The following is an 87,539-nucleotide window of genomic DNA, read 5'->3' on the forward strand; positions in this document are numbered from 1 at the left end:
TATAGCTCACTTTTCTTATAAAGAAAATAAAAATATTCCATATTGTTCTTATTTTGATTATAATGCACGCTAATTGATATCGTGGGTAACGCTATGGCTACTGGAAAACATGCAATAAAAACAATGAACGGTATTGATGATACCAGCGGTTTAAAACAATCATTAAAAGCTGGTTTTGTCGGATTAGGTATTTCAGGTTTTGGAGTTGCTCTATTTACTCTAACTTCACTCATAGCCGCTCCTGTCTGGATAACCGTGCTTAGCACAGCAATTTTTGCAGGTTCTGTCACGTATTTAAGTGCCCTATTATATGGCGTAGTAAATGATTTATTTGCCACAAAATCCAATCTTTCTTATTTTTTACTAGGACATCAACCCCAACAACACAGCATGCTTCGAACCAATGATCCAATCGCTCAAGGCATCGGATGGGGGATAGCTGCAACCTTTGGGCCAGCGCTCATCGCCTCGATTTTGTTTGCTATCAGCGTAGCCATCATGGCTTCTTTTATTCCTGTTGCAACATTTATTTTACCCATCACACTGCTAGCAATGCCCTTAATCGCGCTCGGTGCTGAGCTATTTGCTAGAAATAAAGCTAAGGAATATTGTGAAAAGGGTTATGGTATAGAGATAGAGGATGAAGATCATAAAAAGAAGAATGTCTATATTCCACTTGATCATTTGCCTTTAGGAAGTAATGAATATCAAAGAGAGGGCTTAAGGAATGCGACTAAAGAAGAAAAAGCAACTTGGTTAGCTAATAGCGATCGGAATTTATTTGGATTTACCAAAGTTCCTCTGATTGGCCTAGGCGTTCTCGTTGCTTTGATTACACTAAGCTGTTTGAGTCCCATTTTACCTGTCGCTCTTTTTTCACCTCTTGCCGCAATGATTATTCCTGTGGCCCTAGCAGCTTTTACCGTGCTTACTTTAGTCGCAGGCGGTATTTACTTGCATGTAAATCGTAATAAACAATTACCCAATCAATTGAAGTTAGAATTTGATGATGGCTCTAAGTCATTTGTAGACCATCATGATAGAAAGAAAGGATTAGTTCAACATACTACAGCCCACCATCCTGAGGAACCAGGGCATTTTCCAAGCCCGATTCATGTTCATGTTTCAGCAGCCTCATTACCTATGTCTGAATCCAATCGTGCATTAACCGCCTCTATCTAGGAGTTGCTAGTATTCATGGTATTGCTTTAAGAAATCCCTTTGCTAGGGATGGAAATGTTGATAAATTTGCTCAGCTAAAAACTGACTAATTCCTTGCACTTTGGCAATTTCATCAACAGGGGCCTTAGCCAAATCTCGAACCCCGCCAAAACGGCGAAGTAAAGCTTGTCGCCGTTTTGGCCCCACCCCAGGAATCGTTTCCAGTGATGATTCGAGTCCCGCCTTATTTCTTTTTTTACGATGAAATGTGATAGCAAACCGATGCGCTTCATCACGAATATGCTGCAATAAGTGAAGTGCTGGTGAGTCTGGTGGAAGCGTCACTTCTTGAAACGCGTCGGCTAAAATTAATTGTTCCCAGCCTGCTTTTCGAGTGGGACCTTTCGCAACACCCAATAATTGAACGCTAGATATATTTAATTCATTCAATACTTGCCCCGCTATCGCAACTTGTCCTTTTCCTCCATCAATAATCAATACATCGGGAAGATTTTTATCAATAAGCGCGCGTTTAAATCGTCGGGTTAAAACCTGTTTCATGGCCGCATAATCATCACCTGGCGTAATGCCTTGGATATTAAATCGCCGATATTCATTTTTATTAGGCCCTTGCTTATCAAAAACAACACACGAGGCTACGGTGGCTTCACCCTGAGTATGACTAATATCAAAACACTCCATCCGTTGGATAGTCTTTTCCCGGTTTAAAAAATGCTGCAATTCGTGATAACGTTTTTCCATCACCGTCTCTGAACTCATTTGATCAGCAATTGCCATTTGAAGATTATTGTTTGCAAAATCCAACCATCGAGCTTTAACCCCACGAGGTTTAGTTTGAATGTGACAAGATTTTCCACGTAAAGCCGTTAACATGGTTTCAAAGGCCGATTTATCAGAAAGCGTATGATTTGTAATGATTGTGGCTGGGATCCGCGCTGGAGTATCCATATAAAAATGATTTACAAAAGCAAAAAAAACCTCTTCCCATAACTCAGAGGAAGCAGTTTCACCTTGCTGAAAGGATTGTTTTGGCACCGAAGGAAAAAAACTTTGACTCGCCAAAACCTGACCATCTCGAATGGTTACACATTGAACGCAGGCAAAGCCAGGCCTCACAAAGATGACAATGACGTCTGCATCCCCACGCAGTTGAACCATGCCTTGTTGTTCCTGAACCAGCCGTAAGTGTTTGATTTGATCTCGGATCTGAGCAGCCTTCTCAAAATTTAATTGACTTACAGCATCCTGCATCCGAGTTTCGAGTTCATGTAGGATATCTTGAGAACGACCTTGTAAAAATTTTACAGCGTCTTCAACATTTTGACGATATTCTTTCTTAGCAATATAACCGGTACATGGCGCACTACAGCGTTTAATTTGATATTGTAAGCAAGGGCGTGAGCGACCACTAAAATAACTGTCGCTGCAATTTCGGATCTTAAATACTTTTTGAATAGTACTTAAGGTTTCTCGCACCGCCAGTACGCTTGGATAAGGTCCAAAAAAATCCCCCTTTTTGGGCTTTCTTTTTGTACGCATAATTTCCATACGCGGGTATAGATGATGGCTAGTGACGTGAAGATAAGGATAGGTTTTATCATCACGCATCAAAATATTGTATTTAGGTCGCAATGTTTTAATTAAACTGCTTTCTAATAACAAAGCTTCCGTTTCACTGCGAGTCACATTCACCTCAATCGCTTTAACTTGCGAAATAAGTGATTGAGTTTTAACCCCCATATTCGTTTTGGTGAAGTAACTGTTAACTCTTTTTTTTAAGTTAGCGGCTTTTCCTACATATAATACAATGCCATCCTGATCCAGCATGCGGTATACGCCTGGCTCTGTAGTTAAATTTGCGAGATAGGTGGATATATCTTTATCAATAGGGCTCATTAATTAATTATACTACAAACGTTTCACAGCAAACATAGCACAAAAATTATTCTACATGGGGATATTTTTTCATGAAACTCTATGTGCTGAAACTATTCTTCAGCGACTGAATCGGTTGGTTGTTCAATGACTCGATGCTTCATGGCAAGATAAGTCAGCTCCACATCGTTTTTAATTTCTAATTTTTCAAACATGCGATAGCGATAGCCATTGATTGTTTTAGGGCTTAAAAATAAGCGTTCGGAAATTTCTTGGACCGTCATGCCAGAGGTAATCATTAACATCACTTGCATCTCACGTTCAGACAATCGGTCAAACGGGGAATCTTCTGAAGTTTGTAAACTGCTGATGGCCATTTTCTGTGCCACTTCAGCACTTAAGTACCGCTCTCCTTTGAAGACTTTTCGAATAGCGGTGGCCATTTCCTCAGCGCCAGATTCTTTGGTTAAATACCCCATTGCCCCTAGCTGTAATACACGGCCAGGTAATGGCTCTGCGCTCATGGCGGTTACTGCAATCACCTTGACATTTGGATTGGATTTTTTAAGCCGCCTTGTAACTTCCCAACCATCAATACCGGGCATTTTCATGTCCAGTAATACAACGTCAGGGTGATGAGCTTTTACCTTAGCTAAAGCCACTTCTCCACTTTCGGCTTCAGCAACCACGTCCATATCAGGCAAATCTTCTAGTAATCGTCGAATTCCCATGCGAACCAAAGCGTGGTCATCAACAATTAATACTTTTATCAATTTATGCTCCTTGACAGAGTAGCCAATGAACACTACGGGTTGGTTGATATTATCAAGAGAACGGCTGGATTACAACGACCATGATAAACAGGCGCGTCATGGTATGGTATCTTGGATAACTTGTGGAAAATAAAAAATAATTAGAAACAAGGCTTTTAATTTTCATTTAGCTTAGTACAATTTCGCTTTGTCTTTTTTGTTTTAGGGGAATTTATAATGCCTCTGCAAGTCATCACAACCATTTCACCGGATTTTTTTTCACATCAAAAAAAATCCGGACATGCAAACGCTGATCGGAAACTCCGAATCATCATCAAAGAAAAAGGTGGTAATTGGCAAGATACGGTATTGCGCAGTGAAGGAGGATTACCGGTCGGCACCAAATGGGTTATGAATTGCTTCCCTGGCAGTAAAATACCCCATGATCTGGTTAGGCGAGTGGGTTCGGTGAGATCGCTTGACGTACTGGAATCGGACGATTCGGGGTTACGTCAATTCTATGAGAACCTACAAGAGCATCGTAATACTTCGCCCGTCACGGTTCCCTCGCATCGTTATGAACAATGGTATCGTTTTGTAAATGAGAAAGTATGGATTAAATTTCATAAATTGACTCATTCTTTATCAGAACCTATCTCTGTTGATCCAGAGCTGACGATTACTTCAGATGAATGGCAACTGTACCAGACAGTAAATAAAAAATACGCCAAAGCCTTAGCTCGCGATATTATTTCAGATTTATTAGCAAGACGAACGATTACACTGGATATCAATTGGCTTCATGATTATCAGCTCATGTTAGTATTTCATTATTTGGAGGAGTATTTACCAGCGGTTATTGAGGAGGTCATTCCTTCGACAAGTGATGAAGATTCTGCACCTCGATACTCTGAGGAAGAACAACAGCGTTTAAAAAACGCTTTGCCAAGAGCACTTAACGCCATAAAAACCAGCTATTTTCATCACATTCCATGGCCTGATGTAGACACATTTACGGCAGAATTTCCCATAATTCCCAACGGTGCTCGAGCTTCTCTTCCCGAAGACGATGATTCCGACGACGAATTAGCGATGGAGTCTGTTACCTCAGCCTTACCTGAAACGTCCTTAAATACTGGAAAAGAAATAATTAATGGCTTACTGTCCTCCAATCATATTGCTTTTCAAACCAAGAAAGATGCATCAAACTTTATTGACTGCGTTCGATTTTATTACCCTGAAGCACGACTAGAATCACGCAACGTCCGCCACAAAACCATCTATCTACCAACCAAAGAATTGGATATCTATGTAAATCCTATCGGAACTGACTATCGTTTATTCGCTACCTCTGACTTAAGTGACCAAGCCATTATTGATTATTATAGTAAATTGCTCGGTGTTTCCATGGTATGTGAAGAAGCTCTTGAAGAAGGGGATTTCGAATTACGCCTAGAAGAATTAACCGAGGCAGCTCTAACCTCTTACCTAAAAGCTATAGTCGAGTTGCTTATTGTTAGCCTAAGAACGCCGAAAGGGCTTACTGATTGGTTAAACGATTATTTAACCCCTGACCATCTCCAAAAAGAAACCATTCAGCAAACGAGGTTTGAAGTAGTCGCCGAGTTTCAAGCGAACGGCATAGAAGATACTTCCATGCTGGATCAATTTTTTAACGCGGTTCAGCAGAGCCTAAATAGTTTACAGAAAGCGAAAGTAGATTTACTGAGTGATTATCGTACCTTACAACCGTTATGGGCCTTTAAGTCCCGCACGCCAGGAGTGCAGTTATTTTCATCTATAGGACGATTAGATCCTGAAAAAAATGTACCAACCTTATTAGACGCTTATTTAACTTATATTCAGCAATGTGTGTCAACTCATCAACCGATTAAGCATTCCTTACTTTTATTTATTGTGCCTTCTCGTTTAGAAGTTCAAGCCTATCAGCAGGAATTAAACACGATTATGGAAAAATTTCTCGCCATTAAGCACTATCTTGCAGAACATGGGCTACCTCAGAACGACTTTGTCTATTTAGCAGAGGAAACCGCATTACAAGAAGCCGTAGCCAACCCTGGGAAAACACCCTCAAAGCCCAAATTAATTTCACCTAATGCAATGGTAGAATTTTATCGACTCGGTCCTGTGGTCATTAGCTCACGAGCCGATGGAATGAATTTAGTGGTTAAAGAATGGGTTGGGGCGCAAGATGGCCTCATTCAACGAACTTTGCAAGGTTTATTTAATTTTGTAAAAGGTTATCCTGACTCTCTTATGTCTCGGGCAATGACTCAAGAAGAAAAATCGATGTTTTCAATCTATGCACGTGCTTTACAGCAAACCTTTGCCGAGCATCCTTACCTCAGCTCTGTAATCACCAAGCTAGGATTGAATTTTAGCACGCTTCTAACTGAATTTTTTACCCATTATGACGAAGAGATCCCTGCACTTCCCATGTTGAGTCGAAATGCTGGAGCAGCTGCTCAATTAAAACAAGCGTGCATTATTGATCCCTTAAATCCTGAAACCCTCCTTCAACAATTTCAACATCTTGATGAATTAGATCCCATTGTCCGTGTTGCTCGAGCATTAGAATTAAAAAACAATGTGCAACATGAAAATGGCCAAGAGTGGCGCAGAGATATGGTCGATCAAGTTTTAGCTAAGGAAGCCTTTAGTGATTCAAGCCGACACATTGCCCAAAGAATCGTTAAAAAAGATGGACTAATATTTATTGATTATGATGGCACGATTTCACCACACGTTCCAAACCCTGATGAAGCATGGCCGGAACTCACTGCAAGAAGCGCTATTTTAGCCCTAATGAAAGTCGCCGCTGATCAAATCATTTTCATCACCGGTAGAGACATCCCCTCTTTTCTTCGCTGTTTTTGGGGCGGATTAGGGAGAGAAGAGCAGCAAAAAATCCCTTTAACCGTTATTGGCTCTCATGGACTTGAAATTCAGTATAGAGATGGTTCGAAACAAAGCTTAGTAGCGTTTAGTGATCATGAACGAGCTTTCATTGCTAGTTTGCGCTCCGATGAAAACATCTTGGCTTTGAAACAAAAAATGCTTGCTATTTTGCAGCCCTATCTAAGTCCAGAACTTCGTTTATCAATGGATGAGCTGATTGAGATAAAGCAGTACTCAATAGCTTTATTAACTGCGCCAATACGCCATATCCTAGAGGACGATTCGCTTTTAGATTTAATCGAAGACCAGTTTGCTGAACTTTTAAAAACTCATTTTCTTATCTCTGAAAAGAATGCGTCTGAATTAACTCATTTTTCTGTCTGGCGAGGTATTCACATTTGTGAATTACGCTTTAACCACACGAAAGCCGATGCCATTAGAACGTTATTGAAAGATAAACGATATAGCACCGCCAGACATCTTGCTTTTCTCGGAGATGATTTTGGTCAATTGCATCAACCCGGAACGGATTACTCTCTCGCTGCTTGGATTAACGAGGAGAATTCGAATCCAAATAGTCCTTATGAAGGCATGGTGATTCAAGTAATGTCTGATGAAAGGCGACCAAGCCAAAAACAACTGCTTTCAAGCCCTGCTAGGCCATATATGGTGTTGCAATCACCCCTTGAAGTAGGCAACTGGTTAGCCCGTTGCGCTCAATATGCTTTTGAGGCCAATTCACGTCATGCATTGATTACCCATGGTATCACGCAATTAACTCAACGATTCCCTGAGCATGAGATTCTTTTGCCTTCCGAGACTCAAGCCATTGAACTGGATAAGGAAGAGCTCTTTGATGCTGGGCCAGAATATCATCAAGGCCTCATTAAGCTATAAATTCTAAATGGTAAAGCCAAGCAGGCAATATTTACCCGTAATCTTTCAAAATGCGAGTTTTAGACGCATTTTGAAAGACTACGGGTATAAGACTGTCAGTTCAGCATACATGAATATGAATGCTTGGGTTGTTTTCTTCCACTGAAAAAAAGGGAGGAAATTCACCTAGCTGGCAGGCTTTTTCAATCATACCTTGCACATCCGATTGCACGAATTCATAGAGTTCATCGTAACGATGAATCACAAAATAGATAGGTTGTAATTGATCAATTCGATATGGGGTACGAAATGCTGCCACGGGATTAAAAAGAACACGTATAGGGACATCGCTTTCAACGCTATATTCAGTCTCACTAATGGAAGAAAGAATCCCCCCTCCGTAAGCACGTAAACCTTGCTCTGTATCAATAAGACCGAATTCGACCGTAAACCAAAACAAGCGTTGCAATAAAGCCCATTTGGACTCCGGAAATTCTAAGACTTTGCGAGCGTAATTATGGACAAAATCAGCATAAACAGGATTCGTGAGCATTGGACAATGTCCAAATAATTCATGGAAAATATCTGGCTCTTTTACATAATTCAGTTCTTCTTCACTTCGAATAAAGGTTGCTGCGGGAAAACGACGTTCTGCCAGCAATTCGAAAAACTCACGCGCGGAGATTAAGGCCGCAACGGGAGTCACCTCCCAATTTGTCAGCGCCTTAAGACGCTTGGTTACATCCGGGAGCTGTGGAATTTCATCGGCTTTTAAATCTAAACTTTTAAGTCCTTGTAAATACTCATCCGTCGCACGTCCAGGTAATAACTCCATTTGGCGACAATATAAGATTTGCCAAATACGATGCTCATCGGGGGAGTAAGTAACATACCCTTGCTCATCCGGTTTGTGAGAAACATAGCGACTGACAAACTCCATACCCCACTCCTTTTTACCGATTGTATTATTTTAATCATACTTAAGAATTGGGAAATTGCATCTAGTTATTATAGCGTTCGTTTTAACTGTTCAATGGAAATGACCGTTTCTGTTCCATGATTGGTTTGCCGTATAGCGCCCTTCCAAGCATGACCATAGACTACTTCGTAGGTTAATGGATAGCGATCGTTCTCAGTACGTAAGTTACAATAAGCTTCTTTAAATTTTTTTAGCCTTTGCTTTCCTGTTAAGCCTTTGTTGCGATTGGAGTGGATATTACGTACGCCTTGTGATTTGAGAGAGTACAATAAATCCTCAAGGGTTTTGAAGTGAACCGTTAGCATTTCCATGTCTACCACGGGATCTAAATAATGCTGTTGCATTAATGCATCGCCCAGATCATGCATATCGACAAAATCATTGACGTGACTGAAATGATCGACCTGCTCCCAAGCATGCCTTAATTCCATAAAGGTATCTGGACCAAGCGTTGTAAACATGAGGCAGCCATTGACATTCATTACTCGACTGATTTCCTTAAGCGCCTTGCCCAAAGGAGAAGACCAGTGCAATACTTGATTGGCGAACACTAAATCAAATACACCTGTCGCAAACGGGAGTTTTGCCATATCCCCATTCACTAAGGACCATTTTCTTCGCCAACCCTGTTTTGTTTTTGCTTCCTGAAGCATTGCTTCTGCAAAATCAAGCCCAACTAGTTTGGCATGGGGGTATTGTTTTTTAAGCTTTTGCGTAAAGAGCCCCGTTCCACAACCTAAATCTAAAATAAATCGAGGATTAATTTTTAGATAGTCCAGCCGCTCAAACAGCCGATTACCGATTTCAATCTGAATTTTGGCTGCACGCTCATACTGCTTAGCCTGCTTATTAAACGAGTTGCAAATTTCAGTTTTTCTATTCATGATACCGTCGTTAACATCTGTAATGGATCCAACTCGCATGGAATTTAAAAAATGGAGTATAGCACAACTCCTTGCCCTGCCTTCAATTTGCACACTTTGCGAACATTATCATCGTGGAGGCCCCGTTTGTTTAGATTGCAAAAAATGGCTGATTCCGCTCGGCTTTTCTTGTCAAATTTGTGCGTTCCCTTTGCTTGACGATTCCTTTGCTTATTGTGGGCGTTGCATTAAGAAAAAGCCTGCTTTCGATAGTGTTTCCGCGCCTTTTCGTTTTGAAGAGCCTTTACGAACCTTATTGCACCAATTTAAGTACAAGGAAAGTCTTTATTTAAAAGCGTTCTTAGCAGACTTAATGTTACATACACCCCCAAAAAAACTTTCGACCAGCGAATGCCTCATTCCCGTTCCGATGCATCCTACTAAACTTCGCAAAAGAGGATTTAATCAAGCTCTGGAAATAACCAAGCATATAGCAAACGTAATAAAAATGCCCTACGAGTTGCACTTATGCCATAAGATTATCAATACCCCTTCCCAAGCGGGACTTAATCAATTAGAACGCCGAAAAAATATTCAATCCTCTTTTTTTGTGCGACCACATCAATATAAACACGTCATCATCATTGATGATTTACTCACAACAGGATGTACTGCTCATGAACTTGCAAAGCAATTGAAAGCCACGGGGGTTCAAAGCGTTCACGTCTGGTGTTGTGCAAGAGCAGTGATGGACTAAAGTTGCTGAAGATAGCGTTGGAGATCGTTCATTAATAACTGAATCATAGCAACCACTAATATGATTAACGCAAGGCGGTGTAGTAAAATCTCAAGTGGAACGGAGATTGGCTTGCCTCTTATTTTTTCAATGAGTGCATAAACGATTGAACCTCCATCTAATCCAGGTATAGGCATAAGGTTAACTAAGCCAACCGCTAAGCTTAGATTCGCAATAAAAAATAAGTACACTGCTATACCATGCAAAAAAGAAATTACCATTTCTGAAAATAATCCAATTGGTCCTAATAAGGTGGCAAACGGGATCGTACCCGTAAAGAGCTGTTTAAGCATGATCAGAAAAAAATATAATATAGCTCCGATTTCAACAACCGCTTGATAGAATGCCTTAAAGAAAGAAACCCCTGGGATATTGTTTATATGCCTTTTTGAAAGAGCTGGCTTTATTCCAAGTCCCTGCAACAGATCGTTTCTTTGCTGGCTATATTCCCATTGATTTAAATCAAGATGCATTTGAACAGTTTTCCCCCCAGGCTTTTGGATTAGAATGGGGACGTTCGCTTCATCAAGTAATATGATGAATTGCATACCTACCGCTCGCCAAGATGGTGTAGGCTGTCCATTAATGGAGAGAATTCGATCACCTGCTCCAAGTCCTGCTTTTGCTGCAGGACTTGGGATTGATACCTCAGCAACGACGGGTGTTATTTCGCGGTGCCCAATCATGTAATACCCTTGTAAAGCAAATAAGGCTACCAATGCATTGGCCAAAGCCCCAGACAAGAGAATGACAACCCGCTTCCATATAGCTTTCTTATCAAAACAATAGGGCTGCAACTCAGAAGAAACAGGGTCAATACGGGTGTTTAATAACTTAACGTACCCACCAATTGGCCAGCGAGCCCAAACCCATTCAATCCCGGTTTTGCTGCGTTTTAAGAATATCGGTTTACCAAATCCAATTGAAATGCGTTTTATTTTGACTTTAAAAAATCTTGCAGACAAAGCATGTCCAGCTTCATGCAACCCAATCACTAGAATTAAAGATAAAATAACGCCAAGAAAACCAATGATATAAGACATAAAGGCCTTACTATGTATTATCAACCACCAATTTCAACACAGGGAGACTTTTTCGTCTAGTCAATTCAGCGCCCTCGCGATACACCTCAAAAGCTCGATAGGGTTCTGCCGTTTCACTGTCAACTAACTCTACATCAACGCCACTATCGTCCACTAAAGTCACGCTTAAATGCATTTCCCTAAATTGCTGAATTTGATAGCGTTCTTTAAACATCCGAATCACATTGATTAAACTTTCCGCTGCCTCTTCACTGCTATGTTTGCCCTGAAAAATGATTTCCATATAACCCCCTATCAGGAACCACAAACTGTATAAAAATTGCCTACTTTATGTAACGGCGGATTCAAAAAAGACTTTAGACATTCGTGGAGAACGATTAGTGGATCTTGATGATAGGTCATATTCCAATATATAAAAACACAAATTTTCTCTATGCAACACGTTAGACAATAATCACGGGTTGAATGCAGAGAGTCTACAAAAATGTCACCTAATAGGTTACAATTAACGCCTATACGTTCTTACATTTTCAGATAACCAACACTGTGTTTATTGCCTGCGGACTTAATCATAAAACAGCGCCACTGGATGTGCGTGAAAAAATCGCGCTGCCAATGGAAAAACAAGCTTCTATGCTGAATCGCCTGGTTGAATTACCTTTGGTGAGTGAAGCCGCCATCTTATCCACGTGTAACCGTACGGAAATTTATTGCCAAGCCGAAGATCCCGATGCAATCATTCCATGGATAGCTAAAGAGCAGCAAATCTCCCCCTCAAGCATTCAACCCTATTTCTACTTACACTCTGGCCACAGCGGCATCCGGCATACGTTAAGAGTGGCTAGTGGATTAGATTCCATGATGCTTGGCGAACCGCAGATACTTGGGCAGTTAAAACAAGCCTTTCAATCCGCCTGTGAGGCCGGTACGGTAAGGCAAAATCTTCGCCAAGTATTTGAATACGTCTTTAGCGCAAGTAAACGCATTCGCAATCACAGTGGCATAGGAAATAATCCCGTTTCCATCGCGTTTGCCGCTGTTCAGTTAATGAGTCAATTATTTCCTGATTTTAAACCACTGAATGCCTTTATAATCGGCTCAGGAGAGATGTCGTCTCTCGTTGCCAAATACTTGCATAAACATGGCGTTCAACAATTTATGATTGCCAGTCGGAGTCCCGAAAAAGCTCAAGCGCTAGCCACTTCACTTACAGGCACCGCTTTAACCATCAGCGATATTCCAGAACATCTTGCTAAAGCCGATGTTGTCATTTCTGCCACGGCTTGTCCGCTACCATTCATTACAAAAACTTTGGTTAAACAAGCCATGGCTGAACGAAACAACGCGCCTATGTTTTTTTTAGATCTCGCCGTCCCACGTGATATAGAACGAGATGTGGCTGAGCTTGATAATGTCTATCTGTACAACATCGATGATTTAAAATTAATGGCTGATCAAGGCATGAAAGAACGTCGTCATGCCGCCTTGCATGCAGAACAGTTGGTCAATTACGAATTAGAAAATTATATTCGCTGGCATCGCTCACTCAAAGCGAATGAAATCATTTGTGACTATCGCACGCATATGCAATCCATCGCGCGCAATGAGCTTCTACGCGCCAAACAAAAGCTTGAAGCAGGTCATAGCCAAATGAGCGTATTATCAGAATTTACGGAGCGCTTGGTTAACAAACTTACCCATAATCCTACTGTGGGATTACGACAGGCTGCAGAAGACAATCGCCAAGATTTGCTCGAGTTAGCAGAATATTTATTTAAAACCACCACTGACACGACGTCCAATGAAACCATCACTTGAAATTAAGCTAGAGCAAATGCATGAGCGCTTTGAGGAGGTTGGCCGACTCCTATCTGAAGCATCCGTTATTGCCGATCAGGATCAATTTAAAGCATTATCCAAAGAATATGCGCATTTAGAACCAGTCGCTACTTGTTATAAGGACTATATAAAAGCGAAAGAAAATCTTGTGTCATTAGAAGAACTGGTAGCTGGTGACGATGAAGAAATGGCTCTTATGGCAGAAGAAGAAGTGGAAACCGCTCGAAAAGAGGTAGAACGTTTAGATGAAGAATTACAATGGCATTTAATTCCAAAAGATCCCGATGATCAACGAAACGTTTACCTTGAAGTGCGAGCCGGCACCGGTGGCGATGAAGCCGCAATTTTTGCGGGTGATTTATTTCGCATGTATAGTCGCTATGCCGAAACTCAACGCTGGCAAATAGAAATTATCAGCGCCAGCTATGGGGAACATGGCGGTTATAAAGAAGTGATTGCTCGAGTTAGCGGTCATAATGTATATGGCCAATTAAAATTCGAATCGGGTACGCACCGTGTTCAACGCGTTCCTGAAACAGAATCGCAGGGACGTGTGCATACTTCTGCTTGCACAGTTGCTGTACTTCCTGAAGTTGAAGAAATTGATGAAATTAACATTAATCCAGACGAACTTCGGGTTGATACCTATCGTTCTTCTGGAGCAGGTGGACAGCACGTTAACAAAACGGATTCTGCGATTCGAATTACCCATTTACCCACGGGTTTAGTCGTAGAATGTCAGGATGAACGCTCTCAGCATAAAAATCGCGCCAAAGCCATGGCTTTATTAAAGACAAGGCTGCTGGATGCTGAGCAACGTAAACAACGTCAACAACAGGCTGAAACGCGTAAATTAATGGTTGGCAGTGGCGATCGATCGGAGCGCATTCGAACGTATAACTTCCCACAAGGACGGTTAACCGATCATCGCATTAATTTGACGCTCTATCAGTTGCAAGATGTCATAGCGGGTGATTTAACGTTTATTATTGATTCGTTAAAACGTGAATACAATGCTGAGTTATTAGCAGAACTGGGCCATCACGAGATATAATGACCAGCATTAAAGAAGCGCTATATCAAGCTTCAATCACTCTCAACCCATATACTCATTCAGCTCGCCTCGATGCAGAAGTCTTACTCGCTCATGTGCTCAGTCAATCGCGCACCTATCTTTTCACTCATTCAGAAAAAGAACTATCAAGTAAAGAGCTTGTAAAATTTAACCATCTAGTGTCTAAACGACAGCAAGGGATCCCTATTGCCTATTTAACAGGGATTCGTGAGTTTTGGTCGCTTCCTTTAACCGTAACAGAAGATACTCTCATTCCAAGACCTGAAACGGAGCATTTAGTTGAAATTACTTTATCTTCCCTAAACGATATTCCTAAAGCAACCTTGCTGGATTTAGGAACAGGTAGCGGCGCAATTGCCTTGGCTTTGGCAACTGAGAGGCCCAATTGGACGATTTACGCCTCGGATATGAGCTTGGCAGCTCTAAAGGTCGCAAAGCATAATGCATCCATTCTTGGCCTTTCAAATGTGCAATTTATTCACTCAAATTGGTTTGACGAGATCCCTCCATTAACGTTTGACGCCATTGTCAGCAATCCACCTTATATTCCAGAACAAGATCCCCATTTAATTGAGGGAGATATCCGCTTTGAACCTAAATCCGCCTTACAAAGCGGTAAAGAAGGATTGGATGATATTAAAAAAATCATCATCGATGCTTATACGTATTTAAGACCAGGTGGTTTGCTTTTAATCGAACACGGTTATGATCAGAAAAAGGCCCTATTAACCCTATTAAATCAAAAAGGGTATTTACAAACACAATGCTGGCAAGATTGGCAAGGCCACGATCGCATCTCAGGTGGCATTCATCCTTGACCAGGGGTTCAGGGTTCAGGGTTCAGGGTTCAGGGTTCAGGGTTCAGGGTTCAGGGTTCAGATGACACCTGACACCTGACACCTGACACCTGATTCCTATCTATATGAATTTATGATAAAAATAGTAGTTTATGCAGAAACTTTTGTTTAAATAAGCTATAGTTGATGAAATAGACTTTTTTTGATATATCTAGCGCTTTTTAAACAAAAGACGTATCACTTGCCAAATGGCAATATGGAAACGCTACACGAAGCAGGAGCCGCGATATGTCAAAAGAACCGATTGATTTAACTAGTAAAAGTGAGCGCAATGTGAAGAGTGACGCAGTAAGTAGCATGGGAATTGCACCCTACCAGGAAAAAAAGGGTGAAGAATATATGAATAAGGATCAGCTAGCGCATATAGAAAAAATTCTATTAGCCTGGCGTCAGTCACTTATGGAAGAAGTCGATCGTACCGTGACCCACATGAAAGACGATGCTGCAAATTTCCCCGATCCATCTGACAGGGCCAGTCAGGAAGAAGAATTCAGTCTAGAATTACGCACACGTGATCGTGAGCGAAAGCTGATTAAAAAAATTGAGGACTCCTTGGAACGCCTTCATGATGACGATTTTGGTTACTGCGAAGCCTGTGGAATTGAAATTGGCTTACGCCGTCTCGAAGCTCGTCCAACGGCCACATTATGCATTGATTGTAAAACCCTATCTGAAATTAAGGAGCGCCAAAATCAAGGGGGTTAATCCTTAATTTTTTTAGCCAGCCTAAGAATTAGGATAAGGGGTGGGAAGTAAGTGCACTTTTATGCGCAATGAACATTGACCATCCCTCGCTCTCAAAGAGCATGCTTGGTCCTTTATTACCCAGATTATGAGATAGAATGGGTATGACTTTGTGAAGGAAAAAACGGTTGCAACAAAGTTAAGTTCTTTTCTAAACTCCCTTGATTTTCCTCAAACACTTTATTAGCGTTTTTAACCAGTGATTTTTTAATGGCTTCATGGTGATGTAATTCTATAACTACCTCGATCAACGCATCCGCATTTTCTGCCATATAAATCGCTTTAGCAGCCAATAGCGATTCAAAAATAGCTTTAGAATTTTGATTATAGGGCCCTGTAATAACCGGCACATTCAGCGCAATCGGCTCCAGTAAATTATGGCCTCCAATTGGCACGAGACTGCCTCCGACAAAACTATAATCACTCAGTTGATAAAACGCCTGAAGCTCACCTAAACTATCAATTACAATGACATCGCAATCGCTGCTAATTGATGAGACAGTACTCCTTAGGCCGGTTTTTAACCCGAAGGAGCAAGCCAACTCATATACGTCTTTAAATCGCTCAGGGTGGCGGGGTGCTATAAGTAAGAGCACCCGCTCCATTGAATCCTGTAAGCGGGACAACCGAGTCAAGATTTGTTCTTCTTCATTATCATGGGTGCTGGCTAAAAGCAAAACTGGACGAGACTCTCCCCAAGCAGTTTTGAGGTGGGCTACAGGGTTTACCTCTAAACTGGACCATTGCATATCAAATTTTAAGTTACCAACAACCGAGACTTTACTTTCCTCAGCACCAAGTTGAATAAAGCGTGCGGCATCTTGTTTGCTTTGCACAAGAATACGAGTCAACTTATTTAAAATGGGTTTAAATAAATATCGCATCCTTTTATATTGTTTGAATGCACGGTCTGAGATACGGCCGTTAATAATAAATAAAGGCATGCTGAGTTGTTCAGCCCCATATATAAAATTAGGCCAAAGTTCTGTTTCCAGAATGATTCCTAGCTTGGGATGGTATGTCGAATAAAATCGACGCACCGCAGAAGGCAAATCATAAGGTAAATACTGATGGTGCACTCGATTGCCAAATAATGTTGTAACACGATCAGAACCCGTTGGTGTCATTGTGGTGATCACCAATTTTAAATTCATGGCTAATAAAGCTTTGATTAACGGTGCTGCGGCATTTACTTCTCCAAGCGATACGGCATGAAGCCATACATCAACGGGTTTTTCTTTTAAGTTGAGGGAAAATCGCTCGGGAATGCGATGACGATATGCGGCAAGCTTTCTTCCTTTTCGATAAAGTCGAAATAAGATATAGGGAATGCAAAGATACAGTAAAAAGGAATAAATACGGCGCATAAGCTAGCGAATTTAAGAGATAATTGCAAAGAGTAATAACAATTATACCTTTATCCGCTAAAATAGCGATATAAGTTTAAAAACATCTATCCTTTAAGAAAGTATGCCCGAATTGTAAACAGGCCCTATTATGCCAAATTTTAAAGATCATCAAACTAAATTAAGCTTACGCCAATTTTTTACGACTCAAACTTGGTGGGGGAAAATCATTGGCGCCATTATGGGGTATTTAATGGCAGGTCCTGCTGGTGCTTTGTTTGGAATTCTTGTTGGTAATTTATTTGATCGCGGCTTAGCACAACATTTTGCCCATCCCTACTGGCACTACCACTCTGAAAAACGTGAGCAAATTCAAAAGAAATTTTTTGAAGCGACCTTTGAAGTCATGGGGCATATGGCAAAAATTGATGGTCGAGTCTCAGAACAAGAAATTAAACTGGCCTCGTCTTTAATGCAAGAAATGAAGTTAAATTCAAAACAAAAGCGGCAAGCCAGAGAACTTTTTCGTAAAGGAAAAAGCGCAGAATTTGACTTAAAAAAAGAACTGTCTGAACTGAGAATAACGTTGCAGGAAAATCCAGAACTTTTAAAGCTCTTTGTCGAAATTCAATATCGTGCCGCACAAACGGATAGTCTATCCGCAAATAAACTGGAAGCCATGAATACGATATTGCGCTATTTGGGGTTTGCGCCATTGCATGAGCAATATCGTTTTTATGAGGATTTTGACTACAAACCTTATACCAATCACTCTAGAGAATATACTCACTCGAACCATTCTTCTTCGAAAAGCTACCGTCAACACCAACCACGAAATTCGCTAACTCATGCTTTTGCGATTCTTGAGGTGAGCCCCAATGCAAACAAGCAAGAGGTAAAAAAAGCTTATCGTCGCTTAATGAGTAAAAATCATCCCGATAAACTGATCGCGCAAGGATTACCTGAAGAAATGATTCGTTTAGCGAATGATAAAACACAAAAAATTTCTAAAGCTTACGAGCAAATTTGTGCCAGTAAAGGTTGGTAGTCTAATCTATAAAAACCAAAAGGACCTGGTATGCAAGCATGGCATGCAAAATCTGTTGGAAAAACAAAAACCATTCTGGCTGAATCATCAAAAGACCACGGCCCAAATGAATTACAACAAGTAAAATCCACGCACTGGTATACCATGTTGGCGCGGCAATTTTTCAATATTCTGATTCTTGTCTTAGTTCTTGCCACCATTTTATCGTTCTTTCTTGGAGATATGATTGATGCCATCGCAATTCTTGCGATCGTACTTTTTAATGGGCTTTTAGGTTTTATCCAAGAGTGGAAAGCGGAAAACGCCATCAACGAGCTAAAAGAAATGTTGTCGCCAAAATGCAAAATCATTAAAGATGGTGAGGAAACCGTAGTGGATGCTAAATCCCTGAAGCCAGGGGATTGTGTTCTTTTAAATGCAGGAGATGTAGTACCAGCAGATGTCCGTCTTACTCAATCTGCCAATTTGACTGTCAACGAAGCCGCTTTAACCGGAGAATCTGCACCCATTGCTAAAAAGACAGAAGCTTTATCTGAAGATACACCTTTAACGGAACGAAACAATATGGCCTTCATGGGAACGCATGTCGTGAGTGGTCGTGCACGAGGACTCGTGGTAGAGATTGGGATGAATACTCAATTTGGCCGCATTGCAGAATTAACCGAACGTGTTAGTGAAACAAAGACGCGTTTGCAGAAAGAATTATCCGTACTTGGGAAACAATTTGGAGTCATTGCCTTATTGATTTCGTCTCTCGTGGTGATTGTTGGGATCTTAAGTGGCCGAGGCATAATGGATATGTTTATGACCGGTATCTCGCTCGCTGTATCTGCCATTCCTGAGGGATTACCGGCGGTGGTTACCATAGCACTCGCGCTAGGAGTTCGCGCAATGGCGCGAAAAAAAGCACTGCTTCGACAGTTACAAGCCGCAGAAACCCTAGGGGCTGTTTCAATTATTTGCACAGACAAAACGGGTACCTTAACAAAAAATGAGATGAAAGTTCAAAAAGTTTGGCAAGCGAATGCGACCTACACCATCACTGGATCAGGATATAATCCTTCAGGAACATTTGAAAAAGATAACGAACCAATTGCCCCCGAAACCCACAGCGATTTAATGGCTTTAATCGAAACCGCAAGAACATGTAATAATGCCCGTATAAAACAAGAGGATGATAAAAAAATCTGGAAAGCAGTCGGCTCACCCGATGAAGCAGCCCTCATGGTGATGGCGATGAAGGCGAACCTTGAACAAGAACCAGACGAGGAAATTTTAGATGAGTTTTCCTTTGATTCAAACCGTAAGCGTATGTCGGTGGTTGTTAATCATAACTCCGAGTCCATTGTTCATGTCAAAGGCGCTCCAGAAGTGATTTTATCTTTATCAACACGTTATTTACTTGATGGCGAACAAAAAGAACTAACCGATGACATGCGTAAATCCATCGAAAAAGCTTATAGTGAGCTGGCTGAAGAAGGGTTGCGTACCCTTGCGTTAGCCATGAAAAAATCTCAAAAAGAAGAAAAGTTTACAGCTAACAAAGCAGAACGTGAATTAACTTTTCTTGGTATGGTTGGATTGGTTGATCCCCCCCGAGAAGAAGTTCCTAAAGCCATCGAAAAAGCAAAGCTTGCCGGCATTCAAGTGATGATGATTACCGGAGACTCCCCAATCACCGCGAAAGCTATTGCGAGTCAAATTGGCCTTGAGGTTGATAAAATCGTAACCAGCAGCGACGTTCAGGATTTAAGTGATGATGAGTTATCAAAACTATTGCAAACTAAGGTTCTTTTTGCTCGCACTGTACCTGAAGACAAGCTCAGAATCGTTAAATTATTACAATCCCAAGATCAGTTAGCTGCAATGACGGGCGACGGGGTGAACGACGCACCGGCGCTTAAACAAGCAGATATTGGCATAGCCATGGGAATACGCGGCACAGACGTAGCCAAAAGTGTGGCTGATATTGTACTGACCGATGATAATTTTGCCTCCATCATTGCCGCTGTGCAAGAAGGCAGAAGACAGTATTCCAATATTCAGAAATTTGTACTGTTTCTCGCCTCTTCTAATATGGGTGAGGTGTTAGCTATTCTCATTAATATTTTTATGGGTGGACCATTAATTATGGTTCCGATACAAATTCTTTGGATTAACCTCGTCACCGATAGCGCGACAGCAATTTCTTTAAGCGTTGAGCAACCTGAAACCGATATTATGAAACATCCGCCACGAAAGATTAATCAACCCATCTTTAGCTGGAATTCCTTTATGTTGCTTGTGCTTTTTGGTGCATACATTGGTATGGTAGCCTATTTATTATACCGATTCTATTTGAATGAATCTTATGAGCTAGCCAATACGGTTGCGTTTACAGCGATCGCCGTAATGGCGAATATCCACGCCCTTAATTTCCGCAATTTACAAAGGCCTATTGCAGAGATTGGTTGGTTATCAAACCCATGGTTATTATTAGCAATTGCATCTATGATAGGCCTACAGCTTTTAGCAATCTATATGCCTCCATTACAAGTAGTTCTTCATACCACAGCATTATCAGCTAGTGAATGGGGCGTGATTATTTTAAGCGCTCTTCCCTTATTTTTGATTCCGGAATGCGTCAAATGGTTATGGAATAGAACGTCATGAGCTGGATTTTAATTCTTAATGGCCTTATTTTCCTATGTTTAGGTGGTGAGGGATTAATTCGCGGCAGCGTGGCTATTGCTGAAAGATTACATCTTTCAACTCTTTTGATAAGCACAGTGGTGATTGGATTTGGCACCTCTGCACCAGAACTGATTGTTTCAGTAGAAGCAGCCCTTGATGGTTTTCCGGAAATTGCTATAGGAAATATTGTAGGCAGTAATATATCTAATATCTTGTTGGTTCTTGGATTAGCCGCCTGTCTTATCCCTATTCCTTGTAGAGCGCCACAAATAAAATTAGATTCTTTAATGGGAGTAATCGCTTGTTTACTGCTCGCTTTATTAGCTATTCCTGGGTATATCCATCGTCCTACTGGCTTTTTAATGGTATTGCTTTTAATTCTTTATCAAAGCATTACTATTTGGCGAGAAAAGAAATTTGAACCAACCATAATTGAAAAAGAAACGCTTAAGCGCCAAATTGAAAAAGAAATTATTCCGAAGCATTTATCATTACCCCATGCCTTGCTATTAGCTGTTGCCAGTCTTTTTTTGTTAGGATTGGGAGCCCATTGGCTCGTTATTGGCGCAGTTACTCTCGCACAGCAGTTGGGGATTTCAAAGGCAGTGATTGGTTTATCATTAGTGGCTGTAGGCACGTCGTTACCAGAAATTTTTACCGTCCTGGTAGCTTCTTGGCGAGGACACCCTGATATGGTAATTGGCAATATTTTAGGGAGTAATCTTTTTAATATCTTATCGATTCTAGGTATCACAGCACTCATTAAGCCCATTCCATTTACGGGTAAGATTGCAGAAGAAGACGTCTGGCTCCTCTTGTTCATCTCCATCGTTCTTTTCTTAATCATTTTAAAGCGAATGAAACTGACGCGAATGGAAGGCGTATTGATGTTATCTTCATATGGTCTTTATCTTCTCTGGCTTTATTTGTTTTAATTTAACCTTTGATTCCCTGTAAAGTTTGAGCTTATATGTCATTTAATCAAGGAAAATAATTTCAATCAAAATGACATAGTGGATATCTTTGGCAACCAAGGCAATGTTTCGAAATTTTTAAACGGCGAGCGCAGCCTAAGCAAAGGTCAAATATCGAAACTTGTTACTCGATTTCATCTTAGTGCAGACTTTTTTTTCCGAAACGTGCAATAGCTTCATGAGAGAAGAGCCTCAGTAATCAACCTAAATTTTTAGTGTCTCTTAATAATAGGGTTTTGGGACACTTTTAGTCACTAAATGGTCAAGTCTATTTATATTTATTTTTGTACAAAAAGTCTGCTCATTATATACCTTTTTTTCAACACGGGTAACTTATCGGTTCGTGATCCACATAAAAATCGATCTTAGTGTTGCATTCGGTCAACATTTGCCCTGCATGAATGGCAATTATTCAGTATGTTAATATTTTATTAAGGTTTGGATGATAAAATTTTTTTACTAATTAATTTTATTATAGTTTAGGAGAGACTATGAATTTTAAGAATTTTATTATTAAAATCATAACCGGTATTACAGCCTTCTGTGTAATGCTTCCATTTATCATATTGGGGAATGGATATAATGCAAATTTTAGGTGGTTCGAAGAACGTAATCTTGAACCCTTGATCCCATTCAGTGCGTTCATCGCTCCATTGTTTGTACTATACAAATTACCTGAATCAATAGCATTTACTGTTACTTTAGCTGCTAAAGTAGCTGCTAGTGTGTTAGAAATATTTTCCTCAAATAAAAAGAGCGAAAGCGAGAAACTGGGGGTACTTGAAGAAAAAGACAGAAAACCTTCAGATGTTTTATCAACAGAAATACCACCAAGTGATAAAGAAGATGGAATCGTCAGTACAATTAATCAAGTGGTTGCGCATGATCCAGAACACAAAAAAATAAAAGAACTTGATAAAAATGCCACCGCTAGTGTAACCAGCCAGGGCGAAAATCCACATGGAATTTTTCACCATAATGCCCAAAATTCTGGCGAAGTATCCTCGGCTAAAACACCTGAGGAACACTTCCAATTAACATCATCTATTAATCACCTGTAGAGGGATGAGTCGAGCTTGCAAGACTAGGATTTCAAATAAAACGTTTTTCCCTGGTTAAAAGATTAGGGATCAAGTCTATTTATAATGCCATTAATTTTTGTATAAAAACAGGCTTATTATATACCGCTTTTTCAACCGCCATATCTCTAGCTGAAGCTAAATCAAACTCGTCTTTCTTCATAAAGATAATAGGAAACAACACAGGAATAACAACGTTATAAATAGACTTACCCATTGCTAGAGCAATCGCTCCCAAGGAGTTAAGCCATCTATTTGTGTGCCAGCCTCATTACGTACCAAATTAACGACTTTTGTTCCGGATGAATCTTCTATCATCGTTGCAAGTTCTTGGGAGTGTGTCGTTACCCATATTTGTGAATATTGAGAAGCGGAAACTATTAATTCGGCGAGCGGTTGCATTAGCTCAGGATGCAAGCTCATTTCTGGCTCATTTAAAGCAAGTAATGGAGCAGGCCTTGGGCTTAATAATGCGGCGACCAGGCACAAATATCGTAACGTTCCATCTGACAATTCTCTGGCTTCGAGCGGTCGCAATACCCCTGGCATTTGCATCTGCACTTCAAAACGTGTTTTGTTATCAACATTGATTAGCAATTTTGAACCTGGAAATGCCCTATCAATCGCTTCATTCAATAACTCATGATCACCAATTTCCATAATAGTTTGCAGGGCAGCGGCAAGATTATACCCATCATTACCTAAAATTTCAGTTCGGATCCCTATTTGAGGATTTCGTATGAGTGATTCAGGATCAGTTCGAAAATGATGATAAAATCGCCATTTTTTTATTTCATGACTTAATGAAAATAACTCAGGGTACAAATGTGGATCTTGTAATTGAGATAACACAGATTCTGAATGAGACAAACTAACGGGGTAAGGAATACGTTTGCCGTCAGTGTTGGTGAACCAAGCGATGGCGCCTTGTCTTTCTATTAATGTATTGCTCGGTCTTCTGGAATCTCCAAACCATACATATTCTTCTTTAACTTCTGGATCAAGCCTAAATTTAGATAAAGTCGGTTTTGGTAAACCACATGAGATTTCATAATTCAAATCATCCGTTTGAAGACTTAATACCAGTCGAACTGAGGCTTTTGTTTGAGTGGTTTGTTTTTTATTTCCTGCCCATAAAACAGAAGGCATCCCGCCCTCCAAGGCAAGTGTTTTTGACAATTCACCATTGACCGCTTTTGCCAATAAATAAACAGCTTTATATAAATTACTTTTTCCACAACCATTTGCCCCAGAAATAACATTTACGGTGTCCATTGATAAACGTAGGTTTTGAATTGACCGATAACCTTGTATCGAGAGCATTTTAATAGCCATTTTTATTTACAGGTTCCTTATAAAAGAATTCTTGTTTTTTCATGGACGAAAAGCCCTTGGAGTTAAGTCTATTTATAATGCCATTAATTTTTGTATAAAAAGCAGGCTCATTATATATCTCTTTTTCAACCGTACATACCTCTAGCTGAAGCTAAATCAAACTCGTCAGACTTGCCCCTATATCTATATATAGCGGCGTATTTTGTGCATTTTGCGATTAATTGCGATTTAATGCTATAATACCTTTATACCCTATTTGGAGAGGAAAAATGGCTCAATCAGTTAGACTATCTGATGATTTAGTCAATCAAGCAAAAGCGGTTGCTGAAGTAATGTCTCGCTCCGGTGCCGGACAAATTGAGCATTGGGCTAAAATTGGCAGAATCGCTGAGGCAAACCCTGATTTAACCTACGAATTTATTCGTGATAGCCTACTTGCAAAAGCAGAAGTGGACAACGGCTTGGTTGATGAATATGAGTTTGATAATTAAGCAATCTAATTCATTTAAGAAAGCCATTAAGAAACTACCTAAACAACAAAAATCCCTGCTTGACACCGAGGTCAAGAAACTTGCAAAAAATCCTTTACTGGGAGAAAGAAAAAAGGGCGACCTTGATTTTCTTAGAGTGTATAAGTTTAAACTATCTAATCAAGAAGTGCTTTTAGGATATATGTTTGAGGAAGATGAGTTAATCTTAACTTTGCTAAAGCTTGGTACGCATGAAAATTTTTACAGAGACATCAAAAAAAATTAATCATGTTTTTCTTCATCCATATACTCTATAAATATGCAGGTCTTAGGGATCAAGTCTATTTATAACGCCATTTATTTTTGTATAAAAAGCCGGCTTATTATATACCTCTTTTTTAACCGGACATCTCTCTAGCTGAAGCTAAATCAAACTCGTCTGTCTCCATAAAGATAATAGGAAACAACACAGGAATAACAACGTTATAAATAGACTTGATCCCTATACTACTACTCCTTGCTGATGAGATTATATCAATCTCTGTATTACAGGTCGTTTGCTTTGGGCCAACTGGGAAGAAACTAAGACAACGAACTAAAATTTGGAGATAAATAAGTGAAATTTACTTTCTGGCTTGGTGATTGATTGACTTCTGAGTAATTTGGGACTCATAAAAGCGCTCTATGACGGCCAGTCGTTCTTTAGCGAGTTCATATTTATAACTAGATTGAGGCGGCATTCTTTTTAAGTCTTTTCCCCCTGCATGTACTTGATCTGCAAATATTTCGTTTAAGGAACGATTCGGCGCTTTTAAAATTTCGTATAACACCATAAACGTGGTTGTTCTACCTTGTCCACCGCGGCAGTGAAAATAAAGCCATGTGTCTTTTGGAATAGAATGGACAAATTGGATAAATTTATTAAGTTCAGATTGCTCAGGGGGAGCATGATCTAAGACATAAAAGCGTTGGTATCCTATACCAAGTTTTGATGCCAATTGAGCCTCACTTAACACACTTAATGGCTTTAATATCGTTTGCGAATACTTATCGGCTTCTTTTCTTAAGGGGGTAAGCGTTATCTTTGAAGTTTGACTAACTTGGTTGAGTAAATCACGCTCTTCAAACTCAATGCGGCTAATGGATTTATTTTGATTATCCCAATTCCTATGGCCATACCAGCTGACGGGAATATCATTAATAAATCCATGCGACTCAGCTCTTAAATCGACGATGATCACAGGCGCATTTAACTTGTTTAAAATCTTAATTAATTGAGATGGAGTAAATTGCCCGCTGCCCATCATGCGAAAATCTGAGTGGTTAATACTACGAAATCGTTTGGGTAATGTTGCTTTTGGATTTCCATCCATAACCAGTTGAGTGGTAGCTGAATAACCTATTGCAGATAAATAAAAGAATAGAAAAAAAAGAAATAAAAAAAACGGATCCCTAAAGCAACCAGGGATCCGTTTCATGAACTTAGCCAAGCAATAGCCCAGCCGCTTAACTATTCACAGTTTTCTTAGCAAATTCAAAGCCGGCGTTATCAAGGTCCTGAAGTGTGCGCTCAGAAAGTATTTTGTGCGCCAATGCGGTCGGATGAACGGGGTCAAAAAACAAATATCCGTCGCAAGGATCAACTTGACCTTTAGCTTGTTTGATTAAAGATGCGGCTAAACCCATCATGGTAGGCGAGGCATTTTGAATATCCTCTGAAGGTGGATATTTATCAAAACAAGTATCTTTCAAGGTTTCTTTGTTAAAACCAAAACTTTCAGGACCAAGAATTAACTCACTAAACATGCTCCCAACATTTAAATAAAGCCATTGGACTTCTGGGTATGCTTTTTGAAATTCTTCCACTTGCTGAAGTAACGCCACATTATGATCAATCGCAAGAATAGACAACTTGTCATTGGCATTATAGTCATAAGCTACCGGGGTTTTACCAAGATCGGGTAGATTAACAACGACGATGTGTTTTGCGCCCTTGTCAACAAGCCGTTGTACTTCCGTTTTAATGCCGCCGAGCACAATAGATAAAGCTTTATCATCATCCTCAGGCATTGCTAGATAATTATTAGAGCCAATCCAGACAATGTATAACGCATCCGCATCCGCTTTATCCTCATTTGCTAAAAAATAACTATTAACTTCCTGATGCAGATTAAATAAAGCCGAATCGGGATCTTCAACGGGATCTAATACGCCAGCACCCCCAAAAGCATAATCGAATAATTCGGTTTCTTTAGCATTCGCCACAAGCTCAATCCAAACGGGACCGTTGGTAAATCGCCCTTCATAATAAGGTGCGGTGGGAAATTGCTTTTTCATGTACTCATAGAAGTTGCCATTATCAGAGAGACTATCACCAAACACAACGATTTTATTGATGGGTGTAGCTGAAACAGCTAAAGAAAACAACAAGGTGAATAAAGTAAAAAAAATTCTCATGCCTGACCTTTTTTTAACAGGTTAGTTAAGCGCCCATTATAGTCTTGAATTGAATGTGCAATCAATAATTTATAGCGCTTTAGCTTCATAAGGGACTAAATTTGCTCAGCCTATATGTCCAAATGTTCGTTAATTATGGAACAGGCTTAAAGCCCACTTGACCACATTGACCCGCATAAAAATAATCAAAACGATATAACGGCCTGCGACCGGTATTTACAAAAATTTGACCTGTTTTAGTGCTGTCAATCCACTGCACATAGGTAGGAGTTGGACTTTCGGGTGGAGGAGGCATGCCGTTGACCGTGGTAAAATTATAGCTCATGGCGGGGGCGCCTACTGGGCCCATTAAAATATCCATATCAATTCCTGCGGGCACTTCATGTTTGGCGTTAAATGTCCCTGCCGGCCATTGTGCACGAGGCAAATCAATAAACATCTCGCTAATCCCAACATCTAATAGCGCTGTACCACAAAACTGATTGGGCGCTGGAGAGTCAGGAAAACGATAACATCCAGCCTGAGGGAGGAAATCACCTGGAACTTGAGCATTAGGTGCTAAATTAATCACATCATAATTATTGCTTGTGGTAATCCCTAAGGTTAAACCGGTAGGCGTCGTATTATCATGTGGTGTGAGGTAATAACCTGGGCTGATATCCGTTCCATTCATCGCATTGGTTAAGTGGAGGAACGCATTAGCCGTGGGTGAGTTGAATAAATCACCGGCCGTAGTGCTGTTTCGATTAAACCCAACCCCTAAATAGTGGAGAGTCGGTGCAGGCGGGTTTGTATAACAGGATTTTGTGGTTGGCCCCGTACAGAAAGCTTTATCAATAGCAAGAACTATTATAGGGATTGTTTCTACTAAGCCGTTATTTGTCTGAAATCTTACGGGGGCTAGGTAGTAATTTCCTGAATACGTATTACCACTGCTATCATAATATTTGACTCCATAAGCCCCTGGACCTATCACATTTGGGCTATTTGGCAATTCATGTTTAGGAACAATAACGCCTAAAGATCCTGTGTCGATGGTAAAGCGGGAAAGGGTCGCGATTGGTGCGGTTACCTCATAACCCACATCAGCTAATATCTGTAAGGGATCCGGTAGGCTTTGCACTAGTGGCACCTGATAATCACTACTGCCGTAAACACAAGCTGGGGTGTTTTGTTTTAATACCTGTGTCACACCTAACGCTGCGCCTTGATTCGTGCTGTCGCTAATCCAGGCATTGATAGAAATATTATTCGGGAATGATTGACCATTATAGGTAAACGTTACAGAGCCTGTGCTGGTCGTCGTTGACGTTGGAGAAATGACCCCGTTAGGTGCCCCATAAACGTCCACATGGATAGGATTCGTCGCACTGGGGATCAGTGGCTGGCCTTGAGAATTACACATCGTCATACTGATTGTAAACTGCTGTGCAAAATTTTGTCCACCCCCTGCTGGATTATTCACATAGGTAACTTCTGGGGTAAATTGAATGACATTCGCCTGGCAACTTGGCGGTGTAACAGGAATGATCGCTCTCTCTGAATCACTCACTGAAAACAAACAATATCCATTAGCATATTGAGTACACCCCGAGAGCGTATAACCTGGAGTATTTATTTTAATTCCAGCATTAGGGTAGGTATGGTTGGGTATGGTTGTGAGAATACTTAAGGTTGTAGATGAAACGGTATAATTTTGACAAGATAAAGGACCTTTTCCATTTAAACATAACGTAATACTTAAACTCGCGGGTGTGCCGGTTGCAGAAACGTTAAACAATAAGCCACTTCCAGAGTAAGCACTCTGGGAAATCAATAGCACCAACGCAACGCTTAAGTTTCTTAAGTTGTTTATCATAATTAATCCATACATCCCTATACTGATAAGGTCTATTTTGAAACTTCCTCAGAGGGTAACGCCGCATACGAATGCATTGGCGTAGCTATTGCCAGTATGAAGCGTATTGAGTACTTGATCTGAATTTCTATTGAACGAACCTTCACCTAAATAAAACAATTTATAACCACATTCTAATGAGGCTCTACCCAATAAATCATTTAATTTGAAACCAACACCCCCCATTGCACTCCAAGTGGTGGTAGTCCGTCCAGAAAAAATATTATCCACAAGGGTAATCCCTCCATCGAGCGATTGTTCTTCAAAATGACTTGTCCGCATAAAGTTTGGTCCAAATCCTAATTCCATTACTAAATCAAACTTTGGAGAATTGGTTTTCACAAGAGATTTTGCTGAGGCATAAATGGGGAAATGTTCGACATCATAACGATAAGATAAGTTCGTAAATAAATTTTCTTGTACCACCGTACCCTGTACGCTTGTTTTAGCAAGATAAAAAGCATTTACACCAAAGGCCATCTTGAATAATTTATACGATTGACCATCTATGAAATAACCTAAACCCATTAAACCGTTACTTCCTGTACCGCGCGTTACCGTAAAATCATCGCCTATCAAGTCGATGATGTTAATGTGTTGCGATTTACCTTGAGAGCTCCAATACCCCCCGGCTTGAACAATCACATGGCCGTCTTCTTTTAAATTAAGAGGAAAAACCTGGGTTGAGATAACCAACAAACAAATGAAATAAAAAAATTTATGAATACTTAATCGCATATCCGAGCTGCTCCATGCATGGCTTAAAGTGCTTCACCCTATCGAAACGCCTAAAATTTGGAATCATCATATTCGATTAGATGCATTAGTCAAGTAACTCTCGGGTCGCATAATACCCATTTTTTATAACCCACTAATCGTGAGCGCATTTAAAGCAATAACTGGGGTTTGAAATTCGATGCTTTTAGGAGTAAGGATTGTTATCGAATTCCCACCTTCTAAAATTAATTTGCCTCGCGCTCTAATCTCAATTTGTCCAGATTTTGTATGCCAAAATTGTGATCCAAGAGCAGTATGAATATTGAGATTTTCTGTAGCAACGAAAGCCATTGTATGGGTTGATTTGAGTTTTATCGTGTTGAGTGCTCTACAGAAAAACTCATTGGATTTTGCTTTTAATTCCGTTTGACACTGTAAGCTTATAAGGGTTTTGCTAGTAAAAAACGCCATGCCATCTTCACTGACCAACTGCATCGTTTCATTGCACCAAAACCTGACTTGCTCTAAAGCATAATACTTTAGCTCTTGTGATTTAATCTGAATGTGATTAAACGCATTTAACGCTAGATTCCCAGTGGAAGCGCGTAATAAAAATTGCGACTCATTCGATTGTTGAGACAGTTTAAATTTGGTTAAAGCATCCGCGCTTTTAAGCATGACGCTACTTTGTTTAGACGATTCACTAAATAACAACTGACCTCTCGAGAGGGATTGAATTAGACCGTCGGATTGATTTTTATCCGTCACAAGAGAGAGATTTTGTGGGGTCGGTAACGCGCCAAGAATAATGGGTTGATGTTGAATCCCATTTTGATAGCCTATCAATACCTCCGTAGCTCCTTGAAATGGAGAACTAAATCCATAATGATTTCCTGAGTAATACAGTGCGTTTCTTATTTTTTCCCACTGGGGTGAGAACGATTTCTCTTCAGTTTGGCCATGGTGGAATAAAATACAATACTCTCCATTGCTTGATACATTGGGATAAGCACTTTGGCGCTGTTCAATTCGTCCTAAATGAAATATGGAATACGGTTTTGGTTTTATAGCCGAACTTGATGGGAACTCTGAATAGGATTGCGATAACATCACCTCACAAGTTAACGGCACTCGTTTTTCTGCTGTTTGCTCAGTAAATCCTGTCAAGATCATTGATTTAACAGTGTAATTGGATGTCGTCATGGGATGATTTACCAGCACTTCTTGACCTGGAAATACCATGAATGTTTGTAAAGTCATCCATAAAGAGTCGCCTTCTTCATCAATTAATGATTGGCGATATACCGTATTATGAACTTGTTTTCCTATGGCATATGGATGATTAGATGAAACACGCGAACGCTTAAGCTCTGTGGTGTCAGGATCATAGTACTGATACTCGATGACTTGAGTACAAACCTGACTTTCCCGCGAAAACTTGCTTAGTTCATTAAAGCCATTGAGTCCGGAGATGGGCTTTAACTTAAGTTCAATGGGTTGGTGTTTTATCAACTCTGAGCGTGTATCGGTTATAACACACTTTACGCCTTCTAGCGTTTGCTCGTACTCATAAAATAAGCCGTACAGATTCAAAAGCTTATGGAAAAATTCGAGTGAGTTCTCCTGAACTTGCTGAAGCCAAATCCGCTTTTGTGAAGCGTTGAGCTTTAATTCATAATTCAATTTATCGCACAAGCCCGCTTGGGTTAGCATGGCATGGAGTAATTCAGATAATGTGACATTAGGATAGATGCGTGTCTCATGACGATTTAAATAGTGGCTCAGGGGAGAAATGACCACAATATTGAGCTCATGATGCTTATCGGAATACATTTCTTCTAAAAGCAATACAAAACCGTGAAAGGCATAATCGTTTATCGAAAAACAAACGGCTTCGCCAAGTTGAATGGTTTGCTGAGGGTTAATGATCGTGATAACGATTTGATATTCTTGAGATATTCCCCACTCTTTTAATATAAAGGATGCGACGTTCATATCGCCAGAGGACGTACTTAAAACATAAGAAGGACTTGTATCAACACCCATTTCTTTTCCATGTTATTCCCTTAAACCGGAAAGAGTAATGAATACGCCGTAGAAATACAAGCAAACCGTTTTGAAACGAAATTCCCGCCCTTGAGCGGGAATTATTAATTTCTTAATCCCTAACTTAATGGAGTCAAATTCAGCTGGCGGCCACATACCCACGCTTTATTCAAATGATGAACCACCTCTTTTTGCATTCCTTTCGGTAAACAAACAGTGGAATAATAATCATGGATCTTTAACCCAGTAATATGACGGCTTTGAAGCCCTGCTTCGTTGGCAATAGCACCCACAATATTTCCAGGCTTAACGCCATGAATGCGACCTACATCCAGTCGATAAATCTCTTGTTGCGCATCGGCTTGAAAAGGTTTAGTTTGGCGATCGTAATCTTTTTTAGACCGTTTTTCTTTCCGGCTATCAAAGGATTTATTCGTTTCTCGTTCTGTACGAGCGGGAAGAGAAAAGGAAAACTTAGTTTGCCAAGGCTGGTCGTGATTTAACTGTAACGCTAAAGCTGCAGCTAATTCTTTCGCGCCTATATTTTCTCTAGACATATACTCGCTAATCATTTCCACATAAGCTGGGAGATGATCGCTCTCAAGTCGCTGAGAAATCCCTGTTAAAAAGCGCTGCTTTTTGGCAGCCTGAATCATTGCATCCGTAGGGATTGTAATTTTTTCAATACGCTGGCGAGTATGACGTTCAATTGAATTAATCAATCTCGATTCTTTAGGGGTTACAAACAAAATGGTGACACCACTTCGCCCTGCCCTGCCCGTGCGACCAATTCTATGCACATATGTTTCAGAATCCTGCGCGATATCATAATTGATAACATGGGTGACGCGGTCCACATCAAGGCCTCGAGCAGCAACATCGGTTGCGACTAAGATATTTAATGTGCCTTGTTTAAATTGCGAAATAATGCGCTCACGAAGAGCTTGAGTGAGGTCTCCATGAATTGCCATAGCATGATGACCGTGTGCCTGTAAAAAGGTGGCGACTTCATCTGCACCACTTTTAGTACGGGTAAACACAATAACCCCTTGAAAGTCTTCCACCGCAAGAATGCGTAAAAGCGCCTCAGGTTTTTGACCTTGGGAAGCAAATAAAAATCGCTGTTCAATGCTTTTAACCGTGGCGGTGGCCATCTTAATTTCAACAGAAACAGGGTCATTTAGGTATTGTTTTGCAATTTGTCGGATTCGAGATGGCATGGTGGCTGAAAATAAAGCCATTTGTTTTTGCTCGGGCAATTGTGCCAAAATGGTTTCGACATCTTCAATAAATCCCATACGAAGCATTTCATCTGCTTCATCCAAAACAAACGTTTTTAGATGATTTAGCTTAAGCGATCCTCTCTGAATGTGATCAAGCACACGACCAGGGGTTCCTACGACGATCTGTGCACCGTCCTGCAGTTTTTTTAACTGTGGACGATAATCCTGGCCACCACATAAAACGGTAATTCGCACATTCGCTTGATGCACGGCTAAAGACTCAATATGTTCAGCAACTTGAATTGCTAACTCTCGGGTTGGTGCAATAATGAGTGCTTGGGTATGATTCAGAGGGGTCAAACCCTGCAAAATCGGCAATGAAAACGCTGCTGTTTTACCGGTACCAGTCTGCGCAAGTCCAATTAAATCCCGGCCTTTTAATAACCAGGGAATGGTTTGCTGCTGAATATCAGAGGGTTTTTCAAATTTCAAATCGGTTAAGGCTTGTAACAACGTAGGTGACAGCCCTAATGAGGAAAAAGCAAAAGATTCTTGAGACATAATATTCCTGTGAAATAATAAACCTAGAAACAGTTAAAAAATCAACTGTTCTTTAGGATAAACAAAGAGCAAGCGTTCACTCTGTTCAATATTCACCGTTATTTATGTCTTAAGACTAAATAACATCATTCCGAGCACCATAGCGACTTCAGTAGTACACCATCGAAAAAGACTGATTCATCCTTTTCCTTGCCAGGTAAGTAGGTTCACCATGACGGATGTTGTCTTTGAAAAGCTATGGCATCACAAATAAAGTAAAATGTTTACAATATTCGGATGAAACAGGAAACACGTTCAGAGTAGTTGCTTTATCTATGTTAAAATCAAAACTCAATCAGCATAATAGCAAATTTTTCAACATTATGCACTAAATTTATTATTCACCGGCAATTCCCGCTTATCTTAACGATTTAATAAGCGGGTTTATCTGCCAGAAACCCTCTATTCTAGATGAGGGCTGCTAATCGACAGGCCTGATCAATGGCATGACGAGCATCTAATTCTAACGCCTTATAAGCACCCCCAATTAAATGAACGGTCTTGCCAGACTCTTTTAAAGGTTCGAAAAGAGACTTTAACTCAATTTGCCCAGCACAAATGATCACAGAATCCACTTCCAAGACTTTGTCCTTTCCTTTGACCCGAATATGCAACCCCTCATCATCAATGCGAACATACTCTACACCGGGTAGCATATGGACTTTTTTATGTTTCAAGCTTAAACGATGAATCCACCCTGTCGTTTTACCCAGACGTTTACCCAGTTTTTCTTCTTTGCGCTGCATAAGATAAACTTCTCTTGGGCTCGGATTGACCTCTGGCGGTTTTAATCCTCCCCGTCTTGATACATCAATATCAATGCCCCATTCATTATAAAAGGGGGTTAACGCATTCCCATGCCGTTTATGAGTGAGCCATTCAGAAACATCGAAGCCAATCCCGCCCGCACCAATCACCGCCACACGATCTCCTGGCATTTTTTTGCCTTGCAAAACCTCGATGTAGGTCATCGCTTTTTCATGATCAATGCCATCGATTTCTGGAATACGTGGAATAACGCCTGTTGCCAAAACAATTTCATCAAATTCGTTTAAATCCTTTAGTTCTGCCTCAGATCCTAAGCGAATATCAACGTCGTAGCGCTTTAGTTGATGATTAAAATAATCAATACTATGCTGAAAGATTTCTTTACCTGGAATGACTTTCGCTAAGTTAAATTGCCCACCGAGTTCGCTTCTTTTTTCAAAAAGAGTTACCCGATGACCTCGTTCGGCAGCAACTGACGCAAATGCCATTCCTGCTGGGCCACCGCCAACTACCGCAATGCATTTGGGAGGGTAAGCTTCTTCATAAATTAACTCTGTTTCATTTCCAGCTCGAGGATTAACAAGACATGAGGCTTCTTTATTTTCAAACACGCGATCTAAACAAGCTTGATTGCAGGCAATACAAACATTAATCGCATTACTTTCCCCTAATCGGGCTTTTTCTGCAAAAGCAGGATCGGCTAAGAAAGGTCGTGCCATAGAAATCATATCGGCTATACCTTCAGCAAGAACTGCATCCGCTAACTCTGGTGTGTTGATCCGATTTGAGGTGATAACAGGAATTGAAATTTCAGGTTTTAATTGTTTTGTAACGCTCGTAAACGCGCCTTCTGGTACTAAGGTAGCAATCGTTGGAATGCGCGCTTCATGCCAGCCAATACCCGTATTGATAAGGGTAGCACCTGCCTTTTCAATTGCTTTTGCAAGCCTCACTACTTCATCCCAATTGCTGCCCTCTGGAATTAAGTCCAACATAGATAGACGATAAATTATGATAAACTTATCTCCCACTGCTTCGCGCACCGCTCGAACCACTTCAATAGGAAAGCGGATCCGGTTTTCGTAGGGGCCACCCCATTCATCGTTTCGGTGATTGGTATGACGAACGATAAATTGGTTTAATAAATACCCCTCACTTCCCATAATTTCGACACCATCATAACCTGCGGCTTTGGCAAGCTTTGCACAGCGAGCAAAATGTTGAATGGTTTTTTTAATTCGATGTTTGCTCATCGCCCAGGGTTTAAAGGGGCTAATAGGCGATTTGATAGCACTTGGAGCGACAACAAAGGGATGATATCCATAACGTCCAGAATGCAGAATCTGCAAGGCAATTTTTCCACCCGACTCATGAACAGTATGAGTGACAAGCTCATGACGTTCTTGCTCGTTTCGATTGGTCAGTTTCGCGGCAAAAGGAGCAAGACGTCCAGCGCGGTTTGGAGCAAAACCACCCGTGACAATCAAACCAACCCCACCCAATGCTCGTTCACGATAAAATTCAGCCAAACGTCTAAGGCTTTTTTTATCTTCTTCAAGCCCTGTGTGCATTGAGCCCATTAACAATCGATTTTTGATTTGTGTAAATCCTAAATCTAACGGTGTAAACATTGCTTTGTAGGGGGTATTATCAACACTTAATTCCATGTTTTTTCAAATCATTTGCTAAAAAAAATTAGTATATACCCGTAATCTTTCAAAATGCGAGATTTTAGATGCATTTATTTTTCTTCCTGCTCAATTTTAAAAAACGAGTAATGGCTATTTCCATTAGGAGTTTTAATTGAGCAGGAAGGAATAAGTATAAAACGCGCATTTTGAAAGATTACGGGTATAGGTTAATGCAAATGGTGTTGGGAATAAATTAAGAAAGTTCGAGGACAAGCGCTGTGTGATTTGAAAATAGCGTATACCGTTGCTACCATGTTTCTTATCGTCATCGATTAAATGCCAGGATGCTAGCTAAAAAATACCCTACGTTGATAGGTTATAGCGCTCTGATTTTTTGGGCTTTAGCCGCGCCTTTGGTGGTCCAGATTAAGTCATTACCCGTCTTTGAAACCCTAAGTATTGTTTTTTCTGTGAGCTTCTTAATTTCGGCAGTCAAATTAACCATATATCGTGAGTGGTCTAAACTAAAACAACCATGGTTTCTCTGGGTTATAGGATTTCTTGGTATTTATGGCAATGATCTACTTTACATTGCAGCGTTTAAGCATGCACCAGCAACTCATGCGGATTTAATTAATTATCTTTGGCCTATTATTGTGATTTTGTTCGCAGGGTTTCTTCCTAATGAGCGGCTCTGTTTCAAGCATCTTTTAGCTGCGTCAATGGGATTTGCCGGCATTTATATTCTAATTAGTCAAAATGATCATGGCTTTGATAGCCGCTATTTATTTGGTTATCTATTAGCTCTACTCGACGCAGTGGTCTGGTCACTTTACACGTTAATGGCAAGACACTACGGAAAATCACCTGTAGAAATCATAGGAATTTATTGTGGCATTGGAGCCATTTCTTCCCTGCTTATACACGTTCATATGGAGTCATTTATTCTTCCCAGTAACCTAGAATGGAGTATTTTAGTGATGATGGGGATGACGACCCAATGTCTAGCCTACTTTTTCTGGGATTTTGGAGTTAAACGAGGGAATTTCAAACTACTCACCATTTTATCTTATGGAAATCCGATTCTATCCGTCTTTTTTTTAATCTTATTCGGGATGGCTAAATTCTCTGTAGAACTTGGTATTGCTTGTCTTTTAGTTACCCTGGGAGGGTTAATTGGCATTATCCCCTGGCAAGCTCTTTATCGCCATGTATGGGTAAAGCCATTACCGGTTTCTCACGAAGAGTTGACGCCAGTAAAGCCCCAATAAGTGCAATGAAGCCACCTGAAAGTGAAAGCAAGGTAGGTTCTTCGTGAAGAAGTACAAATCCGATTAATGTGGATACCAGAGGAAGGGTATATAAAAATAATGCTGCTCTCGAAACCGGCATAAAATTAAGAACATAACCCCAAGCGATGTATCCGAGTGCCGCAGGGAAAATTCCCAAATAAACTGCCGCCGCATTGGCAGTAAAAGAGGCCACGTGAATTTCTCTCCATAACGCAGGCGCAAAAAACAATAACGACAACATACCTCCCCACATCGCCCAGGCAGCCACGGCCACTGGGTGATAAAGAGCTAAATATTGTTTCAACATCACCGTAAATACCGCACCCGTTAAAGCAGAAAGTAAAATAATAAGCATTCCATACATGACCGAAGCATTTGCATTTTCTGCCCAAGCCATGAGCACTAAACCTGCTAAACTGATTGCAATCCCAAGATACATGCGCTGATTCGCACGCTCATTTAGAAATAACAACGATAAAATCAACGTGAGAATAGGCATTAAACCCACAATGAAACTAGCCACACCAGCTGATACGGTAAGCTCACCCATATTTAAAGCTATGTTGTAAATTCCAATACCTATCGCCCCTAATAGAATTAGCCGAATTCTATGAGACCAGAACATAGGCTTTTTAATCGTTAAGATTGGATAAATTATTATCATAAATAGTGAGGCAACCAAAAAACGAAAGAGTGCCAGTGAGCCTGGGGTAAATGCTGTTAAGCCGATTCTTATACCAACATAGGCCGATGACCAAAGCAAAATGGTAAGTGAGAGCAAAGCGTTGACAAGGATAGACTGCATATTTTTGTTGCCACAATAATCATTAAGTACAATATTTTAGCACAAAAAATGGTTTTAAAATAGTTACTCTCCCGAGTATGATAGGCGCAATTTTTTTCGAACTCCGGCTTGTCCTTATTCGCCATATTAACTTCGAACTAAGACTTTTATATTTTTAGGAACCGTTCTATGACCTTTACGTATCTAACTGAATTAGCCTTAAGAGCAGCTGTTCATACCACCAATAAAGAATTAAGTTCGGATCAAAATCACGCAGAAGCCATCAAAAAAACCGCTTTAGAACGCGCTCAGCAATTGGTGCAAAGCCATAGCACCTCATCTTCTATGGCTTCCCAATTCAGCGCTCAGTCCGAAGCAATTGCTTTAGCCGTTGTAGGGCTTGAACTCGCTTATCAAGCCGTTCATAAACAAGTTGAATTACTGAACAATCGTCGATTATCCTTTGATAAAGAACGCCAAGCTGGTATTGCAACCTTTCTTATCCCAAGTAATGTTGAAGAAGCCGCTTATACGCATGAAGAAGCAGCGATTAAAGCATTTAATACCTTAGCTTTTGCCTCGCCCTTATCACCTTACTTCGGAATTCATACAGCTCGTTTAGAAGAAGAGAAAAAAGCAGATTTTTATTCTGTTTTACCGTTTTATCGAATGAGCGAACAACTTGAACACCCTGTTGCTAGCACTCAGTCTACTGACAAAGAACGAAATGCAATTAACCTCTTCTTTCAGTCAGCATTACCCGATGCCATCTCCGACCTGGATATGGATTTTCAAACCGATACGAAGTTCATTGAATTTTTTGTATCTGCCTTTGAACAATCGAATTATTTAAATGACTTGCGTGCGCCGCGATACATCATGATGTGTTTGGCAAATTTACTATGGAATCTTCAGCATCCAGTCGACCCCACTTCGGGATTTCCACTCAGTCATGATCAGTCTGTTGAACTTTGTCGGCATGCAGAATTATTTTTAAATCATTTGTTAGATATGGATACGCGTCCCTTTTTACAGGACATCAGTAATGACACGAATCATCTAATCAGTTTTGTTCGCAAAGTTGAAGTCCATGTTAAGTCATTACGTATTGCGTATTCTGAAGAACAGTTACATGCACTCAATGTTGAAGATGTTACCAACTCAGCGCATCATGCGGTACGAATTATGGATAAGAGTGTCTTCAAATTAATTTATAGAATTGATAATCCCACTACAAAACGTAAGGAACCAAATGAACGGGCAGCGGCAGAGCTTGCAGATATTATTGGTTATTTAAATGAATTGTTGCAATTAAATCCGAGTTTACTTAAACAGTTTCAAAACTATGAGTATTTAATTCCAGAAGCTGCGCTGATGAATAAGCCGCCGATAACGGTCATTGATATATTGATTTTGTTTTGTCATTTACCTTATTTCAAGCGCGATGAATTGTACGAAAAATTAAAAGCCACTTCATGTGATAGTGCTTTGGAGCTGATGGAAACCTTAAAAAGATTCGATACCTTATTTGTTAAACCAATTAAAGAAATAAGCAAACGAGAGCTTCAAGTCACTGCATTTCATCACCAATATATCGAAGTTGCCGCAAGAACTGCAAAACGCCTGATCCCATTAGTTACGTTAGTCATTGAGGATTTTCGACTTGAAGTTGATACCCAATTTTCTGTCGAACAAGCGCGAAAACCAAGTAGCGCGATAAAGCTAATAGGCAAGCAGCAAGTGTTAGCCATTAATAAAATGGCAGAAGCTGGTGATGGATATTATCAATGGGTTATATCACCTTATATATCCTTGGCATCGACTGTAGATAAATTTGATTCACTTCCCAAACATCAATATCGTATCTCGAAGATGACTAGACTGTTGGATAGCATCCGTGAAATTGTAAGAAAGTATCGAGATTTTTTATTGCATGCTTCTTTTCAGCAGTTTTTAATTAAGTGCCTTAATCAAGTTCAACAAGAGTTTAAAATTCTAGGAGAACGTGTCCAAGCATTGGATACCTATTTAGCAGGAAATGAACACATTAGCCGAGGATTACAAGCTATTTTGCGCCCACTTACCCGAGACTTGAACACCAGTTTGCATGCTGTCAGGACAGCAGCATCAAGTTTCGAACAGGTGATTGCAGCTCCAGATTTCACTGAACATCAAAAAGAAGAACTTGCTCAGAAAATAGAAATAGTTAATCAGCAATATACCGATTTATTTACAGAACCCACTGGAATTGAATGGCCTTTTACCGAAGCTACTTCCAATCCATTACCTACCCATACTGACTCATCTGTCTCCCTATCATTTATTCCCGCAAAACAAGCGCTCGCTCTTAGGAAATTGGTCCAGCAGTGTTATGATGGCTTATCCTTTCAAAGTCGATTAGGACATAAAGGAGAATTGTTGAGAGATTTATTAACCTTAATTGATAATCAACCTAATTTTACCGAGGAACAACTCAAACACGTTATTCTGGAATTAGTACGTGTTACTGCAAGTTATCGTCCAACATGGTTTTTCCAAGCCGCTTATGGCCAGACTCGTTCAGCTCAAACTTTAATAGCCGCCATCAAAAATCCTGAAATTAATCGGCAACTGCCCTTGGCGTCCCTGTTATTTGGTAAAGATATTAATATTGCCACGTTAAGCAATGAGAAAATCATCCTACAGCTTAAAGGACTCCGAGAACAAAATCATTGGCAAGAATCGGCGAATCAAATTGAGGTGGTTAATGCGTTTTGAATAAGTTAAGCTAAAGAGATCCCTTAGGGGGTAGATTAATAGTGGGATCCCTTGACACTTATATTGAATATAAAAGGACTTTTTATGAAGAAATTAGTTTTAGCTTTACTGGTTATATTATTTGGTAATACCTGTTTTTCTGCTGAAGTGACTGCCACCGTTCACTCAACAGAAAAAGATAAAAAAGTTTTGGGGCAAGTGGTATTTAAAGATACTCCATACGGCTTACTGATTATCCCAAAGCTAAGCGGATTACCATCAGGACTTCATGGTTTTCACTTACATGAACACCCGGATTGCGGCGATCAAGGCCAAGCAGCTGGAGGGCATTTCGACCCAAAATCGACGAATACTCATCAAGGCCCTTATGGTGATGGGCATTTAGGAGACTTGCCGGTATTGTATGTTGAACAAGATGGCAATGCGAGCACGCCTACTTTGGCCCCACGGTTAAAAACCAGTGATTTGAACGAATTAGCCCTTATCATTCACGAAGGGGGTGACACCTATAGCGATACCCCCAAACTAGGCGGCGGTGGAGCACGAATTGCCTGTGGGGTGGTTAACGGCAAATCAGTGACCAAACAAAGCTCTAATTAACCTGAGTTCGAGTGAAAAGTCATTTATGACGTTTATGGCGCTAAACGAACGTTATCCCGTAAAAAAAATAAGCTTTTTTATACGGGATCCATTCAAAATAAGCCAGTTCGATATCAGCAAAAATTGGATTTTTCTGATATCGGACTAACGTTAATTAGTCTGCGAAGAAACCAAGGTATTGGAAATGATAGCAGCTAATAAGCAAACGCAGAGTAAGATCATACCATTGTTTATACCGCAAATGGGTCACGTAAGATTATGGTTGAATCACGTTCAGGTCCAGTAGACAACATATCGATAGGAACTTCCAATAATTCTTCCAGGCGCTTGATGTAAGCAAGTGCATTCGCAGGCAGTTGTGATTTAGAAGTTAAATCCGCAGTAGACTCGCTCCACCCCGGAAGTTCTTCATAAATCGGCTCCAAGCCTTCATAATCCTCCGCAGCTTGGGAGGGACGAGTAAGCGTTGTGCCGTTAGCATCTCGATAGGCAACAGCCACTTTAATGGTTTCCAAGCCATCCAACACATCCAGTTTGGTTAGGCAAAGTCCCGTGATACTATTTAATTCAATGGAACGACGTAATAAAACCGCATCGAACCAACCGCAGCGACGAGGACGCCCGGTTACAGCCCCGAATTCATTGCCTCGTTGTGCTAAGCGCTTACCGACTTCGTCAAATAACTCAGTTGGGAAAGGCCCCCCTCCTACTCGCGTGGTGTAGGCTTTCGTAATCCCTAAAATATAATCGAGATAGCGGGGGCCAAAACCTGCACCATTCACCACGCTTCCCACACAAGTGTTCGAGGAAGTCACAAAGGGGTATGTACCGTGATCGATATCAAGGTAAACTCCCTGCGCGCCTTCAAATAAAATAGAATCACCGGCACGCCGATGTTCGTGAAGCGACGTCGTAATATCCGTCACTAAATCCTTTAATTCATGAGCCCAGGTCTCGGCATCCAGAAGAATCGGATCAACCTCTACAGCAGGTTGCTCATAATAGTGGGTTAATAAAAAATTGTGGTACTGCAATAACTCCGTTAACTTCACAGAAAATTGCTCATGCTTTAGTAAATCGCCAATTTTTAGCGCGCGACGAGCAATTTTATCTTCATAAGCAGGGCCAATTCCTCGGCCGGTTGTTCCAATGGCCGCCTGCCCCTTCTTGCTTTCCCGAGCTTTATCAAGTGCGATATGGGAAGGCAAAATTAAAGGACATGCTTGGCTAATGCGCAAGCGATTACGTACATCAATTCCACGACTTTCCAATTCATTGATTTCTTCTAAGAGCGCAGCAGGTGAAACCACTACGCCATTACCAATATAACATCGCACATGTGGCCTTAATACACCAGAAGGGATCAATCGAAGAACTGTTTTCACGCCATTAATTTTTAATGTATGGCCGGCATTATGGCCACCTTGGTAGCGCACAACCACGGCCGTATCTTGGGTTAATAAATCAACGATTTTACCCTTGCCCTCATCACCCCACTGCGTGCCGACAACAACTACATTTTTACCCATGATATAAAACTCTTACTCTGCCAATTGATGAATAATAGTAAGCAAGATAACGCCTACCATCATGCTAAAAAAACCGGAAATTCGTAACATCCTATCGTCCTTGGTTAGGACTTTAATTAATAATTTCTTCCAAGTTGAAGGCGATGCAAACGGCATAATTCCCTCAAAGACCAGTACTAAGGCTAAGGCTGAAAGAAAATTAGTTAACACAAACGCCATCTCCAATAAAAAAGGGTTAAGACCGCTTAACCCTTAAAAACTTAATACAGACCCTAAAAAGAGGGGGTTATTATAATTAATTCCCCGCTGCAATTCCATTCCCTTTTGCTAAACCGTGCTTGAAGTAGTCAAAAAAAGCGCTGCTTTGATCAAGTACTAAAATATCTTGTTTACTATCAAAGCTATTTTCATACGCTTTCAAGCTGCGATAGAAGGTAAAAAAGTCTTTATTCTTCGCAAACGCCTGCTCATAGACGGTAGCGGCTTCGGCTTGACCTTTCGCTTTGATGGTTCGCCCTTCATTCAAGGCTTCAGCAAGAATAACCGTCACCTTGGCATCGGCATTGGCTTTTATTGCTTCAGCGGCCGCGTTTCCATCTGCTCGATGACGATTAGCAATTTTTTGCATATCCGCACGCATACGTTGGTAAATAGCATTACTAGTACTTGGAGGGAGCTCAATCCCTTTAATTCGAACATCAACAACGTATATTCCGAGCTGACTAGCTTGCTCTTCTGCTTTTTGTTGCAACACCTCCATGACATCATCGCGTCCAGAAACGAGATCAGGAATCGTTCGTTTGCCAAATTGAGCCCGCAAGGAAGTGTTTAATTGTTGCTCAAGCAATGTTTCGGCTTTAAGCTCATTCCCACCGGTTGCTTTGAAATAATGAGCCAGATCATTAATTCGCCATTTAACATAATAATCAACTAACACATCTTTCTTCTCTTTAGTCACAATTCGAGAAGATTTAATATCGAGCGTTTGAATCCGAGTATCAAAAATGCGAACTGTTTCAATAAATGGAATTTTGAAGTGTAAGCCAGGATCAAGGATTTTAACTTTATCCGACTGTTCAACGGTCACTAACTTACCAAGGCGCAATAAAATAGCATGGTGCCCTTGCGTAATGGTAAAGAGGCTCGTTAAAAGCAAAAGTAAAATTACAAAAGCCAAAATCCCTAAGAAAGTTTTCGTGGCATTCATTAGCTAATCCTCCCCGGGCGCTCTGTAGGACGAAGCAGTGGGCGTCCGTCATACATTGACTCACCAGCAGCTTGAGTGGCTATACCCTCATCCAAATCAGCTTTCGGTATAACGCTAGATTTTGTAGAGTTCGTCTGGTTAATAAGTTTTTCAAGCGGAAGATAAAGCAGGTTTCCTGATTTACCATCTACGATGATTTTACTGCTTTGACTTAAGACTTTTTGCATTGCATCTAAGTACATACGCTCCGCTGTTACATAAGGCGATTGCAAATAAACAGGTAAAAGCTTTAGAAACTCAGCCGTTTCACCTTTTGCATTCAATACGACTTGCTGAGCATAGGCCTGTGATTCAGCCAGAATTCGTTTTGCATTACCGTGTGCAATAGGTACAACGCGTGCTTCATAAGCGCGAGCTTGCTCAATGAAGCGCTTCTCATCTTCCTGAGCTTTGATTGCGTCATCAAAAGCATCTTGCACGCTTTCAGGTGCACGTGCAGGTTGTGGCGATACGTTCACCACCAAAATTCCAGTTTTGTAGCGAGCTAAAATCTGGATTAAACTCTCTTGGACCTTACTGCCCCAAACGTCTCGACCTTCGGTAATAATTTCATCTAAGGAAGTATGGCCTATTACTTGCCGCAAAGCGCTGGATGTGGCCTGTTGTAAACTTTCAATGGGATCAGCCACATTAAATAAAAACTCTTCTAAATCCCCGATGCGATATTGCACGACGACGGAAACCGAGACAAGATTTTCATCTTTTGTCAGCATGTTGGCTGAATAGGAATAATCCGATACTCGCTCCACATTGACAACAATTTTGGAGGAAATTAATCGGGGGATCCAATGTGGCCCAGGGCCTACCGTTTCAACGTATTTTCCAAACCGTAAGATGGCAGCTTGTTCAGCAGGATCTACAATAAAAATTCCTGATAACGCCCAGAGTATAAACGCGGCTAAAAAAATAATAGCAGCTAAAATCCCAGCACCACCTGCACCTGAGTCAGGACGCCCAGAGTCTGACTTTTGGGATCCTTTCATGAATGTTCGTTTCAATCGCTCCTGGAGTCGCTTTAACGCTTCATCTAAATCTGGCGGCTGGTCTTTCCCACTCCAGGGATCCTTATCCTTGTCTTTATCTTTATCCGGCTCATTCCACCCCATGCACTATTACTCCCGGCGTTACAAACGAAAACTAGAATTTTATGGGGTATATTCTCATTAAGCAAGTCAAAAGCTAATGTGAGATAAAAAATGCATATTGGATAGAATGCTCTTACCGTTTAAAGCTCCATTCCAGGCTAGGGGGCACTGGTAATCGCTATAGGTATACTTGGCTCGATATCCTTTACTTCTGCAGGAGAGATATTTGTATGGGGTATGACTGAAAACAATCCATAACGTGAACCCATTTGATTGAGATCAGGCTTTTCTAGGACAGCTCTTTTTAAATCCTTAAATCGTTTTTGGTATATAGGGGTATAAAGTCCCACGAGTTTAAGCAAACTTACAACCAGTTGTTTAAGCCAATTAAAACTGAATGCATTAAAACTATGATATCGAAGCATCGTGGTTGGAAAGTCAGAGCGTTCAACAATACTTTTAATCTTTTTAACCCGATCTTTGACTGATAATTTAAATTCAGGCTCTAGGTTTTGTTCGTTTTTCTGATTGCAAGCAATATCTTTTAATTCCAGTAACAATGCATTCTTCTCTCGAAGGGTCTTCTCATTTTCAAAAAGTGGTGTGAGCGATCGTTTAGTACTTCGCATCGCAGAATTGGCATGATCAATATAAATTCTAAATTGTTCGATTGCTGCTTTGATGTCACTTAGCTGCTTATAATCTTCATAATGTCTGCGCTCAAATCCCCTTATTTTTTCAGATAATAATTCGATTATATTGTTTCGAATGTCCAAATGGTCACGCGCTTCAATCGCTTGTTGAACGATTTCACTTTCATAGGATTTTAAGTAATGAAACAACTCACCCCGATATTCGACTTCGCTATGAATGAGCCCAAACTGTCTAGAGCTTAATAATAAAGACTGTTCATTAAATAGCTTTGTCGTATAATCAAAAATATATTTCCTATCTTGAATTTCTTTGCTCGCTTTTACTCTTTGTAAAAAAAGAATCTTTTCTTCAATTGTATCGATTGCCAGTTGATGAGACGCATTCAATCCATGATAATGGCTCGCACATACTTTAAGTATTTCTTCTGTAGAAGTCATTAAATTATCTTGAGCGCCACTTTCAGAAGTAGATAATGAAGTAAGCGACAATTCTTCTAGGCTAATAGGAAGCGTAACCTTCTCTCTGAGTGGAACAATAAAATGATTAAAATCAGTGGCCAACGCTTCGGCCAGATTTGAAATCGTCGCTGCTTTTGCATTGGGTTCATTCTTGGTTTCTTTAAATAACTGAACTTGCTTTGAAAAACGTTGCAAGACTGCTTCTTTTTCCCTCACGCATTCCAATTCAAACCCAATAGATGCTTTTTGAATCGATGCATCTTCGAGTTCAATATCTAAAGGAATCATACTTTGCACTAAAGCAAGATGCTGCTGGGTTGGCAACTCTAGGGATTCGATTAATCCAATGAAATACGCATCGAGCATATCGCGAAGGGGTTGAGAAATCGTACCAGGCAACAACGCAAATTTATCTTCCCAATGATCCGCTTCCAATAATAATTTTGGTATGAGTTCATTTCTAATGTGTTGAAGATTATCAACAACTGCATCATGGGTAGCGGTTGTTACGATTTCAAATTTCACACTCAAATCATTGAGAAGCTCATACATTCTTGGCGTTTCAAGAAATAATTTAAAATAACTGCCGGAGTGTTGAATAATTCGTTGTATATCCTGTGCGATTGTATAAGCATCCGCATGTGATTGCGTGATTTTGGCTTTTTCTAATCGTTGACCTTGTCTTGCTGATTTAATGTGCTCAGGCAATACCATCATCGCATTTAAAACATGAAGTATGGTCTGATTGACTTCTACTGTTGGTGGTAGGTCTAAAGATTGGACACTAGAAGAAGATGATCGACTTCGTTGTTCTCTGTAAGCGCCGCCTTCAGAAACGATTTGGATCTCTAGAGAACCCATGGCAGAAGCATAGCTTCCTGGTGAATCAGGCAATGACTCCAATTCAAACGCTTCAGGTTCTTCTTCATTAAGAGCAGGGATCCCTAGTAAATAGGGACGAAGCAAGGTCATCACATGACCCTGCATGTATTTAAGTTTTTCTAAAATATCCCCGGCCATTTGTACGGTATAGGGATCTACAAAGAGAGCATTGGTTAATAGAAGTAAGTTATAAACATGAACGCTTGCACGACCAATTTTCATCACATAAACGATTTGCGTGCTCTGATCGTGCAATGTTTCTAAATGGGTAAACAATTGTTCTAAATGATATGCTGAGTTAATCAAGCGTTTTAACATTAACACCTGACTGCTTTGTGAATATCCCCCTGTGCTTACTCCTAATTCAGGAAAAGGAACACCCTCAGGAGCAGGTTTTAATTCTCTTTGAACCGCATCATTAAAAATTCGCGTAAATTTTTCTAAGTTCGCTTTAAATTCTCTAAAGGCTTTAGAGTATTCAGTATGACCAATCACATAATGAGCTCGTTCATGCCGTTTAATCGCGATTAAAGGCTTAACATCTAATTCTCGAACGAAAACCTCTTTATGAATACGTGCAAGTTGCATTTGCTTTTCGCGTACTAAAGAGAGATGACGGGTGATTCCTTGAAAAAATTCAGATTGAACTTGAAAGAAATCTGATACTGTTACCGTTTTGCTCAAGTCATCTGCATGAGTAGATAAAGCACTCACCATTAATTTATCAAGAAGGAATCCATCTTGCCCAGCAGTAAACAAATGGAACCAGTAAGGCTGAAATACCGCAAATAAGTTTTGAAGTGTTTGTTTTTCTTGTTCAGGTAAGGTTTGAATGGTTTGGTCAGCAGGATATTGTCTAAAAATTCCAGAAAATGTTTCATAAGCACTCATTGCTCCGACTAATTTAGCTTGGTACATGCTGTAAAATCGGTATAACCTCCTTGTCTGTGTTGAGCTTAGTTGTTCTGGATTACTAAGTAATTTATGTCCACCTTGACCTTCGAATTCCAAAACAGGGTTTTCTTCAATGCCTAAAACCCGTGCCTCATCAATCAAATAAAATCGATCTTGTGTCTTACAAGGCGTAAGTTTTGATGAACGAGAGCTTGTCATAATTGACTGAATCAGTTCTTGATTTAAAGATAACTGGAAACGAATCGTATTTTGTTCTTTTTCTATTAAACTCAAAAGTTGAGATTCACTTCGAAGAATAAAGCTCACACTATCGTTATATTCAATGATCCAAGAAATTAAACGGCGAGGATCCATGAGATAGGTAGGATCACTGGTCAAACTGGCCACAAGGTCTACATCGACGAGATCCGTTTGATTTACATAGGGCTGAATAAGACGATAATTCTTGATGAGTTCTTGCTTTGCTGAGTGTGGTAAATCTTTAAGCCGCATGCCTTTAAATCTTGGCTGTTTTAAGAAAGTAAAAAAAGCATTTAATCCGCATTTAACTTCTTCAATGCGCAATAATTCCACTTTAATTTTACTGGTTCGCCTATGCGCTCGCTCCATTCGAATGGCATGGAATTTCTCATCATCCAAGGTTAACAGATCCGGCTGTCTTTTTGAAAAATCAACGTATTTATTGATGTAATGAACTAAAATATTGTAAAAATTTTGAAGATGTCTTTTTAAATGATTGGATAAAAAACCAGGCTTTAACATCATGGCTTCTTCAATCTTATCTGTAGCGGCTAGGAGTTCTCCGGATAAAAAATATTTTAACGTATTCATCTTGGCGCATATAGCTGACTGAGCTGTTTCATTTAAGTGATTGGCTTCTTCCAGAATGCTTAAAGCAAGGGTCACAACTTGACGGATGATCCGAATATAATTTAATAATTTCACAGAAAAGAAGAACGTTCCGTTCTGCAAATTCTCAATAGCATGTAATAACACCAGAGCATGATTGCGAAGTGCTTCAAGTTGATGGGGGTCAAGGTGAGAGGGTTCTCCAGCCGATGCCAGCTCAGAATACATTTGTATTTGAGTAGACCAATCACCTAAATATCGTGGAATTTCTGCTGTAAATTGGGTCAAAAATTGATAGTCAGCGCCTGCGCCTGGTTTTAACTGATCAATAAGCAATCCTGAATATAGACCGGTTGTATGCGCAACTTGCTTTTGATTATAGCTTTTAAGCTCGATATCTCCTCGCCGTGACGTGATCTCAAGTAGTTTAGAAAAACATAAGTTCAATTGCGAAACGGTTAACGGTTGATTGAGGTCATCTTTCAATTCTGTGGCATGAATTTCACCTGTAATGATCATCCCTTGCGGATGTATTACGCGGTAAATTACAAGATCGCCTTCGATTTTAACTTGCAATTGACCAGGTTCTATCGCGGCTGTTTCGGCCCATGGAGTCAAATGATACCCATAGGCAAATCCCATAGCGCGCTGGGTCTCGGTTCTAACAAATTGATCCAACACCTGAAACAAAGGAGAAAGTAATGACCACTCATGAGCAAATACACCTCGAAGATCAACATCAACATGCGTCATTAAATAGGTGGCGTGGTATACCTGCTCCATGGTATGGGTATACAGGGTATTCACATCGCCCGCTTGGTTAAACACATAAGAGAAAGAAAAATCTCCATCTAAAGCCAAGCCTTCGACATCTAAGAGCGCCATTTCAGTATGATAAAGCGCATTAAGAATTTTTTTTACTTGTGTTATTTGCGCAGGCTCTATATCAAAATCAGCAAAAGGAGCTAATTGAGCTTTGAGGCGATTAAGTTGGCAAGTTCGCTCATCAAAGGAAAGATCGGTACGCTGTAAGGCAAGATAGATAGGCCTTAAAGCCTCAAGCTCCCTGACTTGCCGCTCTATTGTAGGAAAGTAAGGTTTTAATGTTGGGCTAAAATAGTCCTGTTGTAACGCCGTTAATATTCTATAACGGATGTTATTTACTATTCGTGAGAACTTTTTATCTTTTAACGATTGTAAAAGAGAGAAACTATCGTACATGGGTTCACACAACTAATCTTCCTGAGAAAGCAAAATCATATTACAACTACAACAATAAGTCAATTTTTGAACAAACTGTTGGCGAAAATGAAATGTTTATCCGCTAGCATACCGCTCAAGGCCTCATTCCTGTAATTGGAGAATCTTGCTCTGCGGTTGTAGTAGGGTTTGTTACTCTGAGCCCTTGTGCAGTTTGTGGGTTTCTAAGGGAAACCGCACGAGCTAATTGACTAAAAGTCACATTGCTTAATGTTACACGGTTCAAGGAGGGCTGAGTCGTTGGGGTATCCGTTGTTGAGGTAGGCTGCACCATTATGAATCTCCAAATTAAAAAATCTATTAATTAAGACTTATCTCTTGATAAAAATTAAATCCCAAACGCCATGACCTAATCGTTGACCACGTTGTTCAAATTTTGTAAGCGGCCGTGATTCAGGTCTTGGTGAATAATTCCCATTTGAATCAGCATTTCTGAGGTGGGATTCAGACTCAAATACGCTTAACATGTGTTCAGCATAATCTTGCCAATCTGTTGCACAATGAATAAATCCTCCTGATTTTAACTTCTTAACCAGCAAAGAAATAAAATCAGATTGAATTAATCGACGCTTATGATGGCGTTTTTTAGGCCATGGATCTGGAAAAAAAATCTGTATTCCCTTTAGCGCATTATCTGGCAAATTATTATTCATTACTTCAACGGCATCAAAAGAAGCAATGCGAACATTGCCTAGCTCATGTTCATGCAAATCAGCTACTAAGCTCCCAACGCCCGCGCGATGCACTTCGATTCCAATAAAATTGGTTTGGGGTTGTGCTTTAGCCATAGCAAATAAAGAAGAACCCATGCCAAAGCCAATTTCGACGATCGTATCTGCTTCGCGGCCAAATAATTGATTAAGATCCCAAGGAATCGGATCAGCTGATAACTCATATTGCTGAGTCCATAAATCTAAAGCGTGTTGCTGTCGCTTACTGACACGGCCGGCTCGTAGAACATAGCTTTTGATTTTACGTTGCATAACTTTGCTCAAGATAAAAGCTGCTTATTATACGCTATTTGCGCATTTTTTGATACATATTTAAAAATCACATAAATTAAAAATGATGAAGCCGCCTGATTGTTATTTTCCCTCTTCCTCGATACTATCTAAAACTCAGTGTTCACAAAGGAATCAACGAATGAAAAAAATAATAATGGGTCTTATTTTAAGTTCAGCATGTCTATCCACCTATGCCGGAGTAAACTATCAATCCAGAGCAGAGTGTCTGAAAGCAATGGATGTCTACATTGCTGAAACCCAATCATTACCTGAGGAGCTTTCATTTGAGTATTGGGGATGGTTTCAAGGGTTTAAGCGAGTGAATAGCCATATGCGTGAAACCTGTTCTGATGGCGCTTGCACTCGATTAATCGATATGGGCGGTTGTGGTGCAGCTGAGAATCAAATTCTTTTTAATCTCATCAAGCCTCAGCTTGAAGAAGAGATAGCGCGCATGCAAGCAAAACAACCCAGCTTAAGCGATGTGAAAACCAAAGTGATTTGCCAGTATAAAGCCGGTACTACTCCAATAACCCAGGCAGGATGCAAATTGCAATGAATCATTGCCCAACTTAGATTTAACGCCGGGTTGACCAAACACGAAGTGAACGAGTCAGCCCGGTGTAAACTTAAAACGCCATACCAAAAACTGGCATAGTGTCAGCTTCTATATATGTTTGTATAAAAGACAACGTACTTTCATCCGCACATTGAATTGGACTTTGGCTTCGACTATCAGGAATTTCTGTTGAAGCACCCGCTGCAAGTAACCGTTTCATCCCCGGCTTATCTCGTTTAATGACGGCATGGTGCAAAGGCGTTTTGCCATCCTTATCCTGAAGATCTAAAAGAGCACCAGCGGAAATTAATAAATCAACACTGTCATGTTGAGCATAGTGAATTGCCCAATGCAAAGCCGAACGCTTATATTTTGAATCCACCGCATTGAGTTCTTCTTTTCTCATCGAGCGAATGAGTATCTTCAGTTCAAGCAAGCGTCCCCAGGATGCAGCACGTCTTAACGCCTGACCTTGATTAATTGCTTCTCCCTGTTTGCTCAATGAATAATGAGCAAAAGCCGCCTGTGCCTCTAACCGACTCGCTTTAGGTTTACCAATAAAACTTAATAGCCGAGGCGCTAATTTTCCGCTAGCGTTTTCAATAATTCGCTGATTGGCTTTAACCAACCCCCGACTTACATCAGGCATCTCTAATAATTCTCGTGTTCTAACGAGCTGAGAAGAATCTAAAGGTTTTGGTGCAAAGAGAAGCCTTGATAACTCAATAATAAAGTCAGATATCAAAGCACTTCGGGAAGGATCATCGCTGATTACCATGGATTTAACCGCTATCAGGTAGGATGCTACAAAAGCCTTGTTATTGGGTAGATCTTGATAATAGGTTAACTTTTGGTCATGCATAGCCTCTAATGTACTCATAGCACCTGTAGACAATACAAGCGTGGTCGAGTTGGCCATCATATGACGCATCAGATTATAATCTAATGACTCATAAAATTTAATATTAGGCATTGAAGTACGAGTGTCAGGAAAGCGCTGACTAGCCATTAAGGTAAAATTGACATTCATAAAATTTCCGACCAAAACATAATTGCCAGTCGGATTGGTTAGTGTTATATATTGAGCGATTAAAGCAGGATCTCTATCATCTACATCGGCGGCTAAATACATAAACCCGTAATTACTAGCAGGCAACTGAGCGTGTTGCACTACTGTTAATTCAGGTAAATCAGTCGCTTTGGTAATGAAAGGCAATCCTAGAGAATCAGGTGTTAATCCCGAACTATTTATCAAGACATCGCTTGAATGAAAAAACTCATATAAATTAGGCTGTTGCTGCCTAAAAGCGAGCTCATATCTCATCATTTGAAATAAATCTAAAGAAGACTCGCTATTCGCAGCACCTACGATTAAAAGTTTACTGTCGGGCGAAAGAACACGTTTTACAACATCCGCGGGTGCATATTTGCAGTGGTTCGCATCAATAAATGCAATCACATTATGGGTGACCGAATCAAAAAGTTCCATAGCACAAAGTCCCACATCAACGCCATCGATACTGACGCGATCATCCCCTTCCGATCGATAAAGGCTAGCAAAGCGAGGCATACCATCTAATGTACTGGTCAAAATAACATCAACATCCTGACCAGTTGTTTTAATTTCTCGCATCAGATCACGAGCGATATTACCGGCTAAAACAAAATCACCTCGTGCGGTTCTATTTTGACAATTTGCATAGACTAAAATCACATTTGGCATAAAAAATACTCATATAAAAAACTACTAAAAACTACGCGCGATTTTACACATAAAAGATTAAGAAAATATTAACAATGAGGGGTAATTAAAGACAAATGCGACAAATTTTTGGCATTTAATGGCGGTTCAATGTACAATTATATAACTCATTTTTTTGTCGTTTTTAGAGAAAAGTGTCAGATACATTGCATCTTGGACCAAATTTTGCTATAAAACGCAACCTGTAAATTATTTCCGTTCTTGAACGAGACAAACACGACATTTTGGAGCAAGCTATGTCAAGAGTATGCCAAGTCACTGGCAAGCGACCCATCACTGGAAACAACGTATCGCATGCCAACAACAAAACTAGAAGACGCTTTCTGCCTAACATCAAAACGCACCGCTTTTGGGTAGAAGAAGAAAATCGCTATGTTTCCTTGAAAGTAAGCACTAAAGGTATGCGAATTATTGATAAATTGGGTATTAAAAAAGTTCTCGACCAACTCCGTGAAAAAGGCGAGAAAGTATAATTTTGAAGGGGAAATACTGTGGCAGCCGTTACAACTAAAATCAAATTGGAATCCACTGCGGGAACCGGTTACTTCGTAACCACCACCAAAAATCCACGCAATCATCCTGAAAAGATGGAGCTGATGAAATACGATCCGGTCGTTCGTAAGCATGTACTCTTTAAAGAGAAAAAATTAAAATAACTGCGATTTATTAGCTTGTTTTAAACTAGGTCTAAGATTTATAAAGCTGAGCTGGTTTAAACAAGCTATATTCTTTACTTACCTTCCTATCTCACTCTCGCTTTTATAAATTTATTCAACCTTTTTAACTTATTGATTTTTATTGCAGCAATTTTATTCTTGCTTATTTTTTCTACCTTTTCTCTCCTTTGAAAACTGGATAAACGCTCTAAATTGATTAAACTGATAATAAGAGCTGTGACGTTTTAAAGGATCGTTATGAAACCATCATTACAGCTGAATGTATCCACTCAGCTTACGCTTACCCCGCAATTACAACAAGCTATCCGTCTGCTTCAATTATCATCCATCGATTTACGTCAGGAAATTCTACAAGTACTGGAATCAAATCCTTTGCTGGAAGCCAGTATCGATGAAGCATACAAGACTTCTCTAGAAGAAGAGCTACTGGATAGAGAAGATGAGTTTAGCGATGTTCAATGGTCTACTTTATATACGACTTCAAGTACCAGTAATTCACGTTTTAATGAAAGTGAATACATTTTTGAAAATCTTCATTGCACCAAAGAGAGCTTACAAGAGCATCTATTATGGCAAATTGATTTAACCCCCATGAGTGATATCGATCGAGCCATTGCAACCACGCTGGTTGATGCCATTGATGACAGTGGATTTTTAACGTTAGAACTCCAAGACATTCATAAAAGTTTGAATTCAAAAGAGCTACCCATCGATATCAAAGAAATTGAAGCCGTATTGCATTTGATTCAGCACCTTGATCCAGTCGGATGCGGTGCACAAAATCTAGCGGAGACCTTAATTATACAACTGAAGCACCTGCAAGAAAGCGTTCCCTACCGGGAGATAACAGAAAAAATAATAGATGAACACATAGAGCTATTAGGCCAGCATAATTATCAAAAAATAAAAAATATATATAAAATTGATGATACGATTTTGGAGCAAGTCCTAAATAACATCATGCATTTAAACCCAAGACCCGGTAGCCTAATTACTCAAACAGAGCCAGGTTATGTGATTCCAGATTTGATCGTCAAAAAGAACGGAAACCACTGGCAGGTTGCGCTAAACCCTGATACGCTGCCACAACTCAGCATTAATAATTCCTATGCATCCATGATTGAGCGAGCGAATAACAGCGTTGAAAATCAGTTTTTGAAAACCAATTTGCAAGAAGCACGCTGGCTTCTCAAGGGCATTCAAAGTCGACAAGACACGTTATTAAATGTTGCTCGGTTTATCGTAGAATTTCAAAACGACTTTTTTGAGTATGGTGATGAGGCCATGAAACCGTTAATTTTAAACGATGTGGCATCTGCATTAGATATGCATGAATCGACTATTTCTCGAGTCACGACTCAAAAATACATACATACTCCTCGAGGAGTATTTGAATTGAAGTTCTTTTTTTCAAGTCATGTGTCCACCAACAGTGGCGGAGAATGCTCCTCCACTGCAATCCGGGCATTCATTAAAAAATTAATTGCTGCAGAAAATCCACAGAAACCTTTAAGTGATAATAAGCTTGTCAAACTTATTGCGGAGCAGGGTATTAAAATTGCTCGCCGTACCGTGGCGAAATATCGTGAAGAATTAGGAATTCCACCTTCTTTCGAGCGCAAACAAATTCGTAGTTCGTATTAACTTCAGTAAAGGAGAGCGTTATGCAAATCAATTTAACCGGTCATAGAATGGAAGTTACGCCAGCGCTTAGGAACTTCACGCAAGAAAAATTTGATAAATTGGAAAAACATTTTGATAAAATTATGGCCATTAACGTCGTTTTTGATGTTGAAAAATTACGACAAATTGCCGAAGCAACGGTTTTAGTGGCTAAAGGTGAGTTGCATGCAAGTTCCGAATCCGAGGATCTATATACTGCAATTGATAATCTCGTAGATAAGTTAGATAGACAATTAATCAAGCATAAAGAAAAATTACGTAACCATCGTGAATAAAATTTATCTTAAGTTTCTTAAAACGCCAAGGAGATCTTGGCGTTTTTTTTAGACTCTATGTTTAGTCAGATCTTAAGGCTCTGATGACGTAGCAAAGCGTAATCGGTTAATAGGATAGAGGAGGTTGTTTAAACACCGTTTTTTCAAGTAAAATATGCACATTTTTGATCTGTATTAAATTTTATGTCATTTCGAACGTTTCTCGATCCGAATCGGATATGTATTGACTCAGCCGCACAAAGCAAAACAGCGGTATTACTAAAAATCAGTCAGCTTCTAAGTCAAACTCATCCTGATTTAGAAGTTGAGTCCTTATTTGATGCCTTCTGGAGACGAGATAGTCTAGGAAGTACGGCAATTGGACATGGGATTATTATTCCTCATATCCGAAGTGCACTCATTAACCACACGCTTGGGTGCTTTATTAAACTACAACATCCTGTTGATTTTGGTGCTGAAGATAAACAACCCATTGATTTGGTATTTGGATTGATTGGGCCACAAGAAAATCCTAAAGAGCATTTGCAGATTCTTAAAAGCATCATCAAGCATGTGAGTAAAACAGAGTTTCGTCAAGCTTGTCGCTTAGCTAAAGATAACGAGACCTTGCAGCGCATCTTTTATCAAGAAACAGAACGATTAGCTACAAACGAATTAGAATCATTAGAACTTTAATATCCCATGCTATTTAAGACAGGAATCGTGGGTCAAAAGCAAATTCAATTGCAGCGGTTAATAGTCCGTGCTACATTGTAGCCGCTATGATTAAAACCACACTCCCAATTATCAATACCTTAGGATTACATGCAAGAGCTTCTGCAAAGTTCGTGGCTACGGCTGCACGATATCAAAGCCACATTGAAGTCAGCAAAGGCGCTCAAACTGTAAACGGTAAGAGCATTATGGGGGTCATGATGCTTGCTGCAAATAAGGGCAGTGAGTTAACGCTGCAAATTGATGGTCCAGATGAGGCCGAAATGACTAAAGCACTGGTCGATTTAATCAATAATCGCTTCGGCGAACCTGAGTAATATATACCCGTAATCTTTAAGACTCCGCGTCTTCTTTTTGTTTCCCATTTCCTCCTTGTCGTCGTTGTTTACGCACCCTCTGTAAGGCAAGTAAGGTCTGTGTAGGGCCTGATAACGCATAAACCAGGGAGCCTATAAACAACACTAATGCTGGATAAGCGGCTATTGCTACAAACAAGATAACCGTAAGAAGGATGTATAAAAAGGGAACTTTTCCTTTAAAATCGATTTGCTTAAAACTGTAATAGCGAATATTACTTACCATGAGAATCGCGGTAAATACAGAAATAACCACAGCAATGAGTGCAATGAGTACATGACGCCATTCATTCTGATAGCATAACCATACAAACGAGGAAACAATCGCAGCACCAGGAGGACATGCTAAACCTTGAAAATGCGTTTTATCTTCCGAATTCAATTGAGTATTGAATCGAGCCAGCCTTAAAGCCACCGCGGCCGTGTATAAAAATGCAACCAACCAACCAAATTTGCCAAGCGACTGTAAGCTCCAGCTATAGAGCAATAAAGCCGGGGCAACCCCAAACGTCACCATATCGGATAAGCTATCGTATTCTGCACCAAATGCGGACTGAGTATTCGTTAGGCGAGCGATTCTACCATCCAAGCCATCTGCAATCATACCAACAAAAATTGCAATTACAGCCGATTCAAAGTGCCCTTTCATTGAAGCGACAATAGAATAAAAAGCGGCAAATAAGCTTGACGTAGTTAATAAGTTGGGTAATAGGTATATTCCAGAATGATGCTCTTTGCCCAAATGACTTTTATTTTTCGCCACAATAAACCTCTTTAATCTACAAACGAATAAATGCTAGCATATCACCGCTAGACCTGCTATCACTGGCTTAAAATACTAGGAGAAGATCTATCTGCCAATATGTTTTCTCAAATCTGAAAAGATATATTTAAGAACCCCAAGCCATGGTGCTATACTATACATACTGTGTTTATTATGCATTAATAATGACGAAATCAAAAGATAAAAAAATTGTAATTGAAGGGGTTACTCCTCAAGGGAAAGCATTTCGTCCAAGCGATTGGGCAGAGCGAATGAGTGGCACGATGGCTACGTTTAAAAATAGCCGCATTCATTATTCTCCCCTTCTACAACCCAGTGTAAACCACGACGGCTACAAATGTGTGCTGTTAGATCCGAAGCTAAAAGAATCTAGCCCTGATGTTTATCAAGCCATTTTAGATTTCGCAAGAACTAATAATCTTAAAATATGCGGTGAAGAAGATTAAATCCGACATTTTGCACTGGCGTCTTTTTTGCTAAAAAATACTGTGGTGCAAAATGTCGGTTAAATTCATCCTTTATTATTTTAAGGATAGATATACATCGTATTGGCCATGCTCGCCAAATAATTCAAATTTTTGTATATCTCCTTTTTTACCTGCGATGGTAACCGGACCAACCGAACGATTGGGGATAGTCCAATGGACTTGTAATTGACCATTTTTATTTTTTAATTCCACCCGAATCAATCCTATCAAATCATCAGGATTGATTGGGGTGGGATCCTCATCCATAAGCGCAAGGAGCAAAATAACCGTTTCATTGGGTTGAATCGGTTCAGACCACAAGATAACTTCTTTAATTTTAGAGCTGAGTAAAGAAGGCCAATGAATGGGATGCTTCGGGATCCGAAAAAATTCTCTAGGTTGGTTGGCCCGAATGACACTCACATCAAAATAGAGCTCATCTCCTCCCTGTTCATGTGCTCGGACGGTATCAATGTGAGTCAGGATAATACTTGGTTTGAGTACCGTTGCTTTATCTGCGTGAACGATAGGTATTAAGAAAAATGCGAATAATAATCCCCACACGTTCCATTTCATATATACTCCTTGTTCAAACATTGCTAAGAATTAGCTGGTCATCGATTTGGTTAAGCTAAATAATCTATCGGTTACATAATTTAGCACTTCAACCGAGCCTTCAAAATTTACTGCCAAAACACCCGCGCACAAAAACGCAAGTCCCTTAGGGCCATGCTGTACACCTGGCTCACTGGCATGCACCAATAACACACAGCCTCGCACAAACCAAATAAGTCCCGCCGTTTTGATTAAGATCCGCATTGAATTATAAATATCATAAGGATTATAACTGGTATATTGCAAAATATTTCCAGTTCCAAACGCTGTATTACTTAATACGGTCACAGCCGAAGGCAAAAAAATCAGCGCGGACCCCCCTAAAAAATAAGCAAGAGGAACAAACCCTTTTTCATGCGACCCACCGCTCGCACGAGCATCCGCGATTTGGCGAAGCTTTGAGATTGCGGTCATCATCATCAAAATACCGATTAAATATCCAAGGCCAGTGATTAATTCTTGAACTGGTAAGAGTGATTGGCTTAAATTTGCAATCATTTTGACAATATCAGCATTCATATATTTATTATATACTCATAGCGATTTATTGTATTCCTAGCGCAAGCTTTGCATTTATAAAGCAAATATACCAATTAATGCTTGCAATGTTTAAAATTTTCTCTATATTAGAGAGCTTTAATCAATCGAACGTTATTACTTATGCCGGTTAAAACTTTTCCCGTCGTTTTGGAAGAAGCATTGATGCTATCTCCCAACGTTAAACATTTTATATTTCGAAGCGATTTAAACCCCGCTTTTGACTTCATACCTGGCCAATTCATAACCATCCATTTTGAGCGTGACGGTAAGATCTTAAGAAGAAGCTACAGTATCGCTAATGTGCCAGAACAAAACAACATTATTGAATTTGCGGCAGGCTTTGTAGAGGGAGGGCCTGGCAGCGATTTATTATTTAATTTAAAACCGGGGGATGCCATCGACATTAATGGACCTTTTGGTCGGTTAATTCTAAAAGATGAAGTGCCTAAGCGCTACATTTTTGTAGCTACCAGCACAGGAATTACCCCTTATCGTGCTATGTTGCCGGCGTTGCAAAAAAGATTAGAAGAAAATAAATTACTAGAAGTCGTTATTTTGCAAGGCGTTCAAAAGCGCGAAGACATCCTGTATGGCGATGAATTCTTGCGGTTTGCAAAAGAGCACCCAAGGGTATCCTTTTTTGCTCACTTAAGTCGTGAAAATGAACATCACTTATTGGATCATGAGCGGCGCGGTTATGTTCAGACTGCTTTTCCAACGCTTGCTTTAAATCCTGAACAGGATTTGGTTTATCTTTGTGGTAATCCAGGTATGATTGACGAATCCTTTGCCTATCTAAAGGATAAAGGGTTTGATATGCAACGCATTGTACGGGAGAAATACATCTCTTCTAAGTAAACGATAAAAAATCAAGTGGCGAAAAAACCAGTATCTTTATGTAGAATGGGTATATAACAATAACAGGAGAAAATCAGGCCATGCAATTTGATGAACTAAGCACAACCATTGAACAGATGTTGCAAGAAGGCAAAGGAATTTTAGCTGCGGATGAGAGCACAGGTACTATCGGTAAGCGATTTGCCTCTATAAATGTAGAGAATAACGAAACAAACCGTCGTGATTATCGTCTCTTATTGGCCACCACCCCTAATTTAGAAGATTATATTTATGGGGTCATTTTATACGAAGAAACCTTAACTCAGAAAGATGAATCCGGTACACCTATTCCAGAGCTATTCCGTCAAAAGGGTATTATACCTGGCATTAAAGTGGATAAAGGTCTAGTGGAACTAGCGAATACAGATGAAAAAGTCACCCAAGGATTAGATGGGTTATCTGAACGCTTACAACACTACAGACAGCTTGGTGCTCGTTTTGCAAAATGGCGCAATGTTTATTCCATATCCGACTTCACCCCAAGCCTCACCGCCATTAAAGCTGGTGCAGAGAATTTGGCACGTTATGCTGCTTGTTGCCAAGCTCAAGGTATTGTTCCTATTGTAGAGCCTGAAGTATTAATGGATGGAGAGCACTCGATTGAGCATTGTGCTGAAGCCTCTGAACTGGTATTGCATGAATTATTCCATGCTTTATTTATTCATCAAGTTTCACTTGAGCATATTATTTTAAAACCAAGCATGGTCACAAGCGGGAAAAAAGCAAATCCTTTCAGCTCTCCAGAAGAAATAGCTGATTTTACATTAAGTGTTTTCCGTAACCATGTTCCAGCTGCGGTTCCAAGTATTAACTTCCTATCCGGTGGACAAAGTCCTGTTCAAGCAACAGAAAATTTGAATGCGATTAACAGCTATGAAGAACAACCCTGGTTGTTAAGTTTCTCCTATGGACGCGCGCTGCAAGAAGATTGCTTAAACACATGGAAAGGAAAACAAGAAAATATTGAAGCCGCTCAGGCTGCGCTTTTAAAACGCGCGAAATTAAATAGCTTGGCCAGTATTGGCGAATATACACCCGATATGGAAAACATATAACTTACAAGGAGCTTGTAGTCTAGTACAAGCTCCTTGTAACTTTAGAATTGCATCTTGTTTGCAAACAAAGAAAAAAGCAATCCTTTGTGCGTTTTTTCTTAATCATCTGATTTTAATGAAAATTTCGCAAATAACGGGACATGATCAGATAACATTCGCCACGGCTTTCCTTGCAAACATTGGACTTCATCCACCTCCATTCCTCTAAAATATACACGATCGATGCACAAAGATGGCCGAATCGCAGGAAAAGAGCGTGCATGTTGACCTTCCACTGAAAAAAACGCCTCCTCAATCTGCAACTCATTTTCTAAAGGCTTAGTTAAATGCATCCGCCAATCGTTAAAATCACCAGCCATCAATAAGGGCTCATCTTCGGGCACGGCTTCACTGATTCGCTCCATTAACGCTTTGCATTGTTCTTTTCGTTCGGCTTTAAATAAGCCAAGGTGCACACAAAGCAGATGCACTTTGGTTTTGAGTTCATCCTGTAAATGAAGCTGACAGTGTAAAATCCCACGGGATGCGCGGTTAATCGTTGAAAGATTAATGTTTTCAAACGCATCAAAAGGTAACTTACTCAAAATTGCATTACCATGATGTCCTGATTGATAAACTGCGTTTTTGGCATAGACATAATGAGGCCAAATTTTTTCTGCAATGTATTCAAACTGTGGCGTCTCAGGCCAAGCGTCAATTCTTCTTTCACGACGGCGATGTTCGCCCTGCACTTCTTGTAAAAAAACAAAATCAGGATTTAAATTTTTTATCGCATCGCGCATTTCAGGAAGCAAAAAACGTACTTTTCCTACCCCAAATCCTTTATGGATGTTGTAAGTGATTAATGAAACTGTACGCTTTGAAGAGTGCATGTTCAAATACCTAAAGATTTTTATGCTTTCATTAATTATTGTAAACTGCTAAATGAGAAAAACCAGAATTTAAATACAAAAAAAGATAGCCTGTAAACAATAGGCTATCTTGTGCTGAGTCCTATAGCTTACCTAAACTTAAGCTACTTTAAAGGAAACTATGGAGCAATTTTGATAACTAATTGCCACTTCATCAAGGGATTGCTTGATATCATCTGGTGAATATCCTAAGTCATAAGCGGCATTAATCACCCCGCAGCCCCCTTCTTCGAAGTTAGTTGATGGCGTCCAATAATCCATATTCGCCTTAACCATAACATGAAACGCTTTGTGTGGATTCCAACCACGTGTATTAGCAATCAGATAAAATAATCGATTGTATACCCCGCTGGAGTAATGCACATCGAGTCCATCGCGATATTGATAAGCTTTATCAATCGAGCGACCATCTTGGCTTGGAAGATCCATATATCGAAGTGCATGAATACCACTCTCAGTTTTCATAATTTCCCCGCCGATTTCCCAGCTGCTTTTCCGAAGAGAATAATACTCCGCAGCTTGTGCTGCCATATCTGAAAAAGATTCGTTCATGCCCCCGGATTGCCCATAATATCTTAATCCTGAGTGCTGTTCGGTAAACCCATGACTAATTTCATGTGCCCCTACGCCTAAGGAAACCAAAGGATACATCATGCTGCGACCATCGCCGAAGGTCATTTGCTTTCCATCCCAAAACGCATTTTCGTATCCTTCGCCATAATGCACTCGCATTATAATTTGCATAGGCTCATTATCTTGTGTCAATGCGTTTAAGCCAAACCATCGTTGATACATGTTATTGATGACTTGTCCTGCATACATTGCATCATTGATTGGCGAAAATGCGCCATTTTCCATGTCATAACCATCTCCGTGATAGCCAGTCCAATAGGCATTTCGTCGTACAGGATCAGGATTTGGGCAATTGAATTTCATAGGGGCGTTACTAAAACTACCGTAACTATGGTTTAAATCCACTACCCTGACACCCTCATTTTCCATAAAACACACTTCAAGCTCGCGATCACGGGTAATATGAAGCAGTGGCTTGCCATTTCCAAACTCGTATTTTGATGTTTTATGATTACCACCAAACCCTAATCCATAGGCTTTTGAGAGGGTTTTTATCTCATTCCATTCGATAAACGGTGTAAAATTATCTGCTCTAAGAATTGCTGTAGGTCGTGCAGGAATTTTGTCTTTGTAATGGACTAATATGCTAACTTGATATGCCCAATATGCCTTGTGATCTTGATCTATATAGACCAGAGGTATTACTTCTTCTTCACTGATGTTTTGTTCTTTGTACCTTGTCTTAAATTGCTCCAGCGCTTTTTGGGCATTCGCTTGAAATTCTAACGAGGGTTTACCTAATTCATTTTCAAGCCCTTTAAAAAGCGTACCGTTCATCTTCGTGGTATCTTGACTTAAAACAGCAGCAAATCCTTTAACTGCTTGCTCACTGTGAATAACCCCATGACCTCCAAAAACGGGAAAACCATGATATTTTTGTTGGATGCGAATATGCTTCACTTGATTTTCATCAACCCGTTCTTTCATCACTTGAATGGTGTTTACATTCGTGGCAGTCAGTTGTTTTATACTTGGCTGAAACCATTGAAAATCTTTTTGCAGGTTTTTAGGGGATTCATCGCCAAGAAGAACAGGTTGTGCAGAAAATATGGAAGACGAGAAGCTGACACTACAAATGCTGATAAAGTTTACTAGTTTCGTGCTCATATATATGATCTCCTTTCATAACGCATAGGTTAATTCCTAATTAGTCACGGATTAACCGCTACCAATGCGCCCGTTACAAATCCATTTGTAACGACAAATCCGCATGCGTCGATAACACGTTTTTTTGAGGCAAACTTCAGGACAACAAAAAAAGCATAGCACTTGTATTTAATTAAGCCAGAAAACATATAAAAATAAAAATCATCTGGGTTTAAATTAACACAGAATGTTTACCAATTATTGATTACCATGGATATGAATTAAGACCGTTTCTGGGGTTACCTTATCCCCTTTTTCACAAAAAACCTCGCTCACCCTACCCGCGAAAGGCGCTAAAATTTCCGTTTCCATTTTCATGGATTCTAACACCAAAACCGCCTGATTTTTTTCCACCAAATCACCCGGTTTTACCAGTACACTCACCACGGTTCCAGGCATCGCCACAGAAACATCACCAAGACTTGGTTGTTTTTTCTTTTTGCCTTCTGGCTTAGTTTCCTCTGATATCTCATGATCGTTATATTGAACAACCACTTCTTCTGGCACGCCATCTAGCCATAAATAAACGGTTTGTTTAGCGTGTCTTCTCACGCCAAATCCAGCCACCTTAATGTGATAACGTTCACCATGAAGCCCTACATCAAACTCAGTGGCTACAGTGTCTGGTTTGCCCGCAGTGGATACCATAAGCGGCTCTGGTTTTAAATCCTTCTGCTCGCGTTCTTTCAAATATTCTTTTGCTATATCAGGAAACATGGCGTAAGACATGACATCCTCTTCATTATGAGCCAACTTTCCAATTTCTTGACGTAGGCTTTTAAGCTCATGTGGCAATAAATCAGCGGGTCTTACTTCAATCGCTTGTGTACGACCGATTGCTTTTTTTCGAACTGTTGGATTAATTTTTCCTGGAGGCTGTCCATATTTTCCTTGGCAATAAAGCTTTACCTCATTCGTAATTGTTTTGTACCGTTCTCCTGTTAAGACATTTAATACCGCTTGAGTACCCACAACTTGAGAAGTAGGCGTCACTAAAGGTGGATAGCCCAAATCCTTTCTGACGCGAGGAATTTCTGCATGAACCGCCTCCATCTTATCCAACGCTTGTTGTTCTTTGAGTTGATTGTATAAATTAGAGATCATGCCACCTGGAACCTGATAAACCTGCACGCGGGGATCGATGCGTTGTGCTTCGCCCTCAAACTGTTTATATTTTTTCCTAATTTCTTGGAAGTAATCATTAATTTCTAGAAGCAGATTTAAATTGAGCCCGGTATCGTAAGCCGTGCCCGCAAACGCTGAAACCATTGACTCTGTAGCCGGATGCGATGCACCCCCTGAAAAAGATGAGATAACGGTATCGATGTGTTGACATCCTGCTAAGACTCCTTGATAAAGACAAATACTGGCCAAGCCAGAAGTGGAATGACTATGAATATGGATAGGCAGCTTGGTTTCGTCTTGCAAAGCCTTGTACAAATCAACGGTCGTTTGAGGAGTTAATAACCCTGCCATATCTTTAATGGCAATGCTATCACAACCCATTTCAACCATAGCTTTACCTAGTGAAACAAAATTATCTAAGGTGTGCACTGGGCTGGTTGTATACGCAATAGCACCTTGCGCATGTCCTTTGTATTTTTTAATGCTTTCAATTGAGACTCGCAAATTGCGAACATCATTGAGTGCATCAAATACGCGAATAACATCAATGCCGTTTTTAATTGTTAATCGAACAAACTCTTTTACCACATCATCACCATAATGACGATAACCCAACAGGTTTTGTCCGCGAAGCAGCATCGATAAACGAGTATTAGGCAACGCTTTACGTAAAAGTCGTAACCTATCCCAAGGATCTTCTTTTAAAAAACGAAGGCATGCATCATAAGTAGCACCTCCCCATACTTCCATGGCCCAAAATCCTACTTTGTCCATTTGTTTGCAAATGGGTATCATATCTTCTGTACGCATTCGAGTCGCAAGCAAACATTGATGTGCATCACGCAATGTTACATCCGTTATATGAGTAGTCATTTAAGCATCCTTACTGATGATTTTCATAAATTCAGCATATCCTATCTTATAGATAAACGGTATAAGCTATTAGTCAACCCATCACATTCTTACCTGCATGAATTTTGACGCTAACTTGTCGACATCATGCCGATATCCTCTCACATATAGACAAAATGCTAAAATTAAGGCAAAATTCACTTAATCTTTAAAAAAATGCGGTTTAATGAAAAAAATACTCGTTCTGCATGGTCCTAATCTAAATTTACTCGGCTTACGCGAGCCTTCTATTTATGGCTCAACTTCTCTTGCAAAAGTCAATAAGTCGTTAGAAAAACTCGCTTCTGAATCTGAAGTTTCACTCACTATTTTACAGAGCAATAGTGAGGCAGAATTAATTGAAGCCATTCACCAAGCCATGAACGATCAGGTGGACTACCTTATTTTTAATCCCGCAGCCTTCACTCATACAAGCATCGCACTCCGTGATGCATTATCAGCTGCGGCTATTCCCTTTATTGAAGTTCATATCAGCAATATTTATGCGCGAGAAACATTTCGCCATCAATCTTATTTTTCTGATATCGCAGAAGGCGTCATTAGCGGTCTCGGAACTGAGGGCTACATATTGGCTTTTAAAGCCGTTCTTTCTAAATTAATTAAAGCATAGAGAGTTATTACCCATGGATATTCGTAAAATTAAAAAATTGATCGAATTACTGGAAGAAACCGGTATTTCTGAAATAGAAATCAAAGAAGGGGAAGAATCCGTTCGATTAAGCCGCCATCATTACGCTGCAGAAGCCCCAGCAGTTCGTCAAATTCATGTTTCTCCTGCTCCTCAAGCTCCGGCCCCTACTCCTGCACCCGTGGCCTCTGAAAGCAAACCAGCCGAAGAACCCTCAAAAGGACACAAAGTACGCTCGCCTATGGTAGGAACTATGTATACCTCACCCTCCCCAGATGCAGCACCTTTTGTTACCCTTGGCCAATCAGTAAAAGCGGGCGACACACTTTGCATTATTGAAGCGATGAAGATGTTCAATGAAATCGAAGCCGATCGAGCTGGTGTGATCACGGCTATTCATGTTGCCAACGGTGAGCCAGTAGAATTTGACCAGCCTCTATTTACCATTGAATAAGGGGCGGTGTCATGTTAAGTAAAATTGTTATCGCAAACCGCGGTGAAATCGCTCTTCGTATCTTGCGTGCATGCAAAGAATTAGGCATTCAAACGGTTGCCGTTCATTCAGACGTGGATAAAGATTTGTTACATGTTCGGCTTGCTGATGAAACCGTTTGCATTGGACCTGCTAGCTCCCAAAAAAGCTATTTAAACATCCCGGCCATTATATCCGCGGCCGAAATTACGGATGCAGTTGCCATTCATCCCGGCTATGGTTTTCTTGCTGAAAACGCAGATTTTGCCGATATTGTTGAACAAAGCGGTTTTCGCTTTATCGGTCCTCGAGCAGATACCATACGCTTAATGGGCGATAAAGTTTCCGCCATCGAAGCAATGAAAAATGCAGGCGTTCCTTGTGTACCCGGTTCAGATGGCCCTCTGGGAGATCATGATGAACTGAACCTTTCACTTGCTAAAAAAATTGGGTACCCCGTTATCATTAAAGCCGCGGGGGGCGGCGGTGGTCGTGGTATGCGGGTAGTTCATTCAGAGTCTAACCTTCTGAACGCCATCGCTTTAACCCGTAGCGAAGCAAAAGCTGCTTTTGATAACCCCGTGGTTTACATGGAAAAATTCCTGGAAAATCCTCGTCATATTGAATTTCAAGTTTTAGGTGACGGAAACGGGAATGCCGTTCATTTGGGTGAACGAGATTGCTCAATGCAGCGCCGCCACCAAAAAGTCATTGAAGAAGCGCCCGCACCTGGCATTTCCGAAGAACTCCGTCAGGAAATTGGCGAGCGGGTCGTAAATGCATGCCGTGAGCTTAAATATCGAGGTGCAGGCACCTTTGAATTTTTGTACCAAGACGGTTGTTTTTACTTTATTGAGATGAATACTCGAATTCAAGTGGAACATCCAGTGACTGAATTGATTACCGGTATCGATTTAATCAAAGAGCAAATTAAAGTTGCCAGCGATGCTCCCTTCACCTTAAAACAAGAAAACATCAAGCTTCATGGCCATGCAGTTGAATGCCGAATTAACGCAGAAGATCCAAGAACCTTCATGCCATCTCCTGGAAAAATTCGTCTCTTACATCAACCTGGAGGCCCTGGGATTCGATTTGACTCTCATATCTATAGTAGCTACACCGTACCTCCAAACTACGATTCCATGATTGGGAAACTCATTAGTTATGGTGAAACACGTGCTGAAGCATTCGCAAGAATGCGAAACGCATTAGATGAAATTATCATTGATGGAATTAAAACCAACATTGAACTACATCAACGATTACTCAATGATAAAGGATTTATGCAAGGCGGGACGAACATTCATTACTTAGAAAAGCTCTTGAAGGAATAATTGTGTTACAACTACAAATTGAATGTCACCGTGATGATGTGGAAGAATTAAGTGATTTTTTAGAGGAAACAGGGGCTCTCTCAATCACGTTTACCGATAAATACGATGATCCAATTCTTGAGCCAGAATTAGGCACAACGCCTTTATGGTCAAATGTAATTATCCAAGCATTATACGAGAAACAAGAAGATGCAGAGCATGCATCTTCTGCCTTTAACACCCAATATCCCAAATTTCTAACTTCTCTTGCTGCTGTACCTGAAGAAGATTGGGAGCGCGTTTGGATGACCCAATTTACCCCTTTACAATTTGGTCGTCGCTTATGGATTGTTCCTTCTTGGATTACTCCTCCTGATCCAAACGCTTGCAACCTGATTTTAGATCCAGGACTTGCCTTTGGCACAGGAACTCATCCTACCACCTCTCTTTGCTTAACTTGGCTAGATAATGCTGAGCTAGTTGATAAGCGTGTTGTAGACTATGGCTGTGGTTCGGGGATCTTAGCGCTCGCTGCCATCAAACTTGGAGCAAAACATGTTTACGCTGTTGATATTGATGAACAAGCGTTAATGGCCTCACGAAACAACGCAGAAATGAATCAAGTTCCATCGGAATTAATAAGCGTTTGCTTTCCCGATGAGCTTCAGCTTAAAACCGATTTAATTATGGCGAATATTTTGCTAACACCGTTATTATCCTTAAAAATGCGTTTTTATCATGTGCTTGAAAAAGAGGGGATGTTAGTGGTATCAGGTATTTTAGTCGATCAAACTCAGGAATTAATTGAAGCTTATCAAGATTGCTTCAAACATGAGTCTACCACCACTCGCGAAGAATGGGCATTGGTGACGTTCAAAGCCATTTAACATGTTCTTACTTGTGTCTTCAAAGATGACAAGACTAATGATCGATTTCTAGATCATCAATATCCATGGGCCCCATGGCCAAGCCACGGGGCGTAGGGTTAGGATGAATAGTTAACGGCTCTATTAATCCAACAATCCCTTTGATTTTACAATATCTCGTTCTGTGCGAAGCTCATTTAATGTTTCGTTGAATTTAGCTTGACTATAGTCATTAAAGGTCAACCCTTCAACTACTTCCACAACGCCTTGCTCTAAACCAATGGTGCGTACAAAGCCATGTTTGCGGTGACAGGGGAAAGAAAACATTAATCCTTCGTCAACCCCATATTGGCCTTCAGAGCTTAAAACCATAGAAAAAGATTCATGGCCAGGGGTGTCTGTGACGAGGTGATTCACGCCAACTACAATGGCATTTGCAGCAGATGCCGCTGAAGAAGAACCACGGGCTTTAATGACTTCCGCTCCACGTTGTTGGACTTTAGGTACAAAGGTATCTTTGAGCCAATGTTCGTCGTTGATGACTTTTGCCGCCGAAATGCCATCAATTTTTGCATTATAGAAATCAGGGAACTGGGTTGCCGAGTGATTACCCCAAATTGTCATTTGGCTAACTTCTGTTACATCGACATTGGCTTTGATAGCCAACTGTGCCCGAGCTCTAAGCTCATCTAATGTGGTCATGGCGTAGAAACGATTATCTGGAATGTCTTTTGCGTGATGTTTGGCAATTAAACAATTGGTATTGCAAGGATTACCGACAACAAATACGCGGACATCATCACTGGCATAATCATTAATCGCACGACCTTGATTGATAAATATCCCGCCATTAATTTCAAGGAGATCTGAGCGCTCCATACCTTGTTTACGGGGTACAGAACCTACCAGTAAAGCCCAATTTACGCCAGACATCCCCACGTTTAAATCAGCTGTGCATTCAATTCGTTTCAGTAATGGGAAAGCACAATCCACTAATTCCATAGCAACCCCTTCAAGAGAGGGAAGAGCAGATTCTAATTCAATCAGATTAAGTTCAACTTCCGTATCAGGGCCAAACATTTGACCTGATGCAATGCGAAACAATAAGGCATAGCCTATTTGTCCTGCGGCTCCGGTGACGGCGACTCTGACTCTGTTTTTCATTGTTTTTATCCTCTTTGAAAAGACGGTTCGGCTCGATACCGCCAAAAGCGTTTAAAAATACAGCATATTTGTGCGACTTATGATACTATTGCCTGCCTCAACAAGCCAGCCCATTTTACAGTTTGATGATCCCATTAGCGTTATACATCCATATACCTTGGTGCATTCGTAAATGTCCCTACTGTGATTTTAATTCACACAAAAGCCCTAATGGTCTTCCTGAACAAAACTACATTCAAGCGTTAATCCATGATCTTAAAGCGGATATAGAAATGGTTTCAGGCAGAACAATCCAAAGTATCTTTATTGGTGGAGGAACCCCTAGTCTCTTTTCCGCAAAAGCTTACGCTCAATTGTTTGAAGCATTGCAAACACTTTTGGACTTTGAAAACGATATTGAAATTACCTTGGAAGCCAATCCTGGTACGGTAGAGCAGCAACGTTTTAGGGATTATAGAGCATTAGGAATAAACCGTTTATCTTTAGGAATACAAAGCTTTCACACAGATCATTTAAACGTCTTGGGACGCATTCATGATGCAGAGCAAGCTAAAAAAGCAATAAACAGTGCGCGCCTGGCTGGGTTTGAAAATATTAATCTCGATCTCATGCACAGTCTTCCCAATCAATCTGTCGAAGAGGGATTAAAAGACTTAAAAACTGCGCTTCACTTTGAGCCTGAACATCTATCATGGTATCAATTAACCATTGAACCGAATACCGTATTTTATAAAAAAAACCCAACCCTCCCAAGCGAAGATACATGTTTATCCCTTGAAGAAGCTGGTCTCGAGCTCTTAAATAAATCCGGATACACTCGCTATGAAATTTCTGCATTCTGCAAGCCGGATAAACCCTCGCAACATAACCTGAACTATTGGCTTTTTGGCGATTATTTAGGAATAGGTGCAGGCGCGCACGGAAAGCTCACCACACCGGATTTTACCGTGTGGCGAACCCGTAAGCACCGTCAACCCAATGATTATCTCGCCTTTGAAAAATCTTTCTGCCCTGAAAAAAAAAGGGTTACCTTAGATGATTTAATCTTTGAATTCATGCTGAATACTAGTCGATTGCAGCAACCCATTCCCTTCGATTTATTCACTCAACGAACAGGGTTGTCTTCCGAGCAGTTAGTGCCTAAGTTGAAACAGGCAGAATCCAAAGGGTTTATTCAAATACAGAAGAAAGCCTGGCAAGTAACCTCTCTTGGACGTCGTTTTACGAATGACTTACAAGCACTCTTTTTATCGGATTAATCTATACCCCTGATCTGGGGTATATTAAACTCGAATCGCACTTCAGCAGAGCAAACGCATAAGTGATCAAAAAATAACAATTACATCGTTTAAATATAATATTTATTATATATTTCAACGTCCTGCGGCTTGACCGTAGGACCCATGCTAGGAGCCTCAAAACCACAGAATACTGCATATGAAGTACCGTGCGACCGTATTAAGAGGAATTTGTACTCACTCATGATCTTGCCCTGGCACTTCAGTGATTTTTCGTATGAATGTTATACTTAACGATAAGCTTCACAAATATTTATTTTCAAGGATAATAACTCAGAACGTTTTCAGGCCTAAACACCTTCAACTTGGAGAGGATATGCTTACCACATTGTTTTTTCTTATCTGTGTGATCGCAGCTTATTGCATTGGCTCGGTTTGTTCTGCTGTCATCGTAGCACAGGTATTCAGTTTACCTGATCCAAGAATCAATGGTTCTGAAAATCCAGGTGCAACGAATGTGCTTCGACTCGCTGGTAAAAAATACGCAGCCATTGTTTTACTTGCTGATTTACTGAAGGGGTTTATTCCAGTTATGTTGTGTATTGCACTAGGGGGTGGAGCAATAACCGCAAGTTTTACTGCTCTTGCTGCCGTGTTAGGTCATATTTACCCGGTATTTTTTAAATTTAAAGGCGGCAAAGGTGTTGCCACGGCTTTAGGAGCACTTTTAGCACTCAATCTAATTCTTGGAACTATGGTTGCAGCAACTTGGCTTCTTGTTGCTAATTTTACTCGTTATTCTTCCCTTGCCTCGATCATTTCAATGTCTCTGGCTCCTTTTTTCTCCATTTTTGCTTTACAAAGCGTTGAAGCGTTTATTCCCTTAATTGTGATTACCTTTATTATTCTTTATAAACACCGAAAAAATATAAACCGTTTAATGGATGGTACAGAGCCTAGAATTGTATTAAGACGGCGTATCGTGACGGCTAATAACGAAGACATTGATCTGGTAGATCCCGAGCCCGTTGAAACAATAGCCGATATAGCAACCGAAGATACTTCCTCAGCAGAAGAAAAGCCTTAAAAAGCGCTCGCTAAAGGCCAGCGTGCTTTAACTTGAATTTCTTGAGTTGAATCACGCTGGCCTTCCAGTAAATGCAAACAGCCTGCATAAGCCACCATCGCTCCATTATCAGTGCAATATTGAATGGAGGGATAATACACTACCCCGTTGAGCTCCATCATTAACGTTTCTAATGATGCGCGAAGTTTACGATTGGCCCCAACCCCCCCTGCAACCACCAGTCGCTTACATTGCGTGTGTAAGACTGCTCGTTTGCATTTAATCAGTAAGGTATCCACCACCGCTTCTTGAAACGCCGCCGCAATTTCGATACGCGCTGCATCATCTTGTTGACTGTTATTCCAAGCGGTAAGTGCATGCGTTTTCAATCCGCTAAAGCTAAAATCTAACCCTGGTCTATCGGTCATAGGTCTTGGAAAACGCTCGAGATTCGATTCATGGGTGCATTGATCCGCTAAAGCGGCCAATTTCGCACCACCCGGGTAAGGAATACCCATGAGTTTTGCTGTTTTATCAAATGCCTCGCCAACGGCATCATCTAAGGTATCACCTAGAAGCTGATACTTACCCAATTCGTTTGCTAAAATCAGCTGCGTATGCCCCCCAGAGACCAGGAGTACTAAAAAGGGAAACTCAATCGCTTCGTTTTCCATCTTAGCCGCCAATAGATGCGCTTCAAGATGGTGAACGGCTAAAGCAGGAATGTGTAACCCATAAGCCAAACTTTTGGCAAAACAAGCTCCCGTTAATAAGGCGCCAATTAACCCTGGGCCTGCTGTATAGGCAATTGCATCGAGCTCAGAACGTTCAATACCTGCTTCCTGTAAGGCTTGCTCAACTAGGGGAATCAAATGTTTCACATGATCTCTAGATGCCAATTCAGGAACAACGCCGCCAAATTGCTTATGAAGCGCAATTTGTGAATAAAGCGCATTCGCTATTAAACCACGTTGCGCATCATAAATAGCCACCCCAGTTTCATCACAAGACGTTTCAATACCTAATACACGCATGGAACTACACAACCATTTAAAATTTATATTATACTTATTTAAGGGTACATTAGACAGGACAATCCGGTCAAAAGGCAACGTTTCATGCTTAGCAGGTATTGTCATCTGCTAGCAGGAGTGGTCCAAGTTAGGTTTAGACCTAGTCTATACTCAGTATGGATCTCCTGCACAAAGATGACATCATTCATCCTATCGATAAGAACGCTTCCTCGCTCTTTTCATATTTTCAGCTTCCTCACCGTATAGCGCTTTGAGACATGACTATTTTCTTCTGCGCTTCTTTAAATAAACTTGACGACAGAGCCCAGTGCGACTAAAATTGCCAACCTGATTTGTAATCAATTAAATGAGGAATATTGAATGCCTACCGTTCGCGTAAAAGAAGGCGAAAACCCTGAATACGCTTTACGTCGTTTTAAGCGTGCTTGTGAAAAAGCTGGAATATTAACTGAATTACGTCGTCGTGAATTCTACGAAAAGCCAACTGCTGAGCGTAAGCGTAAACAAGCTGCTGCTGTTAAGCGTCACCTTAAAAAAATATCTCGCGAAGTTTCCACGAATCCTGCTGGCAAACGTAAACGTAAAAAATAATGAGTATAAAAGATCAAATCACAAGCGATCTTAAAGACGCAATGCGTGCTAAGGATAAGCCAACGCTTGATGCGTTGCGCCTAGTCACTGCGGCCATTAAACAGGTTGAAGTGGATGAGCGAATTGAAGTCGATGATGAAAGAATGCTGGTTATTTTAGATAAATTAGCCAAGCAACGTAAAGAATCCATCAGTCAATTTGAAGCAGCCGGACGTGAAGACCTAGTTAAAACAGAGCAGTATGAGCTGGACATTATCTCCCGATACTTGCCCGAACCTCTTTCTGACGAAGCCATCAGTCAACTCATTGAGGAAGCAATTAAAGAAACGAATGCTGAAAAAATGAGCGATATGGGGAAAGTCATGGCTCGACTTAAACCAAAGCTTCAAGGTCGAGCCGATATGAGCCAAGTTAGTGGCATCATAAAAGCCCGATTAAGCGCTGCTTAAGCTGATTTTTGCCATCAAAACCAGGTAGGGCTTACTTAACTAAGCCCTTTTGCTTTGTCTTAACGGAGAAGGTAAACCATGACCGGCCTGATCCCCCGCCCTTTCATCGATGATTTACTGACTCGCACAGATCTTGTTGAATTCATTGACAGCTACGTCTCCTTGAAAAAAAGAGGCCAAAGTTATCTGGCCTGTTGTCCATTTCATAACGAAAAAACCCCTTCGTTCAACGTTGTCCCTAAAAAACAGTTTTACCATTGCTTTGGTTGCGGTGCGAGTGGCAATGCCATTAGCTTTGCCATGAATTATTTAAACTTAGAGTTTGTAGACGCGGTTGAAACGTTAGCAACCCGACTCGGACTTGAAGTGCCTCGAGAAAAAGGAGCTAGCGATGCTCCTAAAGCATCCAGTAACCTGTATGAATTGCTCAAGCAAGTATCCAGCTTCTATCAGCAATCATTGAAACACTCCGGCCAAGAAGCCGTTGACTATTTAAAACATCGCGGATTAAGTGGCCACATTGCTCGTGAATATCAATTAGGCTATGCCCCTTCAGGATGGCACACACTTGAAACCATATTCAAACAAAACCGCAAGGAATTGATTGCTACAGGCATGTTGATCCAAAAAGAGGATGGCAACACCTATGACCGTTATCGTCATCGTATTATGTTCCCCATTCATGACCGTCATGGAAAGATGATTGGTTTTGGGGGAAGAGCCATTGATAAAGACCAAAAGCCAAAGTATTTAAATTCCCCTGAAACCATTTTGTTTCAGAAAAATCGTGAACTTTATGGGTTGCACCAAGCATTACAACACCATACTACTTTACCTTTTATCATTGTCGTTGAAGGGTATATTGATGTGATTGCCTTGGCGCAATATGGCATTCATCAAGTGGTGGCCACATTAGGCACTGCAACCAGTTCTTATCACATTCAGTTATTGAGTAAACACACGAAAAAGATTATTTTTTGTTTCGATGGCGATAAAGCCGGGCGCCAAGCTGCATGGCGAGCGTTAGAAAGCGCCTTGCCCCACCTAAATGCAGGACTTGAGGCCCATTTTAGCTTTTTACCTGAAGGCCAAGATCCAGACAGTTTAATCCGAGCCGAGGGACAAGAGGGATTTCTTAATCATCTTAAGAATGCAACGCCATTAAATCAGTTTTTCTTTGCTAGCTTAATGAAAGAAATCGATAGCACTACATTAGCTGGGAAAAGCCAGCTCGTAAATGCTGCTAAACCTTATTTACAAAAAATGAATGAAGGCCCATATCGTCAATTAATCATTGATGAGCTCGCACAGTTAACTCGAATTGATGCCCATCGAATCCATCAATTGGTAGCTGAGAATATAGAAGAAAAAATACCAGAAACTGTGGTCAATATTACACGCTCCCCTTTACGCATCGCCATTGCGTTATTGGTGCAAAATCCCGAGTTATATAATCTTTGTAAGGATAAATTAAATGGGATTGTGCTCGATGATCCAAAGCAGGCAATCTTAGTCCGTTTATTGCAATTTATTGCTCAAAACCCTCATGTTCAAACTGCCTCATTAATCGAACATTGGCGTGGGACCCCTCTTTTTGAGCCTTTAAACAAACTAGCCGCATGGGAGCATCAAGTATCAGAACAAGCATTAGAAAAGGAGTTGGTTGACAACATGATGTTTCTTGCGAAACAATCACGTGAAAAAAAAATTGCTATTTTACTTGAAAAATCTCGAAATGGTGGCTTAACTGATAGAGATCGTCTAGAGCTTCAGGACTTATTAAAACAAAAGCACCAGAACACTCACGACGAAAATGCGAATTTGGAATAGCTGGTATGTTAAGGCAAGCCGGTTTATAATTACACTAATCAATTTTTAAGTTTTTAGAATGTCCATAAACATGAATGATCAAGAACAGCAACGCTCGCAAATTACAAAAGTAATCAGCCTCGGGAAAGAACAAAACTACCTGACTTACTCTCAGATTAATGACCTGTTACCCAATATAGTGGATACAGAGCATTTTGATGTCATTATTAGCATGCTCGAAGGCATGAACATCAAAGTCTTTGAACAACCTCCCAGCGAAGACGAGCTTGCCTTACTCGGTAATACCGAAGAAGCGCCGGAAGATGTGGAAGAAGCTGCTGCGGTTTTAGCATCTGTTGATAAAGAAACAGGGCGTACTACCGACCCGGTTCGCATGTATATGCGCGAAATGGGTACCGTAGAGCTTTTGACTCGTGAAGGTGAAATTCGCATCGCCAAACGTATTGAAGAAGGCATTTATCAAGTCTTAAAATCGCTTGCCCATTATCCTGAAACGGTTGAATTGGTGCTTGAAGATTATAAGCGAGTCCTTGCTGAAGAAATGCGCTTAAGTGAAATCATCAGTGGATTTTCGGATTCCGAAGAGATAGCACCACCTTCTAATATCGGCTCCATGCTTGATGAAACCGAGCAATCAGAGGAAAGCTCTGCTGCTAGTGATCTTGACGATGAGAGCGACGATGATGATGGTGATGGCAGCATCAGCGACGATGATGATGGCCCAAGCCTTGAAATTGCCCAAGGGTATTTTGACGAATTAGAAACAAACTTCAAAGCAGCGATGGGCGCTTTAAAAGAGCATGGTCGAACCTCTAAGAAAACGATCGAGCTTCTTGAAGTGATGTCAGATTCCTTTTTGAAATTGAAATTGACTTCACGTCAGGTTGACAAGTTAACCCGACATTTCCGTAATCTTCGGAATCACATTCGTGAGTTTGAGCGCTCTATTATGAAGCTATGTATTGAGCGTGCAAGAATACCTCGTAAGCTCTTTATCGATACCTTTCCAGGGCAAGAAACCGATCTTACCTGGGTTGAAACCTTAGTGAGCAAACACAGTAAAAAACTTGATCTGGATAAAATTGCTAGCCATACAGATGAGATTAAACAAATTCAATCTAAATTGGCTGATTTTGAAAAAGAATACGGTTTAACCATCAGCGAGATTAAAGACATTAACCGTAAAATGTCGATTGGTGAAGCCAAAGCACGCCGTGCTAAAAAAGAAATGGTTGAAGCAAATCTTCGTTTGGTGATTTCTATTGCTAAAAAATACACCAACCGAGGCTTGCAATTCCTGGACTTAATTCAAGAAGGCAACATTGGTCTTATGAAGGCTGTTGATAAATTTGAATATCGCCGCGGTTATAAGTTTTCAACTTACGCCACTTGGTGGATTCGACAAGCCATTACACGCTCTATTGCCGACCAAGCCCGAACCATTCGTATTCCTGTGCATATGATTGAGACCATTAATAAATTAAATCGTATCTCAAGACAAATTTTACAGGAAACCGGTCGTGAAGCTACGCCTGAAGAATTAGCAGAAAAAATGGATTTAAGCGAAGACAAAATTCGCAAAGTCCTAAAAATTGCCAAAGAGCCCATTTCAATGGAAACCCCAGTGGGAGACGATGAAGACTCTCACCTTGGTGATTTCATTGAAGACAGCAACATGGATTCACCTATTGATTCAGCAGAGTCAGAAGGCTTACGCGAAGCCACGCTTGAAATTCTCGAAACATTAACACCAAGAGAAGCCAAAGTGCTGCGCATGCGTTTCGGAATCGAAATGAACACGGACCACACGTTAGAGGAAGTAGGCAAGCAATTTGACGTCACCCGTGAGCGAATTCGACAAATTGAAGCCAAAGCCCTAAGAAAACTTCGACACCCCTCACGCTCAGAAAAGCTACGAAGCTTCTTAGAGGGTGACGAATCATAAATAAATATTTCCTCTTTCTCCTGTGGGGAAAGAGGAATACCCTAATAAATAACCATTTACCAAGAAAATTTATATAAAAATTCTGGCCATATCCACCAGATCAGATTAAAATATCCTCCTCCGGGCCCATAGCTCAGTTGGTTAGAGCAGCGGACTCATAATCCGTTGGTCCTAGGTTCAAGTCCTAGTGGGCCCACCAATAAAATCAAGAAGTTACGAGTATTTCGAAAAAATCAAAGACCTCTGAGGGGCACTGATGGGGCACTCAGTAATAACAAACAGCAATAAATGGGTACTTCACCCACCCATAAAACACTCTTAATCTATAATTTCAAAATTTCCTTTTCAAAATTAATTTTCGATAAATAAGCACAAGTTAATGAAGAATGAAATGGTAGTCTAGAATTAATATAAAGATGTTTGTTCACAAACATCAATAAAAAATATGGGAGAAATACCGTGAAGAAAAAAGAGTGCTCTAAAATTGGCATGTGTCTATGGACTCTGCGCTTTGAAATATTAGGCGTACTTTTATTAGTTGTTGGAACATGCTTAACTATCTCTACAAGCAATGGACTAGGAATAATTGCTTTATTTACAGCAGGCGTTATTTTATGCTTGTTTAACAAATTGCTCTGCTATATTTTCTCATCAAAACAACCATCCTGTCCTATTTGTAATGCACATCATTCTTATCACTCCGAAAACTCCTCCTCAATACAAGCAAAAGAAGATCGTGAGGCAAAAGAAGCCATGGATAATGAAGGGGGCAATCAAACTAATATTAATTAAAGGGAAAGTTAAGTGCCATTAAATCCACAATTGCCTAAAGAACTTATACATTGGATCTCTAAACCATTAGATCGATTTATTCGTATTGAGACAAGTACTGCGATTTTACTACTATTGTCTACTTTTGTCGCTCTAATTATGGCAAATTCTCCATGGTCAAAATCTTTTTTATCCATTTGGGATATCACCCTAGGCATTCATTTGGGAAGTTTTGAATTTTCTCGCTCAATCCATGGCTGGATAAACGATGGATTAATGACATTGTTTTTCTTTTTTGTCTCTTTAGAACTAAAGAGAGAATTCATTTTTGGTGAGTTACGAAAGCCCAAAATGGCTGCCCTCCCTATTATTGCAGCCATTGGTGGAATGCTTGTACCTGCCTTATTTTATCTCTTGCTCCAATATAATGAAGCCGGACAGAATGGGTGGGGTACTGTTATGGCGACAGATACCGCCTTTGTAATTGGATGCTTGGCCTTATTTGGTAAACTTATTCCTCAAAGTCTTCGTATATTCATGTTGTCCCTGGCTATTATAGATGACATTGGAGCAATATTGGTGGTAGCTATTGGTTATAGTGATGGGATTTCTTGGACAGCTCTTATTATCTCAGCAATAGGTCTTATTCTCGTGTACTTAATGAGAAAATCAGGGATTCGTAGTATCACTATATTTTTCTTTATTGGATCCCTCATATGGGTTTCTGTAGATGCATCAGGTATTCATCCCACCATTACTGGCGTTATTCTTGGATTAATGACCCCTACGGGAGCTTGGGTAAATGACAAGCGATTGAATGAAATATTACATCATATCGTTTCATTTGATCCAGGAGAGCATTGGAGTGGTGATAAAGAGGATCGCAAGGCACTACAAATAGCTGAAGTGGCAGTTCGCGAAACCATTTCCCCAGTTGAACGACTGGAATTTCTCTTGCACCCATGGATTGGCTATCTGATTATGCCACTATTTGCGCTAGCGAATGCGGGAGTGCCAATAAATTTCTCAGATTTTACTAATGAAGTTACCATAGCAGTAATTTTAGGTTTTATTCTAGGAAAACCTATAGGGGTTTTTATTTTTAGTTTTATCGCTGATTTTCTTGGGCTAGCGAAAAGACCAAGTGATCTTAACTGGATATTATTAGCATGTGGCAGTATATTGACTGGTATCGGATTTACAATGGCTATTTTTATAGCTAATTTAGCATTCAATGAAAACCTTATTAATTCCGCAAGATTGGGAATAATGTTAGCAAGTATATTTTGTGCCTTAACAGGTATTTTTATGCTTTTAATATACAAGTTTTTTTCAAAGAATAGAGACTCTAGTATGCCAGAGTCATTTTCTCAGACAGATAGATAAATCATACCCGATCTTTAGAGGACAAATCCCTCAACTGTGTTATGTCATTATTTGCAATTGCTTCTTTTATCTGTGTGACTCACAGAGATCCTTTCAATAGCATTTGATATTGTATAGAAACATTCCTTTTTCATACTCCTTATACTGTAGCAACCAGCTTGGACGTAATTCTGATAGAATGTAACACTTGCTAAAGACAATTGCACCACATTCCATCTAAAAATGCATTTTTCTGCCAATTTTTTATTTTAGTGCCCCTAAAATGCCCCATATTCCTAAAGTTAAATTATTATATCTATATATTTCAATTGGTTGATATATATTTTCAACGGATTATATATCCGATGCTGTCATTTATTACTTATGAATAATGTAAATTTATTTAATATTTTTAAGCTGGATATTGATAAAAACTTTTGAAAAAATTTTACCTATGCAGCCCTAGAAGCGACTGAGTTTCCTTGCCCTACCTTGAGTCCAAATATTCCATAAAAATACACAATTAGATGACAACAAACCCATATTGATCTTGTCTTGAACTTAAGCTATGGTGTGTTGGTATTAATTTGTAGGTATGAATTATGGCTAATATAGAACAAAGAATTACCAAGGAAGGCAAATACACGTATAGAGTCAAAGTTAGACTTAAAGGCTTTCCCACCCAACAAGCGACCTTTGATAGAAAAACTGATGCACGACGATGGGCTCAACAAACCGAATCAGCTATCCGTGAGGGCCGGCATTTCAAAACGACTGAAGCAAAGCGCAGAACTCTTGGTGAAGTGATAGAACGGTATATTAAAGATGTTATTCCACTTAAACCGAAAAATAGCAAAAATACAGTCCTCCATCTTAGATGGTGGCAAGAAGAATTAGGAGCATATAGTTTGGCGGACATTTCTCCTGCACTCATTGCTGAGAAAAGAGACAAACTATCATCCGGAATAACTTCACGTAATAAATTACGATCGCCTTCTACCGTAGTTCGTTACATGGCTGCACTATCTCATGCATTTACCATGGCGGTGAAAGAATGGGGATGGGTTGATGACTCCCCTATGCGCAGGGTTACAAAGCCCAAAGAACCTCGGGGCCGAGTTCGTTTTCTATCTGATGATGAACGCAATCGTTTATTAGATGAATGTAAAAAAAGTGAAAGCCAATATCTTTATATTGCTGTCGTTCTTGCCCTTTCAACTGGTGCTAGAAAAATGGAGCTTATGGGATTGCGTTGGACGAATATTGATTTTAACCGACAAGCTATCACCTTACACGAAACTAAAAATGGGGAAAGACGTTTACTACCACTAAGAAGACACGCTTTAGAATTGATGACCGAGCTAGCTAAGGTCAGACATCTAAATTGTGATTTTGTATTCCCTAATCATCAATTCACCAAGCCAATTGACCTCCGTACCCCTTTTGAAAATGCAGTAAAACGAGCTGGCATCACAGATTTCCGTTGGCACGACCTACGCCATAGCTGTGCTTCTTATCTTGCAATGAACAATGCAAGTTTAGCTGAAATTGCTGAGATTCTAGGACATAAAACCCTTCAAATGGTCAAACGATATGCACATTTATCAGATGCTCATACCAGTAAAGTAGTGGACAGGATGAATGAGAAAATTTTTAATTAACAAATCAAGGACAGACAATGAAAGATCAACACCTATTTAATTCTTATAAAAGAGTGCTAGAATTAAAAAATTCAGTGCATAAAAATTATATATCTATTAGCCAATTTGTTGAATCACACAAAAAAATACGAAAATTTGTTTTAAATTCAAATTTAATTCCATCCATTGGTGATCATATTGATGACACGCCAGAACCTAAAAAAGGACAGCAAGAATTGAGGACTGAAATTATTGAAGGAGCATTCCAAAAAATTACAGACATCGCTAGAAAACAAGGAATCATAATCCATCGAGATAGAATGCCAGGAACAAAATCTGAGTTCATAGACCTCATGGTTACTATAGAACCACGGATTCTCTATATAGCAAAATCCACTACAAATGATTATTTTAAAAGGATGAAAATTAAATTTAAACCAGGCGTCAAATCTGGGTATTGCACTGTTATGAGAAACTTAAAAGTCATAGTGAATTAAGTTAAATTAGGGTATTTACCCTAATTTACTTCCATGAAATTTCAATAAAATATTTCGTTTTTTACCCCAATTACTCCAATTTTTTACAATCAATAAATAGAGTCTAATCATACTGATCCCTAGCAATAAAGATCCCTTGCAGTAAAAAACTCAAATAACGAAAAAATAGGAGGAAGTATGAAAATAGAAAATGATATCAATGTGAACCATAATCGTTACATTCCTGTCACGCACTGGAATGATTACCATATTTGGCCCCCCAAAGGAGGTATCAGATATCTCATTTTCAATAAAAACAAAAATGGCTTTCATAAAGTTGTAAAGAAAGTCGGTAAACGTGTCCTTATTGACGAAGCTGCTTTTTTTGAATGGGTGGCTAATCAAGGAAAAGGGGCATAAATATGAAACAAAAGAACCGCCTAGCAAAGCTAGGCAATTCAAAAAATTCGCGACCCTATAATAATTCACATCAATCACAACGTAAAAGAATTTTGGAGCATTTCGAAAAATGTCCAAAATTATCCACCTTACAAGCTCGTAATGAGTATGACGTTCTTCACCCCGGTGGTCGGAACATAGAACTACGAAAAAAGGGATGTGACATTCAAACCCATTGGATATATGAGCCTAATTCTAATGGCATCAACCACCGCATAGGTTTACATGTTTATAAAGGAAAAAATGGAGGTAACTATGTGTGATAATTCAGCAAAGAAATTAACCATAATAACTGAATTGTTTTCATCGATTATAGGTGCTTTAGAAGCTATTAATTTAACAAATCCTGCTACTTTTAATGAATTCAATTTATCAAGTGCCTTAGGTAAAAATTGCTTAAATGGCTGCTCGAAAAAACTTTATGAATTAGAAAAATTAATTTTTGAGGGAGAGTAAAATGCCTCGAAACCGCATGATAAAAAGTGAATATTGGACTAGCGAGCAGGTTTTATCCTGCTCAATACATGCACGACTACTTTTCATTGGCCTATGGAATTTTTCTGATGACAATGGCGTACATCAAGCTTCATATTTAAGACTTAAAGCTGAAGTGTTTCCTGCAGATAATTTTACAATAGAAGAAATTAAGCAATGGATAGGTGAACTGATATACAATGGTCTACTACGTGAATATATTGTACAAGAAAAATCATATTGGATTGTTACAGGTTGGAAAGAGCATCAAAAAATTGACAAACCTACTAACCGCCACCCCCTGCCACTTTCTCAACTTATAACGGTTACTAATGATTTTAATCGACTACCTTTAGAAGATAACTCGACGAATAATAGACGAGGAATCGACTACCAATACCCGAGTAGTAGCGACGAAAGAAAAAGAAAGAGAAAAGAAAATAAAGAAAACAAATATATGTGAAGTTGAAACTTCACCTGTTGCTACTTCTGAAAAAAATACCGCCAACATCACAAAAGAAATCTTCCAATATTGGCAAGAAAAAATGAAACACCCTCGAGCAAAACTAGATAAGAAACGGCAAAATATAATCAAGCAGGCTTTGAACCTAGGCTATAGTACAAATGAGCTTAAACAAGCAATAGACGGCTGTGCCAATACGCCCTACAACATGGGTATAAATAACAACAATCAAATATTTGATGAAATTAGCTTAATATTACGTGACTCAGCCCACATTGAACGATTTATAAATAACTCTCGCATCAAAAATGGCATTAATAATAACAGGGTTAGTAATGACTTTATGGCAGGGGTAATTTAATCATGATGGCGAAAGAAGTTTCTCGACTCCTATCACAACGTACCGAGGATATTGCTCGATATCTATTACCCAATGGTAAAAGAATAGGTAATGAATGGCGCGCTGGCAACATCAGTGGTGAAGCAGGACAATCTCTTGGCGTACATCTTACAGGTGAAAAATCAGGCATATGGTGTGATTTTGCTAATGGTGATGGTGGAGACTTACTGGATCTATGGGTTAAAACACAAAATTTAACGCTGTCTAAAGCGATTAAAGATGCTATCCATTATTTAGGTATATCAATACCTCATTTTCAAGCTTACAAGCCTCCTATCTTTGCCAAACCAAAACAAATTAATATCTCATCACTGCAAAACTCATCACCAGTGATGCGTTATTTAACTGGTGAAAGAAGATTGAGTGTTGAAACGATTAGAGCCTATAAAATTAGTGAAAAAGGACAACAAATTATTTTTCCGTATTGGCGTAATGAAGAGCTTATTTTCCTAAAATACCTAAGCATTGTACGAGTTGATGACAAAAAGAAAATAACTGTTGAACCAAACTGTGAGCCTTGTTTATTTGGGTGGCATCTGGTTCCACCTAATGCCCGATCTATCACCTTATGTGAAGGCGAAATAGACGCAATGTCTCTCTATCAATACGGCTTTCCAGCCATGTCTGTACCATTTGGTGGAGGGGGAGGAAATAAACAAAAATGGCTAGAATATGAATTTGAACGATTAGCTATATTTGATGAAATATACCTGTGTTTAGACAATGATACAGAAGGTCAAATAGCCTCATATGATTTGATTGAACGATTAGGAAGGCACCGATGCCGTATAGTTAACCTGCCCTACAAAGATGCTAATGAATGCTTAAAGGCTAATGTTTCAAAGGGGATTATAGATCAATGTTTCAAGGCTTCATGTTCCCTAGATCCTGAGGAATTAAAATCAGCTTCTCAATTCAGTGACCATGTCATTGAGGAATTTTATCCTCCTATGGGTAAGCATCTTGGTTATTATGCCCCTTGGGAGAAAACCCAAGGGAAGATCATTTTCCGTCCTGCTGAACTTTCATTATGGACAGGGATTAATGGGCATGGAAAAAGCCAATTTATTGGACAAGTTCTTCTTCACTCAATGCTACAGGGTGCTCGTGTTTGTATTGCTAGCCTTGAACTAAGTCCTAAACGCCTATTAATGCGACTAACAAGGCAAGCTGGAGCGCTCAAAGAGCCATCTGTTGAATATATTCGAGCAATCCATAAATGGTATGAGGATAAGCTTTGGTTATTCGATCTTGTAGGTACTGCAAAATCCAAAAGATTGCTGGACGTTTTTCTTTACGCCCGTCAGCGCTATGGGGTTGATATATTTGTTATTGATTCATTTATGAAGCTTGATATTGCTGAAGATGATTTCAAAGCACAGAAGGCTTTTATGGAGCAATTATGCGACTTTAAAAATCAGCACAATTGCCATATTCATCTTATTGCGCACCCCCGTAAAGGTGCAGATGAATCACAGCCCCCCGGAAAACTTGATAATAAGGGGACTGGAGCTATAAGTGATTTAGCAGATAATTGCTTTACCGTATGGCGTAATAAACTCAAAGAGCAACTTAAGAATATTCAAAATAGCGGCAAAGTACTAACGGAAAAAGAATTAAAAGTTTTAGAGACCTCTGATTGCCTATGGTGTTGTGATAAACAACGCAATGGAGAATGGGAGGGTGGTTTTTCCTTTTGGTTTCATAATCATTCTTTACAATTTCTCTGTAGGCCAGAGAAAAAACCTTTTCGTTTTGTTGAATATTCCAAAATAGTATAAATTTCGGTTAAGTTTTTAAATTTTTGGTCGATAAAGTAATCGATAAACTAAAATAAGACTAATGGACTGTCATATGAGATAACTTATGGAATTCTTAGTTGGTATATTGATATGTTATGTTATCTATATTGTGTATAAAAAACACATTTCCACAGATAAAAAAACATATTCACAAGAGAATTTAACGGAATTTCAATTCGAAATAATACAAACTCGTCCGTCAGGAAAACCAGCTAAGTGGTATGGTTTTAAAGAAGATATAACTGTTAACAACATAACCATCAAAGATGGTCTAATTTATGTTGGAGAGGTGCTTCTCGATTTAGATGAGTACGATAATGATGCCTGCCTGATAAATCCGAAACTGGGCATTTTGCCTGCAAAATCCTGGGAGCATGGAGAATTATTAGGGTATTGGCCGCGTTATTCTCGAATACCAGAACAGTGCCGGGGCGCATATCTTAACTGGCTTACCACAAATCGTTCAGAACCAGAGGCCAATATAGGGTGTCAATCATCACCCTAATGGAGCCACCGATCATCGCTTAATGGAGCCAGTATAAACCACCCCAAATACACGTAAATTAAGGTATCATAAAACGG

General features: G+C 40.0%; 80 protein-coding genes and 1 tRNA gene. 48 read left to right on the forward strand and 33 right to left on the reverse strand.

Features of this window, described 5'->3' with window-relative positions:
* The first annotated feature begins 93 nt into the window (after window positions 1-93).
* Window positions 94-1,182, forward strand: a complete 1,089-nt coding sequence (locus tag E1O41_RS07750; protein ID WP_131776742.1) for a hypothetical protein — start codon at window positions 94-96, stop codon at window positions 1,180-1,182.
* A gap of 42 nt (window positions 1,183-1,224) precedes the next feature.
* Here E1O41_RS07750 and uvrC read toward each other — a convergent pair whose 3' ends face one another.
* A complete protein-coding gene (gene uvrC / locus E1O41_RS07755; protein WP_131776743.1) occupies window positions 1,225-3,078 on the reverse strand; it encodes an excinuclease ABC subunit UvrC in 1,854 nt (617 codons plus the stop codon).
* A gap of 92 nt (window positions 3,079-3,170) precedes the next feature.
* Window positions 3,171-3,830: a two-component system response regulator LetA gene (gene letA, locus E1O41_RS07760; protein ID WP_131776744.1), complete on the reverse strand. Its 660-nt coding sequence runs from the start codon at window positions 3,828-3,830 to the stop codon at window positions 3,171-3,173.
* Between the two features lie 216 nt (window positions 3,831-4,046).
* On the opposite strand from letA, the gene E1O41_RS07765 reads away from it, so the two are divergent.
* Window positions 4,047-7,625 carry a trehalose-6-phosphate synthase gene (locus E1O41_RS07765; protein ID WP_131776745.1) on the forward strand — a complete coding sequence of 1,193 codons (3,579 nt, stop codon included), beginning with the start codon at window positions 4,047-4,049 and terminating at the stop codon, window positions 7,623-7,625.
* A gap of 100 nt (window positions 7,626-7,725) precedes the next feature.
* On the opposite strand, the gene phhA is transcribed toward E1O41_RS07765, so the two are convergent.
* Window positions 7,726-8,544, reverse strand: a complete 819-nt coding sequence (gene phhA, locus E1O41_RS07770; protein WP_131776746.1) for a phenylalanine 4-monooxygenase — start codon at window positions 8,542-8,544, stop codon at window positions 7,726-7,728.
* A 68-nt stretch (window positions 8,545-8,612) separates the two neighbouring features.
* The gene (bioC, locus tag E1O41_RS07775) at window positions 8,613-9,467 is read right to left on the reverse strand and encodes a malonyl-ACP O-methyltransferase BioC (protein ID WP_229669346.1); all 855 of its coding nucleotides are present in this window, start codon (window positions 9,465-9,467) and stop codon (window positions 8,613-8,615) included.
* Between the two features lie 37 nt (window positions 9,468-9,504).
* Between bioC and E1O41_RS07780 the strand changes: the two genes are divergently transcribed.
* Window positions 9,505-10,203: a ComF family protein gene (locus E1O41_RS07780; protein ID WP_229669347.1), complete on the forward strand. Its 699-nt coding sequence runs from the start codon at window positions 9,505-9,507 to the stop codon at window positions 10,201-10,203.
* Here the strand turns inward: E1O41_RS07780 and E1O41_RS07785 are convergent.
* A complete protein-coding gene (locus E1O41_RS07785) occupies window positions 10,200-11,285 on the reverse strand; it encodes a M50 family metallopeptidase (RefSeq protein WP_131776748.1) in 1,086 nt (361 codons plus the stop codon). The two genes, E1O41_RS07780 and E1O41_RS07785, sit on opposite strands and share 4 nt — an antisense overlap.
* 10 nt (window positions 11,286-11,295) lie before the next feature.
* On the reverse strand, window positions 11,296-11,568 hold the full coding sequence (locus E1O41_RS07790) for a hypothetical protein (RefSeq protein ID WP_131776749.1): 273 nt from the start codon (window positions 11,566-11,568) through the stop codon (window positions 11,296-11,298).
* Between the two features lie 263 nt (window positions 11,569-11,831).
* Between E1O41_RS07790 and hemA the strand changes: the two genes are divergently transcribed.
* The 4 genes from hemA (at window position 11,832) to dksA (ending at window position 15,761) form a co-directional block, all read left to right on the forward strand.
* Window positions 11,832-13,103 carry a glutamyl-tRNA reductase gene (gene hemA / locus E1O41_RS07795; protein ID WP_131776750.1) on the forward strand — a complete coding sequence of 424 codons (1,272 nt, stop codon included), beginning with the start codon at window positions 11,832-11,834 and terminating at the stop codon, window positions 13,101-13,103.
* Window positions 13,087-14,178: a peptide chain release factor 1 gene (gene prfA / locus E1O41_RS07800; protein ID WP_131776751.1), complete on the forward strand. Its 1,092-nt coding sequence runs from the start codon at window positions 13,087-13,089 to the stop codon at window positions 14,176-14,178. The genes hemA and prfA overlap by 17 nt, the downstream gene beginning before the upstream one ends.
* Entirely contained in the window at window positions 14,178-15,017 is an 840-nt protein-coding gene (prmC, locus tag E1O41_RS07805; RefSeq protein ID WP_131776752.1) for a peptide chain release factor N(5)-glutamine methyltransferase, read from the forward strand. The genes prfA and prmC overlap by 1 nt, the downstream gene beginning before the upstream one ends.
* Window positions 15,018-15,284: 267 nt before the next feature.
* A complete protein-coding gene (gene dksA, locus E1O41_RS07810) occupies window positions 15,285-15,761 on the forward strand; it encodes an RNA polymerase-binding protein DksA (RefSeq protein WP_131776753.1) in 477 nt (158 codons plus the stop codon).
* A 125-nt stretch (window positions 15,762-15,886) separates the two neighbouring features.
* Here dksA and waaA read toward each other — a convergent pair whose 3' ends face one another.
* A complete protein-coding gene (gene waaA / locus E1O41_RS07815) occupies window positions 15,887-17,167 on the reverse strand; it encodes a lipid IV(A) 3-deoxy-D-manno-octulosonic acid transferase (RefSeq protein ID WP_131776754.1) in 1,281 nt (426 codons plus the stop codon).
* Window positions 17,168-17,297: 130 nt separating this feature from the next.
* On the opposite strand from waaA, the gene djlA reads away from it, so the two are divergent.
* The 4 genes from djlA (at window position 17,298) to E1O41_RS07835 (ending at window position 22,902) form a co-directional block, all read left to right on the forward strand.
* Window positions 17,298-18,194 (forward strand): co-chaperone DjlA, encoded by an 897-nt coding sequence (djlA, locus tag E1O41_RS07820; RefSeq protein ID WP_131776755.1) that lies wholly within the window; start codon window positions 17,298-17,300, stop codon window positions 18,192-18,194.
* A 30-nt stretch (window positions 18,195-18,224) separates the two neighbouring features.
* On the forward strand, window positions 18,225-20,846 hold the full coding sequence (locus E1O41_RS07825; RefSeq protein ID WP_131776756.1) for a cation-translocating P-type ATPase: 2,622 nt from the start codon (window positions 18,225-18,227) through the stop codon (window positions 20,844-20,846).
* Window positions 20,843-21,802 (forward strand): calcium/sodium antiporter, encoded by a 960-nt coding sequence (locus tag E1O41_RS07830; RefSeq protein WP_131776757.1) that lies wholly within the window; start codon window positions 20,843-20,845, stop codon window positions 21,800-21,802. The genes E1O41_RS07825 and E1O41_RS07830 overlap by 4 nt, the downstream gene beginning before the upstream one ends.
* 530 nt (window positions 21,803-22,332) lie before the next feature.
* Complete coding sequence (locus tag E1O41_RS07835; RefSeq protein ID WP_131776758.1) at window positions 22,333-22,902, forward strand: hypothetical protein; 570 nt, start codon at window positions 22,333-22,335, stop codon at window positions 22,900-22,902.
* A gap of 79 nt (window positions 22,903-22,981) precedes the next feature.
* Here E1O41_RS07835 and E1O41_RS11755 read toward each other — a convergent pair whose 3' ends face one another.
* Both E1O41_RS11755 and E1O41_RS07840 read right to left on the reverse strand, forming a co-directional pair.
* Window positions 22,982-23,158, reverse strand: a complete 177-nt coding sequence (locus E1O41_RS11755; RefSeq protein ID WP_165481147.1) for a hypothetical protein — start codon at window positions 23,156-23,158, stop codon at window positions 22,982-22,984.
* Entirely contained in the window at window positions 23,140-24,255 is a 1,116-nt protein-coding gene (locus E1O41_RS07840) for an AAA family ATPase (RefSeq protein ID WP_131776759.1), read from the reverse strand. The genes E1O41_RS11755 and E1O41_RS07840 overlap by 19 nt, the downstream gene beginning before the upstream one ends.
* 269 nt (window positions 24,256-24,524) lie before the next feature.
* Between E1O41_RS07840 and E1O41_RS07845 the strand changes: the two genes are divergently transcribed.
* Complete coding sequence (locus E1O41_RS07845; RefSeq protein ID WP_131776760.1) at window positions 24,525-24,746, forward strand: ParD-like family protein; 222 nt, start codon at window positions 24,525-24,527, stop codon at window positions 24,744-24,746.
* Window positions 24,724-25,011, forward strand: a complete 288-nt coding sequence (locus E1O41_RS07850; protein WP_131776761.1) for a type II toxin-antitoxin system RelE/ParE family toxin — start codon at window positions 24,724-24,726, stop codon at window positions 25,009-25,011. Before E1O41_RS07845 ends, E1O41_RS07850 begins: the two co-directional genes overlap by 23 nt.
* Window positions 25,012-25,348: 337 nt before the next feature.
* Here E1O41_RS07850 and E1O41_RS07855 read toward each other — a convergent pair whose 3' ends face one another.
* From E1O41_RS07855 to E1O41_RS07885, 7 genes are all read right to left on the reverse strand, one after another.
* A complete protein-coding gene (locus E1O41_RS07855; RefSeq protein ID WP_165481148.1) occupies window positions 25,349-26,203 on the reverse strand; it encodes a phosphatase domain-containing putative toxin in 855 nt (284 codons plus the stop codon).
* Between the two features lie 28 nt (window positions 26,204-26,231).
* Window positions 26,232-27,182, reverse strand: a complete 951-nt coding sequence (locus E1O41_RS07860; protein ID WP_131776763.1) for an SGNH/GDSL hydrolase family protein — start codon at window positions 27,180-27,182, stop codon at window positions 26,232-26,234.
* A gap of 133 nt (window positions 27,183-27,315) precedes the next feature.
* Window positions 27,316-29,040: a hypothetical protein gene (locus E1O41_RS07865; RefSeq protein WP_131776764.1), complete on the reverse strand. Its 1,725-nt coding sequence runs from the start codon at window positions 29,038-29,040 to the stop codon at window positions 27,316-27,318.
* Window positions 29,041-29,088: 48 nt separating this feature from the next.
* Window positions 29,089-29,817, reverse strand: a complete 729-nt coding sequence (locus E1O41_RS07870) for a hypothetical protein (RefSeq protein ID WP_131776765.1) — start codon at window positions 29,815-29,817, stop codon at window positions 29,089-29,091.
* Window positions 29,818-29,940: 123 nt separating this feature from the next.
* Complete coding sequence (locus tag E1O41_RS07875) at window positions 29,941-31,842, reverse strand: contractile injection system protein, VgrG/Pvc8 family (RefSeq protein WP_131776766.1); 1,902 nt, start codon at window positions 31,840-31,842, stop codon at window positions 29,941-29,943.
* Between the two features lie 119 nt (window positions 31,843-31,961).
* Window positions 31,962-33,626: a DEAD/DEAH box helicase gene (locus E1O41_RS07880; protein ID WP_131776767.1), complete on the reverse strand. Its 1,665-nt coding sequence runs from the start codon at window positions 33,624-33,626 to the stop codon at window positions 31,962-31,964.
* A gap of 446 nt (window positions 33,627-34,072) precedes the next feature.
* Complete coding sequence (locus E1O41_RS07885; RefSeq protein WP_131776768.1) at window positions 34,073-36,100, reverse strand: oxidoreductase; 2,028 nt, start codon at window positions 36,098-36,100, stop codon at window positions 34,073-34,075.
* Window positions 36,101-36,408: 308 nt separating this feature from the next.
* Between E1O41_RS07885 and E1O41_RS07890 the strand changes: the two genes are divergently transcribed.
* Window positions 36,409-37,335, forward strand: coding sequence for a DMT family transporter (locus tag E1O41_RS07890; protein ID WP_131776769.1), 927 nt, complete (start codon window positions 36,409-36,411; stop codon window positions 37,333-37,335).
* Here the strand turns inward: E1O41_RS07890 and E1O41_RS07895 are convergent.
* Window positions 37,247-38,161: a DMT family transporter gene (locus E1O41_RS07895; protein WP_131776770.1), complete on the reverse strand. Its 915-nt coding sequence runs from the start codon at window positions 38,159-38,161 to the stop codon at window positions 37,247-37,249. The two genes, E1O41_RS07890 and E1O41_RS07895, sit on opposite strands and share 89 nt — an antisense overlap.
* Before the next feature lie 168 nt (window positions 38,162-38,329).
* On the opposite strand from E1O41_RS07895, the gene E1O41_RS07900 reads away from it, so the two are divergent.
* Together E1O41_RS07900 and E1O41_RS07905 are read left to right on the forward strand one after the other, a co-directional pair.
* Complete coding sequence (locus E1O41_RS07900) at window positions 38,330-40,897, forward strand: hypothetical protein (protein WP_131776771.1); 2,568 nt, start codon at window positions 38,330-38,332, stop codon at window positions 40,895-40,897.
* A gap of 84 nt (window positions 40,898-40,981) precedes the next feature.
* Window positions 40,982-41,497: a superoxide dismutase family protein gene (locus E1O41_RS07905; protein WP_131776772.1), complete on the forward strand. Its 516-nt coding sequence runs from the start codon at window positions 40,982-40,984 to the stop codon at window positions 41,495-41,497.
* Between the two features lie 230 nt (window positions 41,498-41,727).
* Here E1O41_RS07905 and E1O41_RS07910 read toward each other — a convergent pair whose 3' ends face one another.
* The 7 genes from E1O41_RS07910 to trmB all read right to left on the reverse strand — a co-directional run bounded on the left by E1O41_RS07910 (window position 41,728) and on the right by trmB (window position 51,379).
* On the reverse strand, window positions 41,728-43,026 hold the full coding sequence (locus E1O41_RS07910) for an adenylosuccinate synthase (RefSeq protein ID WP_131776773.1): 1,299 nt from the start codon (window positions 43,024-43,026) through the stop codon (window positions 41,728-41,730).
* Between the two features lie 12 nt (window positions 43,027-43,038).
* Window positions 43,039-43,236: a DUF2065 domain-containing protein gene (locus E1O41_RS07915; protein ID WP_207384512.1), complete on the reverse strand. Its 198-nt coding sequence runs from the start codon at window positions 43,234-43,236 to the stop codon at window positions 43,039-43,041.
* An 85-nt stretch (window positions 43,237-43,321) separates the two neighbouring features.
* Entirely contained in the window at window positions 43,322-44,233 is a 912-nt protein-coding gene (gene hflC, locus E1O41_RS07920; RefSeq protein ID WP_131776775.1) for a protease modulator HflC, read from the reverse strand.
* Window positions 44,233-45,399 carry an FtsH protease activity modulator HflK gene (gene hflK / locus E1O41_RS07925; protein ID WP_131776776.1) on the reverse strand — a complete coding sequence of 389 codons (1,167 nt, stop codon included), beginning with the start codon at window positions 45,397-45,399 and terminating at the stop codon, window positions 44,233-44,235. The genes hflC and hflK overlap by 1 nt, the downstream gene beginning before the upstream one ends.
* 137 nt (window positions 45,400-45,536) lie before the next feature.
* Window positions 45,537-50,357 (reverse strand): hypothetical protein, encoded by a 4,821-nt coding sequence (locus tag E1O41_RS07930; protein ID WP_165481149.1) that lies wholly within the window; start codon window positions 50,355-50,357, stop codon window positions 45,537-45,539.
* A gap of 115 nt (window positions 50,358-50,472) precedes the next feature.
* Entirely contained in the window at window positions 50,473-50,670 is a 198-nt protein-coding gene (locus E1O41_RS07935; protein WP_131776778.1) for a hypothetical protein, read from the reverse strand.
* Window positions 50,671-50,707: 37 nt separating this feature from the next.
* Entirely contained in the window at window positions 50,708-51,379 is a 672-nt protein-coding gene (gene trmB, locus E1O41_RS07940) for a tRNA (guanosine(46)-N7)-methyltransferase TrmB (protein WP_131776779.1), read from the reverse strand.
* Between the two features lie 160 nt (window positions 51,380-51,539).
* Between trmB and E1O41_RS07945 the strand changes: the two genes are divergently transcribed.
* On the forward strand, window positions 51,540-51,959 hold the full coding sequence (locus tag E1O41_RS07945) for a hypothetical protein (protein WP_131776780.1): 420 nt from the start codon (window positions 51,540-51,542) through the stop codon (window positions 51,957-51,959).
* Between the two features lie 70 nt (window positions 51,960-52,029).
* Here the strand turns inward: E1O41_RS07945 and ankY are convergent, their stop codons facing one another.
* Window positions 52,030-53,682, reverse strand: a complete 1,653-nt coding sequence (gene ankY, locus E1O41_RS07950; protein ID WP_131776781.1) for a Dot/Icm T4SS effector AnkY/LegA9 — start codon at window positions 53,680-53,682, stop codon at window positions 52,030-52,032.
* Window positions 53,683-53,957: 275 nt separating this feature from the next.
* On the opposite strand from ankY, the gene rpmB reads away from it, so the two are divergent.
* The 6 genes from rpmB to E1O41_RS07980 all read left to right on the forward strand — a co-directional run bounded on the left by rpmB (window position 53,958) and on the right by E1O41_RS07980 (window position 57,387).
* Window positions 53,958-54,194 (forward strand): 50S ribosomal protein L28, encoded by a 237-nt coding sequence (gene rpmB, locus E1O41_RS07955; protein WP_131776782.1) that lies wholly within the window; start codon window positions 53,958-53,960, stop codon window positions 54,192-54,194.
* Between the two features lie 18 nt (window positions 54,195-54,212).
* Entirely contained in the window at window positions 54,213-54,377 is a 165-nt protein-coding gene (gene rpmG / locus E1O41_RS07960) for a 50S ribosomal protein L33 (protein WP_131776783.1), read from the forward strand.
* A 258-nt stretch (window positions 54,378-54,635) separates the two neighbouring features.
* Window positions 54,636-56,042 carry an RNA polymerase factor sigma-54 gene (locus E1O41_RS07965; protein WP_131776784.1) on the forward strand — a complete coding sequence of 469 codons (1,407 nt, stop codon included), beginning with the start codon at window positions 54,636-54,638 and terminating at the stop codon, window positions 56,040-56,042.
* 20 nt (window positions 56,043-56,062) lie between these two features.
* Window positions 56,063-56,356: a ribosome hibernation promoting factor gene (hpf, locus tag E1O41_RS07970; RefSeq protein WP_131776785.1), complete on the forward strand. Its 294-nt coding sequence runs from the start codon at window positions 56,063-56,065 to the stop codon at window positions 56,354-56,356.
* A gap of 183 nt (window positions 56,357-56,539) precedes the next feature.
* Complete coding sequence (locus E1O41_RS07975; RefSeq protein ID WP_131776786.1) at window positions 56,540-57,031, forward strand: PTS sugar transporter subunit IIA; 492 nt, start codon at window positions 56,540-56,542, stop codon at window positions 57,029-57,031.
* Between the two features lie 86 nt (window positions 57,032-57,117).
* A complete protein-coding gene (locus E1O41_RS07980) occupies window positions 57,118-57,387 on the forward strand; it encodes an HPr family phosphocarrier protein (RefSeq protein ID WP_131776787.1) in 270 nt (89 codons plus the stop codon).
* A gap of 16 nt (window positions 57,388-57,403) precedes the next feature.
* Here the strand turns inward: E1O41_RS07980 and pssA are convergent, their stop codons facing one another.
* Window positions 57,404-58,168 (reverse strand): CDP-diacylglycerol--serine O-phosphatidyltransferase, encoded by a 765-nt coding sequence (gene pssA / locus E1O41_RS07985; protein WP_131776830.1) that lies wholly within the window; start codon window positions 58,166-58,168, stop codon window positions 57,404-57,406.
* A 206-nt stretch (window positions 58,169-58,374) separates the two neighbouring features.
* On the opposite strand from pssA, the gene E1O41_RS07990 reads away from it, so the two are divergent.
* Complete coding sequence (locus tag E1O41_RS07990) at window positions 58,375-58,656, forward strand: DUF3579 domain-containing protein (RefSeq protein WP_131776788.1); 282 nt, start codon at window positions 58,375-58,377, stop codon at window positions 58,654-58,656.
* A gap of 75 nt (window positions 58,657-58,731) precedes the next feature.
* On the opposite strand, the gene E1O41_RS07995 is transcribed toward E1O41_RS07990, so the two are convergent.
* Together E1O41_RS07995 and E1O41_RS08000 are read right to left on the reverse strand one after the other, a co-directional pair.
* A complete protein-coding gene (locus E1O41_RS07995; RefSeq protein ID WP_131776789.1) occupies window positions 58,732-59,253 on the reverse strand; it encodes a hypothetical protein in 522 nt (173 codons plus the stop codon).
* A 30-nt stretch (window positions 59,254-59,283) separates the two neighbouring features.
* Entirely contained in the window at window positions 59,284-59,811 is a 528-nt protein-coding gene (locus E1O41_RS08000) for a type IV secretion protein IcmC (protein ID WP_131776790.1), read from the reverse strand.
* A 141-nt stretch (window positions 59,812-59,952) separates the two neighbouring features.
* Here E1O41_RS08000 and E1O41_RS08005 point away from each other — a divergent pair, with 141 nt between their 5' ends.
* Both E1O41_RS08005 and E1O41_RS08010 read left to right on the forward strand, forming a co-directional pair.
* Window positions 59,953-60,690, forward strand: a complete 738-nt coding sequence (locus tag E1O41_RS08005) for a ferredoxin--NADP reductase (RefSeq protein WP_131776791.1) — start codon at window positions 59,953-59,955, stop codon at window positions 60,688-60,690.
* An 80-nt stretch (window positions 60,691-60,770) separates the two neighbouring features.
* Complete coding sequence (locus E1O41_RS08010; RefSeq protein ID WP_131776792.1) at window positions 60,771-61,784, forward strand: class I fructose-bisphosphate aldolase; 1,014 nt, start codon at window positions 60,771-60,773, stop codon at window positions 61,782-61,784.
* A gap of 98 nt (window positions 61,785-61,882) precedes the next feature.
* On the opposite strand, the gene E1O41_RS08015 is transcribed toward E1O41_RS08010, so the two are convergent.
* The 3 genes from E1O41_RS08015 to oadA all read right to left on the reverse strand — a co-directional run bounded on the left by E1O41_RS08015 (window position 61,883) and on the right by oadA (window position 66,472).
* Window positions 61,883-62,656: an endonuclease/exonuclease/phosphatase family protein gene (locus E1O41_RS08015; RefSeq protein ID WP_131776793.1), complete on the reverse strand. Its 774-nt coding sequence runs from the start codon at window positions 62,654-62,656 to the stop codon at window positions 61,883-61,885.
* A gap of 138 nt (window positions 62,657-62,794) precedes the next feature.
* The gene (gene proA, locus E1O41_RS08020) at window positions 62,795-64,435 is read right to left on the reverse strand and encodes a zinc metalloprotease ProA (protein WP_131776794.1); all 1,641 of its coding nucleotides are present in this window, start codon (window positions 64,433-64,435) and stop codon (window positions 62,795-62,797) included.
* A gap of 237 nt (window positions 64,436-64,672) precedes the next feature.
* Complete coding sequence (oadA, locus tag E1O41_RS08025) at window positions 64,673-66,472, reverse strand: sodium-extruding oxaloacetate decarboxylase subunit alpha (protein ID WP_131776795.1); 1,800 nt, start codon at window positions 66,470-66,472, stop codon at window positions 64,673-64,675.
* Between the two features lie 205 nt (window positions 66,473-66,677).
* Here oadA and aroQ point away from each other — a divergent pair, with 205 nt between their 5' ends.
* Genes aroQ through prmA form a run of 4 tightly spaced genes read left to right on the forward strand, consistent with a single transcriptional unit; the run spans window position 66,678 to window position 69,811 of the window.
* A complete protein-coding gene (gene aroQ, locus E1O41_RS08030) occupies window positions 66,678-67,121 on the forward strand; it encodes a type II 3-dehydroquinate dehydratase (RefSeq protein WP_131776796.1) in 444 nt (147 codons plus the stop codon).
* A gap of 13 nt (window positions 67,122-67,134) precedes the next feature.
* On the forward strand, window positions 67,135-67,593 hold the full coding sequence (accB, locus tag E1O41_RS08035) for an acetyl-CoA carboxylase biotin carboxyl carrier protein (RefSeq protein ID WP_131776797.1): 459 nt from the start codon (window positions 67,135-67,137) through the stop codon (window positions 67,591-67,593).
* Window positions 67,594-67,604: 11 nt separating this feature from the next.
* Entirely contained in the window at window positions 67,605-68,945 is a 1,341-nt protein-coding gene (accC, locus tag E1O41_RS08040) for an acetyl-CoA carboxylase biotin carboxylase subunit (RefSeq protein WP_131776798.1), read from the forward strand.
* The gene (gene prmA / locus E1O41_RS08045; RefSeq protein WP_131776799.1) at window positions 68,945-69,811 is read left to right on the forward strand and encodes a 50S ribosomal protein L11 methyltransferase; all 867 of its coding nucleotides are present in this window, start codon (window positions 68,945-68,947) and stop codon (window positions 69,809-69,811) included. Before accC ends, prmA begins: the two co-directional genes overlap by 1 nt.
* 123 nt (window positions 69,812-69,934) lie before the next feature.
* Here the strand turns inward: prmA and E1O41_RS08050 are convergent, their stop codons facing one another.
* The gene (locus E1O41_RS08050) at window positions 69,935-70,954 is read right to left on the reverse strand and encodes a malate dehydrogenase (RefSeq protein WP_131776800.1); all 1,020 of its coding nucleotides are present in this window, start codon (window positions 70,952-70,954) and stop codon (window positions 69,935-69,937) included.
* A gap of 125 nt (window positions 70,955-71,079) precedes the next feature.
* Between E1O41_RS08050 and hemW the strand changes: the two genes are divergently transcribed.
* Together hemW and plsY are read left to right on the forward strand one after the other, a co-directional pair.
* Window positions 71,080-72,213, forward strand: coding sequence for a radical SAM family heme chaperone HemW (gene hemW / locus E1O41_RS08055; protein WP_131776801.1), 1,134 nt, complete (start codon window positions 71,080-71,082; stop codon window positions 72,211-72,213).
* 355 nt (window positions 72,214-72,568) lie between these two features.
* On the forward strand, window positions 72,569-73,279 hold the full coding sequence (plsY, locus tag E1O41_RS08060) for a glycerol-3-phosphate 1-O-acyltransferase PlsY (protein WP_131776802.1): 711 nt from the start codon (window positions 72,569-72,571) through the stop codon (window positions 73,277-73,279).
* Here the strand turns inward: plsY and tsaD are convergent.
* A complete protein-coding gene (gene tsaD, locus E1O41_RS08065) occupies window positions 73,276-74,292 on the reverse strand; it encodes a tRNA (adenosine(37)-N6)-threonylcarbamoyltransferase complex transferase subunit TsaD (RefSeq protein WP_131776803.1) in 1,017 nt (338 codons plus the stop codon). The two genes, plsY and tsaD, sit on opposite strands and share 4 nt — an antisense overlap.
* A 360-nt stretch (window positions 74,293-74,652) precedes the next feature.
* On the opposite strand from tsaD, the gene rpsU reads away from it, so the two are divergent.
* The 16 genes from rpsU to E1O41_RS08145 all read left to right on the forward strand — a co-directional run bounded on the left by rpsU (window position 74,653) and on the right by E1O41_RS08145 (window position 87,462).
* Complete coding sequence (gene rpsU, locus E1O41_RS08070; RefSeq protein ID WP_131776804.1) at window positions 74,653-74,883, forward strand: 30S ribosomal protein S21; 231 nt, start codon at window positions 74,653-74,655, stop codon at window positions 74,881-74,883.
* On the forward strand, window positions 74,883-75,332 hold the full coding sequence (locus E1O41_RS08075) for a GatB/YqeY domain-containing protein (protein WP_131776805.1): 450 nt from the start codon (window positions 74,883-74,885) through the stop codon (window positions 75,330-75,332). Before rpsU ends, E1O41_RS08075 begins: the two co-directional genes overlap by 1 nt.
* Before the next feature lie 78 nt (window positions 75,333-75,410).
* Entirely contained in the window at window positions 75,411-77,162 is a 1,752-nt protein-coding gene (gene dnaG, locus E1O41_RS08080) for a DNA primase (RefSeq protein WP_131776806.1), read from the forward strand.
* A gap of 64 nt (window positions 77,163-77,226) precedes the next feature.
* The gene (rpoD, locus tag E1O41_RS08085; RefSeq protein WP_165481150.1) at window positions 77,227-79,107 is read left to right on the forward strand and encodes an RNA polymerase sigma factor RpoD; all 1,881 of its coding nucleotides are present in this window, start codon (window positions 77,227-77,229) and stop codon (window positions 79,105-79,107) included.
* Window positions 79,108-79,229: 122 nt separating this feature from the next.
* Window positions 79,230-79,306: transfer RNA gene (locus E1O41_RS08090), tRNA-Ile, on the forward strand.
* 260 nt (window positions 79,307-79,566) lie between these two features.
* Complete coding sequence (locus tag E1O41_RS08095; protein WP_131776808.1) at window positions 79,567-79,899, forward strand: hypothetical protein; 333 nt, start codon at window positions 79,567-79,569, stop codon at window positions 79,897-79,899.
* A gap of 12 nt (window positions 79,900-79,911) precedes the next feature.
* Window positions 79,912-81,264 carry a Na+/H+ antiporter NhaA gene (gene nhaA, locus E1O41_RS08100; protein ID WP_131776809.1) on the forward strand — a complete coding sequence of 451 codons (1,353 nt, stop codon included), beginning with the start codon at window positions 79,912-79,914 and terminating at the stop codon, window positions 81,262-81,264.
* 581 nt (window positions 81,265-81,845) lie between these two features.
* The gene (locus E1O41_RS08105) at window positions 81,846-82,904 is read left to right on the forward strand and encodes a tyrosine-type recombinase/integrase (protein ID WP_131776810.1); all 1,059 of its coding nucleotides are present in this window, start codon (window positions 81,846-81,848) and stop codon (window positions 82,902-82,904) included.
* A 17-nt stretch (window positions 82,905-82,921) separates the two neighbouring features.
* Window positions 82,922-83,380: a hypothetical protein gene (locus E1O41_RS08110; protein WP_131776811.1), complete on the forward strand. Its 459-nt coding sequence runs from the start codon at window positions 82,922-82,924 to the stop codon at window positions 83,378-83,380.
* Between the two features lie 177 nt (window positions 83,381-83,557).
* On the forward strand, window positions 83,558-83,779 hold the full coding sequence (locus E1O41_RS08115) for a hypothetical protein (protein ID WP_131776812.1): 222 nt from the start codon (window positions 83,558-83,560) through the stop codon (window positions 83,777-83,779).
* A gap of 2 nt (window positions 83,780-83,781) precedes the next feature.
* Window positions 83,782-84,081, forward strand: coding sequence for a helix-turn-helix domain-containing protein (locus E1O41_RS08120; RefSeq protein ID WP_131776813.1), 300 nt, complete (start codon window positions 83,782-83,784; stop codon window positions 84,079-84,081).
* Window positions 84,074-84,274, forward strand: coding sequence for a hypothetical protein (locus E1O41_RS08125; RefSeq protein ID WP_131776814.1), 201 nt, complete (start codon window positions 84,074-84,076; stop codon window positions 84,272-84,274). Before E1O41_RS08120 ends, E1O41_RS08125 begins: the two co-directional genes overlap by 8 nt.
* A 1-nt stretch (window position 84,275) precedes the next feature.
* Window positions 84,276-84,755, forward strand: a complete 480-nt coding sequence (locus E1O41_RS08130) for a hypothetical protein (RefSeq protein WP_131776815.1) — start codon at window positions 84,276-84,278, stop codon at window positions 84,753-84,755.
* 82 nt (window positions 84,756-84,837) lie between these two features.
* Window positions 84,838-85,116, forward strand: coding sequence for a hypothetical protein (locus E1O41_RS08135; RefSeq protein WP_131776816.1), 279 nt, complete (start codon window positions 84,838-84,840; stop codon window positions 85,114-85,116).
* Between the two features lie 2 nt (window positions 85,117-85,118).
* Complete coding sequence (locus E1O41_RS08140) at window positions 85,119-86,936, forward strand: toprim domain-containing protein (RefSeq protein WP_229669350.1); 1,818 nt, start codon at window positions 85,119-85,121, stop codon at window positions 86,934-86,936.
* A gap of 85 nt (window positions 86,937-87,021) precedes the next feature.
* Window positions 87,022-87,462: a TerB N-terminal domain-containing protein gene (locus tag E1O41_RS08145; protein WP_131776818.1), complete on the forward strand. Its 441-nt coding sequence runs from the start codon at window positions 87,022-87,024 to the stop codon at window positions 87,460-87,462.
* The last annotated feature ends 77 nt before the right edge of the window (window positions 87,463-87,539 follow it).

Origin of the sequence: Legionella impletisoli (assembly GCF_900639875.1) — a bacterium.
GTDB classification, from domain to species: Bacteria; Pseudomonadota; Gammaproteobacteria; order Legionellales; family Legionellaceae; genus Legionella_A; species Legionella_A impletisoli.

Coding starts and splice junctions, on each gene's coding strand:
- hemW (WP_131776801.1), top strand. CDS start 71,080: ATGATCCCATTAGCGTTATACATCCATATACCTTGGTGCATTCGTAAA.
- E1O41_RS07830 (WP_131776757.1), top strand. CDS start 20,843: ATGAGCTGGATTTTAATTCTTAATGGCCTTATTTTCCTATGTTTAGGT.
- E1O41_RS08130 (WP_131776815.1), top strand. CDS start 84,276: ATGCCTCGAAACCGCATGATAAAAAGTGAATATTGGACTAGCGAGCAG.
- E1O41_RS08120 (WP_131776813.1), top strand. CDS start 83,782: ATGAAACAAAAGAACCGCCTAGCAAAGCTAGGCAATTCAAAAAATTCG.
- E1O41_RS07965 (WP_131776784.1), top strand. CDS start 54,636: ATGAAACCATCATTACAGCTGAATGTATCCACTCAGCTTACGCTTACC.
- waaA (WP_131776754.1), bottom strand. CDS start 17,167: ATGCGCCGTATTTATTCCTTTTTACTGTATCTTTGCATTCCCTATATC.
- djlA (WP_131776755.1), top strand. CDS start 17,298: ATGCCAAATTTTAAAGATCATCAAACTAAATTAAGCTTACGCCAATTT.
- E1O41_RS08110 (WP_131776811.1), top strand. CDS start 82,922: ATGAAAGATCAACACCTATTTAATTCTTATAAAAGAGTGCTAGAATTA.
- E1O41_RS08010 (WP_131776792.1), top strand. CDS start 60,771: ATGCAATTTGATGAACTAAGCACAACCATTGAACAGATGTTGCAAGAA.
- E1O41_RS07780 (WP_229669347.1), top strand. CDS start 9,505: ATGGAATTTAAAAAATGGAGTATAGCACAACTCCTTGCCCTGCCTTCA.
- E1O41_RS07895 (WP_131776770.1), bottom strand. CDS start 38,161: ATGCAGTCTATCCTTGTCAACGCTTTGCTCTCACTTACCATTTTGCTT.
- E1O41_RS08000 (WP_131776790.1), bottom strand. CDS start 59,811: ATGAATGCTGATATTGTCAAAATGATTGCAAATTTAAGCCAATCACTC.
- E1O41_RS08135 (WP_131776816.1), top strand. CDS start 84,838: ATGAAACACCCTCGAGCAAAACTAGATAAGAAACGGCAAAATATAATC.
- oadA (WP_131776795.1), bottom strand. CDS start 66,472: ATGACTACTCATATAACGGATGTAACATTGCGTGATGCACATCAATGT.
- E1O41_RS07885 (WP_131776768.1), bottom strand. CDS start 36,100: ATGGAATTAAGTGTTGATAATACCCCCTACAAAGCAATGTTTACACCG.
- E1O41_RS08005 (WP_131776791.1), top strand. CDS start 59,953: ATGCCGGTTAAAACTTTTCCCGTCGTTTTGGAAGAAGCATTGATGCTA.
- tsaD (WP_131776803.1), bottom strand. CDS start 74,292: ATGCGTGTATTAGGTATTGAAACGTCTTGTGATGAAACTGGGGTGGCT.
- E1O41_RS08140 (WP_229669350.1), top strand. CDS start 85,119: ATGATGGCGAAAGAAGTTTCTCGACTCCTATCACAACGTACCGAGGAT.
- E1O41_RS07765 (WP_131776745.1), top strand. CDS start 4,047: ATGCCTCTGCAAGTCATCACAACCATTTCACCGGATTTTTTTTCACAT.
- aroQ (WP_131776796.1), top strand. CDS start 66,678: ATGAAAAAAATACTCGTTCTGCATGGTCCTAATCTAAATTTACTCGGC.
- proA (WP_131776794.1), bottom strand. CDS start 64,435: ATGAGCACGAAACTAGTAAACTTTATCAGCATTTGTAGTGTCAGCTTC.
- E1O41_RS08105 (WP_131776810.1), top strand. CDS start 81,846: ATGGCTAATATAGAACAAAGAATTACCAAGGAAGGCAAATACACGTAT.
- E1O41_RS07860 (WP_131776763.1), bottom strand. CDS start 27,182: ATGAGAATTTTTTTTACTTTATTCACCTTGTTGTTTTCTTTAGCTGTT.
- E1O41_RS07825 (WP_131776756.1), top strand. CDS start 18,225: ATGCAAGCATGGCATGCAAAATCTGTTGGAAAAACAAAAACCATTCTG.
- accC (WP_131776798.1), top strand. CDS start 67,605: ATGTTAAGTAAAATTGTTATCGCAAACCGCGGTGAAATCGCTCTTCGT.
- E1O41_RS07790 (WP_131776749.1), bottom strand. CDS start 11,568: ATGGAAATCATTTTTCAGGGCAAACATAGCAGTGAAGAGGCAGCGGAA.
- phhA (WP_131776746.1), bottom strand. CDS start 8,544: ATGGAGTTTGTCAGTCGCTATGTTTCTCACAAACCGGATGAGCAAGGG.
- E1O41_RS07910 (WP_131776773.1), bottom strand. CDS start 43,026: ATGGGTAAAAATGTAGTTGTTGTCGGCACGCAGTGGGGTGATGAGGGC.
- prfA (WP_131776751.1), top strand. CDS start 13,087: ATGAAACCATCACTTGAAATTAAGCTAGAGCAAATGCATGAGCGCTTT.
- bioC (WP_229669346.1), bottom strand. CDS start 9,467: ATGAATAGAAAAACTGAAATTTGCAACTCGTTTAATAAGCAGGCTAAG.
- E1O41_RS08145 (WP_131776818.1), top strand. CDS start 87,022: ATGGAATTCTTAGTTGGTATATTGATATGTTATGTTATCTATATTGTG.
- hpf (WP_131776785.1), top strand. CDS start 56,063: ATGCAAATCAATTTAACCGGTCATAGAATGGAAGTTACGCCAGCGCTT.
- E1O41_RS07880 (WP_131776767.1), bottom strand. CDS start 33,626: ATGTCTCAAGAATCTTTTGCTTTTTCCTCATTAGGGCTGTCACCTACG.
- rpmB (WP_131776782.1), top strand. CDS start 53,958: ATGTCAAGAGTATGCCAAGTCACTGGCAAGCGACCCATCACTGGAAAC.
- E1O41_RS07865 (WP_131776764.1), bottom strand. CDS start 29,040: ATGATAAACAACTTAAGAAACTTAAGCGTTGCGTTGGTGCTATTGATT.
- E1O41_RS07930 (WP_165481149.1), bottom strand. CDS start 50,357: ATGTACGATAGTTTCTCTCTTTTACAATCGTTAAAAGATAAAAAGTTC.
- accB (WP_131776797.1), top strand. CDS start 67,135: ATGGATATTCGTAAAATTAAAAAATTGATCGAATTACTGGAAGAAACC.
- E1O41_RS07850 (WP_131776761.1), top strand. CDS start 24,724: ATGAATATGAGTTTGATAATTAAGCAATCTAATTCATTTAAGAAAGCC.
- E1O41_RS07935 (WP_131776778.1), bottom strand. CDS start 50,670: ATGGTGCAGCCTACCTCAACAACGGATACCCCAACGACTCAGCCCTCC.
- E1O41_RS07785 (WP_131776748.1), bottom strand. CDS start 11,285: ATGTCTTATATCATTGGTTTTCTTGGCGTTATTTTATCTTTAATTCTA.
- ankY (WP_131776781.1), bottom strand. CDS start 53,682: ATGCCAAATGTGATTTTAGTCTATGCAAATTGTCAAAATAGAACCGCA.
- E1O41_RS07750 (WP_131776742.1), top strand. CDS start 94: ATGGCTACTGGAAAACATGCAATAAAAACAATGAACGGTATTGATGAT.
- E1O41_RS08015 (WP_131776793.1), bottom strand. CDS start 62,656: ATGCACTCTTCAAAGCGTACAGTTTCATTAATCACTTACAACATCCAT.
- dnaG (WP_131776806.1), top strand. CDS start 75,411: ATGACCGGCCTGATCCCCCGCCCTTTCATCGATGATTTACTGACTCGC.
- E1O41_RS07890 (WP_131776769.1), top strand. CDS start 36,409: ATGCTAGCTAAAAAATACCCTACGTTGATAGGTTATAGCGCTCTGATT.
- uvrC (WP_131776743.1), bottom strand. CDS start 3,078: ATGAGCCCTATTGATAAAGATATATCCACCTATCTCGCAAATTTAACT.
- plsY (WP_131776802.1), top strand. CDS start 72,569: ATGCTTACCACATTGTTTTTTCTTATCTGTGTGATCGCAGCTTATTGC.
- E1O41_RS07945 (WP_131776780.1), top strand. CDS start 51,540: ATGAAAAAAATAATAATGGGTCTTATTTTAAGTTCAGCATGTCTATCC.
- rpsU (WP_131776804.1), top strand. CDS start 74,653: ATGCCTACCGTTCGCGTAAAAGAAGGCGAAAACCCTGAATACGCTTTA.
- E1O41_RS07875 (WP_131776766.1), bottom strand. CDS start 31,842: ATGGGTGTTGATACAAGTCCTTCTTATGTTTTAAGTACGTCCTCTGGC.
- E1O41_RS08125 (WP_131776814.1), top strand. CDS start 84,074: ATGTGTGATAATTCAGCAAAGAAATTAACCATAATAACTGAATTGTTT.
- prmC (WP_131776752.1), top strand. CDS start 14,178: ATGACCAGCATTAAAGAAGCGCTATATCAAGCTTCAATCACTCTCAAC.
- E1O41_RS07845 (WP_131776760.1), top strand. CDS start 24,525: ATGGCTCAATCAGTTAGACTATCTGATGATTTAGTCAATCAAGCAAAA.
- E1O41_RS07990 (WP_131776788.1), top strand. CDS start 58,375: ATGACGAAATCAAAAGATAAAAAAATTGTAATTGAAGGGGTTACTCCT.
- E1O41_RS07975 (WP_131776786.1), top strand. CDS start 56,540: ATGTCATTTCGAACGTTTCTCGATCCGAATCGGATATGTATTGACTCA.
- E1O41_RS07905 (WP_131776772.1), top strand. CDS start 40,982: ATGAAGAAATTAGTTTTAGCTTTACTGGTTATATTATTTGGTAATACC.
- E1O41_RS08075 (WP_131776805.1), top strand. CDS start 74,883: ATGAGTATAAAAGATCAAATCACAAGCGATCTTAAAGACGCAATGCGT.
- E1O41_RS07835 (WP_131776758.1), top strand. CDS start 22,333: ATGAATTTTAAGAATTTTATTATTAAAATCATAACCGGTATTACAGCC.
- dksA (WP_131776753.1), top strand. CDS start 15,285: ATGTCAAAAGAACCGATTGATTTAACTAGTAAAAGTGAGCGCAATGTG.
- E1O41_RS08050 (WP_131776800.1), bottom strand. CDS start 70,954: ATGAAAAACAGAGTCAGAGTCGCCGTCACCGGAGCCGCAGGACAAATA.
- E1O41_RS08115 (WP_131776812.1), top strand. CDS start 83,558: ATGAAAATAGAAAATGATATCAATGTGAACCATAATCGTTACATTCCT.
- E1O41_RS07840 (WP_131776759.1), bottom strand. CDS start 24,255: ATGGCTATTAAAATGCTCTCGATACAAGGTTATCGGTCAATTCAAAAC.
- trmB (WP_131776779.1), bottom strand. CDS start 51,379: ATGCAACGTAAAATCAAAAGCTATGTTCTACGAGCCGGCCGTGTCAGT.
- hflC (WP_131776775.1), bottom strand. CDS start 44,233: ATGAATGCCACGAAAACTTTCTTAGGGATTTTGGCTTTTGTAATTTTA.
- E1O41_RS07855 (WP_165481148.1), bottom strand. CDS start 26,203: ATGAAACGGATCCCTGGTTGCTTTAGGGATCCGTTTTTTTTATTTCTT.
- hflK (WP_131776776.1), bottom strand. CDS start 45,399: ATGGGGTGGAATGAGCCGGATAAAGATAAAGACAAGGATAAGGATCCC.
- E1O41_RS07870 (WP_131776765.1), bottom strand. CDS start 29,817: ATGCGATTAAGTATTCATAAATTTTTTTATTTCATTTGTTTGTTGGTT.
- E1O41_RS07900 (WP_131776771.1), top strand. CDS start 38,330: ATGACCTTTACGTATCTAACTGAATTAGCCTTAAGAGCAGCTGTTCAT.
- E1O41_RS07980 (WP_131776787.1), top strand. CDS start 57,118: ATGATTAAAACCACACTCCCAATTATCAATACCTTAGGATTACATGCA.
- E1O41_RS07995 (WP_131776789.1), bottom strand. CDS start 59,253: ATGAAATGGAACGTGTGGGGATTATTATTCGCATTTTTCTTAATACCT.